Source organism: Glutamicibacter protophormiae, assembly GCF_016894325.1.
GTDB classification, from domain to species: domain Bacteria; phylum Actinomycetota; class Actinomycetes; order Actinomycetales; family Micrococcaceae; genus Glutamicibacter; species Glutamicibacter protophormiae.
Genome location: NZ_CP069806.1, coordinates 2,511,950 through 2,626,938 on the forward strand (window position 1 = coordinate 2,511,950; position 114,989 = coordinate 2,626,938).

General features: G+C 63.4%; 115 protein-coding genes, 1 tRNA gene and 1 pseudogene (2 of these 117 running past the window's edge). 26 read left to right on the forward strand and 91 right to left on the reverse strand.

Annotated features, from left to right (window positions below):
* Together JQN66_RS11700 and JQN66_RS11705 are read left to right on the forward strand one after the other, a co-directional pair.
* A protein-coding gene (locus JQN66_RS11700) for a 5-formyltetrahydrofolate cyclo-ligase (RefSeq protein WP_204675158.1) crosses the window boundary here: on the forward strand, positions 1-571 show its 3' portion. It extends 86 nt beyond the left edge of the window; only the last 571 of its 657 coding nucleotides appear in the window; the start codon falls outside the window, past its left edge; it ends in the stop codon at positions 569-571.
* A gap of 76 nt (positions 572-647) precedes the next feature.
* Positions 648-1,343: an RcpC/CpaB family pilus assembly protein gene (locus tag JQN66_RS11705; RefSeq protein WP_188948865.1), complete on the forward strand. Its 696-nt coding sequence runs from the start codon at positions 648-650 to the stop codon at positions 1,341-1,343.
* Between the two features lie 101 nt (positions 1,344-1,444).
* On the opposite strand, the gene JQN66_RS11710 is transcribed toward JQN66_RS11705, so the two are convergent.
* The 10 genes from JQN66_RS11710 to JQN66_RS11755 form a co-directional block, all read right to left on the reverse strand.
* Positions 1,445-1,768, reverse strand: a complete 324-nt coding sequence (locus JQN66_RS11710) for a hypothetical protein (RefSeq protein ID WP_204675160.1) — start codon at positions 1,766-1,768, stop codon at positions 1,445-1,447.
* On the reverse strand, positions 1,769-6,058 hold the full coding sequence (locus JQN66_RS11715; RefSeq protein ID WP_204675162.1) for a DNA helicase: 4,290 nt from the start codon (positions 6,056-6,058) through the stop codon (positions 1,769-1,771).
* 241 nt (positions 6,059-6,299) lie between these two features.
* On the reverse strand, positions 6,300-7,886 hold the full coding sequence (gene guaA, locus JQN66_RS11720) for a glutamine-hydrolyzing GMP synthase (protein ID WP_204675164.1): 1,587 nt from the start codon (positions 7,884-7,886) through the stop codon (positions 6,300-6,302).
* Positions 7,887-8,128: 242 nt separating this feature from the next.
* Positions 8,129-8,593, reverse strand: a complete 465-nt coding sequence (locus JQN66_RS11725; RefSeq protein WP_188948981.1) for a DUF3817 domain-containing protein — start codon at positions 8,591-8,593, stop codon at positions 8,129-8,131.
* A 52-nt stretch (positions 8,594-8,645) separates the two neighbouring features.
* A complete protein-coding gene (locus JQN66_RS11730) occupies positions 8,646-9,452 on the reverse strand; it encodes an SURF1 family cytochrome oxidase biogenesis protein (protein WP_204675166.1) in 807 nt (268 codons plus the stop codon).
* A 209-nt stretch (positions 9,453-9,661) separates the two neighbouring features.
* Positions 9,662-10,813: a GuaB3 family IMP dehydrogenase-related protein gene (locus tag JQN66_RS11735; protein ID WP_188948870.1), complete on the reverse strand. Its 1,152-nt coding sequence runs from the start codon at positions 10,811-10,813 to the stop codon at positions 9,662-9,664.
* 70 nt (positions 10,814-10,883) lie between these two features.
* Positions 10,884-12,230, reverse strand: a complete 1,347-nt coding sequence (locus JQN66_RS11740) for a DUF4872 domain-containing protein (protein WP_204675168.1) — start codon at positions 12,228-12,230, stop codon at positions 10,884-10,886.
* 160 nt (positions 12,231-12,390) lie between these two features.
* Entirely contained in the window at positions 12,391-12,735 is a 345-nt protein-coding gene (locus JQN66_RS11745; RefSeq protein WP_204675169.1) for an HNH endonuclease signature motif containing protein, read from the reverse strand.
* Between the two features lie 413 nt (positions 12,736-13,148).
* On the reverse strand, positions 13,149-13,955 hold the full coding sequence (locus tag JQN66_RS11750; RefSeq protein WP_204675171.1) for a hypothetical protein: 807 nt from the start codon (positions 13,953-13,955) through the stop codon (positions 13,149-13,151).
* A gap of 337 nt (positions 13,956-14,292) precedes the next feature.
* Positions 14,293-14,520: a hypothetical protein gene (locus JQN66_RS11755; protein WP_204675173.1), complete on the reverse strand. Its 228-nt coding sequence runs from the start codon at positions 14,518-14,520 to the stop codon at positions 14,293-14,295.
* Between the two features lie 240 nt (positions 14,521-14,760).
* Here JQN66_RS11755 and JQN66_RS11760 point away from each other — a divergent pair, with 240 nt between their 5' ends.
* A complete protein-coding gene (locus JQN66_RS11760; protein ID WP_204675175.1) occupies positions 14,761-15,198 on the forward strand; it encodes a VanZ family protein in 438 nt (145 codons plus the stop codon).
* A gap of 67 nt (positions 15,199-15,265) precedes the next feature.
* Here the strand turns inward: JQN66_RS11760 and JQN66_RS11765 are convergent, their stop codons facing one another.
* From JQN66_RS11765 to JQN66_RS11795, 7 genes are all read right to left on the reverse strand, one after another.
* Positions 15,266-16,075 carry a class I SAM-dependent methyltransferase gene (locus JQN66_RS11765; RefSeq protein ID WP_204675177.1) on the reverse strand — a complete coding sequence of 270 codons (810 nt, stop codon included), beginning with the start codon at positions 16,073-16,075 and terminating at the stop codon, positions 15,266-15,268.
* Positions 16,076-16,283: 208 nt separating this feature from the next.
* Positions 16,284-17,789: an IMP dehydrogenase gene (guaB, locus tag JQN66_RS11770; RefSeq protein ID WP_188948881.1), complete on the reverse strand. Its 1,506-nt coding sequence runs from the start codon at positions 17,787-17,789 to the stop codon at positions 16,284-16,286.
* A gap of 157 nt (positions 17,790-17,946) precedes the next feature.
* Positions 17,947-20,046: an acyltransferase family protein gene (locus JQN66_RS11775; protein WP_204675179.1), complete on the reverse strand. Its 2,100-nt coding sequence runs from the start codon at positions 20,044-20,046 to the stop codon at positions 17,947-17,949.
* 186 nt (positions 20,047-20,232) lie between these two features.
* Positions 20,233-21,201 (reverse strand): hypothetical protein, encoded by a 969-nt coding sequence (locus JQN66_RS11780; RefSeq protein WP_204675181.1) that lies wholly within the window; start codon positions 21,199-21,201, stop codon positions 20,233-20,235.
* Positions 21,202-21,459: 258 nt separating this feature from the next.
* Positions 21,460-23,064, reverse strand: a complete 1,605-nt coding sequence (gene groL, locus JQN66_RS11785; protein ID WP_204675183.1) for a chaperonin GroEL — start codon at positions 23,062-23,064, stop codon at positions 21,460-21,462.
* A 100-nt stretch (positions 23,065-23,164) separates the two neighbouring features.
* Complete coding sequence (gene groES, locus JQN66_RS11790) at positions 23,165-23,461, reverse strand: co-chaperone GroES (RefSeq protein WP_013349608.1); 297 nt, start codon at positions 23,459-23,461, stop codon at positions 23,165-23,167.
* 173 nt (positions 23,462-23,634) lie between these two features.
* Positions 23,635-25,083 carry an amino acid permease gene (locus JQN66_RS11795; protein WP_204675185.1) on the reverse strand — a complete coding sequence of 483 codons (1,449 nt, stop codon included), beginning with the start codon at positions 25,081-25,083 and terminating at the stop codon, positions 23,635-23,637.
* A gap of 759 nt (positions 25,084-25,842) precedes the next feature.
* Between JQN66_RS11795 and JQN66_RS11800 the strand changes: the two genes are divergently transcribed.
* The 3 genes from JQN66_RS11800 (at position 25,843) to JQN66_RS11810 (ending at position 29,036) form a co-directional block, all read left to right on the forward strand.
* On the forward strand, positions 25,843-26,373 hold the full coding sequence (locus JQN66_RS11800; protein ID WP_188948886.1) for a hypothetical protein: 531 nt from the start codon (positions 25,843-25,845) through the stop codon (positions 26,371-26,373).
* Between the two features lie 104 nt (positions 26,374-26,477).
* Entirely contained in the window at positions 26,478-27,719 is a 1,242-nt protein-coding gene (locus JQN66_RS11805; protein ID WP_204675187.1) for a THUMP-like domain-containing protein, read from the forward strand.
* Positions 27,720-27,887: 168 nt separating this feature from the next.
* The gene (locus JQN66_RS11810; protein ID WP_204675189.1) at positions 27,888-29,036 is read left to right on the forward strand and encodes a glutamate--cysteine ligase; all 1,149 of its coding nucleotides are present in this window, start codon (positions 27,888-27,890) and stop codon (positions 29,034-29,036) included.
* A 195-nt stretch (positions 29,037-29,231) separates the two neighbouring features.
* Here JQN66_RS11810 and tsaD read toward each other — a convergent pair whose 3' ends face one another.
* The 7 genes from tsaD to coaA form a co-directional block, all read right to left on the reverse strand.
* Positions 29,232-30,305 (reverse strand): tRNA (adenosine(37)-N6)-threonylcarbamoyltransferase complex transferase subunit TsaD, encoded by a 1,074-nt coding sequence (tsaD, locus tag JQN66_RS11815; RefSeq protein ID WP_204675191.1) that lies wholly within the window; start codon positions 30,303-30,305, stop codon positions 29,232-29,234.
* Complete coding sequence (gene rimI, locus JQN66_RS11820) at positions 30,302-30,793, reverse strand: ribosomal protein S18-alanine N-acetyltransferase (protein WP_204675193.1); 492 nt, start codon at positions 30,791-30,793, stop codon at positions 30,302-30,304. The genes tsaD and rimI overlap by 4 nt, the downstream gene beginning before the upstream one ends.
* Entirely contained in the window at positions 30,790-31,482 is a 693-nt protein-coding gene (gene tsaB / locus JQN66_RS11825) for a tRNA (adenosine(37)-N6)-threonylcarbamoyltransferase complex dimerization subunit type 1 TsaB (protein WP_204675195.1), read from the reverse strand. The genes rimI and tsaB overlap by 4 nt, the downstream gene beginning before the upstream one ends.
* Positions 31,475-32,053 carry a tRNA (adenosine(37)-N6)-threonylcarbamoyltransferase complex ATPase subunit type 1 TsaE gene (gene tsaE / locus JQN66_RS11830; protein WP_188948892.1) on the reverse strand — a complete coding sequence of 193 codons (579 nt, stop codon included), beginning with the start codon at positions 32,051-32,053 and terminating at the stop codon, positions 31,475-31,477. Before tsaE ends, tsaB begins: the two co-directional genes overlap by 8 nt.
* A complete protein-coding gene (gene alr / locus JQN66_RS11835) occupies positions 32,046-33,200 on the reverse strand; it encodes an alanine racemase (protein WP_204675197.1) in 1,155 nt (384 codons plus the stop codon). The genes tsaE and alr overlap by 8 nt, the downstream gene beginning before the upstream one ends.
* Before the next feature lie 201 nt (positions 33,201-33,401).
* Positions 33,402-33,794, reverse strand: a complete 393-nt coding sequence (gene mscL, locus JQN66_RS11840; protein WP_188948894.1) for a large conductance mechanosensitive channel protein MscL — start codon at positions 33,792-33,794, stop codon at positions 33,402-33,404.
* Between the two features lie 95 nt (positions 33,795-33,889).
* The gene (coaA, locus tag JQN66_RS11845; RefSeq protein ID WP_239464000.1) at positions 33,890-34,765 is read right to left on the reverse strand and encodes a type I pantothenate kinase; all 876 of its coding nucleotides are present in this window, start codon (positions 34,763-34,765) and stop codon (positions 33,890-33,892) included.
* A gap of 253 nt (positions 34,766-35,018) precedes the next feature.
* Here coaA and glmS point away from each other — a divergent pair, with 253 nt between their 5' ends.
* From glmS to JQN66_RS11860, 3 genes are all read left to right on the forward strand, one after another.
* On the forward strand, positions 35,019-36,890 hold the full coding sequence (gene glmS, locus JQN66_RS11850; protein WP_204675199.1) for a glutamine--fructose-6-phosphate transaminase (isomerizing): 1,872 nt from the start codon (positions 35,019-35,021) through the stop codon (positions 36,888-36,890).
* A gap of 100 nt (positions 36,891-36,990) precedes the next feature.
* Positions 36,991-37,344 carry a holo-ACP synthase gene (locus JQN66_RS11855; protein WP_204675202.1) on the forward strand — a complete coding sequence of 118 codons (354 nt, stop codon included), beginning with the start codon at positions 36,991-36,993 and terminating at the stop codon, positions 37,342-37,344.
* Positions 37,345-37,488: 144 nt separating this feature from the next.
* On the forward strand, positions 37,489-38,940 hold the full coding sequence (locus JQN66_RS11860) for an NAD(P)H-hydrate dehydratase (RefSeq protein WP_204675203.1): 1,452 nt from the start codon (positions 37,489-37,491) through the stop codon (positions 38,938-38,940).
* A gap of 140 nt (positions 38,941-39,080) precedes the next feature.
* On the opposite strand, the gene JQN66_RS11865 is transcribed toward JQN66_RS11860, so the two are convergent.
* The 6 genes from JQN66_RS11865 to truA form a co-directional block, all read right to left on the reverse strand.
* Positions 39,081-40,259 carry a M14 family zinc carboxypeptidase gene (locus JQN66_RS11865; RefSeq protein ID WP_204675206.1) on the reverse strand — a complete coding sequence of 393 codons (1,179 nt, stop codon included), beginning with the start codon at positions 40,257-40,259 and terminating at the stop codon, positions 39,081-39,083.
* 346 nt (positions 40,260-40,605) lie between these two features.
* Entirely contained in the window at positions 40,606-42,000 is a 1,395-nt protein-coding gene (locus JQN66_RS11870; protein ID WP_204675208.1) for a UDP-glucose dehydrogenase family protein, read from the reverse strand.
* A 163-nt stretch (positions 42,001-42,163) separates the two neighbouring features.
* Positions 42,164-43,513: a phosphoglucosamine mutase gene (glmM, locus tag JQN66_RS11875; protein ID WP_188948904.1), complete on the reverse strand. Its 1,350-nt coding sequence runs from the start codon at positions 43,511-43,513 to the stop codon at positions 42,164-42,166.
* Between the two features lie 173 nt (positions 43,514-43,686).
* Entirely contained in the window at positions 43,687-44,187 is a 501-nt protein-coding gene (rpsI, locus tag JQN66_RS11880) for a 30S ribosomal protein S9 (protein WP_047119652.1), read from the reverse strand.
* A gap of 38 nt (positions 44,188-44,225) precedes the next feature.
* A complete protein-coding gene (gene rplM, locus JQN66_RS11885; protein ID WP_188948905.1) occupies positions 44,226-44,669 on the reverse strand; it encodes a 50S ribosomal protein L13 in 444 nt (147 codons plus the stop codon).
* 298 nt (positions 44,670-44,967) lie between these two features.
* The gene (truA, locus tag JQN66_RS11890) at positions 44,968-45,846 is read right to left on the reverse strand and encodes a tRNA pseudouridine(38-40) synthase TruA (RefSeq protein WP_338029208.1); all 879 of its coding nucleotides are present in this window, start codon (positions 45,844-45,846) and stop codon (positions 44,968-44,970) included.
* Positions 45,847-46,166: 320 nt separating this feature from the next.
* Between truA and JQN66_RS11895 the strand changes: the two genes are divergently transcribed.
* Positions 46,167-46,601: a hypothetical protein gene (locus tag JQN66_RS11895; RefSeq protein WP_188948906.1), complete on the forward strand. Its 435-nt coding sequence runs from the start codon at positions 46,167-46,169 to the stop codon at positions 46,599-46,601.
* Positions 46,602-46,794: 193 nt separating this feature from the next.
* On the opposite strand, the pseudogene rplQ reads toward JQN66_RS11895, so the two are convergent.
* From rplQ to JQN66_RS11995, 20 genes and pseudogenes are all read right to left on the reverse strand, one after another.
* Positions 46,795-47,241: pseudogene (rplQ, locus tag JQN66_RS11900) on the reverse strand (50S ribosomal protein L17); the annotation flags it as partial.
* A gap of 83 nt (positions 47,242-47,324) precedes the next feature.
* A complete protein-coding gene (locus tag JQN66_RS11905) occupies positions 47,325-48,326 on the reverse strand; it encodes a DNA-directed RNA polymerase subunit alpha (protein ID WP_188948907.1) in 1,002 nt (333 codons plus the stop codon).
* Between the two features lie 168 nt (positions 48,327-48,494).
* Positions 48,495-48,896 carry a 30S ribosomal protein S11 gene (gene rpsK / locus JQN66_RS11910; protein WP_038992179.1) on the reverse strand — a complete coding sequence of 134 codons (402 nt, stop codon included), beginning with the start codon at positions 48,894-48,896 and terminating at the stop codon, positions 48,495-48,497.
* Between the two features lie 43 nt (positions 48,897-48,939).
* On the reverse strand, positions 48,940-49,314 hold the full coding sequence (gene rpsM / locus JQN66_RS11915) for a 30S ribosomal protein S13 (protein WP_047119657.1): 375 nt from the start codon (positions 49,312-49,314) through the stop codon (positions 48,940-48,942).
* Positions 49,315-49,462: 148 nt separating this feature from the next.
* A complete protein-coding gene (rpmJ, locus tag JQN66_RS11920) occupies positions 49,463-49,576 on the reverse strand; it encodes a 50S ribosomal protein L36 (RefSeq protein WP_071894985.1) in 114 nt (37 codons plus the stop codon).
* 125 nt (positions 49,577-49,701) lie between these two features.
* Positions 49,702-49,923: a translation initiation factor IF-1 gene (gene infA / locus JQN66_RS11925; protein WP_188948908.1), complete on the reverse strand. Its 222-nt coding sequence runs from the start codon at positions 49,921-49,923 to the stop codon at positions 49,702-49,704.
* Positions 49,924-50,147: 224 nt separating this feature from the next.
* Positions 50,148-50,981, reverse strand: coding sequence for a type I methionyl aminopeptidase (gene map / locus JQN66_RS11930; protein WP_188948909.1), 834 nt, complete (start codon positions 50,979-50,981; stop codon positions 50,148-50,150).
* 147 nt (positions 50,982-51,128) lie between these two features.
* Entirely contained in the window at positions 51,129-51,701 is a 573-nt protein-coding gene (locus JQN66_RS11935; RefSeq protein WP_188948910.1) for an adenylate kinase, read from the reverse strand.
* The gene (gene secY, locus JQN66_RS11940) at positions 51,698-53,002 is read right to left on the reverse strand and encodes a preprotein translocase subunit SecY (RefSeq protein WP_204675210.1); all 1,305 of its coding nucleotides are present in this window, start codon (positions 53,000-53,002) and stop codon (positions 51,698-51,700) included. The genes JQN66_RS11935 and secY overlap by 4 nt, the downstream gene beginning before the upstream one ends.
* 252 nt (positions 53,003-53,254) lie before the next feature.
* Positions 53,255-53,710 carry a 50S ribosomal protein L15 gene (rplO, locus tag JQN66_RS11945; protein WP_047119662.1) on the reverse strand — a complete coding sequence of 152 codons (456 nt, stop codon included), beginning with the start codon at positions 53,708-53,710 and terminating at the stop codon, positions 53,255-53,257.
* A 2-nt stretch (positions 53,711-53,712) separates the two neighbouring features.
* A complete protein-coding gene (rpmD, locus tag JQN66_RS11950) occupies positions 53,713-53,919 on the reverse strand; it encodes a 50S ribosomal protein L30 (protein ID WP_047119663.1) in 207 nt (68 codons plus the stop codon).
* Positions 53,920-53,923: 4 nt separating this feature from the next.
* Positions 53,924-54,601, reverse strand: coding sequence for a 30S ribosomal protein S5 (rpsE, locus tag JQN66_RS11955; RefSeq protein ID WP_188948912.1), 678 nt, complete (start codon positions 54,599-54,601; stop codon positions 53,924-53,926).
* Positions 54,602-54,630: 29 nt separating this feature from the next.
* Positions 54,631-55,002, reverse strand: coding sequence for a 50S ribosomal protein L18 (gene rplR, locus JQN66_RS11960; protein ID WP_188948913.1), 372 nt, complete (start codon positions 55,000-55,002; stop codon positions 54,631-54,633).
* A 2-nt stretch (positions 55,003-55,004) separates the two neighbouring features.
* Complete coding sequence (gene rplF, locus JQN66_RS11965) at positions 55,005-55,541, reverse strand: 50S ribosomal protein L6 (protein ID WP_188948914.1); 537 nt, start codon at positions 55,539-55,541, stop codon at positions 55,005-55,007.
* 21 nt (positions 55,542-55,562) lie between these two features.
* On the reverse strand, positions 55,563-55,961 hold the full coding sequence (rpsH, locus tag JQN66_RS11970; RefSeq protein WP_047119667.1) for a 30S ribosomal protein S8: 399 nt from the start codon (positions 55,959-55,961) through the stop codon (positions 55,563-55,565).
* Between the two features lie 57 nt (positions 55,962-56,018).
* Entirely contained in the window at positions 56,019-56,588 is a 570-nt protein-coding gene (gene rplE / locus JQN66_RS11975; protein WP_188948915.1) for a 50S ribosomal protein L5, read from the reverse strand.
* Positions 56,588-56,932, reverse strand: coding sequence for a 50S ribosomal protein L24 (gene rplX, locus JQN66_RS11980; RefSeq protein WP_047119669.1), 345 nt, complete (start codon positions 56,930-56,932; stop codon positions 56,588-56,590). The genes rplE and rplX overlap by 1 nt, the downstream gene beginning before the upstream one ends.
* Positions 56,933-56,934: 2 nt before the next feature.
* On the reverse strand, positions 56,935-57,306 hold the full coding sequence (rplN, locus tag JQN66_RS11985; protein ID WP_013349674.1) for a 50S ribosomal protein L14: 372 nt from the start codon (positions 57,304-57,306) through the stop codon (positions 56,935-56,937).
* A 328-nt stretch (positions 57,307-57,634) separates the two neighbouring features.
* On the reverse strand, positions 57,635-58,591 hold the full coding sequence (locus JQN66_RS11990) for an endonuclease/exonuclease/phosphatase family protein (protein WP_204675212.1): 957 nt from the start codon (positions 58,589-58,591) through the stop codon (positions 57,635-57,637).
* 52 nt (positions 58,592-58,643) lie between these two features.
* The gene (locus JQN66_RS11995) at positions 58,644-59,147 is read right to left on the reverse strand and encodes a VOC family protein (protein ID WP_204675214.1); all 504 of its coding nucleotides are present in this window, start codon (positions 59,145-59,147) and stop codon (positions 58,644-58,646) included.
* A 68-nt stretch (positions 59,148-59,215) separates the two neighbouring features.
* On the opposite strand from JQN66_RS11995, the gene JQN66_RS12000 reads away from it, so the two are divergent.
* On the forward strand, positions 59,216-60,034 hold the full coding sequence (locus JQN66_RS12000; protein ID WP_204675216.1) for a helix-turn-helix transcriptional regulator: 819 nt from the start codon (positions 59,216-59,218) through the stop codon (positions 60,032-60,034).
* A gap of 44 nt (positions 60,035-60,078) precedes the next feature.
* On the opposite strand, the gene JQN66_RS12005 is transcribed toward JQN66_RS12000, so the two are convergent.
* From JQN66_RS12005 to rpoB, 20 genes are all read right to left on the reverse strand, one after another.
* Positions 60,079-60,480, reverse strand: coding sequence for a RidA family protein (locus JQN66_RS12005; RefSeq protein ID WP_204675218.1), 402 nt, complete (start codon positions 60,478-60,480; stop codon positions 60,079-60,081).
* Between the two features lie 140 nt (positions 60,481-60,620).
* The gene (gene rpsQ / locus JQN66_RS12010) at positions 60,621-60,908 is read right to left on the reverse strand and encodes a 30S ribosomal protein S17 (protein ID WP_047119673.1); all 288 of its coding nucleotides are present in this window, start codon (positions 60,906-60,908) and stop codon (positions 60,621-60,623) included.
* Complete coding sequence (rpmC, locus tag JQN66_RS12015) at positions 60,908-61,171, reverse strand: 50S ribosomal protein L29 (protein WP_229777386.1); 264 nt, start codon at positions 61,169-61,171, stop codon at positions 60,908-60,910. The genes rpsQ and rpmC overlap by 1 nt, the downstream gene beginning before the upstream one ends.
* A gap of 2 nt (positions 61,172-61,173) precedes the next feature.
* Positions 61,174-61,590 carry a 50S ribosomal protein L16 gene (rplP, locus tag JQN66_RS12020; protein WP_188948920.1) on the reverse strand — a complete coding sequence of 139 codons (417 nt, stop codon included), beginning with the start codon at positions 61,588-61,590 and terminating at the stop codon, positions 61,174-61,176.
* The gene (gene rpsC, locus JQN66_RS12025) at positions 61,591-62,376 is read right to left on the reverse strand and encodes a 30S ribosomal protein S3 (RefSeq protein ID WP_047119676.1); all 786 of its coding nucleotides are present in this window, start codon (positions 62,374-62,376) and stop codon (positions 61,591-61,593) included. It lies immediately after the preceding gene.
* Entirely contained in the window at positions 62,377-62,742 is a 366-nt protein-coding gene (gene rplV, locus JQN66_RS12030; RefSeq protein WP_047119677.1) for a 50S ribosomal protein L22, read from the reverse strand. It lies immediately after the preceding gene.
* A gap of 60 nt (positions 62,743-62,802) precedes the next feature.
* On the reverse strand, positions 62,803-63,084 hold the full coding sequence (rpsS, locus tag JQN66_RS12035; protein WP_022874134.1) for a 30S ribosomal protein S19: 282 nt from the start codon (positions 63,082-63,084) through the stop codon (positions 62,803-62,805).
* Between the two features lie 12 nt (positions 63,085-63,096).
* Positions 63,097-63,936, reverse strand: coding sequence for a 50S ribosomal protein L2 (gene rplB / locus JQN66_RS12040; protein WP_188948921.1), 840 nt, complete (start codon positions 63,934-63,936; stop codon positions 63,097-63,099).
* A gap of 31 nt (positions 63,937-63,967) precedes the next feature.
* On the reverse strand, positions 63,968-64,270 hold the full coding sequence (rplW, locus tag JQN66_RS12045; protein WP_188948922.1) for a 50S ribosomal protein L23: 303 nt from the start codon (positions 64,268-64,270) through the stop codon (positions 63,968-63,970).
* Positions 64,267-64,869: a 50S ribosomal protein L4 gene (rplD, locus tag JQN66_RS12050; protein ID WP_047119680.1), complete on the reverse strand. Its 603-nt coding sequence runs from the start codon at positions 64,867-64,869 to the stop codon at positions 64,267-64,269. The genes rplW and rplD overlap by 4 nt, the downstream gene beginning before the upstream one ends.
* A gap of 4 nt (positions 64,870-64,873) precedes the next feature.
* Positions 64,874-65,524: a 50S ribosomal protein L3 gene (gene rplC / locus JQN66_RS12055; protein ID WP_188948923.1), complete on the reverse strand. Its 651-nt coding sequence runs from the start codon at positions 65,522-65,524 to the stop codon at positions 64,874-64,876.
* Between the two features lie 20 nt (positions 65,525-65,544).
* Entirely contained in the window at positions 65,545-65,853 is a 309-nt protein-coding gene (rpsJ, locus tag JQN66_RS12060; RefSeq protein WP_013349689.1) for a 30S ribosomal protein S10, read from the reverse strand.
* Between the two features lie 414 nt (positions 65,854-66,267).
* The gene (locus JQN66_RS12065) at positions 66,268-70,029 is read right to left on the reverse strand and encodes a hypothetical protein (protein ID WP_204675220.1); all 3,762 of its coding nucleotides are present in this window, start codon (positions 70,027-70,029) and stop codon (positions 66,268-66,270) included.
* Between the two features lie 196 nt (positions 70,030-70,225).
* Entirely contained in the window at positions 70,226-71,416 is a 1,191-nt protein-coding gene (gene tuf / locus JQN66_RS12070) for an elongation factor Tu (RefSeq protein WP_204675222.1), read from the reverse strand.
* A gap of 240 nt (positions 71,417-71,656) precedes the next feature.
* Positions 71,657-73,771, reverse strand: coding sequence for an elongation factor G (gene fusA / locus JQN66_RS12075; protein WP_204675224.1), 2,115 nt, complete (start codon positions 73,769-73,771; stop codon positions 71,657-71,659).
* A gap of 69 nt (positions 73,772-73,840) precedes the next feature.
* Complete coding sequence (gene rpsG / locus JQN66_RS12080; RefSeq protein WP_188948926.1) at positions 73,841-74,311, reverse strand: 30S ribosomal protein S7; 471 nt, start codon at positions 74,309-74,311, stop codon at positions 73,841-73,843.
* A complete protein-coding gene (rpsL, locus tag JQN66_RS12085) occupies positions 74,311-74,685 on the reverse strand; it encodes a 30S ribosomal protein S12 (protein WP_047119685.1) in 375 nt (124 codons plus the stop codon). Before rpsL ends, rpsG begins: the two co-directional genes overlap by 1 nt.
* Positions 74,686-75,134: 449 nt before the next feature.
* On the reverse strand, positions 75,135-76,352 hold the full coding sequence (locus JQN66_RS12090) for a phospholipase D-like domain-containing protein (RefSeq protein WP_204675226.1): 1,218 nt from the start codon (positions 76,350-76,352) through the stop codon (positions 75,135-75,137).
* Between the two features lie 213 nt (positions 76,353-76,565).
* The gene (locus tag JQN66_RS12095) at positions 76,566-80,456 is read right to left on the reverse strand and encodes a DNA-directed RNA polymerase subunit beta' (RefSeq protein ID WP_204675228.1); all 3,891 of its coding nucleotides are present in this window, start codon (positions 80,454-80,456) and stop codon (positions 76,566-76,568) included.
* A gap of 99 nt (positions 80,457-80,555) precedes the next feature.
* Entirely contained in the window at positions 80,556-84,062 is a 3,507-nt protein-coding gene (rpoB, locus tag JQN66_RS12100) for a DNA-directed RNA polymerase subunit beta (protein WP_188948930.1), read from the reverse strand.
* A 713-nt stretch (positions 84,063-84,775) separates the two neighbouring features.
* Between rpoB and JQN66_RS12105 the strand changes: the two genes are divergently transcribed.
* A complete protein-coding gene (locus tag JQN66_RS12105) occupies positions 84,776-85,273 on the forward strand; it encodes an aminoacyl-tRNA deacylase (RefSeq protein WP_204675230.1) in 498 nt (165 codons plus the stop codon).
* Here JQN66_RS12105 and JQN66_RS12110 read toward each other — a convergent pair.
* From JQN66_RS12110 to JQN66_RS12145, 8 genes are all read right to left on the reverse strand, one after another.
* Positions 85,227-86,396, reverse strand: coding sequence for an acyltransferase family protein (locus JQN66_RS12110; RefSeq protein WP_204675232.1), 1,170 nt, complete (start codon positions 86,394-86,396; stop codon positions 85,227-85,229). The two genes, JQN66_RS12105 and JQN66_RS12110, sit on opposite strands and share 47 nt — an antisense overlap.
* Positions 86,397-86,544: 148 nt before the next feature.
* Positions 86,545-86,919: a 50S ribosomal protein L7/L12 gene (rplL, locus tag JQN66_RS12115; RefSeq protein WP_188948933.1), complete on the reverse strand. Its 375-nt coding sequence runs from the start codon at positions 86,917-86,919 to the stop codon at positions 86,545-86,547.
* 71 nt (positions 86,920-86,990) lie between these two features.
* Entirely contained in the window at positions 86,991-87,512 is a 522-nt protein-coding gene (gene rplJ, locus JQN66_RS12120; protein ID WP_188948934.1) for a 50S ribosomal protein L10, read from the reverse strand.
* 879 nt (positions 87,513-88,391) lie between these two features.
* Positions 88,392-89,093 carry a 50S ribosomal protein L1 gene (gene rplA / locus JQN66_RS12125; RefSeq protein WP_188948935.1) on the reverse strand — a complete coding sequence of 234 codons (702 nt, stop codon included), beginning with the start codon at positions 89,091-89,093 and terminating at the stop codon, positions 88,392-88,394.
* 138 nt (positions 89,094-89,231) lie between these two features.
* Positions 89,232-89,663, reverse strand: a complete 432-nt coding sequence (rplK, locus tag JQN66_RS12130; protein WP_188948936.1) for a 50S ribosomal protein L11 — start codon at positions 89,661-89,663, stop codon at positions 89,232-89,234.
* A 127-nt stretch (positions 89,664-89,790) separates the two neighbouring features.
* Positions 89,791-90,627 carry a transcription termination/antitermination protein NusG gene (nusG, locus tag JQN66_RS12135; protein ID WP_188948937.1) on the reverse strand — a complete coding sequence of 279 codons (837 nt, stop codon included), beginning with the start codon at positions 90,625-90,627 and terminating at the stop codon, positions 89,791-89,793.
* A gap of 73 nt (positions 90,628-90,700) precedes the next feature.
* On the reverse strand, positions 90,701-90,949 hold the full coding sequence (gene secE / locus JQN66_RS12140; RefSeq protein WP_188948938.1) for a preprotein translocase subunit SecE: 249 nt from the start codon (positions 90,947-90,949) through the stop codon (positions 90,701-90,703).
* A 115-nt stretch (positions 90,950-91,064) separates the two neighbouring features.
* Positions 91,065-91,137: transfer RNA gene (locus JQN66_RS12145), tRNA-Trp, on the reverse strand.
* Positions 91,138-91,402: 265 nt separating this feature from the next.
* On the opposite strand from JQN66_RS12145, the gene JQN66_RS12150 reads away from it, so the two are divergent.
* The gene (locus JQN66_RS12150; protein WP_204675235.1) at positions 91,403-92,602 is read left to right on the forward strand and encodes a pyridoxal phosphate-dependent aminotransferase; all 1,200 of its coding nucleotides are present in this window, start codon (positions 91,403-91,405) and stop codon (positions 92,600-92,602) included.
* A 70-nt stretch (positions 92,603-92,672) separates the two neighbouring features.
* Here the strand turns inward: JQN66_RS12150 and JQN66_RS12155 are convergent, their stop codons facing one another.
* Together JQN66_RS12155 and JQN66_RS12160 are read right to left on the reverse strand one after the other, a co-directional pair.
* Positions 92,673-93,338 carry a LuxR C-terminal-related transcriptional regulator gene (locus JQN66_RS12155; protein ID WP_188948940.1) on the reverse strand — a complete coding sequence of 222 codons (666 nt, stop codon included), beginning with the start codon at positions 93,336-93,338 and terminating at the stop codon, positions 92,673-92,675.
* Positions 93,335-94,606 carry an ATP-binding protein gene (locus JQN66_RS12160; protein ID WP_204675237.1) on the reverse strand — a complete coding sequence of 424 codons (1,272 nt, stop codon included), beginning with the start codon at positions 94,604-94,606 and terminating at the stop codon, positions 93,335-93,337. Before JQN66_RS12160 ends, JQN66_RS12155 begins: the two co-directional genes overlap by 4 nt.
* Before the next feature lie 126 nt (positions 94,607-94,732).
* Between JQN66_RS12160 and JQN66_RS12165 the strand changes: the two genes are divergently transcribed.
* The 4 genes from JQN66_RS12165 (at position 94,733) to JQN66_RS12180 (ending at position 97,917) form a co-directional block, all read left to right on the forward strand.
* A complete protein-coding gene (locus JQN66_RS12165; RefSeq protein ID WP_204675239.1) occupies positions 94,733-96,115 on the forward strand; it encodes a PspC domain-containing protein in 1,383 nt (460 codons plus the stop codon).
* A gap of 11 nt (positions 96,116-96,126) precedes the next feature.
* Entirely contained in the window at positions 96,127-96,375 is a 249-nt protein-coding gene (locus JQN66_RS12170; protein ID WP_188948943.1) for a hypothetical protein, read from the forward strand.
* A gap of 31 nt (positions 96,376-96,406) precedes the next feature.
* Positions 96,407-96,649 (forward strand): PspC domain-containing protein, encoded by a 243-nt coding sequence (locus tag JQN66_RS12175; protein WP_204675241.1) that lies wholly within the window; start codon positions 96,407-96,409, stop codon positions 96,647-96,649.
* A gap of 239 nt (positions 96,650-96,888) precedes the next feature.
* Positions 96,889-97,917, forward strand: coding sequence for a 6-phosphofructokinase (locus JQN66_RS12180; protein ID WP_188948945.1), 1,029 nt, complete (start codon positions 96,889-96,891; stop codon positions 97,915-97,917).
* An 87-nt stretch (positions 97,918-98,004) separates the two neighbouring features.
* On the opposite strand, the gene ygfZ is transcribed toward JQN66_RS12180, so the two are convergent.
* From ygfZ to JQN66_RS12195, 3 genes are all read right to left on the reverse strand, one after another.
* A complete protein-coding gene (ygfZ, locus tag JQN66_RS12185) occupies positions 98,005-99,087 on the reverse strand; it encodes a CAF17-like 4Fe-4S cluster assembly/insertion protein YgfZ (protein ID WP_204675243.1) in 1,083 nt (360 codons plus the stop codon).
* A gap of 2 nt (positions 99,088-99,089) precedes the next feature.
* A complete protein-coding gene (locus JQN66_RS12190; protein ID WP_188948947.1) occupies positions 99,090-99,704 on the reverse strand; it encodes a heme-binding beta-barrel domain-containing protein in 615 nt (204 codons plus the stop codon).
* Between the two features lie 268 nt (positions 99,705-99,972).
* Positions 99,973-100,713 carry a hypothetical protein gene (locus JQN66_RS12195; protein WP_204675245.1) on the reverse strand — a complete coding sequence of 247 codons (741 nt, stop codon included), beginning with the start codon at positions 100,711-100,713 and terminating at the stop codon, positions 99,973-99,975.
* 127 nt (positions 100,714-100,840) lie between these two features.
* Between JQN66_RS12195 and JQN66_RS12200 the strand changes: the two genes are divergently transcribed.
* The 9 genes from JQN66_RS12200 (at position 100,841) to asd (ending at position 109,248) form a co-directional block, all read left to right on the forward strand.
* Positions 100,841-101,509, forward strand: a complete 669-nt coding sequence (locus tag JQN66_RS12200) for a response regulator transcription factor (RefSeq protein ID WP_188948949.1) — start codon at positions 100,841-100,843, stop codon at positions 101,507-101,509.
* A gap of 50 nt (positions 101,510-101,559) precedes the next feature.
* Positions 101,560-102,516 carry a mycothiol synthase gene (gene mshD / locus JQN66_RS12205; RefSeq protein WP_204675247.1) on the forward strand — a complete coding sequence of 319 codons (957 nt, stop codon included), beginning with the start codon at positions 101,560-101,562 and terminating at the stop codon, positions 102,514-102,516.
* Between the two features lie 85 nt (positions 102,517-102,601).
* Entirely contained in the window at positions 102,602-104,818 is a 2,217-nt protein-coding gene (locus tag JQN66_RS12210) for an RNA degradosome polyphosphate kinase (RefSeq protein ID WP_204675249.1), read from the forward strand.
* Complete coding sequence (locus JQN66_RS12215; RefSeq protein ID WP_239464001.1) at positions 104,818-105,825, forward strand: NUDIX hydrolase; 1,008 nt, start codon at positions 104,818-104,820, stop codon at positions 105,823-105,825. The genes JQN66_RS12210 and JQN66_RS12215 overlap by 1 nt, the downstream gene beginning before the upstream one ends.
* Positions 105,826-105,980: 155 nt before the next feature.
* Positions 105,981-106,310 carry a GNAT family N-acetyltransferase gene (locus tag JQN66_RS12220; protein WP_188948952.1) on the forward strand — a complete coding sequence of 110 codons (330 nt, stop codon included), beginning with the start codon at positions 105,981-105,983 and terminating at the stop codon, positions 106,308-106,310.
* 91 nt (positions 106,311-106,401) lie between these two features.
* On the forward strand, positions 106,402-107,205 hold the full coding sequence (locus tag JQN66_RS12225; RefSeq protein WP_275439084.1) for a thymidylate synthase: 804 nt from the start codon (positions 106,402-106,404) through the stop codon (positions 107,203-107,205).
* Positions 107,202-107,780, forward strand: a complete 579-nt coding sequence (locus JQN66_RS12230) for a dihydrofolate reductase (RefSeq protein WP_204675251.1) — start codon at positions 107,202-107,204, stop codon at positions 107,778-107,780. Before JQN66_RS12225 ends, JQN66_RS12230 begins: the two co-directional genes overlap by 4 nt.
* A gap of 9 nt (positions 107,781-107,789) precedes the next feature.
* Complete coding sequence (locus JQN66_RS12235) at positions 107,790-108,017, forward strand: NF038396 family protein (RefSeq protein WP_188948954.1); 228 nt, start codon at positions 107,790-107,792, stop codon at positions 108,015-108,017.
* Between the two features lie 148 nt (positions 108,018-108,165).
* Positions 108,166-109,248 carry an aspartate-semialdehyde dehydrogenase gene (gene asd, locus JQN66_RS12240; protein WP_407717568.1) on the forward strand — a complete coding sequence of 361 codons (1,083 nt, stop codon included), beginning with the start codon at positions 108,166-108,168 and terminating at the stop codon, positions 109,246-109,248.
* Positions 109,249-109,323: 75 nt separating this feature from the next.
* On the opposite strand, the gene JQN66_RS12245 is transcribed toward asd, so the two are convergent.
* The 8 genes from JQN66_RS12245 to JQN66_RS12280 form a co-directional block, all read right to left on the reverse strand.
* Entirely contained in the window at positions 109,324-109,863 is a 540-nt protein-coding gene (locus JQN66_RS12245; RefSeq protein WP_204675253.1) for a GNAT family N-acetyltransferase, read from the reverse strand.
* A complete protein-coding gene (locus JQN66_RS12250; RefSeq protein WP_204675255.1) occupies positions 109,860-110,921 on the reverse strand; it encodes a UDP-N-acetylmuramate dehydrogenase in 1,062 nt (353 codons plus the stop codon). The genes JQN66_RS12245 and JQN66_RS12250 overlap by 4 nt, the downstream gene beginning before the upstream one ends.
* 51 nt (positions 110,922-110,972) lie before the next feature.
* Positions 110,973-112,205, reverse strand: a complete 1,233-nt coding sequence (locus tag JQN66_RS12255) for an MFS transporter (RefSeq protein ID WP_239464002.1) — start codon at positions 112,203-112,205, stop codon at positions 110,973-110,975.
* Complete coding sequence (locus tag JQN66_RS12260) at positions 112,181-112,621, reverse strand: MaoC family dehydratase (protein ID WP_188948957.1); 441 nt, start codon at positions 112,619-112,621, stop codon at positions 112,181-112,183. Before JQN66_RS12260 ends, JQN66_RS12255 begins: the two co-directional genes overlap by 25 nt.
* Positions 112,622-112,623: 2 nt before the next feature.
* Positions 112,624-113,070 carry an FAS1-like dehydratase domain-containing protein gene (locus JQN66_RS12265; RefSeq protein ID WP_188948958.1) on the reverse strand — a complete coding sequence of 149 codons (447 nt, stop codon included), beginning with the start codon at positions 113,068-113,070 and terminating at the stop codon, positions 112,624-112,626.
* Between the two features lie 104 nt (positions 113,071-113,174).
* Positions 113,175-113,450 (reverse strand): hypothetical protein, encoded by a 276-nt coding sequence (locus JQN66_RS12270; RefSeq protein WP_204675257.1) that lies wholly within the window; start codon positions 113,448-113,450, stop codon positions 113,175-113,177.
* A gap of 143 nt (positions 113,451-113,593) precedes the next feature.
* Positions 113,594-113,878 carry a hypothetical protein gene (locus JQN66_RS12275; protein WP_188948960.1) on the reverse strand — a complete coding sequence of 95 codons (285 nt, stop codon included), beginning with the start codon at positions 113,876-113,878 and terminating at the stop codon, positions 113,594-113,596.
* A 584-nt stretch (positions 113,879-114,462) separates the two neighbouring features.
* A protein-coding gene (locus tag JQN66_RS12280) for a DUF2797 domain-containing protein (RefSeq protein ID WP_204675259.1) crosses the window boundary here: on the reverse strand, positions 114,463-114,989 show its 3' portion. The gene runs 415 nt beyond the window's last position; only the last 527 of its 942 coding nucleotides appear in the window; its start codon lies beyond the right edge, outside the window — the gene reads right to left on this strand; the stop codon is at positions 114,463-114,465.

The window sequence follows — 114,989 nt, forward strand, 5'->3', positions numbered from 1 at the left end:
GCGCACCGCGATCCGCACGGCGCGGCGTGCACTGCCGGACGAGGTCCGGGCGCAGCGCTCGGCGGCCATCTCCGAGGCGGTGCGCCGCTACCTTGCCGACCTCGCCCCGGTGGTGCGCACCGTGGCCGCCTACTGCTCCGCCCCGGACGAGCCGGACACCGAACCGCTGCTGGCCGCGCTGGCCGCCGACGGAATCCAGGTCTACGTGCCGGTGTGCGAACCGGAATACCAGCTGTCCTGGGTGCGCTGGGTCCCGGGCGTCGAGCTGGTGCGCAGCCCGCGCGCCCCGGTCATGGAGCCGGTAGGCCCGCGCAGGGGCCTGGAATTGTTCGATGAGGTCGCCACCTTGTTCATCCCGGCGCTGGCGATCGACGCCGACGGGCTGCGGCTGGGCCAGGGCGGCGGCTACTACGACCGCTTCCTGCCGCGGCTGGAGCAGTTCCCGGTGCAGGTGGCCGCGCTGGTGTACGACGAGGAGCTCGTGGCCTCCGGGACCTTCTCCGTCGCACCGCACGACATGCCCGTGGACCTGGTGATCACCCCCGGGGGCACCCGCCACTTCCTGGACTAGCGCTTCCCCCGAGCGCTTTTCCCCAATCCGCCCGGCCGCGCGGTACCACGCGCCGCCCCGGGTGTGCACTGGATGCATGAAGCACCCATCCGCGCGCCGCGCCCCGGCGATCCCCCGGCCCCGGGTCCGCCCGGTGCGCACCCGCAACGAGGCGCTGCGCCGCTACCGGCGCCCGCTGGCCGTCGCCTTCCTGCTGCTGGCCGCCGCGGCCGCCCTGAACGTGCTCTCCTCCGGGCAGCTGGCCCAGCGCGAAGTCGTGGTGGCGGCTACCGACCTGGCCGCCGGGGCCGTCATCTCCCCCGCCGACGTGCAGCTGCAGCGGATCCCGGCGGACCCGGAGGACCACCGGCTGCTGACGGACCCACAGGAACTGGTGGGCCAGCGGCTGGCCATCGCGGTCCCCGCGGGCACCGCCCTGCGCAGCTACCTGCTGGTCGGCCCGCAGCTGCTGGCAGGCAGCGCCCCGGGCACCGTCGCGGTCCCCCTCCGGCTGAGCGATCCGGCCGCCGTCGGCCTGCTGAATCCGGGACAGCTGGTGGACATCGTGCTCACCACCGGCGACGGGTTCGAGCAGCAGATCCGTTCGGAAACCATCGCCCGGGGCGTGGCGGTGCTGTGGGTTCCGGTGGCCGAGCGCGGCGAGTTCGGCATGCTCTCCGGAGGGCCGTCCCCCGGCGAGGGCATCATCGTGGTGGCCGCTGCGGCCAGCCTGTCCGACGACCTGGCCGGCGCGGTCTCCCGCGGCAAGGTCTCCGCGGTGCTGGTCAACTAGCCTGCCGCGCGCGGGCAGCACAAAGCCCGCCGGCTCCTGCGCGGTGCAGGCATTCGACGGGCTCTTCGGCGCTGGGCTGGGCTGTGCTGGGCGGCGCTGGGCTAGCCCCAGTGCGGGGGTTTTTCGCGTTTCATCGCTTCGGCCAGGTCCTCGGCGGCGTCGCCCCACAGCCGGGGGTCGTCGTCCTTGGCACGCAGGCCGGCCAGCGGATCCCGGGTCTGCTTCGCCGGGCGGGCCGCGTCCGCGATCGCGTCGGCCGGACGCGAGTTCGCGGCGGATTCATCCACCGAGGCGGAGTGCGGCACCGGGGCGTAGCGCCCGGTCAGCTGCACCCGGGCCTGCAGGTGCTGCGGCGGGGCGATGACCCGGGCGCGCTTTTTCCTGGGTGCCGGTTGCGGCGCAGCGCCGGGTTCTGGATCGGCCATCTACTTCGAGCGCTCCGTGTCCGTCGGCTGGGTGCTGGCCGGCACCGGCTTCGGGGTGGCGCCGTCGGCCTTGGCTGCGGGAGCCGCGTCCTTGGCCTGCGCGTTCTTCGAGCCTGCATCACCGGACCCGGCGTCCGCGGCCGCCGGGGCTTCGGTCTGCGGGGCTTCGGCCTGCGGCGTCCCGGCTGCGGCATCGGCAACAGCCCGGTCGGCCTTCGGCTGCTCGTCCGCCTCGGCCGCGGCCTCCGGCAGGGTCCCCTTGGCGGGCTCGGCGGTGACCTGGCTGGCGCGCACCGGCGGGGCCGCGGCCAGCGAGGCGCGCGACTGCCCGGCAGCGGCGGCCGGCGCGGACGCTGGCTTGAGCTGCAGGTAGCGGGCCAGCCGGTCGGTGACCGCGCCGGGATCGGTGAACACGTCGATGGTCCACAGCGGCACGTAGCGCCAGCCGTGGTTCTCGAAGAAGTCCGGGCGCAGGCGGCTGCGCTCGCGCACGGTCAGCCCGGCGTAGTGCTCGGTGCCGTCGTACACCACGGCCAGCGGGCGAATCTCCTGCCCGTCGACGTCGAAGGCGTGGGCGGCCAGGTCCAGCACGCCGCGGTAGTCCTCGGAGACGATCGCGCCGCGTTCGCGCAGGCGGCGGGCCAAATCGGAGACCAGCGCGTCGAAGCGCGGGTGCGCCCAGGTGGCGATGGACGAGTCCCCGGCCTGCACGCGGGTGAACAGGTCGAAGAACGCGCCGGCGCCGTGGTGCAGGCGGGAGGCTTCCAGTTCCTCGGGCTGCAGGCTGGAGACCAGGGTCAGCCGGGTGCGCGAGCGGGTGACCGCCGCGACGAACAGCTGCTCGCCGCCGGGGCGGGAGAGCTCGCCGAATTCGTGCAGGGTCTTGCCGTGCGGGGTGCGCCCGTAGCCCCAGGCGAAGATCACCGCGTCGCGGCGCAGGCCGATCAGCCGGTGCACGGTGGTGACCACGAACGGCTCGTGCTTGGCGCGCAGGTATTCCATCGCGTACTTGTGGTTCGGCAGCTGCACGCGGATGGCCTCCGCGATGGCCGCGGCGTGGCTGCGGTTGGTCGCGATGACCGCCAGCGACTCGCCGGGACGGGTGGAGAAGTGCTCGAAGACCAGGTCCACGATGCGCGCGACCTCCGCCGCGGTGGTCTGCACGCCGTCGTCGCTGCTGGCCAGGGCGCCGGTGGCGTCGGGCACGTACTGGGCGCTGAGCTGGCCCGAATGCGCGGCGGTGGCCATGGCCTGCGGCAGCCGGGAGATCGCCGAGTCGTAGTAGGTGGTGGACAGCTGCTGCACCAGGCCCTCGTCGATGCCGCGGTACACGGTGGACAGGGTGCCGGTGACCAGCACCTTGTTCAGCGCCGACAGCGCGGACACGCCGGCGTCGCGCGAGCCGATGCGGGCGGTGGGGTCCACGGAGACCTCGAAGGGCTTAGGACCGCCGAGCATCTCGTCGCCGATCGCGATGACCTGGCGGGAGCGGCGCACCGCGTCGAGCACCTCGCGCAGGGTCAGGTAGTTGGCCTCCAGCAGGATGACGGCGTCGAACTCGGCGTCGTCGGGCAGCGCGGTGCCCAGCAGCAGCGGCGCGGAGACGAACACCGGGGTCAGCGAGTTGACCAGCGATTCACCCAGGTTCAGCACCTTGGCGATGGAGGCGGTGTTGTCCTTGAGCATCTCGCGCAGGGCGCGGGAGGCGGCGCGGTGGTCGGCCAGGGCGGCCTTCCAGTTGCGGGCCAGCCGCCAGCGGATGCGTTCGGGCCCGGCGGCGATGTGCGCGCCGTCGGCCAGCCGGTACTCGGCTTCCAGCTTCTCCAGCTTCGCGCCGTCGTTCATGGCCAGGAAGTCGTCGCCGGAGATCATCGCGTCCAGCACTGACTGCCACCAGGACAGCTCCAGCTCGGCGTCCACCGCGTCGGTGTCGATCTGGCGCTGCGCGAAATCCTCCAGCAGGTCACCCAGCCCGGCTTCGGAGAGCTGTTCGGCGATCAGCGTGCGCTCGGGCAGCTCGGCGAGGTCTTCCTTGCGGTCCACCAGCGCGGCGATCAGATCCAGCAGCTGCGTGATCGGCATTTCGCGCAGGCTGCCGCCGGCGCGGGCCGGCAGCATCGAGGAGAGCTTGTCGATGCGCGCCCCGGCATCGTGGTAGCCGGCTTCAACGTCCAGCAGCCCGCCGGGGACCTGCGGGTTGCGCTGGGAGGTGGCGTAGGCGCGCCAGGCGTCGCGCTGCACGGCGACGGCCTGCAGCGCGGACTGCAGATCCGGCACGTGCATGCCCGGGCGGACGTACTCCTTGGCGATCTTGCGCAGGCGGGAGCGGACCAGCGAGCCCATCTCCACGCCGTGCTCGCGACGCCACGCGCTGGTGGCGGTGGCGGCGATCAAATCATCGATGTCGCCCTCGAAGATGTCGGATTCGAACTTGTCCAGCGAGCCGCGCACGGCGACCAGCAGGGCCAGCTGGTCTCCCCACTTGTCGTAGCTGTCATCCAGCCGGATCTGGCTGCGTTCGGCGATCTTGAGCATGTGCTCGTGCAGGATCGGCAGGTCGCGGCCCAGACCGCTGGCCAGGCTCAGCGCCTGCGCGGTGGCTTCCTGGTTGCGCAGCGGCGCGCCGTGCCAAGGGCTGGTGGTGTGTTCGCGGGAGAACGCGCCGAGCTGGGCGGCGCGCTTGAGCTGCGCGGCGACGTGGCCGCGCTGGCCCATGGAGTCCAGCACCGAGCGCTTGAGCCGCACCGTGGTGGACGGCGCCGGGTTCAGCGCGGAGAGCCGGGCCAGCTCCTGCATCGACTGGTACGGCGAGCAGCCCCAGCGGCTGCGCACCGAGTGCAGCGACTTCACGTGCTCGTGCAGCGCGTGGCGCGATTCGCGCAGGCGCTTGAACAGGTTGCCCAGCTGCGGTTCGGTGGCGCGTTCGTTGCGCAGGATGGCCCGGGTCAGCTGCTTGCGGACCGCGTCCGGGTCCTCGTTCGGCTCCAGCAGCAGGCTGGCGGCGTCAAGCTTCGCGTTGAAGCGCTCGACGAATTCCTCCGCGGCGGTGCGCTGCTCGGCGATGACCAGCACGCGCTTGCCCTGGGCGGCCAGCACCGCGGCGGCATTCAGCGCGGTCTGTGTGGCGCCGGTGCCGGCGGCGGCGTTGATCGCCACGGATTCGCCGGCGGCGATGTATTCGAGCATGCGGGACTGCGACTCGTCGGCGTCCAGCAGGTAGAGCTCGTCCTCGGGGTCGCGCTCGTCCGAGGACTTGGCCAGGGTGGAGTCCCCGGTGTGCACCTTGCGGTTGGCGCCGGGCGCAGGCTGGCCGGCGGCGCGCACCACGGGCTCGTGCGGGCGGCGCGGGCGGGCCGAATCCTTGATCAAGTTCTTGACCCGGCGCAGGCGCGATCCGGTGTCCTCCGGTTCGCCGGCCTTCGCGTCGGCCTTCGCGTCCTCCTTGGCCGCATCCGTTGCCGCGTCGTCGGCAGCGGAGGCATCGGCAGCGGAGGCGTCGGCGTTCTTTGCGGCGACCAGGTTGGCCAGCGCGGTGGAACCCTTGGTGGCTTCGGCGACCCTGGCGGCGCGCTCGGCCAGCTTCTCGTTGTCGGCCTGCCGGATCAGGGCCTCGATGACCGGGTGCGGGCCGTTGAGCTTGGCCGGGTCGGCCGGGTCGATGAGGTCGGAGAAGGTGGACAGCAGCAGGCGGTGGCCCACAACGACGCCGGGCACCTCGGAGACCAGGTGGCGCAGGGCGTCCATGCCGCGCACTGGGTCGAAGCGGGCAATGGAATAGGCGGCGGCGTCCACCGCGGCGACGTCGATCTTCGCGTGGTGATCGGCCTCGAACTGGCGTACGAACGCCGGGGAGATGGTGGCGCGGCCGACCAGCTGGACGTCGTAGTCGTCGGTGTCCACGTGCTTGGACAGGGTGATGCGCCCGAGCATGATCGGGGCGGAGACCGGTTCGCTCTTGCCCTCGTGCACGGCGCGCCAGTTGGCGACGCCGGCGGCCAGGTAGCCCACGTCGATGCCGCGCTCGTCCCACAGCTCGCTGATCTTGGAGGACAGGGCGCGGGCGGTGCGCTTGGCGGCGGCGTACTGCTCCGCGTCGTGCAGCAGGGTGGACAGGCGGGTGCGTCGACCGGCCAGGAACTGGGCCAGTCCCGAGGGGTTGGCGTGCGTGATGTCGATGCTGTTGGACGTCGACGGGGCGAACCTCAAAGTGGTGTCGGCCCCGGCGCTTTGCCCCAGGGATTTCACCCAGTCGGCTACTCGATCCGCAGCAGCATTCTGAGCACTGGTCACGACAGTTATTCCCTTCACTGAACCGGCCTTGCAGCGGCGCGCGCTCACGCGCTACACCTCTATCTAACGTAGTGCACGCGCGGGGCAGAACACCGGCGCGAAACACGTTTTAAGCGTGTGAAGCGGAACCCGGGCGGTGAGCCGCGGCGCATGACGCGCCGCGGCCCTTCGCATGGATTCCGCTTCGGGTGCCCGGGCCGCGCCTGGCGGCGCGTCCGGGACCGGCACAGCTAGTTGCCGGTTACTCCCATTCGATGGTTCCCGGCGGCTTGCTGGTGACGTCCAGCACCACGCGGTTGACCCCGTCCACCTCGTTGGTGATGCGGTTGGAGATCTTGGAGAGCAGGTCGTACGGCAGGCGCGACCAGTCGGCGGTCATGGCGTCCTCGGAGGACACCGGACGCAGCACGATCGGGTGGCCGTAGGTGCGGTGGTCGCCCTGGACGCCCACGGAGCGCACGTCGGCGAGCAGTACCACCGGCATCTGCCAGACTTCGTCGTCCAGGCCGGCTGCGGTCAGCTCGGCGCGGGCGATGGCGTCGGCCTTGCGCAGGATCGAGAGGCGTTCCTCGTTGACGGCGCCGATGATGCGGATGCCCAGGCCCGGGCCGGGGAACGGCTGGCGTCCCACGATTTCCTCGGGCAGGCCCAGCTCGCGGCCCACTGCGCGCACTTCGTCCTTGAACAGGGTGCGCAGCGGCTCGACGAGTTCGAACTGCAGGTCCTCCGGCAGGCCGCCTACGTTGTGGTGGCTCTTGATGTTGGAGGTGCCCTCGCCGCCGCCGGATTCGACGATGTCCGGGTACAGGGTGCCCTGGACCAGGAACTTCACCGGCTCGCCCTCGGAAGCTTCCTTGGCGATGATCGCTGCCTCGGCGGCCTCGAACGCGCGGATGAACTCGCGGCCGATGATCTTGCGCTTGGTCTCCGGGTCGGTGACGCCGTCCAGCGCGGTCAGGAAGCGTTCGCGCTCGTCGGCGATGTACAGCTTGGCGCCGGTGGAAGCGACGAAGTCCTTCTCCACCTGCTCGGCTTCGCCTTCGCGCAGCAGGCCGTGGTTCACGAACACACAAGTCAGCTGGTCGCCGATGGCGCGCTGCACGAGTGCGGCGGCCACGGCGGAGTCAACGCCGCCGGACAGGCCGCAGATGGCCTTGCCGTTGCCGACCTGGGCGCGGATGCGCTCGATCTGCTCGTCGGCGATGTTGTCGGCGGTCCAGTCGCCCTTCAGGCCGGCGCCGTTGTACAGGAAGTTCTCCAGCACATCCTGGCCGAACTCGCAGTGCTTGACCTCCGGGTGCCACTGCACGCCGTAGAGGCGCTTGGCCTCGTTGGCGAAGGCTGCCACGGGGGCGCCTGCGGTGGTGGCCAGGACCTCGAAGCCCTCAGGGGCTACCGAGACGGCGTCGCCGTGGCTCATCCACACGGTCGGGGCGTTTGCCGCTCCGGCCAGGATGGAGCGGGGCTCGCCGGCGAATTCGGTCGCGGTGCGGCCGTATTCGCGCAGCCCGGTCTCGGAGACGGTGCCGCCCAGGGCGTTGGCCATGGCCTGGAACCCGTAGCAGATGCCGAGCACCGGCACGCCGGCGTCGAACAGGTCGGCCCCGACGGACGGGGCGCCATCGGCGTAGACGCTGGAGGGACCACCGGAAAGGATGATCGCTGCAGGGTTCTTGGCCAGGATGGCTTCGGTGGACAGGGTGTGCGGAACGATCTCCGAGTACACACGAGCCTCACGTACGCGGCGAGCAATCAGCTGCGCGTATTGGGCCCCGTAGTCGACGACCAGAACCGGCTTATGTTCTGGATTGAGGGGAGCAGTAGTCACTCCCCTAGTCTACTGGGTTCGCCGGGCGCGAAACAGCGCGGCCACTGTCATCAACGTCACCACCGGGTCACATTCGGGGCGGTTTCGGCGTCCGCAGGCCGTCCCCGGACTGCTTCCGGGCGGATTCGCCGTGCGGTCAGGCACCGCGCCGCCCGGCGGCCGGGCTGCGCAGACAAGTGCGGCGGGCCGCCTCCCCGTGAGGGGAAGCGGCCCGCCGGGCGTGCTTGGTGTGCTGGCGAAGGCTAGTAGCGCTTGGCCGCCTTCGGATGGTTTTCCATTTCCGCCATGACTTCCTTGTGCACCTTGTGCTCGGTGATGAAGGACAGGAACGGCACCACGCCGCCCAGGGCGATGGTGATGAAGCGGGAGAACGGCCAGCGCATCAGGGACCAGAGGCGGAAGTCCGCGAACAGGTAGACCACGTAGAGCCAGCCGTGGGCGATCAGGATGCCCAGGGAGGCGTTGAAGCCGCCGGCGACCTCAGCCCGGTTGTGCATGCCGATGGTGTTGGCGGTGCCGTCCAGCAGCTGGCCGCCGATGAACAGCTCCAGCTGCCAGAAGTACTTGAAGACCATTTCCAGCACGAGCAGCAGCAGCATCACGCCGGTCACGTAGGCGAACACCCGGAAGAAGGCCGCTGCGGAGCGGATCTGCGCCGGGGTGCCGCCGAACTTGCGGGGGCGGGGTGCGGGGGTGGTGCTGGACATGGTCGGGCGGTCCTTCCGTGGGAGGTCAGTCATTCAAGTATGCGAGGGCGCGTCAGCTGCGCGCTTCCCCGTCGTCGTCGCGGGGGTCGTTCTGGTGGGCTTGGGCCGCGCGCTCGGCGATTTCTTCCATGCCGCGCTGGTAGTCGTCGCGCACCATCCGGTACCAGAGGAACAGCGCGAATCCGGCGAACACCACCCATTCGATGCCGTAGAAGACGTTGAGCCAGTTGACCTGGGCTTCCTGCGGCTGCGGGCCGACGAAGACGCGGGTCAAGCCCGGCTGCTCTACCGCTGCGCCGTCGGCGGTCTTCATCTCGTGGGCGGTCACGAATCCTTCGTACAAGGTGGCGTCCCACAGATTGGACAGCTGCGAGGAGGCCAGGGTCTCAAGGACCGGGTTGCGCACGTCGTGGCCCAGTTCCGGGCCTTCGGACGGCAGCAGGCGGCCGGTGATTTCCAGCTCGCCCTCGGGTGCGGGGGCAGGTGCCGAGGCGTCGGGCTGCCAACCGCGGACCACCGCGATGGCGGCGTCCTGCGGAGCGCCGTCGACGGTGAACTCGGTGACGACCCAGACGCCCTTGGCGCCGTCGTGCAGGCGCGGGGCGATCAGCTCATCGCTGCCCGCGACGAATTCGCCGCTGAAGGTGACAATCTGGTCTGCCACGGTACCCAGCAGTTCGGTGCCGACCTGGTGGTGTTCGGTCAGCGGGACGGCCACCTCGGTCTTGTCCGCCTTGACCAGCGGCTCGGATTCGGAGGAACCGAATTGCCAGCCGGACAGGGCGACGAAGCCGGTGGCCAGCGCCAGGGCGGCCAGCAGCGCGAGGAGCCATTGGGGTTTGAGGGCGGTTTTCAGCACCCTACCACCGTACTTCGATTGGCTGTAGAAGTAGAAATGCGCGGGGCGTGAGATTGACCTTGGACACCATGGGAGCCCTGGCCGGAACCTTCTACGCGGCTGGTTCGTTGAGGCGCCAGCGGCGGGCGGAAAAGCGGCGGCCCGCCGCCTGACCGGCAAGGGCGCAGGGGCGGGCCGTGGAAGCCTGCGGGCGCGAGGCGCCCGGACGGCTAGAAGCGGTCGGACTCGTACGGGGAGAGCACGACGTCCACGCGCTGGAATTCCTTGAGCTTCGAGTAGCCGGTGGTGGCCATCGAGCGGCGCAGTGCGCCCACCAGGTTGGAGGTGCCATTGGTTTCGCGCGACGGACCGTAGAGCACGTTCTCCAGCGAGCCGACGGTGCCCACGCGGGCGCGGTCGCCGCGGGGGCTGACCTCGTGGACAGCTTCCATGCCCCAGTGGTAGCCGGCACCCGGCGCCTCCTCGGCGCGAGCCAAGGCGGTGCCGAGCATGACGGCGTCGGCGCCCATGGCGATGGCCTTGACGATGTCGCCGGAGTTGCCCAGCCCGCCGTCGGCGATCACGTGCACATAGCGTCCGCCGGATTCCTCGATGTAGTCGCGGCGGGCCGCGGCGACGTCGGCGATGGCGGTGGCCATCGGGGCGTGGATGCCCAGGGTGCGGCGAGTGGTGGAGGACGCGCCGCCGCCGAAGCCGACGAGCACGCCGGCCGCGCCGGTGCGCATCAGGTGCATGGCCGGGGTGTAGCCCGCGGCGCCGCCAACGATGACCGGCACGTCGAGCTCGTAGATGAACTGCTTCAGGTTCAGCGGCTCGGTGGTCTTGGAAACGTGCTCAGCGGACACGGTGGTGCCGCGGATGACGAAGATGTCAACGCCGGCGGCCACCACGGTGCGGTAGAACTCCTGGGTGCGCTGCGGGGTCAGCGAGCCGGCAACCACCACGCCGGATTCGCGGATTTCCGCCAGCCGGGAGGTGATCAGTTCGGCCTGGATCGGGGCCGAGTAGATCTCCTGCAGCTTGGCGGTGATCTTCGGGTCGTTGCGGGTGGCCGCTTCGGAGTTCAGGCCGGCGATTTCTTCCAGCACCTTCTCCGAATCCTCGTACCGGGTCCACAGGCCTTCGAGGTTCAGCACGCCCAGGCCGCCCAGCTTGCCCAGCGCGATGGCGGTGGCCGGGGAGGTCACCGAGTCCATGGGTGCGCCGATGAACGGGGTCTCGAACTGGAAGGCATCGATCTGCCAGGACACCGACACGTCCTTCGGGTCACGGGTGCGGCGATTCGGTACGATCGCTACGTCGTCCAGGGAATATGCCTTGGTGGCCCGCTTGCCGCGGCCGATCTCAATCTCATTACTCACGTCCCTAGGTTATCAAGAGTGCGGCCGAAACCCGCTCTCGGCCACCGCCAGATTGCGCCGTGGGTCGCGTCTAGTGCGCCACACCCGCCGCCGTGCGCAGCGTGGCGGCAGCGTCGGCGAGCGACTGTGCGGCGTCCTGCTCGGCATCGGCAATCTGCTCCATGACCTGTGCCATCTTGTCGAACAGCGGCTGGCGTTGGTCAATGTCCACCGGCTCTTCGAACAGCTGGGCGAAGTCGATCCAGGAGGCCGCCAGCTGGGCGTAGGCAGCGGAGTGCTCCCCCAGCTCGGCCAGGCCCGGAAGGTCCGCGGCCTCGTCCAGGAAGTCCGCGTACAGCCCGCGCAGGCCGCCGATGCCGCCGAAGCGGGTGTCGGACAGGAATCCTGCCAGCTGCGACAGCCCGGTTTCCAGCTGCTCGGCATCGGCGAACATCTGGTTCCAGCCGGTTTTGCCTTCGGTGTCGCGTAGACGGGCGGCGAAGGTGCGCATGCCGGTGATGCCGAAGTTCTTGGCGAAGTGCACCGGGATGCCGCGTAGCTCGCTGGTGCCCAGCAGCCGGGCGGTGGTCTCCTGGACCGCGTCCAGCACGTTGGCGGCGAGAACCTGGGGCTTGGGCGAGCGACGGGAAGTGATCCAGGCTTGCCAGAACTTTTCGCGCTTGCGGCGGGCGCGGGCTGCGGCAAGGTCTTCGGGGCTGATGGGGTTCAGCGCGCCGGAGCCGTCGTCCACCAGCAGGTCGTCCTCGAGCTCGCCGACCACGGCCAAGTCGATGGTGTCCGACTCGTCGACCTCGCCCTCCTCGATCCAGGGCAGGGCGTTGACTGCCACGCGGACCACGACGGCGCGTCCGGCGTCCAGCCCCGTGTCGAGGTATTCGGCGGCGCGCACGGACGAGCCGGTGGTACGCTCGTTGATCTTGGCACCGCAGCGGGTGAGTAGGTTCTGAGTGTAGGGCTCCGGGTGGGCGCGGGTCACCAGGGCGATGCTGACGGCATCCTCGTCCTGGAAGCTGTGCTGCATGAAGCCGATACCGCCGGCCAGGCCCGCGAGCATGGCTTCGGAGTACGGCTGCCCGGTCACGGGGTTGGTCACGCCGGCCTGGGTGAGCACGCGATGCCACAGTGCGGCGTCGTACTGCACCACGTTCTCCGGCGCCGGGTACTCAGGCAGTTCGTCCAGGTCGGCCGGCGCGTTGGCCGACTGCCCGGTGTTCTTCGGCTTGGCGGACTTGGCCTTGCCGGAATTCTGCTTGCCGGTTTTGCCCTGCGAGGAGTAGTTGCGCGCCTCGGCAGCCCTGGCGGCCCGCGGGCTCTCGGGCTTGTTGGTGAGAATGTTCTTGCGGGCGGTCGTATAGCTTTCGCCGGTGCGCTCCATGCGCTCGCGGGCAAGTTTCTTCAGGTTCGCTGGCTGAGCCACGTGAATCGGGTTCCTTCCGTCCTGCGGCGCCGTGGCGGGAGGGACCCCGCACGCGCACCTCGCGCCGCCATCGACCAATTCTACGTGTCAGATTGGGTTTGGCGGCCGGTCGGGGCACGTGGGATTGGCAACTGCGCGCGGAAAGGAACCCGAATGCTCGTCATTCTGGTATCGGGATGCTGGTCGGGACGCCCGGCGGACTGTAATTCCTGCGCAACCGCTGCGCCGGATCCCGATCCCTGGGCAGCAGCACCCACGGCAGGCCCTTCACCCACACGATCTTGACCACCTCATGGTCGAATTCGATGTGGTGGTTCTTGCACCCCGGAGCGATCTTGTCCAACTTGGTTTCCCCGCCCAACGCGAACGGATCGGTGTGGTGGAATTCCAGCTGCTCCACCGCCGCGGTGCACCCGGGCACCAGGCAGTACCGGTCCCGGGCCAGCACCGCACGCTGCAGCACCTCGGGAACGAACCGCCGGGTGCGTCCGAAGTCCAGCAGCACCCCGTCGCTGTTGAATACCGCCGGGATCAGGTCCCGCCTGGCACAGCAGCTGCCGCAGCGCGGCCGGCGGCAAATCCACCCCGTGCGCGGTCTGCGCCGTCGAGGAGGCCAGGTGTTGCAGGTCGGCCAGTTGCAGGTGGGCGATGACCACCGGACGCAGCCGCTTGCGCTTGCCCCGGGGCGGGGACCCGGATGCGGACGCTTCGGACTGCGGGGAGCTTTCGGGCTGGCCGGTGGAGCGCTCGTCCCCGTCTTCGGGCCAGCCGCCGATGTCGGTGCTGTCGTCGTCGGTGCTGTCGTCGTCGGTGTTCTCGGGGTCGGGATCGAACAGGGATCCTGGCCCGGATCCCCGTTCCCAGCGGGTCCGGTCGGGTCGTCGCCGCTGGCGTCCAGCAGGATCTCCAGCAGCGCATTCAGGGCGCGTTCGGGCGGGGTCGCTTCGGGGATGAACAGCTCGTCCTCGTCCCAGCGCAGTTGCTCGGAGCCTTCGGGCAGCAGGTCCTGGATGGACCAGCCGCCTTCCCGTCGGGACCGGCCCCGGTAGCTCCAGACCCGGTGGCCTCGGCCCCGGGGTGCGCGCCGCTGGTGTCCGCGGCGTTGGCGCTGCCGGAGGTTTCGGTGCTGGTGCTGCCGCTGGTGGAGCCGGTGTCAGAGCCCGAGGTTCCAGTACTGCCGGTTGCCCCGGCGGCGGAATCTGCCTGTGGTTCTCGCGCCTGCCCCGAAGGCTGGTTGGGGTTCTCGGCGGGGTCCTTGAAAAACGAGGCCCCGGCCACCGGCCCGCCCGAGTCCGGCCCCGGGGACGGGGTCGCGTTCGGGTTCGCCGAGGCAGGGTTCGTGCGCGCGGCCTGCCCGGCCCGCGTGCTGGCCTTGTTCGCCGCCGCAATCAACGCATCCACCCACGCGCCTTCCGCGGTGGAGGTGCGCACCAGGAACTCGCGGAAATGCGGGCTGCGGATCGGCAGCTTGAACACCCCGCGCCGCAACGCGGCCGGCGGCACCGGGCCGGACTGGTTGATCGCCTCCAGGATCAAGGTGGCGATCTTCTTCACCGCCGCGAACGGGATCAGCTCCTGGCCCAGCAGCAAGGCGGCGTGTTCCTCCACGCTGCGCCCGTCGGCGTGCGTCAGGGTCACGGCGGTGGGTGTGCCTTCGAAGGTGCGGTCCTCGGGTTCGACCTTGGCCAGCTTCCGGCTGGCCTGCCGCACCACGGACGGGTCCACCCCGGACTCGAAGAGCAGCGCGGACAGGTGCTCGAAGCGCGGGGAACCCGGGCGCCGGTGAGGTCCTTGCGCCCGACCAGGTCTTGGGAGTCCAGCACGAGCCGGTGGGTGTGCCAGTAGGGGGTGCGCGTCCAGGAGGTAGGAGTTCTTCGGGGTTGCGGTAGCAGCACCGGCCGGTGGCGCGCACCGGGGCGGAGGTGGTGTCTGCGGGGTGTTCGCGCAAGGCGTCCAGCTCGGTTTGGGCCAGGGTGTGGGCGGCGGTGGCGGCAGCGCGTTCGGCCGCGACCAAATCCATGCGGGTCGCTTCGAAGCCCAGCTGCTGGGCGGTGGCCGCCAGTTAGAGGCCAGGCGGGGGTCGGTGGTGGTGGCCAGTTCCAGGCAGGCGGGGGTCGGTGGTGGTGGTAAGGGTTTCGCGCAGGGCGGCGAGGGCGTCCAGCAGGCTGGCGCCCAGGGCGCGGACCGCGGTGCCGGACAGCTCGGGCAGGGCGTCACCGGGTGCGGGGCGTACTTGGGCCAGTACGTGGTGCAGGGTGGTGAGGCCTTGGGCCAGGGCGGTGGTGTTCATGGATCCAGTGAACCGCCGCGGGGCGGCGGTGGGGCGCGGCCGGTCGCGAGCTGTGGAGAAGTGCCCGAAAAGAATTCTTTGCGCCCGGGGAAGGTCGGACGTCGCCGGCGCTCCTTAGTCGCCGTGGAACACAGGTAGTCACTGGCGATACACGCGTGCCGTTCCTGCGGGTCTTGCGATCTTGAACCAGACTAAAATTGTGGATGTATGTGTTTGCGCAACTTCTTGGGGGTAGTTGGAGTGAAGAACGGATCAGCCCGGTGGGCGTTGGTTGCGGCGGCGGTGTATGCCATCGCGCTGGTGCTGGTGGCGTTCTGGCCGATACCCGTGGACGCCGAGGCGGGGCCGTGGCTGTTCGCGTTCATCGACCAGCTGCACCGGATCGGCGTGCCGCAGTGGTTCGGCTACGGCGAGATCGAATTCGGCGCGAACATCGTGTACTTCATGCCGCTGGGCCTGCTGGCTTCGTGGTGGCTGCGCAGGCCGTGGCTGGCCGTGCTGTGCGGGCTGGCGGTTTCCGTGATGATCGAAACCGGGCAGCTGCTCCTGCTACCGGACCGGGTGCCCTCGGCCAGGGACCTGGTGGCCAATACCCTCGGCACGGTGCTGGGTGTGCTGGTTTTCGTGCTGTGCCGCGGCTGGCTGCGCCATCGCGCGAGGCAGGGCGCCGCACGCTAAGCCGCGGGCGCGTCCGCACCGGGGACGCAGCGCCGCTCCCCCGAGACGGGCGGCTTCACTGAGCGCGCTATTCGGGCTTGCGTGAGATGAGCAGCGTCGGGGTGACCTGCCGGTCGCGGACGGCCTCGATGGAGTGCTGCCGGCGCAGCACCACGTCCTCGCCCAGGATCAAGGCTCCGGACAGCGGGGCGCCGCCCTGCTGCAGCATCAGCGCTGCCCGGGCGAGCACCTCGTCGCGGTGCTCCAGGCTGCGCTGCACGTCGAACCCTGCGCCTTCCAGGTAGCCGCGGTAGGCGGCTTCGGATTCCACATGGGAGGATTCCCTGGTGATGGACCACGGCATCGGGAAGGTCAGCTCGTTGGTGCCCATCAGGTCGTAGACGCCGAAGACGCCGCCGGGGCGCAGCAGCCGGAAGACCTCGGCGAACACCGCAGCCTTGTCGGCGATGTTCATGCCCACGTGCAGCATCAGCGCCGCGTCGAAGGAGCCCTCAGGCAGCCCGATGTCCTGGCCAGGCCGGTTGAGCATGGTGACGGCGCCGTCGAGCCCGCAGGCGCGGTTCAATTCGGTGGCCAGGTCCACGAACTCCGCGGTGACGTCCACCCCGGTGACTTTCGCGCCGCGGCCGGCGAAGTAGCGGGCCGGCCCGCCCGTGCCGCTGCCGACATCCAGCAGGCGGGCGCCGTCGTCGAGTGCCAGGGTATCGGCGATCCAGACGGTGGTGTGCTTCCCGCCCAGGTGCAGGTGGTCGGCCTCGTTGGTGTCCTCGGCCCGCAGCCGGTCCGGGTCGTGTCCGGCGGCGCGCAGCGCGGCGAACAGGGACTCGCGCACGTTGCCGGAGGCGTAGTGGACGATGGTTTCCTCGGTGTCGCTCATGGCGCACCCTCCACGTTCTGCGGGCCGGGGTCGGGGTTTCGGGGCGAAACCGGCTGTAGGCCAGGGCGTCGTGCATCCCATGATAAGTCCGTGCGCGGCGCGCGGACCCGTGCATTTGCAGCGAATCCTGCGGGTGCGCCCGGGCACGGGAAAACCCCGCCCCTGCGCGCCGGATGGGCGGGCTGGGACGGGGTTTGGCCTGGAGTCTTTAGCGCGAACGGTAGTTCGGGGCCTCGACCGTCATCATGATGTCGTGCGGGTGCGATTCCTTCAGGCCGGCGGCGGTGATGCGGACGAACTTGCCGCGCGCCTTCAGCTCTTCGATGGTCGGGCCACCCACGTAGAACATGGTCTGGCGCAGGCCGCCGACCAGCTGGTGCACCACGGCGGACAGCGGGCCGCGGTACGGAACCTGGCCTTCGATGCCTTCCGGGATCAGCTTCTCGTTGGACGGCACGTCCGACTGGAAGTAGCGGTCCTTGGAGTAGGAGGTGTTCTTGCCGCGGGTTTCCATGGCGCCCAGCGAGCCCATGCCGCGGTAGGCCTTGAACTGCTTGCCGCCCATGAAGACCAAGTCGCCCGGGGACTCGGCGGTGCCTGCCAGCAGGGAGCCGAGCATCACCGAGTCGGCGCCGGCCACCAGGGCCTTGCCGATGTCGCCCGAGTGCTGCAGGCCGCCGTCGGCGATCAGCGGCACGCCGGCCGGGATGGCCGCCTTGGCTGCCTCGTAGATGGCGGTGACCTGCGGGACGCCCACGCCGGCGACGATGCGGGTGGTGCAGATGGAGCCCGGGCCCACGCCGACCTTGATGGCGTCGGCGCCGGCGTCGATCAGGGCCTTGGCGCCCTCGAAGGTGGCCGCCTGGCCGCCGATGACGTCAACGTGGGCCGCGGCGGGGTCCTTCTTCAGGCGGGCGATCATTTCCAGCACGCCCTTGGAGTGGCCGTTGGCGGTGTCCACGACCAGCGCGTCGACGCCGGCGTCGATCAGGGTCATGGCTCGCTCGTAGCCTTCGCCGAAGAAGCCCACGGCGGCGGCCACGCGCAGGCGGCCGTCCTCGTCCTTGGTGGCCAGCGGGTACTGCTCGGCCTTGTCGAAGTCCTTGACGGTGATCAGGCCGGTCAGCTTGCCCTCGTCGTCGACCAGCGGGAGCTTCTCGATGCGGTTCTTGGAGAGCAGCTCGATGACGGTCTCGCGGGAGACGCCGTCCTTGGCGGTGATCAGCGGCATGCCGGTCATCACCTCGTAGACCTTGGTGGTCAGGTACTGCTCGCGCGGCACGAAGCGGGTGTCGCGGTTGGTGATGATGCCCAGCAGCTTGTTGTTCTCGTCAACCACCGGCAGGCCGGAGACGCGGTACTGCGCGCACAGGTCATCCCAGTCGGCCAGGGTGGCGCCCGGGTGCACGGTGACCGGGTCGGTGATCATGCCCGACTCGGAGCGCTTGACCTGGTCGACCTGCTTGGCCTGGTCCGAGATGGACAGGTTGCGGTGGATCACGCCGATGCCGCCCTGGCGGGCCAACGCGATTGCCATCGGAGCCTCGGTGACGGTGTCCATGGCGGCCGAGCTGATCGGCACCTGGATGTTGATGCGCTTGGTGAAGCGGGTGGTGGTGTCGGCGTTGGACGGGATCACATCCGTTGGGCCGGGCAGCAGCAGCACGTCGTCGTAGGTGAGTCCTTCAAAGGCAAAGGGGTTGAACTCAGTCACGTAGGAACCTTTCGGGGCGAAAGCGGAGGTTGCTTATATGTTAGAGCCCTTTTGGCTGATCCGTGATTCCCAGTCGGGCCACTGTGTCCAACTTCATGTCCCGGTGCCGTCATACGCGCAGATCAACGCCGAATACGGCAAGGACGCCGCAACCGGGCTAGTTCGTGAAGCCGGTGGCCGCGCGGAAGGCGGCGGCGAACTCGTCCGCGGCGCTGTCCACGAACATCTTGGACAGGTGCGAGTTGTCCAGATAGGTCAGCACGTTGCCGATGACCGCCTTGCACACCCCCTGAGGGCAGAGCACCGGGGTCAGGTCCAGGGAGATCACCGTGGCGCCGTAATCGGCGGATTCCAGCCAGGTGTCCACCGGGTTGGTTTCGTTGAGCAGCTCGGAGGCCAGCCCGTCGCAGCGCGAGGGGTCGGACTTGGCGGAGTCCACGCATTCGGGAATGAGGTATTCGTAGCGCGGGGTGTCGCGCACCGCAACGACCTTGCTGCCGGCGGCCAGGAACGGGAAGATCGCCTGGTCGAACCCGTCGACCAGGGCTTCCTGCTCCCCCGGGGTGCGCAGGTCCTCGTCGTAGCCCTGCACTGTCATGCTGGCGTTGGCCATCACCCAGGTGGGGGCCAGCGCGGTCACGTACTCCTGCGCGGCGTCCTGGAAGTCGGCACAGGCCGGTTCGGAGCGCGCCGCGTCGGAGCCGTAGCGGCAGCCCGGGTGGTGCAGCAGGATCCAGCTGCCGCCGGAATCCTCCATCATCCGCGCCCCGGCCTCGGACCAGTGCTGCATGTGCGAGTCGCCCAGCATCACCAGCACCGGTTCCCCGGCGGCGAAGTTGCCGCCCTGCCGGCAGAAGGTGATGCGCGGGTCGTCGGGATCCTGCGCCCCGGAACACTCCTGCCCCGGGTTCTGCCATTCGCCGTCCAGGTCCGTGGCCAGCGGCAGGGTCAGCGCGGCCGGCGAGGGATCCCAGTCCTCGCTGGCGTTGGCCCCGGGAGTCTCCTCCGGGGCCTGCGCCGCCGCCACGGTGCGGCGGTATTCGACGTTGCCTTCCCAGGCGAGCACCGGGACGCTCACGATTCCCGCCCCGATCACCGCGACCAGCACCCCGGAGGCCAGCTGAGCCTGGCGTCCTTGGAGCATTCCCCCGAAGTCCACGGTGGCCTGCCAGGAGGTCAGCGGCTTCTCCACCCAGCGTGTGGTGCACCAGGACAGGGCAATGGATACGAGGATCAGCAGCGCCCCGGGAAGGATCCCGGCGCGGCTGGAGCCGCTCAGGGTCAGGTAGAACACCAGCAGCGGCCAGTGCCACAGGTACATGCCGTAGGACAGGTCCCCCAGCTTGCGCAGGGGCGCCAGCGACAGCAGGCCGGAAGGGTTGGCCCAGCTGCGGGCGGACGGCGCCATGATGACCAGCGCGGCACCCAGGGTAGGGACCAGCGCGATGTAGCCGGGGAATTGGCCCTGCACGTCCAGCAGCGCGCCGCAGGAGATGATCGTTGCCAGGCCCGCCCAGCCGCCGATCCGGCGCAGCCGCTCGGGCAGCGTGGACAACCAAGGCAGCGCGAGCGCCAGCAGGGAGCCCAGCGCGAATTCCCAGAGCCGGGCGCCGGTGTGGAAGTAGGCGACCTGCTGGTTGGCGGCGGTCAGCTGCATGGAGAAGGCCAGTGATCCGGCGAAGATGAGCCCGAAGGCGGTGCCGGCCACCCAGGCGAAGCTGTATCGGGATAAAAACAGCTTCCAGAGAAGCGCGCAGGCCGCGAGAATCAGCGGCCAGAGGATGAAAATCTGCCCCTGGATGGATAGCGACCAGAAGTGCTGCAGCGGCGAGGAGGCAGCGGTGTTGAAGGCGTAGTAGTCGACCTGGTTCTCGGCCAGGTACCAGTTCTGCTTGTAGAACAGTGAGGCGATGGACTGGTCGATCAGCTGCGGCCAGCGATTGCTGGGCAGCAGCACCCATGAACCGATGACCACCGCGAGGACCACCACTGCGGCCTGCGGCACCAGCCGGGAGAAACGGTGCGCCCATTGGCCCAGAACCCGTGGGCGTTCGCCGCGGCTGACGCGCTTGGCCACGGAGGCGGTGAGGAAGAAGGCGGAGAGCATCAGGAAGATGTCCACTCCCCCGGAGACCCGGGAGAACCAGATGTGGTAGACCATCACCAGCAGCACCGCCAGGGCGCGCAGTCCCTGCAGGTCGGTCCTGAATCCGGGTTTGGATTCGGCTTTCCTGGCGGGGGTGATCGTCAACGACACGAACTGGTGCTTTCCTCGGGGACAGAGCGGGTCCGGGGCCTTAGCCCATTCCAGACATCATTCGATCCTAGCAAGCAGGAATTTGTATTCCATTTGAACTGATTGCCGGCCTTCGGACCTTGGCGGAAGCAGCGGCTGCCCAAGGGCCCGCGCCTGGACCATCGGCAGTTTGCCGGATCGGGATTCCTACTCTTCGCGGCTCTTGGGTTCGAACATGGACAGCGGGAGCCGGGAGGCGAATACGCGGAACACCAGTCCCATCAACACCGTGCCCGGCACCGCAGCCAACAGATAAGTCCCGATATGGGATCCCGAAGAGTTATTGGGGCCGTTGGCAAAATCCACGGGCAAAGCAATCTCCGGGGCCATGGGATCGACGACCACGCTGATCGTGTCACCCAGATTCATGGACTTCAGCCCTGGGATGTCGCGCCACAGGCTGAGACGTCGGCCATCGACGTCAACCTTGGCAGACTCGCCCGAGCGGCCAGTGATTTCGTGCGCCGCCAAGGTCGCTTCCTGATGCGGATAGGTTTGAACCAGCATGCTGTCGTGGGCAAACGACGCCTTGTCGTCTGCGATGATCATCCAGCCGAATCCGACGGATATCACCAGACTGAAGCAGATCACCGTGTAGCGCACGGCAGGCGAGGCGTGCTGGGCCGAAAGCACCAACTGTTCAAAGCGACCGGCCTCGGGTTTGACACCGCGTTCGCGAAGAACGTGGGATGGACGGTCGTGCTTGAGCAGCAGCTGATAACCAAGGAGCCACGCCAGCAGGGTGAACGCCAGGGACAGCAGCACGCTCTCAAGTCCCCCGGCCTTTATCTGGGCCTCGGCGTCGGCCTGCCAGTCCTGGTCCCCTCCGACAACATAGTAGAAACCTGCGGACCATTCGTCGGGATCTTCCACGATGCTGACGGAACTACCAGATGGCAGCACAAAGCTAGGGGTGCACACCGTTTGCGCTTCAATAGGCCCTTCCGCACTGCGAGAGCCAGTGGGTTGGACCGTCACCGAACAGACCTCGAAGTCCTGCGACAGGACCGTGGCCGTAAATGGCCGCTCCACGGCGGTGAAGACAGCGATGCGTTCCGATTCGTCTTCGACCGCCCAGATGATTCCCATTGAGATGGCAAAGGTGGAAAGCACCATGACAAAGACCATGATGATTCGTGTGCCCCGGCGTGGGTAGCGCCGCAGATTCCACCACGGAACCTTGCGCCGCGGTGCCGGGTGCGCACCGTTCCAAGATCTGTTCATTGTCCATTCTTTCCCGGTCCCACCGTCGATGAACCCCCTCGTCAACGCGCCAAGTCAAGGGTTGTTGAAATGTACGCAAGGTTAAAGCACAACGCCGCCGGGTCGAGCGCAAGCTCGATCCGGCGGCGTCGTTTGCTGCCAGGCTAAGGCCTAGTGGCTGTGTGCTGCTTCCGGATCCTCGGCTGGCTTGTCAGCCACGAGGGTTTCGGTGGTCAGCACCAGGGCCGCGATCGAGGCCGCGTTGCGCAGCGCCGAGCGGGTGACCTTGACCGGGTCGATGACGCCTGCGGACAGCAGGTTCTCGTAGACGCCGGTCTTGGCGTTGAAGCCCTCGTTGGCGCCGGACTCGGCGACCTTGGAGGCCACCACTGCGCCGTCGAAGCCGGCGTTGGTGGCGATCCAGAACAGCGGCTGCACCAGTGCGCGGCGGACGATGGCCACGCCTGCGGCGATGTCGCCCTCTGCGGAGGTGGCGCGGGCATCCTCATCCAGTGCGGACAGGGCGTCGACCAGGGCGGTACCGCCGCCGGCCACGATGCCCTCTTCCAGCGCTGCACGGGTGGAGGACACAGCGTCCTCGATGCGGTGCTTGCGTTCCTTCAGCTCCACCTCGGTCGACGCGCCGACCTTGATGACGCCGATGCCGCCGGCCAGCTTGGCCAGGCGCTCGGAAAGCTTCTCGCGGTCCCACTCCGAATCGGTGCGGGACAGCTCGGCCTTCAACTGGGCCACGCGGTCCTGCACGTCTTCCTCGGTTCCGGCGCCATCAACGATGGTGGTCGAATCCTTGGTGATGGTCACGCGGCGGGCCGAGCCGAGCACCTCGGTGCCGACCTGGTCCAGCGACAGACCCAGCTCAGGGGAAACCACCTGGGCGCCGGTGAGGATCGCCAGATCCTGCATCATGGCCTTGCGGCGGTCGCCGAAGCCCGGAGCCTTGACGGCTACCACGTTCAGCAGGCCGCGCAGCTTGTTGACCACCAGGGTGGACAGGGCTTCGCCCTCGACGTCCTCGGCGATGATCAGCAGCGGCTTCTTGGCCTCCAGGACCTTTTCCAGCAGCGGCAGGAACTCCGCCACGGTGGAAATCTTGCCCGGGTTGATCAGGATCAGGGCGTCTTCCAGGACAACTTCCTGGCGCTCTGCATCGGTGATGAACTGCGGGGACAGGTAGCCCTTGTCGAACTGCATGCCCTCGGTGAGGACCAGCTCGGTGGCGGTGGTGGAGGATTCCTCGATCGTGATGACACCGTCGGTGCCCACGGTCTTGAAGGCCTCGGCCAGCAGGTCGCCGATCTCGTCCGACTGCGCGGAGATGGCGGCCACGTTGGCAACCTTGTCCTCCACGGCCACGGCGTTGGCGGCCAGGCGCTCGGAGACGATCTCGGTGGCCAGCTCGATGCCCTTGCGGATATCGCCAGGGGCGGCGCCGGCGGCCACGTTCTTCAGGCCTTCCTTGACCAGTGCCTGGGCCAGGACGGTGGCGGTGGTGGTGCCATCGCCGGCCACGTCGTTGGTCTTGGTGGCGACTTCCTTGGCCAGCTGTGCGCCGAGGTTCTCGTACGGATCTTCCAGATCGATGTCACGGGCAATGGTGACACCGTCGTTGGTGATGGTCGGGGCGCCCCAGGTCTTGGCGAGCACCACGTTGCGGCCGAGGGGGCCGAGGGTGACCTTCACGGTGTTTGCGAGCTTATCGATGCCCGCTTCGAGGGCACGGCGTGCTTCCTCGTTGAATGCTAGCTGCTTAGCCATGCATTGACTCCTGAAAGTTCGGCTGCATCCACAGACCTCTCCCCCGCGTCCGGCGAGCGCCGTGGGCGGTGGAAAGCTAGCGAATGCCGCGAGGTTGGCGTTACTTTACGACGACTGCCAGAACGTCGCGAGCCGAGAGCACCAGGTACTCCTCGTTGCCGACCTTGACCTCGGTTCCGCCGTACTTCGAGTACAGGACTACGTCGCCTTCGGCTACGTCCAGCGGGATGCGGTTGCCGTTGTCGTCGATGCGGCCTGGGCCTACTGCGACAACGGTGCCTTCCTGCGGCTTTTCCTTGGCGGAGTCCGGAATTACCAGGCCCGAAGCGGTGGTGGTGACGGCTTCGACCTGCTTGATGACAATGCGGTCTTCGAGCGGCTTGATGGAGACAGACATGGTCTCTCCTTTTCGTGTATGAACCAATGGTGTAGGGGTGCGCCCTACTGGCATTGGACCAACCGTCGTCGCGGTGCCAGTTGGTGGTATCCAGTCAGGCGGTGTGGCGTGCCGCTGGCATGCCACCCACACATGACTTTAGGACGATTATTAGCACTCGGTCAAGGCGAGTGCTAACGAATCGCCGAGTTCCCTGCCCCGGTTCGCGCAGAGCGCACCTTGGCTGATTCCTCGATGTCTTCCGGAGCGGACAGATCCATCTCCATCAATGGGACGACCCGTGATTTGGTCACGAGCCTGTGGATGAGCCAAAGCCCCAGGAAGAGCGGCAAGCCGATGTAGGCGGAGAGCACTTCAAGCCCGCGGCCGGCGAGCACTGCTTCATAGTTCTGCCCCGCAATGACCGCAATCAGCATGACGAAGGCAAGCAACGGACCCAGCGGGAAGAACGGGGCACGGTACGGCAGGTCCGACACGGCGTACCCCTGCGCCAGATAGCCGCGGCGGAAACGGTAATGGGATACCGCGATGCCCACCCAGACAATGAATCCGCACAGGCCCGAGACGTTGAGCAGCCAGGCATAGGCTGCGCCCTGACCGACCAGCGCGGTAAGGAATCCGAAGAGCCCCACGCCTGCGGTGGCGAACAATGCAGCCATGGGCACGCCGCGGGAGTTGGTGCGGCCGAAGATCTTCGGAGCCTTGCCGTCATGGGCCATGGCATAAAGCATGCGGGTCGAGGCGTAGAGGCCGGAATTGCCAGCGGAGAGGATTGCGGTGAGGATGACGGCGTTCATCGCGGCCGCGGCGAAGGCGATGCCGGCGCGCTCGAAGACCATGGTGAACGGCGAGGACGCCACGTCGGCTTCGCCGCTGGAAAGCAGGCTGGGGTCCGCGAACGGGATCAGGCAGCCGATGATGAAGATGGCGCCAATGTAGAAAAGCATGATGCGCCAGAAGACGTTGCGGATGGCTTTGGGGATTTCACGGCGCGGATCCTTGGCTTCTCCAGCGGCGACTCCGACCAGTTCGGTGCCTTGGAAGGAGAACCCGGCGATCATGAAGACGGCCATGATCGAGATCCATCCCCCCTGGAAGACATCCTGGCCTTCCCGCCAGTTGGCCAGCGGATCGGTGTGGTCGCCCAGGATGCCGAAGATCATCAAGACGCCAGCCACGAGAAAAGCGATGACAGTGACGACCTTGATCAGCGCGAGCCAGAACTCGCCTTCACCGAAAGCCTTGGCGGACAGGGCGTTCAGTCCAGTCAGCACGAAGAGGAAACCGCCGGCCCAGACCCAGCCAGGAACATCAGGGAGCCAAAAGCTCATGACGATACCGGCGGCCACCAACTCGGCCGCCACGGTGATGGCCCAGTTGAACCAGTAGTTCCAGCCGATGGCGAACCCGAAGGAGGGCGAGACAAAACGAGTGGCATAGGTCTGGAAGGAACCGGCCACCGGGATCTTTGCGGTCATCTCCCCCAGCGACTGCATGAGCAGGTACACCATGAGTCCCACTGCAGCATAGGCAACGAGCGCTCCACCCGGTCCCGCTTGGGCGATAGTGCCGCCGGAGGCCACGAACAACCCAGTGCCGATGGAACCGCCAATGGCGATCATCTGCAGATGCCGGCTGCTGAGCTGTCGCTTGAGCTTGTGTACCGTTGCATCGCTTGGCGTTGATTCCGCAGCAGGGACGGGGCCTCGTTGCGCCGTCGGCTGGCGTGTAGTTGTCTGCCTGAGTTTCATCACAGGTGACATACAACACTACGAAACCCCTCGGATGCGATGTGGAACACTCACCAATTTACTGACAGTAAAACTCGTGGCCGGGGTTCCCAACGAACGCCTGCCCACCCAAATGGGAGCGTGGCTCCAGCACACTAAACCTCAAAGGCGGATATTCCGTGGAATGATTTCTAAGCGCAGAGAAGGATTAGTCTTTATCACTCCTCAGGTCGCGTTGAATCAGGAAACCTAAGCCTCACGGGATTTCCAAAATTGCCTGATCGATTGAGTTAGCCCAATGAATCGTTGCCCGCGCTCGACTGACGGCCTCACCAAGAACGCTCAAAGAAATCTCGGAAAGTTCGAATATGACGCAAATATGACATTAAGCAACCCACCGAGCAGGCACAACCTATTACTAGTCCTTCGAATCTGGAAGTCCTGCCACAGCCACGTGGTGCCCCTCACGGTGCACAACGTCGAGCGCAGGTTCAGATTGGATATCGACGATGCGATGCAATAGCTGCCACCACAGGACTCATTCGGCTGTTCACGGTTAGAGCGCTTGGCAAGCGGTCACGTAAGATTCTCCGCAACGATGCTGACCAGTAGATTTCTTGTCGAGCATCCGCGTTAGACGAGGAAAGTGAAATGTTCAGTCACCGACAAATGGCTGCAGGCCTCATGGCAGGGGCATGCCTGGTTCTGACGGCGTGCGCGCCCACGGGTGTGCAACTGAAAACCCAAACCGAGGCGTCATCGATGGTCTGTGCACCATCGGACGAGCAAGGGCGACTGGCCATTGCGCAGGTACATGTCCAAGCGGACGGCTCAGACCCTGCACTCATACGTGCCGTGACACTCCAGCATTCCGACAACGTTCGAATTGAGGGCTTCGGAGTTATTGAGGATGGCAAGGACGGCTTTCGCGGTGTCTTGCTGCCTTCGGATGCCCAGATTTCGGATAACCATGAAGTGCCCGCGGGCGAAAACGCCACTATCCAACTCACAGTGGCATTGATAGATCCTCTCAAATCAGGAGTGATCGAGTCCGTAAATCTGGAATATGACAGTCCAAGGTGGACAGGTAGCGAGACGGTATCCGCGGGACTGAGTGCACAGGTATTTCCTGTAGGTGACAAGACACCGAAAGGCAGCATGTGCGACAAGTCTGAAGGGTAGTCGCTACCTCATGGGATCACCTTGTACCAGCGAGCCTCTCGCCCCACTCCGCCTGGCAGCAGTCCGGAACGATACTGACCACCAAACCCAGATAGTCTTGGAGCATGGCTCAGGCTTCCAATGACTCAACACTCAATGAACAATTTGCCGCACTCTTGTCGGCCGACGGCTGGAGTCTTCTCTCGACCATCGACCCGTCCATGGTGTCCACCAAGGACGCGGCGTGGACGCTGAATGAGAAGCTGCGCAAGGACGGGCACGACGCACAGGTCATCCGCGCGGTCATCGCCCAAGCAGAACTGAGGTACCGGGCCAGGGTGAAATTCGGCCCTTTCGCCGATTCGCTGATCTTCACTCCGGCTGGTTTGGAACAGGCTACGCGGCTGACCATCGCCGGGCTTCACGCGCGCCGGTTCACCTCGGCAGGCTGCACCCACGTAGCCGATCTTGGTTGCGGAATTGGCACCGATTCAATCGCCTTGGCCAGCGCGGGCCTGCAAGTCACCGCCGTGGAAAAAGATGAAACCACGGCAGCTGCCACCACGCTGAATCTGATGCCGTTCGAGAACGCCAAGGTAGTCCACGGCAGTGCCGAGGAAACCGACCTGACCGGAATCGACGGCGTCTGGCTGGACCCTGCCCGCCGCACCGATCAGGCGGGAAGCACCCGCCGCCTCTTTGACCCCGAAGCTTTCTCCCCTCCCCTGTCCTTCGTCGAGAAGCTTGTCGACGATGGCAAGGATGTCGGGGTCAAGCTCGGCCCGGGCCTGCCGCACGATGCCATTCCCGGTACCGCCGAGGCCGTATGGATCTCAGACCACGGCTCGGTCATCGAAGCATGCCTTTGGTTCGGTCGGCTCAAGCGTGAAGGCATCGCCCGCGCCGCGCTGGTGATCGACAAGGACGGCGCGCACGAATTGACAAGTCCTGTGGCGGCGCAGGCTGATGTGCCGGCGCCAGTGGGTGAGCTTGAAGCGCATATCTACGAACCCGATGGCGCAGTCATCCGCTCGCATCTGATTTCCACGTTGCTGGAGTCCACCGGCGGGCACCTGCTTGACGAGCACATTGCCTACTTCACCCATGCGAAGCAGATCTCCACTCCCTTCGCGCGTGGATACAAGGTCGTGGCAGTCCACGATTACAACGTGAAGAAGCTGCGCAGCTGGGTCAAGGCCAACGGCATCGGCACCCTGGATATCAAGAAGCGCGGTGTGGACGTGACTCCTGAAGAGCTGCGACGGATCCTGCTTGCGGGCTCGCCCAAGAGCGCCAAGAACAAGGCAACGCTCATCCTGGCTCGCATTGGCGACAAGCGCGTAGCATTCGAGGTGCAGCCCCACTAACCACGTGTTTGTTACATGCAATCTGCGGACATTGATGCAGTGAGCTGACAAACCCAACGCACCAAATACAATGGTTATGGTTATCCTCCAATCGGGTGTGGGGTACACCGGTTTCTATACATGCCGGTTCAGGCCCTGTCTGGATCGACCTTGCAATGAAGGAGTTCCGTGCAGAAGATCGAATTTGCCGACTCAGCCCAGTCCACCATCGGTGTCGAATGGGAAATTGCGCTCGTTGACCACGACACTGCTGATCTGTGTTCCGTCGCCGAGAAGGTGCTGTGCAAGCTCAAGGATGATGCCGGGATCCCGCATGAGGAAGAGCACCCGACTATCAAGCCGGAACTTCTGTTGAACACGGTGGAGATCGTCACCGGTGTTCACCACACCGTCGCCGAGGCCGCTGCAGAACTGCGCGAAAACGTCCGTACCCTCAGCGAAGTCACGACTCCGATGGGCGTGGACCTGTACTGCGCCGGCTCGCACCCATTCGCTGCGCCCACATCCCAGCCTGTGACCGACAAAGAACGCTACGCAAACCTGATCGACCGGACACAGTGGTGGGGACGACAAATGGTGATCTACGGTGTGCACGTACATGTAGGTCTCGATGACCGCGAGAAGGCACTTCCAATCACGGATGGCCTGGTCAACTACCAGCCGCATTTCCAGGCTCTCAGCGCCTCCAGCCCATACTGGGGCGGAGAAGACACCGGCTATGCATCGCAACGCGCGTTGATGTTCCAGCAGCTCCCCACTGCTGGAATCCCGTTTCATTTCAATACCTGGTCCGAATATGAGTCCTATGTTGCAGACATGCTCTACACGGGCGTTATCGACGATATCTCGGAGATCCGCTGGGATGTTCGTCCGGTGGCGCGCCTCGGCACCGTAGAAATGCGGATCTGCGACGGCATGAGCGCCCTGGAAGATATCAGCGCCATCACTGCCCTAACCCAATGCTTGGTACACGACATGTCGTTGAGCCTTGAAGCCGGAAACAAAATCCCGGTCATGCCTGACTGGTACCGAGTCGAAAATAAATGGCGCGCTGCACGTTACGGTCTGGACGCCATCATTATTCTCAACGCCCAGGGCGATGAAATGCTTGTCAGCGATCATTTGCGTATCGAAGTGAAGAGATTGATGCCAATAGCTGAACAGCTGGGTTGTGCGGACGAGTTGCAGGGCATCATCCGTTTAATCGAACGCGGTGCTGAATATCAGCTACAGCGAGAGGTGTTTGCCGCGTCAGGTGGCGATTTCCGCGAAATCGTCAGGACTAATGTCAGCCGAATGATCACACAAACTAACTGACAGATTCTTAGATGCGAAGCTACGATTCCAGCACCTGCTGGGCCCGCTCACCGATGCATGAAAATCTTGCTGCCAAATAATAAGGCAATTCTCCAAAATTGAAGGTGCCGTGCATTATTCAATGCACGGCACCTTCAGCGTATCGGATCCAGCCCCCGAAATATCTGCCCGTCAGCAGTCCTGAACTGCGAATTCCTAATGCGTCAGCACAATCTGTGTCACCGGCTGTGAGGAGTCGATCGCGAATTCCAGGCCTGATGGCTTTGCACCATCAGCAACCAATTGCGCACCAAGAGCGGCAACCATGCCGCCGTTGTCCGTACACAGGCTGAACGGCGGCACAACCAAAGCAATGCCAGCCGAAGCGCACCGAGCAGCCAGCAGTTCGCGCAGCCGTGTATTTGCGGCTACTCCCCCGCCCAGCAGGACGGTGGTCAGGTTGTTCTCGACCATTGCACGAACAGCTTTGGAGGTAATGACGTCGACGACAGCTTCCTGGAAGGACGCGGCGATGTCGGCCACTGGGATCGGCTCCCCCGCGGCTTCGAAGTGCTCGACGCAGCGCGCCACCGCGGTCTTGAGGCCAGAGAACGAGAAGTTGTTGCGGTGCTTGCCGGGGTTCGCTGCGCTGCCGACGAATTTCGGCAGCGACAGGCCGCGCGGGAAACGGAACGCCTTGCGGTCCCCGTCCTTGGCGGCCTTGTCGATGGCGGGGCCACCCGGGTAGCCAAGACCCAGCAGGCGGGCGACCTTGTCGTAGGCTTCGCCGGCGGCGTCGTCAATGGTCGAGCCTAGCAGTTGGACGTCGTTGGTCAGCGAGGTGACTTTCAGGATCTCGGTGTGGCCGCCGGATACCAGCAGCGCACCGAAGGTCGGGGGCAGCACGGTGCCTTCCAGCACGCCGACGCCCACGTGGGCGACCAGGTGATTGATGCCGTACAGCGGCTTGCCAGTGGCCAGCGCCAGTGCCTTGGCGGCAGAGACACCTACCATCAGCGCACCGGCCAGCCCCGGTCCGCTGGTCACTGCAATGGCGTCGATGTCATCGAGCGTCAGTTTCGCGGTATCCAGGGCTTGCTGCAGGGTGGGCACGAAGGCTTCCAGGTGGGCACGGGCGGCGATCTCCGGGATCACGCCGCCGAAGCGAACATGCTCGTCCATGGAGCTGGAGACGGCGTTGGCCAGCAGCTGGGTGCCGCGCACGATGCCGACACCGGTTTCATCGCAGGAGGATTCGATTCCCAGTACTACCGGTTCTTTCGTGCTCATGCGGTGGGTTCCTCTTTTTCATGCGTACGTTCTTCCTGCAGTGCATCCAGCTGCAGTCTCATGATCAGTGCGTCCACGCCGCCCTTGTAGTAGCGTGCGCGTCGGTGGATGGTGGTGAATCCCAGGGATTCATACAGTGCAATGGCAGTCGGATTGTCGAAGCGGACTTCCAGCATGACATCCAGAGCCTTGGACTCCCGTGCGGTGTCGATCAACAGGTTCATGAGTTTCCGGCCCAATCCCTGTCCTTGGTACGCCGGATCAATGGCGATGGTCTGCACATCGCTGATGGGCAGCACGGTGCACAAGCCCGCGTAGCCGACGACCTTGCCCTGGTCTTCGTAAACCCAGTAGTTGCGGGTTTCGTGCTGGGCCAGCTCGGATTCGAAGGCGGCCACCGGCCAGGCATCCTCGGGGAACAGCCGTGTTTCCAGCTGGTGCACTTCGGAGATGTCGGCGCTGGTCATGGGGCGCAGTTCGACGCTCATGCCGTGGCTTCCTTGGCCTGCGCCTGCTTCATAAAGGCCGGCACCTGAGCATCAGACTCGCGCAGATACTGCGGGGCGGTATTGGACAGGTCCTTGCCGGCGGCCAGGTCCTTGAGGCCATGCTTGGCCAGGTACGCGGACTCGGCGATCCATGCAAAGGACTCGGGCTGCGGGGCGGCGCCGGCTTCGCGCAATGCGTCCTCGTAGATCCCGGCGCCCACGCCGTACACCGGCAGTGCCGGCAGGGTCGCGGCGGCGGCCACGTGCGGGCCATCCGTCAAGGCTCCCTGGCGGTTGTACGTGGCCCAGTACACTTCCTTGCGGCGTGCGTCCGAAGCCACGATGAATTCTTCCGGAATCTCGTCCAGCTCCAGCACCCGTTCGGCGAGCGCATGCAGCGACATCACGCCGTGCACCGGAACCTGCCAGACAAAGCCGAAGGTGCGTGCCGCGACCAGTCCCACGCGCAGGCCGGTGAACGGGCCGGGGCCGACGCCCACGATGACGCCTGCCAGCTCCGGGCCCTGCTGGCCGTGGTCGGCCATGAGGTCGCGGACGTAACCGGCCAGGGTTTCGGTCTGGTCATTGCCCTTGGGCGACGTACGGGCGGCGATGACCGCTCCGGTGTCCGCATCGATCAGCGCGACCGATGCGTGGGCGGAGGTGTCGATGGACAGGTAGTTAGGCATGTAGCTCTCCGGTGTGCACGGCATCAAGCAACGTGCTCTTCAGATGTTCAAAGGCTGGTTCGTCCCAGCGCGGGCCGATGGCCTTGAGGGTGAACAGGCGTGGTTCGTCCAGGTCCGCTTCTTCTTCCCAGGGGTTAACGGCCGGCTTCTCCGCGGCGGCGGTGAGCGCTTCGCGGTCCAGTTGCAGTTCCAGGCGGGAGTCGGTCAGGTGCTCGACCTTGCCCAGTCCCCACTCGACCACGGTGACCGATTCGGCCAGCGTGGATTCCAGGTCCAGGGTGTCCACGTCGTTCTGGTCCTTGAGCCGGTAGGCGTCCACGTGGATCAGCCCGGGGCCCTCGACCAGCGAGGGATGCTGGCGGGCGAGCACGAAGGTCGGGGAAATGATTCCCTCGCGGACCTTCAGTCCCACACCCAGCGACTGGGTCAGGGTGGTCTTCCCCGCACCCAGGGCGCCGGTGAGGATCAGCAGGTCCCCGGCCCGCAGCTGGGTACCCAGTGCGGTGCCCAGCGCTTCGGTGGCGGCGAGATCGGTCAGTTGTACGGTGAATTCCTTGGCGGTCTCACTCACCGGCTTCTCCCCAGCTGCCCTGGACGTAGTAGCGCGGCACGCGCGGGGAGATGCGGGTGACGACCTCGTAGTTGATGGTGTTCGCGGCGTAGGCCCAGGTGTTGACGCTCTGGCCGCCCTCGCCGAAAATGATGGCCTCGGCACCCAGGAAGTCCGCCGGGTCAACGTCCGGGCCCAGGTCGATGACGCACTGGTCCATGGCGATGCGGCCGCGCACCGGGTAGGTCTTGCCGTTGATGGTCACCGGGGCTCCGGTGGCGATGCGCGGCAGGCCGTCGGCGTAGCCCAGCGGGATCAGGCCCAGGTAGGTCTCCGCAGCGGTGTGGTAGCTCAACCCGTAGGAGACACCCTGGTTCAGCGGGACCTTCTTGACGTTGGCCACACGGGTCACCAGTTTCATGGCCGGGCGCAGGCCGAAGGAGTCCGGGGATTCGTTCTCGAAGGGGCTCAGGCCGTAGAGGCCCAGGCCCAGGCGTACCAGTTCGTGGTGAGAGTCCGGGCGGGAGAGGATGCCCGGGGTGTTGGCGATGTGGCGCACTTCCAGGTCGAAGCCCGCGGCTTCCACCAGGGCGATGGCTTCGTCGAAGACGGCCAGCTGCATGTCGGTTTCCGGGCGCTCGGGCTCATCGGCCACGGCCAGGTGGGAGAAGACCCCGACCACGCGCAGCAGTCCGGCTTCCTGGTACTCGCTGGCACGCTGCAACAGGCTTGGCAGGTCTGCCATGGTGGAGCCGTTGCGGCCCAGTCCGGTGTCCACCTTCAGGTGGATGCGGGCGGGGGCCTGCAGCCGCCGGGCGGCCGCCGCGATGGCGTCGAGGTCCCAGCCGGAGACACCGAGGTCTATACCGGCCTCGATGGCGTCGTCAAACGGGGTGTCCTGGGTATGCAGCCAGGCGAGCATCGGGGCATCGAGCCCGGCTTCGCGCAGTGCGAGTGCTTCGGTGACGTGAGCGCAGCCGACCCAGCCGGCGCCGGCTTCCAGCGCCGCGGTGGCGACCTGCAGGGCGCCGTGCCCGTACCCGTCCGCCTTGACGACGGCCATGACCGCGGCCGGGGCGACAAGGTCGACAACCTGCTTGACGTTGTTGCGGATCGCTGAGAGATCGATGACTGCCCGGCGTTCCCACGGGGCGGAGGTCGGGGGCATTATCGCGGCAGTGTCATTGCTTTGCTCAAGTGCTTCAGAGTTCACCGTTCCATCTTCCCACTTTTCGTCTTTTCATGCCGTCACTTCCCCCGTGCCCCGAGTTGCATCACCCTGTGGTGTTAAATTCGTGGGGCGGGCCGCCTGGACCCGGAGGTCTGGCGGTCCGCCCCTGAAAGCGAGTGATGATGACGCTGAAGGTTGCTAACGCAGAGACTTGATCTCGTCGCGGATCTGTTCCAGCAGAGCCAGCTGCGGATCTGGTTCCGGCTCTTCTTCTTCGATGCCTCGGTGGCGCTTCAAGGCCTCAGTTGCCTTGTTCATTGGCATGACCAGCACGAAGTAAACGGCGGCGGCGATGAGCAGGAAGTTGACCAGAGCGGTAATGAATACGCCAACCTTGATGTCGACCCCGTCAATGGTGAAGAGCAGGAAGCCATCGAAGTTCGGGGACCCGACCAGCGCTGCAATCAACGGCATCAGCACGTTGTCCACCAGCGCGGTCACTACGGCGCCGAAAGCTGCACCGATCACCACGGCAACGGCCAGATCGACGACGTTGCCCTTCATAATAAAATCGCGGAAACCCTTAAGCATGGGTCGATCATACACAGGCATTTCTCAGATCGACAGGATATCGGCTACTCGAATTCGACTTGTTCGATAAAATCACACGTACTGTTAACGGCTGATTAGATCTTTCGCAACAACATCCGGCGCACCGAATGATCGGCCGCCTTGCGCAGTACCAGCTGGGCGCGTCCACGGGTAGGCAGCACGTTTTCCTTGAGATTCGGGGCGTTGATGCGCGACCAGATGTCATGGGCGGTAGTGCGCGCTTCCTCGTCGGTGAGCTTCGCATAGCGATGGAAATAGGAAGCCGGATCCGAGAAGGCACCGGAGCGCAGGTTCATGAAGCGGCGGATGTACCATTCCTCGATGTACTGGGTCTTCGCATCCACGTAGACACTGAAGTCGAAGAAGTCGCTCAGCGCCAGCCCCACAGTTCCGTCCGAGCGGGTACGTGCCGGCTGGAGTACGTTCAGGCCTTCGACAATCAGCACCTGCGGCGAGCGCACGTACTGCCGCTGGCCGGGAATGATGTCATAGGTCAGGTGCGAGTACACCGGGGCGCTGACTTCCGGCACGCCCGACTTCACCGCGGAGACGAAACGCAGCAGCGCACGGCGGTCATAGGATTCAGGGAAGCCCTTGCGCTGCATGATGCCGCGGCGCTCCAGTTCGGCATTGGAATACAGGAAGCCGTCGGTGGTGATCAGCTGGACGTCAGGGGTTTCGGGCCAGCGGCGCAGCATTTCCCGCAGCACACGTGCGGTGGTGGACTTGCCCACTGCCACCGAACCGGCCACGCCGATCACGAACGGGGTCCGCCGGGTCTGCTCCCCCAGGAAGGTCGTGGTCGCCCGATGGGTCGCCCCCGCCCCCTCGACATACAGGGACAGCAGGCGGCTGAGTGGAAGGTACACGTCACGCACTTCCTGCAGGTCCAGGGAGTCGCCCAAGCCGCGCAGGCGCTCGATATCGTCCTGATTCAGCGGCTGTTCCATTTGGTTGGAAAGCCGTGCCCAGGTTTCGCGTTCGAGGTCTACGAAAGGCGTAACTGTTGATTCGAGTGTGTCGTGTGGTTCCACGAGGACAAATTCTGCCAACAACTAGGGCCACAACCCAAATAACTCTGATTTAACACTCGGACGGTCGTCGCCGCTGCCGCGCGCCAAGGTGACCTATCGCACAGCTTTTTTTGAGTGCTCTGCCACGATTAGTTCCATCGTTTGACCATGAGCCGGTAGTCTTTTTTTCATGTGCGGAATTGTAGGATATGCAGGAACCTCAAGCGCGAACGCCGACCACGGCGCCCTTGACGTTCTGATTGAAGGCTTACGCCGATTGGAATACCGAGGCTACGACTCTGCCGGTGTAGCAGTCGTCGCTGACGGTGCTATTCATTCCAGGAAAAAGGCCGGCAAGCTGGTCAACCTGGAGAACGAGATTGCCGAGGATCCACTGCCGGCATCCATGACCGGCATCGGCCATACCCGCTGGGCAACCCACGGAGGTCCGAGCGACGGAAACGCCCACCCACACCTGGCCGACGGTGGCAAGCTGGCCATGATCCACAACGGCATCATCGAGAACTTCGCCAGCATCAAGGCCGAGCTGTTGGCCGACGGCGTCCAGTTCCTTTCCGAGACCGACACCGAAGTTGCTGCCGCCTTGCTGGGCAAGGTGTATGCCAACGGCGCCGAGGGCGATTTGACCCGCGCCATGCAGCTGGCAGTACAGCGCCTCGAAGGCGCTTTCACCCTGCTGGCAGTCCACCAGGACCACCCGGGCGTAGTCGTGGCAGCACGCCGCAACTCCCCGCTGGTGCTCGGCTTGGGCGACGGCGAGAACTTCCTGGGTTCGGACGTTTCCGGCTTCATCGACTTCACCCGTCGCGCCGTGGAACTGGGCCAGGACCAGATCGTGACCATTACCCCGGATGCCCATTCCATCACCGACTTCGACGGCAACCCTGCCGAAGGCAAGGAATTCACCGTCGACTGGGATGCGGCCAGCGCCGAGAAGGGCGGCTTCCCGTCCTTCATGGAGAAGGAAATCTTCGACCAGCCAGCCGCCGTGGCCGACACCCTGCTGGGCCGCTCGGACGCCGAGGGCCGCCTGACCCTGGATGAGCTGCGCATCGATGCCGAAGACCTGACCAAGATCAACAAGATCGTTGTGCTGGCCTGCGGTACCAGCGCCTATGCCGGCCAGGTCGCCAAGTACGCCATCGAGTCCTGGTGCCGCATCCCCGTGGAGGTGGAGCTCTCCCACGAGTTCCGCTACCGCGAACCGATCGTGGACAAGAAGACCCTGATCGTGTCGATTTCCCAGTCGGGCGAAACCATGGACACCCTGATGGCGGTGCGCTATGCCAAGGAGCAGGGTGCCAAGACCATGTCCATCTGCAACACCAACGGATCCACCATCCCGCGTGAATCCGATGCCGTGCTGTACACCCATGCAGGTCCGGAGATCGCGGTGGCTTCCACCAAGGCGTTCCTGGCGCAGATCACCGCCACCTACCTGCTCGGCCTGTACCTGGCACAGCTGCGCGGCAACCTGTTCTCCGGCCAGATCAAGGACATTCTGGCAGACCTGGGCAAGATCCCGGCCAAGATCCAGGACATTCTGGACCGCAGCGGGGAGATCAAGGAACTTGCCCGTTCCATGGCCGATGCTTCCTCCGTGCTCTTCCTGGGCCGCCACGTCGGCTACCCGGTCGCCATGGAAGGCGCGCTGAAGCTCAAGGAGATCGCTTACATCCACGCCGAGGGCTTCGCCGCCGGCGAGTTGAAGCACGGCCCGATCGCCCTGATCGACGACGGCCAGCCGGTCTTCGTGGTGGTTCCATCCCCGCGCGGCCGCGACTCGCTGCATGCCAAGGTCGTTTCCAACATCCAGGAAGTCCGCGCCCGCGGCGCCAAGACCCTGGTCATCGCGGAAGACGGCGACGACGCAGTGAAGGACTTCTCCGAGTTCGTGTTCTACGTGCCGGAGACCCCGACCCTGCTGATGCCGCTGCTGGCCACCGTGCCGCTGCAGATCTTCGCCTGCGAGCTGGCAACTGCCAAGGGCTTCGACGTCGATCAGCCACGCAACCTGGCCAAGTCGGTGACCGTGGAGTAATCCACCGGTTTCCTAGCCACGAGCTGCGGGTGTCCTCATGATGGGAGGGCACCCGCAGTTTTTTTATTGCCCCGCGGCGGCTCTGGATAAACTGGGAGGCATGATTGCAGGAATTGGTGTAGACATTGTCGACGTGCCGCGCTTCGGGCGGCAATTGGAAAAGACACCGCGACTGCACGAACGGCTGTTCACCGTGGATGAGCGCGGGCTCCCCCTGCGTTCGCTGGCGGCACGCTTCGCGGCCAAGGAAGCTATCGCCAAGGCCCTCGGTGCGCCGGCGGGAATGAACTGGCAGGACTGCAGCATCATCAAGGACGAGGCCGGGGATCCCCAGATCCATGTCACCGGGACCGTCGCGGAGGCGAGTGCCCAGCGGGGCATCACGTCTTGGCATCTGACCATGTCGCATGACGGCGACATGGCCATTGCGATGGTTGTCGCCGAACGCTCGTAACCCTCTTTGCGACACGAACTCGAATAAAACCAGCGTTGCAGGTAAAGGATGAGTATTGTTTGATTTATGATCCCCGTCTACAGTCTTGCCCAGGTTCGTGCGGTAGAAGCCCAGGAGATTTCACGGCGTTCTAACGCCGCCCTGATGAAACAGGCAGCCAACGCGTTGGCTGCGGAAGCCGTGGACATGCTTGGCGAACAGCCCGTCGCTCCCGGCACCCTGGTGGTAGGCCTGATCGGTCCGGGCAACAACGGCGGGGACGGGCTCTATGCCCTGGCCCAGCTGGAAGATCAGGGCTACGCAACTGCGGCGCTGCAGTGCGCTTCCTCGGTCCACTCCGATGCACTGTCCGTGTACGAATCGGCTGGCGGACGGATTGTGCCATATTCACAGGACAATCAGTCTCTCGCCGACGCGACTCTGATCATCGATGCCCTCTACGGTCTCGGCTACCGCTCCGGAGCAGAATTGCCCCGAATCCCCCGGGGTTCCCGGGTGCTGGCCTGCGATCTGCCATCCGGCCTGAACCCGGAAACCGGAGTCGCAGACGACATGGTGCTGCTGGCCGAACGGACTGTCACCTTCGGGGCGATGAAGTCCGGCTTGCTGACCGGTGACGGACCGCTGGTCACCGGGGAGATCATTGTGGTTCCGCTGGACTTCGACTTCAGCGGCCAAACACCCCAAACGCACATGGTGGACAAGCAGGTGGCACTGGAGCTGCTTGATGCCCATCGCTCATGGCGGGACGCGGGTCGCCACAAATACCAGCGTGGAGTACTCGGCCTCATCGCAGGTTCGTCGCTGTACCCTGGAGCCGCGCAGCTGACTGCCCGTGCTGCCGTGAATTGCGGCGTCGGCCTGCTGCGTACCCACGTGCCGGAAGATATTGCACCGCTGCTGGCCGTGGCGGCGCCTGAAACCGTACCGCTGAACGATGAGCAGATCAGGGAAGCACTGTCTTCGGCCCGCCGCTACCTGCACGGGCGGGGCGCCAAGATCTCGGCCTGGGCCATCGGCCCCGGCCTGGACAGCCGCACTCCCCCAACCGGTGTCATCGCGGAAGTCTTCGCCAGCCGCCAACCAGCTGTCATTGACGCATCGGGCCTGGAGCTCGTGCCCGCCGGCCCCAGTGAGCAACCACGCGTGCTCACTCCCCATGCCAAGGAACTGCGGATGCTGCTGCGCCGCGCAGGCGTCAACGTCACCATTGAAGAGATCACGGCGGATCCGATCCGCTGGACCCGGTGGGCCGCACTGTCGTACAACGCGGTCGTTCTGCTCAAGGGCCCTACGAACTACATCGTGGCGCCGGATGGCAGCAGCCTAGTCGTCAGCCATACCGCCCCGCAGCTCGCCACGGCTGGCAGCGGTGACGTATTGACGGGTATTCTGGGCTACCTGCTCTCAGACAGCTCGCTCACCGGCGTGAACGGCCTGCAGACGGTCTCCAATCACCGCATGATGGAGCTGGCTGCTTGCGCTGCTGTCATTCATGGACATTTGGGCCGCACTGCGGCTTTGGTTGGCACTGTCAGCGCATCGAGGCTCATCGAGCGTCTGCCGGAAGCCATGAAGGAATTCGGCTTCAAATAAGGCTGTTTCCCTCATGGGCACATATACCTGCGCCACCGTGGGTTCAGTAGTCGTTGCCGCCAACCCACCACGGATCGGCGACAACGACTACTGTTCATAGGGAAAATATTGCACTCAAACGGTCAGGAAGTGGTCCTGGCCTACTTGGGAATGACCCCAGCGTAGTCAGTCTGGTATCCGGTGACCGGCTGATGGGGAATCTCTTCCCAGCGCTCTGGATCTTCCTGCTGGACCTCGCCGCTGGCCATTCCGAGCAACAGTTCCTTGACCGCAAGGACATTTTGTTTGATCAGCGCGCCGCGGGCTTTCTGTCCGAGGCTTCCATTGCTGGTATTTCCACTGGTTTCGAGGAAAATTACGGGATTGCTGTGCCCTTCGGAATTCATGCCTCCATAGTCCAGACCCAGCATCATCGCGGAGACGACTCCGCCCTTGATATCGATTTCCTGACCATTGCCGACCTGATAACGGTCAATGTTAATCGACCCGTACTTGGAGAGCTCGTCGTATATATGGACTTGCATCTGCCGGGTTAGGACGTCGTATGCACCGTTCTTGATTCCTGGTAGCGTTGGTCCGCCTGGAGCCAAGGAGATGCCGAGAGACATGGTGACATCATCATTGGTTCCCCACTCCTTCTTGAGCCCCTGATGATGAATATCAATCCCAAAGGCGGGGTCGACCATGGTCCAGTATTCATAGAATGCCAACGATTCATTGGCGACGAAGCCGGTTGGCGTCCAGTCCCTGTTGAGATCGATTCGCTGTTCTCGACCATTAGTTCCCAGTTCCGGATCACCGGTCACAGAGTCGCGCAGAATGGTGTGGCGAATGTTCGCTTCCGATCCATCTGGGTTGTACATCGGAATGATGTGGAAGGTGAACTTCTCGCGGAGTAGTTTGTAGTCCGGAGAACCGTTGGTGCCAAGGTCTTTCAGCAGAGTCAGCAGGGAATCAGATCCGTAGGGTTCGTTGCCGTGGATTCGTCCTTGAAGCCAGACATCTTGTGGGCCGTTGCCAACAGTTGCAACATAGAGATCGCGCCCCTGCTCCGATTTGTTGACTTTCGTTCCGGCTTCCTCAAGCGTGAAAACATCGACACCGTGGCGGGAAGTCGACTCCAATTTCTTGAGCTCTTTAACGACATCTGCATAGGTCAGGATACTGGAGATGTTCGTTTGGCCGTTGGGCGATGGCAGATTTGCCTTGGCGATGGCCGGCGCGGCTACCGCAAGTGGTGCAGTGAGCGCGATCGCGGCTGTAGCGGCTAAGGCAAGACCACGTCGTTTGCGAGTTGATTCTCCATTGAATCGAGGCACAGGAGGCTCCTAAGAGTGAGGGATGCATAAGAAATTACCAGTCAAGCGTGTTTTTCAGGGGCCGCTCAACTTCAAACAACTTATGTGCAGTGACTCACTCCCGGCAAGGATGAACTGCTCAGGAAAGATTTAACTGAGCCCAATCGCCAACTTTGAATCAATCCGTCTACAAATGACGGCATTTTCTTACATTCGTCTAAACTATATTGGATTATTACGAATCGATGGGCACCGAAATTCAAATTCACTATTCAAAATGAAGCCAAAAGAAAACAGCCAGCCGGCGAATATCTGCTTCGCCAAAAGTGCCGGTTCCAGCGGGGTGGCGTGGCGAATCGTTGAACTCTTAAGCCTTGCCCGAGACCTGCACGGGAATCTGTGCCGTGCCCGGGGCAGTGTTCACGACTTCGAAGTACTCCCCCGGTCCGGTAATGGTCCATCCTGCTTCGCGCCAAGTAGGACGGTCCAGCACATTGCGCCCGTCAATCAGCACACGGCTGGAAACCACGCTGCCGAGCTCCACGGGGTCTAGGTCCCGGAATTCCTGCCATTCGGTCAGCAGCAGGACGATATCGGTGTCCTGGGCCGCCTCCTGCCAGGAGTCCACGTAGTGCAGGCGAGGGAAGCGTCCCGCGGCGTTCTTGTTGCCCTGGGGGTCGTAGACCGAGACGTCGGCACCGGCGTTGTACAGGCGCACGGCGATGTCCAGGGCCGGCGAATCTCGCACGTCGTCGCTGTCCGGCTTGAAGGTCACACCCAGTACGCAGATGTGCTTTCCTGCCAGCTCATTGCCCAGCATGCTGGAGGCCAGCGAAACGACGCGGTCGCGGCGGCGCAGGTTGATCTGGTCCACTTCGGCAAGGAAGCCCATGGTGTGGCTCAGTCCGAGCTCCGAGACGCGCGCCTGCAACGCGCGGATGTCCTTGGGCAGGCAGCCGCCACCGAAGCCCACCCCGGCATTCAGGAAGCGGCGTCCAATGCGGCTGTCGTGGCCGATGGCATCGGCCAGGGTCTTGATGTCGCCGCCAACTGTTTCGGTGACCTCCGCAAAGGCGTTGATGAATGAGATCTTGGTAGCGAGGAAGGCGTTGGCCGCGACCTTGACCAGTTCCGCCGTCTCAAGGTCGGTCACGATTTCCGGCGTGCCATGTTCCAGGATCGGGGCGTAGACCTCGCGGATCTTGCGCAGGCCGAAGCCTTCCGGATCCGTGTCGCTCAGTCCGTAGACCAGGCGGTCGGGGGTCAGTGTGTCTTTGACGGCGAAGCCCTCACGTAGGAACTCCGGGTTCCAGGCCAGAGTGACCTCGCTGCCGGGGAGCGCCTTGGCGGCGATGCGCTCGGTCAGGCGGCGGGCGGTGCCCACCGGTACGGTCGATTTGCCGACAATCAGCGCCTGCCCGGTGATGTGCTCCAGCAAGCTGTCGACGGAGCCATCCACGTAGCTCATGTCCGCCGATTGGGAATCGGCGCGCTGCGGCGTGCCCACGGTGATGAAGTGGATGTCCGCGTTGGCCGCGGCATCGGCGTAGGAATCGGTGAAGCGCAGCCGTCCGCTGGCCACGTGCTTGCGCAGCAGCTCCGGCAGGCCCGGTTCATGGAAGGGCAGGATCCCTGATGCCAGGGCCTTGAGCTTGGAGGCATCGACATCGAGGCCGATGACTTCATATCCCAGTTCCGCCATGCAGGCTGCGTGGGTAGCTCCCAGATAACCGGTACCGATAACGCTGATGCGTAGAGTCACGACTCTCCCTTTTCGTCCGTGCCCTCGCCGCACGGCGGGACCTGACTTCGAATTCTCTCTTCAGCATGCCACATCCCCGCAGTGCGAACCCTTGGGGAACACGCTACGGGGATGTGAGAATTTACTGAAGATCTACTTGCTAGTCCACCAGATCAACGTGGCATTAACCCAGCGCCAGATGCTCCAATACGGATGCGGCCAAGGCCTCAGCTTCGGCCTGCGCCTGCTGCTGGGTGGCGGCCTCGACCATCACGCGGACTACCGGCTCGGTACCGGAAGGGCGCAGCAGCACGCGTCCGGTGGAGCCCAGACGCGCTTCGGCGGCTTCGATATCCAGCTGCAGCGGTTCGCAGTCAGGCACGGCGGCCTTGTCCACTCCGCGCACGTTGATCAGGACCTGCGGAAGCACGGTCAGCACCGAGGCAAGTTCCTTCAGGGACTTGCCGGTGGCCTTGACCCGCGCTGCGATGTTCAGGCCGGTGAGCACGCCGTCGCCGGTGGTGGCGTACTTGCTAAAGATGACATGGCCGGACTGTTCGCCGCCCAGCGAGTAGTCGCCTTCCTGCATGCCTTCCAGCACGTAGCGGTCGCCCACGCCGGTCTGCTTCACGGTGATGCCGGCAGCCTCCATGGCCAGCTTCAGACCGAGGTTGCTCATCACGGTGGCGACCAGGGTGTTGTCCTTCAGCTCGCCGCGTTCCTTCATGTCGATGGCCATGATGGCCATGATCTGGTCGCCGTCGACGATGGTGCCTTCGTGGTCCACTGCCAGGCAGCGGTCGGCGTCGCCGTCGTGGGCGATGCCCAGGTCTGCCTTGTTTTCCAGCACGGCGGCCTGCAGCTTCTCCAGGTGGGTGGAGCCATAGCCGTCGTTGATGTTGATACCGTCCGGCTCCGCACCGATCACGATGACCTGTGCGCCGGCGGCCTTGAAGACCTCCGGCGAGCAGCCCGAAGCCGCGCCGTGGGCGCAGTCCAGCACGACCTTCAGGCCGTCCAGGCGGTTGGGCAGGGACTGCAGCAGGTGCACGATGTAGCGGTCCTCGGCATCTGCGAAGCGCGAGACGCGTCCGACTTCTCCGCCGACGGGACGCGGCTTGGGCATCTTAAGGCATGCCTCGATGGCGTCTTCCAGCGAGTCGTCAAGCTTCTTGCCGCCGCGGGCCAGGAACTTGATGCCGTTGTCCGGTGCGGCGTTGTGGGATGCGGAGATCATCACGCCGAAGTCTGCGTCGAGGTCGCCGACCAGGAAGGCCGCGGCCGGGGTGGGAAGCGTGCCTGCGTCCTTGACGTCGACGCCGGAGGCGGCCAGACCCGCTTCGATTGCGGCAGAGAGGAAGTCGCCGCTGATACGCGGATCCTTCGCTACCACAGCGACTGGTTTGTGCCCGTCCTCAGGCTGGCTCAAACCCAAAACCACCGAAGCTGCCTGCGCGAGTTCCATCGCCAGCTCGGGGGTTAACAATTCGTTTGCTTTTCCTCGGACCCCATCGGTCCCAAATAACCTTGCCATCGTAATCAATCATAAGCCCTGCGCTTCGATTTACCGGGCTTGCACGGTGCCCGGGGCGCTACCAATTACGAAGATTGCCAAGAATCCCGCGCCGTTCAACCGGCGGTTAACGGCCAACGGCCCCACAAACCCCGAAGGGTTGTGGAGCCGTTGGATAAACCTCGAAGTAAGGTTTAGCGCTTCGAGAACTGCGAAGCCTTGCGGGCCTTCTTGAGACCAGCCTTCTTGCGCTCGATGACGCGTGCGTCGCGGGTCAGGTAACCGGCCTTCTTCAGGGTTGGGCGGTTAGCGTCGCGGTCGATCTCGTTCAGTGCACGGGCGATGCCCAGGCGCAGTGCGCCAGCCTGACCGGAGATGCCGCCGCCGTGGATGCGGGCGATAACGTCGTATGCGCCTTCCAGACCCAGAACCTTGAAAGGCTCGTTAACATCCTGCTGGTGCAGCTTGTTCGGGAAGAAGTCGTCCAGTTCGCGACCGTTGACGGTCCACTTGCCGGAGCCTGGGATCAGGCGAACGCGGGCGATAGCCTGCTTGCGACGGCCAACTGCTCCACCTGGAACGGTCAGCGGAGCACGCTCGGTCTCGGCCACAACGGTCGAGGCAGCGGTCTCGGTGGTGTAAGACGAAGGGGTCTCGCCTTCAAATTCAGTGGTTTCTTCAGCGTTCTGAGCCACGATAATCTCCTATTAAGTGTTTGTTGTCGGGGCCAGGACTACTGAGCGACCTGGGTGATTTCCAGTGCCTTTGGAGCCTGAGCAGCGTGTGGGTGCTCGGCGCCGCGGTAAACCTTCAGCTTGGACATCTGAACAGCAGACAGCTTGTTCTTAGGGATCATGCCACGCACGGCCTTCTCAACAGCCAGCACTGGGTTCTTTTCCAGCAGGTCGGCGTAGTTCATGCTCTTCAGGCCGCCCGGGAAGCCCGAGTGACGGTAAGCGCGCTTGTTCTGCAGCTTCTTGCCGGTCAGAGCAACCTTTTCGGCGTTGATGATGATGACGTGGTCGCCCATGTCCATATGTGGAGCATAGGTTGGCTTATGCTTGCCGCGCAGCAGGGTTGCGGTCTGAACGGCGAGGCGGCCGAGCACTACGTCGGTGGCGTCGATGACGAACCACTGACGAGTCTGATCAGCCGGCTTTGGGGTGTACGTACGCACAGTAATTGCCTTACGTTGATTCGTTTCTGGTCAAACAGTCGCTTGGCCGGAAGCGGTGAGATCCCCCGGTGACGAGCACTGTCGTGTTGTTCTTGTGTTTGGACCAGTACGTCAGGTGAGGACTGATATAGACCGGCCGTCCAGGATTGTTCGCGCGCCCAGCAGACCAGCGACTATGCAACTAAGCCGTCACGCTTGGGCGTGTAGTGTCGAACGTGGACATACACAACTCATAAAAGTTTAGCTGATTAAAGCCTTTCCGGCCAAAAATGCTCGGTGCTGGTGAGTAAGAACACCCTTAATCGGCGCAGTTTTCGCTGCTTTGGACCGCAGCGGCTCCGCGCGGGTCCACGTCATGCTCTTCGCGCTTGGCGCGGGTCTGCAACGCACGTGCAGCCAGCTGGTCGGCGTCCGGGTAGTAGACCTCTTCGAGCACCAGCGCCCGGGGATGGGCCAGCTTGGTTTTGGAATCTCGGACCATCTCCTCGAGGCGGCTCGCCAGGAACCCAGGCTGCTCGCGTCCGTCACCCACCATCATGGCCGCGCCGATCAGCGCCCGGACCATATTGTGGCAGAACGCGTCCGCTTTCAGATGGGCGAGGATCAGTCCGTCCTCCGTGCGGGTGAAGCTGAACTCCTGCAGAGTGCGGATAGTTGTCGCATCGGGACGAGGTTTGCAGTAGGTCAAGAAGTCATGGCGGCCGAGCACTGTCCGCGCTTCGCGGTTCATCGCGTCGACGTCCAGCGGCTCGCGGTGCCAGGTTGTCAGGTGGCGGGTCAACGGATCCCAGCGATGGATGCCATCGGCGATCCGGTACGAGTAGCGGCGGGCCAACGCGGAGAACCGGGCGTCGAAGCCGTCCGGGGCCACTTCTGCCTCATGCACCCATACGGCTCCATCCTGCCGCCCTAGGATGCCGTTGATACGGCGAACCAAGGCAGGGCCGGGCTCCAGGGAAGAGCGACGCGGGAGTCCGTCGAACTCCTCCTGGGTCAAGTCCAGGTGGACCACCTGACGGCGGGCATGCACTCCTGCGTCGGTGCGGCCGGCGACCACCACGCGAACACGCCGGCGGATCAGCATTTCCAGTGCTTCTTCGACAAGCTGCTGGACGCCGGTGACATTGGGTTGACGGGCCCACCCGTTGTAGGCTGCACCGTCATATCCGAGAACCATGCGCATCCGGATCCATGCCGGGGTCCGGGCCTCCCCCAAGGCTGTGGTTCCCATCGGATCAAATAATTCAGACTGCGCACTCATGAATACCATTATGCGCAATGCCTTTTCATCTCACCGAATCCGGTGGCGCGGTTCACCCGCCTGCTGCCACCCTCCTCCGGCAGCCCTGTCATTTCCGCTTCAAGCCCTGGACACGTTGGATCGGCCGTGCGTAGAAATAATACAAAAGCCGGATTTATCCAAGGTAAACTAATCGGACGCCGAGAGGTCCCCTGGTGGCCGCACTCGCTCTCCCCATCACCAAGCTAAGGAAACCCATGCTGAAAAAGATTTCTGCCAGCGCCGCAGTACTGGCTATTGCCGGCACTGTGCTGACCGGTTGCAGCGGCAAGCTCTCCACCGAAGAAACCTGCAACTACATCAACGACCAGGCGCAAGAACAGAACCTCAAGCAGAAGATGACCGATGCTGGTTCCGCCATCGCTACGGGCGATGCGTCCAAGTTCAGGGATGCCACCGCTGAGCTCGCTTCCGTGATGAAGGATGCTGCGGGAAAGACGTCTGATGAGAAACTCGCCGACGCCCTGACTCGCTCCGCGGATCTGTCGAACAAGATGGCGGAGGCCATGGGCGATGACAGCCTTGACCTGGTGGCAATGGCCGCCAAGATGCAGGAATTCCAGACGCCGGAGTTCACCGAAGCCTCGACGTACCTGACAACGGCCTGCCCGAGCATGCCGGCACTGGATTAGGCTGGCCGCCCTGCGGGCGAACAATCCCGCGGGCCCATTGCGGACGGGCGGGTGAATCGCTAGTGGTTCATCCTCCCGTTTCGCATCAGCCAGTGCACGGCAGGGCTTAAACAAAGATCCCCGGAATATCTGAACGATATTCCGGGGATCTTTTGACGCTTCACGCGCCGAAGATGCTAAGCGCTAGGGCTTAGGCCTCTTCGGTAGCTTCAGCAGCCTTCTCGGCAGCCTTGGTGGCTTCCTTGACGACGGCCTGCTTAGGCGAAACTGGCTCCATCACGAGCTCGATGACAGCCATAGGAGCGTTGTCGCCCTTGCGGTTGCCGATCTTGGTGATGCGGGTGTAGCCACCGTTGCGGTCAGCCATGGCTGGTGCGATGTTCTCGAACAGTTCGTGAACGATCGACTTGTTGGTGCGCGAACGCGAAGCGATCACGGACTGGACGCGACGACGCGAAGCCAGGTCACCGCGCTTTGCGAAGGTGATCAGGCGCTCTGCATGTGGACGCAGACGCTTGGCGCGGGTCAGGGTGGTGGTGATCTTCTTGTTCTCGAAGAGCTGTGCCGACATGTTAGCGAAGATCAGTCGCTCATGTGCTGCACTGCCGCCGAGACGCGGACCCTTGGTAGGGGTAGGCATAGTGGTTCTCCTAGATGAATAACCCGTTCCGAACGGTCATACCGTGCGGACGGATGAAGTAGTGTGTCGCGAGACTCAGGTCTTTACAGACCCTCGTCGTAGTCGTCGCCATCGTCGATGGCGCTACGAGCGGCCAGATCGAAGCCTGGAGGGGAATCCTTCAGGGCCAGACCCAGTTCAACAAGCTTGGCCTTGACTTCGTCAATGGACTTCGCGCCGAAGTTGCGGATGTCCATGAGGTCGGCCTCGGAGCGAGTGACAAGTTCACCCACAGAGTGGATGCCCTCACGCTTCAAGCAGTTGTACGAACGAACGGTGAGTTCCAGATCCTCAATCGGCAACGCCATGTCGGCAGCCAGAGCTGCGTCGGTTGGCGATGGGCCGATTTCGATACCCTCTGCTGCAGTGTTCAGTTCGCGGAACAAACCGAACAGTTCAACCAGGGTGGTACCTGCGGATGCAACTGCATCGCGCGGGGTGATCGATTCCTTGGTCTCCACGTCAACGATCAAACGATCGAAGTCGGTGCGCTGCTCAACACGGGTGGCCTCCACGCGGAAGGTCACCTTCAGCACTGGGGAGTAGATCGAATCCACAGGGATGCGACCGATCTCGCCATCAGCGCTCTTGTTCTGAGCGGCAGACACATAACCGCGGCCGCGCTCAATGGTCAGTTCCATATCGAACTTGCCATTGGCGTTCAGGGTCGCGATGTGCAGATCAGGGTTGTGGAACTCCACACCGGCTGGCGGGGTGATGTCCGCTGCGGTGACGACGCCTGGGCCCTGCTTGCGCAGGTAGGCGACGACTGGCTCGTCGTGCTCGGAAGACACGGACAGGTTCTTGATGTTCAGAACCAGTTCGGTGACGTCTTCCTTGACACCGGCTACGGTGGTGAACTCGTGCAGCACGCCGTCGATACGAATGCTGGTGACGGATGCACCAGGAATCGAGGACAGCAGGGTGCGGCGGAGCGAGTTACCAAGGGTGTAACCAAAGCCTGGCTCCAACGGTTCGATAACGAAACGGGAGCGGTTTTCGGCAACTACTTCTTCGGTCAGGGTTGGGCGCTGCGTAATGAGCACTTACATTTCCTTTCAGCGAGCGTCCGCTATATGACGCCTCACGGGGGTGGAAACGACGGTAGCCTTCAGGTGGCCGTTCGTCTTTTGCAGGCTGATAAGTCCAAGATAGTCACCGGAGCACTCAGAAGAATGCTTCGGTGACTTCTCAAGCTTGGCCTAGCGAGTCAATTAGACGCGGCGACGCTTCGATGGGCGGCAACCGTTGTGTGCGCTTGGGGAAACATCCTGGATGGATCCAACCTCAAGGCCAGCAGCCTGCAGCGAACGGATCGCGGTTTCGCGTCCCGAGCCCGGGCCCTTGACGAAAACGTCAACCTTGCGCATGCCGTGCTCCTGTGCACGCTTTGCAGCGGACTCAGCAGCCATCTGGGCAGCGTATGGGGTCGACTTACGCGAGCCCTTCATGCCAACCTCGCCGGCCGAAGCCCACGAGATCACAGCGCCAGTCGGATCGGTGATCGAAACGATGGTGTTGTTGAAGGTGCTCTTGATATGCGCCTGACCCTGCGCGATATTCTTTTTGTCCTTGCGACGCGGCTTACGTACCGCTCCACGAGTCTTTGGGGGCATTTTTTCTCCTACGAAAAAGGTTTATGAACTAGACCGCTAAGATTTAGCGAGTCTTCTTCTTACCGGCTACGGTGCGCTTCGGGCCCTTACGGGTACGAGCGTTGGTCTTGGTGCGCTGACCGCGGACCGGCAGGCCCTTACGGTGACGAAGACCTTCGTAGGATCCGATTTCAACCTTGCGGCGGATGTCGGCCTGAACCTCGCGGCGCAGGTCACCTTCCACCTTGTAGGTGCCTTCGATGAAGTCACGAAGCTGAACGAGCTCAGCGTCGGTGAGATCCTTCACGCGGGTATCCGGGGAGATCCCGGTTGCTGCGATGGTCTCTTCTGCACGGGTCTTGCCCACGCCGTAGATGTAAGTCAGCGCGATGATTACGCGCTTTTCGCGTGGGATGTCCACGCCTGCTAAACGAGCCAAGTGGCTACCTTTCAACCAACGGAGGTCTGGAGCAGCACCTTCCGCGATTTACTCGCGGCCCCGGCCTCCGAACCCGGGGGTGAACGGCAACCTGGGTTGCCGCGGTACTGCCTAAATGACTACGCGTGGGATATCCCGAAAAACGGAATTAGCCCTGACGCTGCTTGTGGCGTGGATTCTCGCAGATCACCATGACGCGACCATTGCGGCGAATCACCTTGCACTTGTCGCAGATCGGCTTCACGCTAGGGTTAACCTTCAAGGGTTTACTCCTCTTGCGGTTGCAGTTAAATGTGGAGCAGTAAAAAGCTTATCCAAGAACAATCCTCTAGCGGGCGCTTTGCGATGAATCGCACAACGTCCGCCGGGAAAGTCAAAGAGTGCTGTTTACTTGTAGCGGTAAACGATACGGCCTCGGTTGAGGTCGTATGGGCTCATTTCAACCTGCACTCGGTCCTCTGGGAGGATTCGAATGTAGTGCTGACGCATCTTACCCGAGATAGTGGCGAGCACCACGTGTCCATTCGGCAGCTCCACGCGGAACATCGCGTTCGGCAGCGCTTCGGCCACAGTGCCCTCTACCTGGATGACACCTTCCTTCTTGCCCATTTTCCCCGCTAACTTTGGTTGCTTTGGTTTCCCTCAGCAAGTAATTGGTTCAAGTCCGACACCGGCGCATCCCAAACCTAGGGTTTTGGGCGCACTTAAATGACGAACCAACAGACAACACTACGCCATCACCACGGCCTTCGCCAATTCGGGCCGTGTTTTAAACTGTTAGATCCAGCACTTCGCGTGAACGCGGGGTGCTGGATCCACAGTCGAAAGATCCCCTACGGGAGAATCGGCGAGGGGGCCACGCCGAACGGAGCCAGGCCGGCCTCTCCCCCGTCATGCGCCGAGAGCACCCAGATGCCGCCCATGGTGAAGGCGACGGTGTGCTCCCACTGGGAGGCGTTGGACTTGTCGTTGGTGACCACGGTCCAGTCGTCCTCCAGCACCGAGGTCTCGATGCCGCCGCGGACCAGCATCGGCTCGATGGCCAGGGCCATGCCCGGCTTGATCCGCGGGCCGCGGTGGCCGGAATTGTAGTTCAGCACGTCCGGGGCCATGTGCATCTCGGAACCGATGCCGTGGCCGCAGTAGTCCTCCAGGATGCCCAGCTCGTCGCCCGGCTGGCTGGTGACGTAGTCGTCGATGGCGGTGCCGATCTGGCCGATGAAGCGGGCCTTGGCCGCGGCGGCGATGCCGGCCCACATGGCCTGCTCGGTGATGTCGCTCAGTCGCTGGTCGGCTGGGTCAATGTTCTTGCCCACGAGCACGGTGCGCGCAGAATCCGAGTGCCAGCCGTCCACGATGGCGCCGCCGTCGATCTTCAGCACGTCGCCGTCCTTCAGCTCGTAGTCCGACGGGAAGCCGTGCACAACCTCGTGGTTGACCGAGGCGCAGATGTTCGCCGGGAACCCGTGGTAGCCGAGGAAGTTGCTGGTCGCTCCGTGGCGCTCAAGCACCTTTGCGAAGACCTTGTCGACGGCTGCGGTGGTGACGCCCGGGCGTGCCATGGCGACGGCCTCATCCAGCGCCTCTGCCAGTACCAGGCCGGCTTCGCGCATCTTCAGGATTTCCGAGTTGGATTTGTACTCAATTCGCGGCTGTCCAAGTGCCAAGGTAACTCCCTTAGGTGTTCACGGGTTGCTCGCCGCCGGCGGGTGCCGGCTCGGGTGCGAGTCTTCAGTCTAAAAATCGCACAGGGACCGTGCCGCCAGCCCGAAGGCTTGCCGTGCACGGTCCCTGCGCGTGAAAACGCTTGTGGCTTAGGCGTTGACGTTCAATGCGGCCATGACGCGGTCGGTGACCTCGTCGATGGCGCCGATGCCGTCGACCTTGCGCACAATGCCGCGCTCTTCGTAGCGGTCGACCACGATCTTGGTCTCTGCGTTGTACAGGCCCAGGCGGTGGCGGATGACGTCTTCGGTGTCGTCTGCGCGGCCTTCGATCTCTGCACGCTTCAGCAGGCGTGCAACCAGCTCGTCGTCGTCGGCGGTCAGCTGCAGCACTGCGTCCAGGGCGATGCCCTTGGCCTCCAGCATTGCGTCCAGCGCGTCGACCTGTGCGCTGGTGCGCGGGTAGCCGTCCAGCAGGAAGCCGGTAGCCACGTCGTCCTGGTTCAGGCGGTCTTCGACCATGTTGTTGGTGACCGAATCAGGTACAAAGTCGCCATTGTCGATGTACTTGCTGGCTTCGATACCCAGCGGGGTGCCGCCCTTGACGTTCGCGCGGAAGATGTCGCCGGTGGAGATCGCGGGGATCTCCAGGCGCTCGGAGATCTTCACGGCCTGGGTTCCTTTGCCGGCACCCGGCGGTCCAATGATAAGCAGTCGACTCATCGCAGTAGCCCTTCGTAGTTTCGTTGCTGCATTTGAGCATTGATTTGTTTGACGGTCTCAAGACCAACACCAACCATGATGATGATGGAGGTACCGCCGAATGGGAAACTCTGGTCTGCGTTGATCAGCACAAAAGCAATCAGTGGAATCAACGCGACGAATGCCAAGTACAGCGAGCCTGGGAACGTGATGCGTGAGATCACGTACTGCAGGTACTCGGCAGTCGGACGGCCTGCCCGGATGCCCGGGATGAAGCCGCCGTACTTCTTCATGTTGTCAGCCACCTCAACAGGGTTGAAGGTGATGGCCACGTAGAAGTAGGTGAAGCCGATGGTCAGCAAGGTGTACACCAGCATGTACCACGGCGAGGAAGTCGAGGAATGCGTCTGCAGCCAAATCGCCCATTCCGGCAGCGTGCCGTCCGGGTTCTGGTTGAACTGCACGATCATCTGCGGCAGCGCCAGGATCGAGCTGGCGAAGATCACCGGGATCACGTTGGCCATGTTCAGCTTCAACGGGATGTAGGTGGAGGTGCCGCCCACGGTGCGTCGGCCGATGGTCCGCTTGGCGTACTGCACCGGCACGCGGCGCTGGGACTGCTCCACGAACACGACCAGGCCGATGATGACCAAGCCGATGGCGATGACGCCGATGAAGGTCACCCAGCCCTGGGTCTGCAGGATCGAGGTCATCGAGGCCGGGAAGCCCGAGGCGATCGAGATGAAGATCAGGATCGACATGCCGTTGCCGATGCCGCGCTCGGTGATCAGCTCGCCCATCCACATGATCAGGCCGGTGCCTGCGGTGAGGGTGATGACCATCAGCAGGATGACGATCAGGCTGTCGTCCGGAACCAGCGGAAGGCTGCAGCTCGGGAACAGATTGCCCGTACGGGCCAGGGTCACCAGGGTGGTGCCTTGCAACAGTGCCAAGGCGATGGTGAGGTAACGCGTGTACTGGGTCAGCTTGCCTTGGCCGGCTTGGCCTTCCTTGTGCAGGGTCTCGAAGTGCGGGATGACCACACGAAGCAGCTGCACGATGATGGCGGCCGTGATGTACGGCATGATGCCCATCGCGAAGATGGAGACCTGCAACAGGGCGCCGCCACTGAACAGATTCACAAATGAATAAAGTCCACCGGTGGTGTCACCCATTGCCAGACACTGCTGAACGTTGCTGTAATCAATGCCCGGGGTCGGGATGAATACGCCGATACGGTAGATCGCGATGATCCCCAGCGTGAACAGCAACTTGTTGCGCAGATCAGGCGTCCGAAAAACTCGGGCTATGGCGCTGAACAAGCGTCCTCCTGAAGTATGTTCCTGAGTCGTTAAGCCAGATACGACTACGACCTAATGATTCTAGCGTTCCGAGGTAGCTCCGCGCCAAATACAAGACACGGAAAATGCCGGGAATTTCTCATTTGTAATAAGAACTGCCATATCAGCGAAGTAATTTCCGACGGTCAGCCGAAAAACTTTGAGAAATGGAAAGCCCCCGTCCACTTTGAAAACTCAACGTGAACGGGGGCTTCGCCTTGGCTTGACCCTGGATTAGAGGGTGTTTGCCGAGCCGCCGGCAGCAGCGATCTTCTCAGCTGCGGAAGTCGAGAAGGCATCAACCTTCACGTCGACCTTGACCGAGATCTCGCCGGTGCCCAGCACCTTGACGGGCTGGTTCTTGCGAACAGCGCCCTTGGCAACGAGTGCCTCGACGGTGACTTCGCCACCCTCTGGGAACAGCTCCGAGATCTTGTCCAGGTTCACGACCTGGAACTCGACGCGGAACGGGTTCTTGAAGCCGCGCAGCTTTGGCAGACGCATGTGCAGCGGAAGCTGTCCACCTGCGAAGCCTGCCTTCACCTGGTAACGAGCCTTGGTACCCTTGGTACCGCGACCGGCGGTCTTACCCTTCGATGCCTCACCACGACCAACACGGGTCTTGGCGGTCTTGGCACCTTCAGCTGGACGCAGGTGGTGTACCTTAAGTGCGTTTTCCTTCTGAGCCATCTTTACTTCGCCTCCTCAACCTTCAGCAGGTGTGGGACCTTGTTGACCATGCCGACAGTCACAGGGTCAGCGGAGCGGACAACGGTGTGTCCGATGCGCTTCAGGCCCAGCGAGCGAACAACGTCGCGCTGTACCTGGTTACCACCGATGATGGACTTGATCTGGGTGATTTCCAGCTGGGCATCGCTTGGAACAATGTTCTTAGCCATTGAATTAAGCACCTGCCTTCTGGGTCTGGATGTGACGCAGCATTGCTGCCGGTGCAACCTCGTCCAGCGGAAGACCGCGGCGAGCTGCAACAGCCTGAGGCTCTTCCAGAGCCTTCAGTGCGGCAATGGTGCCCTGAACGATGTTGATCTGGTTCTGCGAACCCATCGACTTCGACAGGATGTCATGGATGCCTGCGCACTCCAGCACGGCGCGCACTGGACCACCGGCGATAACGCCGGTACCCGGAGCGGCTGGACGGAGCAAGACAACGCCAGCGGCGGCCTCGCCCTTGACCAGGTGCGGGATGGTGGTGCCAACGCGTGGAACGCGGAAGAAGGACTTCTTGGCCTCTTCAACGCCCTTGGCGATAGCAGCAGGAACTTCCTTGGCCTTGCCGTAGCCGACGCCGACCATGCCGTTGCCGTCACCGACGACTACCAGAGCGGTGAAGCTGAAGCGACGACCACCCTTGACGACCTTGGAGACGCGGTTGATAGCTACAACGCGCTCAAGGAACTTGTCCTTGTCTTCGTTGCGGTTATCCTTCTGATCGCGACCGCGGCCACGACCTTCACCACGACCGCGGCCTTCGCCACGACCGCGACCCTCGCCACGGCGGGATCCGGTGTTCTCGGTAGCGGGAGCAGCTGCAGTCTCGACTGCCTCAGTAGCTTCAGACACCTGAGTTTCCTTCTTGTTGGTTGCTTCGCTCACAGTGCCAGCCCACCTTCACGTGCGCCGTCAGCAACAGCAGCCACGCGACCGTGGTACTTGTTGCCGCCGCGGTCGAATACAACAGCCTCAATGCCGGCTGCCTTGGCACGCTCTGCAACGAGCTCGCCAACGCGCTTGGACTTTGCGGTCTTGTCTGCATCGCTTGCGCGAAGATCTGCTTCCATGGTCGAAGCGCTGGCCAGGGTCAGACCCTTCGAGTCGTCCACGATCTGAACGAACATGTGACGAGCCGAGCGGTTGATGACCAGGCGTGGACGGGCCTCGGTACCGGTGATGCGCTTGCGCACACGCAGGTGACGACGACCGCGCTGAGCGGACTTGCTCTTGCCCTTGATTCCGATAGCCATGATTACTTACCAGCCTTTCCAGCCTTGCGCAGGATACGCTCGCCGGCGTATCGGATGCCCTTGCCCTTGTAAGGCTCGGTCTTGCGCAGCTTGCGGATGTTAGCAGCAACCTCACCGACGTGCTGCTTGTCGATGCCAGCAACGGTGATCTTGTTGTTGCCCTCAACGGTCAGGGTGATGCCCTCAGGGGCGTCAACGCTAACCGGGTGGGAGTAACCCAGAGCAAGCTCAAGGGAGTTGCCCTTGGCCTGAACGCGGTAACCGGTACCGTGGATTTCGAGCTTCTTCTCGTAGCCCTCGGTGACACCGATGATCAGGTTGTTGATCAGGGTACGGGTCAGACCGTGCAGCGAACGGGCCTCGCGGCCGTCGTTCGGACGGGAGACGGTAACGGTGTTCTCGTCCTTGGCAACGGTGATCGGAGCCGAAACGGTCAGCGAAAGCTCACCCTTCGGGCCCTTGACGGTGACCAGCTGGCCATCGACATTCAGTTCAACGTTGGCAGGAACGGTGATCGGAAGACGTCCAATACGTGACATAGTGTTTTCCTTCCCTTCCCGTTACCAGACGTAGGCGAGGACTTCCCCACCCACGCCCTTCTTTGCAGCCTGACGGTCGGTAAGCAGACCGGAGGAGGTGGACAGGATTGCGATGCCAAGACCACCGAGCACGTGAGGCAGGTTGGTGGACTTTGCGTATACACGCAGGCCTGGCTTGGAGATACGACGTACGCCGGCGATCGAACGCTCGCGCGATGGGCCGTACTTCAAAGTGATGGTCAGCTTCTTGCCGACTTCGGCAGCCTCTTCCTCGAAGGAGGCAATGTAGCCCTGTTCCTTCAAGATGTTGGCAATGCGCAGCTTGAGCTTGCTCGACGGCATCGACACAGTGTCGTGGTAAGCCGAGTTGGCGTTGCGCAGTCGAGTCAGCATATCTGCGACTGGATCTGTCATAGACATGTGGGCTTCAGCCCTTCCTCGTTACGGTTTCCTTTGCGGACCTGTAACGTAGTGAGATTAGTTGTTGGTCTTGAACGGGAAGCCCAGAGCCTTGAGCAAGGCGCGGCCTTCATCGTCAGTCTTGGCGGTGGTCACCACAGTGATGTCCATGCCGCGCACGCGATCGATCTTGTCCTGATCGATTTCATGGAACATCGACTGTTCGGTCAGACCGAAAGTGTAGTTGCCATTGCCATCGAACTGGCGGTCGCTCAGGCCGCGGAAGTCGCGGATACGAGGCAGTGCCAGGGTGATCAGGCGATCAACGAATTCCCACATGCGATCGTTACGCAGGGTGGTGTGGGTACCGATCGGCATGCCTTCGCGCAGCTTGAACTGGGCGATCGACTTGCGGGCACGGGTAACCACTGGCTTCTGACCGGTGATTGCGGTCAGATCGCGTACGGCGCCTTCAATGAGCTTCGAATCCTTGGCTGCTTCGCCAACACCCATGTTCACGACAACCTTGGTCAGGTTAGGAACCTGCATCGGGTTGGCGTAGTTGAACTGCTCCTGCAGGGCAGGGCGGATGTCAGCTGCGTACTTAGCGCGCAGACGTGGCTGGATCTTGGTGGCTGCTTCAGTCATTACAGATCCTTTCCGGAAGCCTTGGCGTAACGTACGCGTACAGTCTTGGACACGCCGTTCTTTTCTACGGTTTCCTCGCGGAAACCAACGCGGGTTGGCTTCTTGGTTTCTGGATCAACCACAGCAACGTTCGAAACGTGTACTGGAGCTTCAACAACCTCGATGCCGCCAGTCTGGGTGCCGCGCTCGGTCTGGCCAGCCTTGGTGTGCTTGGTGACGCGGTTAACGCCCTCAACCAGCACGCGGTTGGTCTCAGTGATGACCTTCAGGACCTTGCCCTGCTTGCCACGTTCCTTACCGGCGATGACCTGAACCAGGTCACCCTTCTTGATCTTTGCGCCCATGCTTACAGCACCTCCGGAGCCAGGGAAACGATCTTCATGAACTTCTTGTCGCGAAGCTCACGACCCACTGGGCCGAAGATACGAGTTCCACGAGGATCGGCAGCGTCACCCTTGAGGATGACTGCAGCGTTCTCGTCGAACTTGATGTAGGAACCGTCGGCGCGACGGATTTCCTTCTTGGTGCGAACGACGACAGCCTTGACGACGTCGCCCTTCTTTACGTTACCGCCAGGGATTGCATCCTTGACGGTTGCGACGATGGTGTCGCCGATGCTTGCGTAGCGACGCTTCGAGCCGCCCAGAACACGAATGGTAAGGATTTCCTTAGCACCGGTGTTATCGGCAACCTTGAGTCGCGACTCCTGCTGAATCACTTCTTACTCCTGTCGTCTCGCTGGTTCTCATAAATGAGCCTTGCGGAACGGATATGGTCTCCACGATACGATCGCTTACCCCCACCGACGCGGGCGCACCGAATGCTGATCCCAATTGGCGGCAGGGCCGAGGCGTAAAATATCGAGGCTGTGTGTGCCGCGGAAATGATTTCCGGCCGCACTGCATCAGGCCGAAGGTGGATAGTCCCCGAACATGATGCGCACAGATTCTTAAGTTTAGCCTAGAGTGGCGCGAAACCGAAATGGTGTGGTAGGGCCGAAAGACGCGTTGTTGGTCACATCGGACAGGAAGAAGATCCGCGGAAAATCAAGGATTGATCATCAGCTCGGACACCACACCCAGATGATCCGAACCCTTGATGGCACTGGTTTCGAACCTCTGGGCGGCGGCATCCTTGACCAGAATATGATCAATCTCAATGACTGCCGGCACTTTCCCCAGTGCTGGCCATGACGTGTTGGGCCACAGGCCCGACGACTCGGTGAAACCGGTGGTCGCTCGGCGGTACTGCGGGTGGGCGCGGACCGCGTTGAAGTCCCCGGCAAGGATCACCGGTGTTCCATGCTCTTGTTGCGACCACTGTGCGAGGGCTTCCAGGCCCTGGTTCCACCGCGTGGCGTCATGCAGCGGCGGGAAGATGTGGATGCCTGCCACGGTGATCAGTCCCTGCGGCAGCTGGAGCTCAGCGACGGGAAGCGAATGCCATCCTGTTGCGGCGCTGGCCAGCTCCTCGCTGCGTTCCGTGAGCGGATAACGGGAGAAGATCACGGTATCCCGTTCTCCGCCGGCCGGTGCCTGCGCGCTCCGGAATTTCAATGCACCTATGGCACCTCGCCGAGCCAGGGCGGCATGCAGCGGCTCGCTGGTTTCCACCAGCACCAGCACGTCGGGGTCGGCCTGCCGGATCGCCTCGGCCAGGGCATCAGGGTCCGCGCCGGCCTTGAGCGCGTTGAAGGACATGACTGTCAGCGTTGCACCGCCCGCGTCGGTGGACGCCGGAGGCACCTGTGGGTTGATGCTGGCCGCGGAGCCGGCAAGCAGGCAGGTGAACAGCACGGCGGCTACCGCCCAGCGGCGTTGAAAAAGGGCGATGAGGCCGAGGGCCAGCGGCAACACCAGCAACCACAGCCCGAAGGCCTGCAGTTTGGGGATCCAACCGCCACCAAGCCAAGGGAGCCAGACGAGAACCGCGACGAGTATGCTTGCCGTCAGCACCAGCGACCACGCCCAGCGATGTTTGGTTGTCGTCCGAGTGCGCTCCATGCCTCGAGACTACGCGGTGAGCGTGCATGCACCCGCTAGCGTTGGCGTGTCCCTATTGTTCTGCGGCCCATTGGGCTACTCGTTGTGCGCTTTCTTCTTCGGACAGGTCCTCCACGCGGCTGAGGATCGACCAGCGGATGCCGAAGGGATCGATGATGGACGCGAAACGGTCCCCCGAGACGAAATTCGTTGCCGGTTCGCGGATAGTTGCCCCGGCCTGGACCGCCTTGGCGAGGACCTCATCGGCGTCCTGGCAGTACAGCCCCATCGAATAGCAGGCGTTCGGCGCGGCAGGCGGCGGTACGAGGCCGTACTCCGGGCTCGGTTCACCGATCTGCAGGTGCCCTTGCCCGAAATCGATCTCGGCATGCGCGAGAACCCCGCCCATGACGGTGGTATCGATAATCCGCGCCCCGAACACGTCGCGGTAGAACTCCAGCGCGCCGGCGGCATTGGCGATCGCCAGGAACGGGGTCAGGCTGCTCACGCCATGAGGCACGCCGTCGGTGGTGTGCTTGCCAGTGACGCCCCGGGTTGATTCATTCTCTGTTTTCATACCACCACGGTATTCCCCTGTGGCACCCTTGGACTTGTAAATACGCGACAACTTCAAGGCGGTGGCCGGTGGCGGATGAACGTGATCGCCGGGGTGTCTTGTACCCGGCGCGGCTCCCCCAGTTCGAACGCATTCTCCCGCCGCCCGAGTTGAAGGACCTGGTCGGCTGGTTCTGGCTGGTGCACTGGGATATCGCCGCAGGCCGGACCTCGCGGCAGCAGCTGCTCCCCTTCCCGCTGATGAATCTGGTGGTGCAGCGGGAAGGCGTGACGCTCTCCGGACCAGCCTCGGCGGCATCCCACCGGGATCTGGCCGGCAAGGGCTGGGCCGTGGCCGCCTTGCTTCGGCCCGCTGCGGCAACCGCCCTGGCGCTGTCCCCCGCGACGCTGATCGATCGCGAAGTCGGCTTCGAGACCCCGGAACTGTTGCAGGACATCAGCCGCATCCTGGAAAAGGGCAACGGCCCTGCGGCTAATCCGGAGAGCGCTCGGGCGCTCGGTGCGTGGTTCACGCGCTCGTGCCCCGCCCCTGATGCAAACGGGCTGCGCGCGAATGAATTTATCGACTACGTCGCAGCCACCCGCAGCGCCGTCAGCGTCGAGCAGGTTGCCGAAGCCTTGGGATTCAGCGTCCGGAGCCTGCAGCGGCTCTCGCTTCGCTATGTGGGCTTGCCGCCTTTAGCGGTGATCCGCAGATACCGCCTGCAGGAAGCAGCCCAGCGGGTACGGGAGAACCCGTCGGCTTCCATCGCCCAGATCGCCGCCGAGCTGCGGTATACGGATCAAGCGCACCTGGCCGCGGATTTCCGGAGAATCCTTGGATTCAGTCCCAGCACCTACCGTGCGCACAGCCAGTCCGCAGGCCCGCAGTCCGAGAACGAATCATGAGCGGCATGGTGCGCGGGACTCGGCGCACAATTGTTGAGCGGGGGTCAGGGCTGGATGGCGGCGATGGCGCTGATCTCAATCATCGCGCCGGGCATTCCCAGTCCAGCAACCATGCTGGCCACCACCAGAGGCGGATCATCCCGGACAAGCCGTGGAGCGATGGCGCCGTAGGCGGCGTTGACGTCGCAGCCCTGGAGCATCACCACCGTCCACTGGACCACGTCGACCAACTGCGCCCCTGCGGCAGTCAGCGCGGTGCCGGCATTCTCCATCGCCTGCGCGGCCTGCGCTGCGATGTCCCCTGCGCCTACCAGCTGTCCCTGCGCGTCTACCGCGTTTTGTCCGCCCAGGTAGATCGTGGCCATCCCGGGTGGAACGACCGCGGCGTGGCTGAAGGCCGGAGAGCGGACGAGCCCCTCGGGACGGAGGTACTGTATCTGTGCCATGAGGCATGGTTGCACAGAATCGCGGTCTCGGCCATGATGTCCAGGTTCTTCCGGGTACGCAAAAACGCCCCGAACTCTTCTTTCGAAGTGTTCGGGGCGTTTTGTGCAATTCACGTTATCCGTGAAATCACCAAGAAAGCTTACTTAGCCTTCTCGACGATCTCGACCAGACGCCAGTGCTTGTCAGCAGACAGCGGGCGGGTCTCAGCGATAACAACCAAGTCGCCGATGCCGGCTTCGTTGTTCTCGTCGTGAGCCTTCACGTTCTTGTTGCGACGCATGACCTTGCCGTAGAGGGCGTGCTTCACACGGTCCTCAACGTCAACGACGATGGTCTTCTGCATCTTGTCGGAAACCACGTAACCACGGAGGGTCTTGCGGTCGTTGCGCTCGGTTGCGTCAGCCACACCGTTCTCCTTCTCGCTCATTACTTGGAGTCCTTCTTGGTTTCTTCAACCGGGACGACGACATCCTGACGAATACCCAGCTCGCGTTCGCGCAGCACCGTGTAGATGCGGGCGATGTCGCGCTTGATGGACTTCAGGTTACCGTGGGATTCCAGCTGGCCGGTGGCCGACTGGAAACGCAGGTTGAACAGTTCTGCCTTGGCCTTCTTCAATTCCTCGTTCAGACGAGGAGTATCGAAGCCGTCCAGGGACTCAATGCTAAGGTCCTTAGAACCGATAGACATCCCTATTCACCACCTTCACGACGCACGATGCGTGCCTTCATCGGCAGCTTATGGATCGCGAGACGCAGGGCCTCACGAGCTACCTCTTCACTGACGCCACCGAGTTCAAACATGACTCGTCCTGGCTTGACGTTGGCGACCCACCACTCCGGCGAACCCTTACCGGAACCCATGCGGGTTTCGGCTGGCTTCTTGGTCAGCGGACGGTCTGGGTAGATGTTGATCCACACCTTACCGCCACGCTTGATGTAACGGGTCATGGCGATACGAGCGGCCTCGATCTGACGGTTAGTCACGTAAGCCGGGGTCAACGCCTGAATACCGTAATCACCGAATGCTACGGTGGTGCCGCCCTTTGCAGCACCCGAACGCTTCGGGTGGTGCTGCTTGCGGAACTTTACTCGACGTGGGATAAGCATTTAAGCCTCTCCTCCTTCCGCAGCCGGAGCTGCAGCGCCCTTGTTGCGGTCGTTACGACGACGACGCTCTCCACCACGTGGACGATCGTTGCCGCCGCGGCCGCCGCGAGCTGGAGCAGCAGCAGCCTGCTGTGCAGCCAGTTCCTTGGCGGTGACATCACCCTTGTAGATCCAGACCTTCACGCCGATACGGCCGAAGGTGGTCTTGGCTTCGAACTTGCCGAAGTCGATGTTCGCGCGCAGGGTGTGCAGCGGCACACGGCCTTCGCGGTAGAACTCCTTGCGGGACATTTCTGCACCGCCCAGACGACCGGAGCACTGCACGCGGATGCCCTTGGCACCTGCACGCATTGCCGACTGCATTGCCTTCTTCATCGCACGGCGGAAAGCCACGCGGGAAGCAAGCTGCTCGGCGATGCCCTGGGCGACCAGCTGGGCCTCCATGTCAGGGTTCTTGACCTCGAGGATGTTCAGCTGAACCTGCTTCTTGGTGAGCTTTTCGAGCTCGCCGCGAATGCGGTCGGCTTCGGCGCCGCGACGACCGATAACGATGCCCGGACGAGCGGTGTGGATATCCACACGCACGCGGTCACGGGTACGTTCGATCTCAACGCGGGCGATGCCGGCGCGGTCCATGCCGTCGGAGAGGAGCGCACGGATCTGTACGTCTTCCTTCACGTAATCCTTGTAACGCTGACCTGGCTTGCTGGAATCAGCGAACCAGTGCGACACGTGGTCAGTGGTGATGCCGAGACGGAAACCGTTCGGGTTTACCTTCTGTCCCATTTAGTTCTCCCCACCCTTCTTAGGGGTTGAAACAACCACAGTCACGTGGCTGGTGCGCTTCTTGATCTGGAATGCGCGACCCTGAGCTCGCGGCTGGAACCGCTTCATGGTCGGGCCTTCGTCAACAAACGCCTCGCTGATAATCAGCTCGTCCTCATTGAATGCTTCACCTGCGCGGTCCGCGGCGGCACGGGCGTTAGCCACTGCCGATGCGACAACCTTGTATACCGGCTCCGAAGCTGCCTGTGGGGCGAACTTCAGAATGGCCAGTGCTTCGTTGGTCTGCAGACCACGAACAAGGTTGACGACGCGCCGGGCCTTCATAGGCGTTACGCGGATGTGACGCGCAATTGCCTTGGCTTCCATTGCTATCCTTCTCTCGTCTATCGAAGAAGTGCTAAGCGATCACTAGTTCCCTTGCGGGGCCTAGCGGCGCTTGCCCTTCTTGTCGTCCTTTACGTGGCCACGGAACGTGCGGGTTGGAGCAAACTCACCGAGCTTGTGACCAACCATGGATTCGGTAACGAACACAGGAATGTGCTTGCGACCGTCGTGCACGGCGATGGTGTGTCCCAGCATGTCCGGGATGATCATCGAACGGCGGGACCACGTCTTGATGACGTTCTTGGTGCCCTTTTCGTTTTCAGCAACGACCTTCAGGAACAGGTGCTGATCGACGAAGGGGCCTTTCTTCAGGCTGCGTGGCATGTTTCCAGGCTCCTATCGCTTGTTCTTGCCGGTCTTGCGACGACGCACAATGAGCTTGTCGCTTTCCTTGTTCGGACGACGGGTGCGTCCTTCACGCTTACCGTTAGGGTTGACCGGGTGGCGACCACCGGAGGTCTTACCCTCACCGCCACCGTGTGGGTGGTCGATCGGGTTCATGGCTACACCACGCACGGTTGGGCGAACGCCCTTCCAGCGCATGCGGCCGGCCTTGCCCCAGTTGATGTTGATCTGCTCGGCATTGCCAACTTCGCCGATGGTTGCGCGGCAGCGCACATCAACGTTGCGGATTTCGCCGGAAGGCAGACGCAGCTGGGCGAAGCGACCCTCACGGGCTACCAGCTGGATCGAAGCACCAGCGGAACGAGCCATCTTGGCGCCGCCGCCTGGGCGGAGCTCCACAGCGTGAATCACGGTACCAACCGGGATGTTACGCAGCGGCAGGTTGTTGCCTGGCTTGATGTCAGCGTTCGGACCGGCCTCAACGGTGTCACCCTGGTTGAGGTTGTTCGGTGCGACGATGTAGCGCTTGGTGCCGTCCACGTAGTGGAGCAGGGCGATACGAGCGGTACGGTTCGGGTCGTACTCGATGTGAGCAACCTTTGCCGGAACGCCGTCCTTGTCGTGACGACGGAAGTCGATCACGCGGTATGCGCGCTTGTGTCCGCCACCCTTGTGTCGGGTGGTGATCTTACCGGAGTTGTTACGGCCACCGCTCTTGGTGAGCGGGCGAACCAGCGACTTTTCCGGAGTCGATCGGGTGATTTCTGCGAAGTCGGCTACCGACGAGCCGCGCAGGCCCGGGGTAGTCGGCTTAAACTTACGAATTCCCATTTATTCTATTCCTCGTTAAAGTGGTCTCCGCTTAGGAAAGCGGACCGCCGAAGATGTCAATCGAACCGTCCTTGAGGGTGATGATTGCACGCTTGGTAGCCTTGCGTGCACCCCACCCGAACTTGGTGCGCTTGCGCTTACCAGTACGGTTGATGGTGTTCACGGAATCAACCTTGACGTTGAAGATCGCTTCAACGGCATTCTTGATTTCCGACTTGTTCGAACGCGGGTCGACCAGGAAGGTGTACTTGCCTTCGTCGATCAGACCGTAGCTCTTTTCCGATACGACCGGTGCGATGACCACGTCGTGTGGAGCCTTGGAGAAGGTGCTCACTTGGCTTCCTCCTTCTGGACCAGGGCATCGAATGCAGCCTTGGTGAAGACTACGTCATCCGAAACCAGAACATCGTAGGTGTTCAGCTGGTCGACGTACAGAACGTGCACAGCGGCGAGGTTGCGCACGGAGAGTGCAGCAACATCGTTGGCGCGATCGATGACGACTAGCAGGTTCTTGCGCTCGGTCAGCGAACGCAGGGTTGCCAGTGCTTCCTTGGTCGACGGGGTTTCACCGGCAACCAGGTTTTCAATGACGTGGACGCGATCGAAGCGTGCGCGATCCGACAGGGCGCCGCGCAGTGCAGCAGCCTTCATCTTCTTCGGGGTACGCTGCGAGTAGTCGCGCGGGGTTGGGCCGTGGACGATGCCGCCACCGGTCATGTGAGGAGCGCGGATCGAACCCTGACGGGCGCGGCCGGTACCCTTCTGCTTGAACGGCTTGCGACCTGCACCCGAAACCTCGGAGCGGTCCTTGACCTTGTGGGTACCCTGACGGGCAGCAGCCAGCTGTGCAACGACAACCTGGTGCAGCAGCGGGACGTTGGTCTGTACGTCGAAGATCTCTGCAGGCAGTTCGACGTTAAGTGCCTTGGTCATTTACTTATGCTCCCTTCACGGCGGTGCGTACGAGGACGACGCGGCCGCGGGCGCCTGGAACGGCACCCTTGATCAGCAGGAGGTTCTTCTCAGCGTCGATGGCGTGGATGGTCAGGTTCTGAGTCGTTACACGCTCAGCACCCATGCGACCGGCCATCTTCTGTCCACGGAAAACGCGACCTGGGGTCGATGCGCCGCCGATGGAACCTGGCTTACGGTGGTTCTTGTGAGCACCGTGCGAAGCGGAGACGCCAGCGAAGTTGTGACGCTTCATAACGCCGGCGAAGCCCTTGCCCTTGGAGGTGCCAACGACGTCGACCTTCTGGCCGGCTTCGAAGAGCTCTACGGACAATTCCTGGCCAGCTGCGTACTCGGCAGCGTCTGCGGTGCGCAGCTCTACCAGGTGACGACGTGGGGTCACGCCTGCAGCTTCGAAGTGACCTGCCAGTGGCTTGGTTACCTTGCGCGGATCGATCTGGCCGTAGCCGATCTGAACTGCGGTGTAGCCATCGCGGTCAGCGTTGCGAAGCTGGGTGACAACGTTGCTATCAGCCTGCACGACGGTGACAGGGATCAGGTTGTTGTTCTCGTCCCAAACCTGGGTCATGCCGAGCTTCGTGCCCAGCAGGCCCTTAACATTGCGGGTTGCGGTCATAGTTTTCTCGCCACCTCCCCTTAAAGCTTGATTTCGATGTTGACGTCCGCCGGCAGGTCGAGACGCATCAGCGAATCAACAGCCTTCGGGGTCGGATCGACGATGTCGATCAGACGCTTGTGCGTGCGCATTTCGAAGTGCTCACGGCTGTCTTTGTACTTGTGTGGCGAACGGATAACGCAGTACACGTTCTTCTCCGTTGGCAGCGGCACTGGGCCGACTACGGTGGCGCCTGCGCGCGTTACCGTCTCAACGATCTTCCGGGCTGAAACGTCAATGACCTCGTGGTCATACGACTTCAGCCGGATGCGGATTTTCTGTCCCGCCATGGCGTCATGCCTCTTTCTGATAGCACTATTAACAAGTTCTGTGCCTAATACGGGCTCTTACGAGCCGGCACGCCTTACGCTGCGGCTGAATCCGAATGAAATCCGGGTTCCTCAACCTCAGGAGGCTCCGACCCCCGAAGTCGGGCGTGTCGCGAAAATTTTAGTCACGACAGCTCGCAAAAGTTTTCACTTTCAACGAGGGACTTATAGCTTGAAGCAATTGTATCGATCCCGAACCCCAGGCATTATCCTGCGTGAGAGTCGATCCCGGTCGTTCAAACCAGCCGATTACCCCAAAAATCGGGGATCGGGTTGCACCGAAGCAACTTATCTAGTCTGACAGGTCGGCGGGGATCGCGCAAATCTTTTATGCGCATCCGGGCGCGTGATCTTGACCTCACGCGCCCTCAAGGGCTAGCCGGGCTGCCCCGGCTCCTGCTGGTCGCCGTCTGCCCCAGGCCTGCCGCGCGGCGGCTGTGGAGCATCGGCGGCAGGGAACTGGCCCGGCCGGGAATCCCGCGACGCCGCAACGTCGGCCGCTCCCCCGCCCTGCTTGGAGCCGTCCACCCGGGAGAGCTTGATGACCGCGGCGACGATCAGCCCCGCCCCGAGGATCACCAGCCAGAGGAAAGCCAGCGACCGCAGCGACCAGAGCACCGCCAGGGTTATGGTGGCTGCGCCCCACCAGATGTACAGCCTCCGGCCCTGCTTCAGTCCGTAGGCAATCAATGCCGCGAAGAAGACGAGCGCGTAGATCCTGGCGACGTGGCTGGCATCGGCCAGGTTCGCCAGCATCGCCAGGTTCGCCATGATGCCGGCGGCGACGAGATACCGGTGCGCCAGCACCGGTGTTTTCTGCAGGTGGCGCCAGACGGCGAGCAGCACGAGCACCAGGCTGGCATAGGACGCCAGGATGCTGGCCGCCGGGAGGTGAGCCAGGGTCGCATAGCTGCTGATGCCCAGGCAGACGGCCAGCGGAAGCAGCAGGTCGACGGTGAAGGGCTTCAGCCGCGGCGGGCATTCGAAGACCCGCAGGGCCACTGCCACCGCGAAGACCAGTGCGGCGCCGCCCAGCACCGGGCCGGGGCTGTGATTCTCCAGATGCGCCAAGGTTCCGGCGGCGAAGGCCGAAGCCAGCCCCATCAGCAGATACAGCCGCGAGGCGGATCCCTTGGCATCTTCCGCCCGGTACTGCGCTGCGGGATAGCTCGGCCGCGTCCCGGCAAAGCGGCCGTGGGTTGCCGCCATGATGTAGAAGATGAAGGCGGCGGCCAGCAGCGCCCAGGCCACGTCCATGCTCTGCAACCGGTTCAGCAGCTGCTTGTCGCGCCATAGCTGCACCGAGTACAGCAGGGCGCCGCTGGCGAAGATGCCGGCGCCCAGCGCGAACCAGGCGACTGCTCGGGTGTGCACCATCAGGGCGAAGATCGCTGCGGCCAGCACGGCGCTGGCAATCACCCAGCCCTCGGCGGGGTTCCAGGCGTTGAGTACCAGCAGCGGGAGGAACATCCCCGCGCCGAGCGCCACCCCCAGGTTCGGGCGGTCTCGCAGGAGCCACTCCGCGGCCGCCGCCGAAGCGGAAAGAACCAGCAGCAGCGCGAAGGCGACGGTGGTATCCCACCACGAGCTGCGGATCCATCCGGTCTGCACGGGCAGGTTCCAAGCGGGGACCTGGATCAGCGCGAGCAGGCCAAGCAGCGGCGCGATCAGATAGTACTGCCGCCGCCATCCCTCCGAACGGTCCGCCAGATACAGCACTGCCCCGTACAACCCGAACAGCAAGCTTTCCAGCAGCAGCACTCCCCTGTCCGCGGCCAGCCCCCAGCCGGCGTAGGCCAGCGTGGATACGGGGATGAAGGCCAGCATGCCCCACGCGATAAAGCGAAGTTCATTGCGCAGTTCCCGGCGCCGACGCCATGCGGTTCCGAGCCGGGCAAGCTGCGGCAGGATCAGGGATACGGTGAACATGGCGAACTGCCCGTGGCGGTCGAAGTCCATATGCTCGGTGAACCACCAGACGGCGCTGGAGAAGGTGAGCTGGGCGGCGCCCACGTAGGCCATCTTCCAGCCGGCAAGCTGAGACCGTCGGGATTCGACCAGGTAATAGGCCAAGATCACCAGGGCGAACACCGGTGCAGGCTGCCACAGGCTCACGCCCAGGCTCAGCAGGTAGACCAGGGCCAGGACACCGGCCGCGATGCAGCGCACCGCCTGTTCCACGTTCCGGCTCACGGGCGCGGCACGCAGTGCGGCCACGATGGTCAGCCCGATGGTGAGCGCCGCGCCCGCAACAAACCATTCGACCGTCTCCAGGCCGTAGAAGGATGCGGTGTCCGCGGCGTCAAGGCCGACGAGCAGGGTCAGGCTCGCCAGCGCCAGGCCCGCGCTGGCGGCCATACGTAGCAGGCGCAGGTCGAAACTTCGGAAGCCCAGCGTCTGGTTTCCGGCGGCCGCGATGTCAACGGCCCACCAGATGAAGAGGACAGCCCACAGGCCCAGGACGCCGGCCATGCCGGATGCCGCGGGCTGCGCCGGGTGCAGCAGCTCGCCCACCGCGGCGCCAGAGGTGACGCCAAGCGACAGGCACAATGCCCACGCGATCATCCGGTAGGCGAGGCTCCACGGTCCCGCGATCCGCGGCCGCAGGGCGAGCACAACCAGCAGGGCCGCTCCCAGCGTGGGCAGCAGCCGCCATGGCTCTCCGGCCGCATCCATTCCGGGAAGGAAGGCGAGCACCAGCAGGGCCGCGAGTTCGATCTTGGCCTGCCACCACAGCGCGGGGACCGCAGCGAGCATGAGCACCGGCACCACCGCGAAGCTGATCAGCCAGATAGCAGCGCCAAAACCCGCCAACTCATAGGCGGTGAGCACAGACAGAACCGTCAGCATCCACAGCGTTGCCCGCTCGATGCGCCACAGCGTTACGTCGAGCTTGAAGATGGCTCGGTAGCTTTCGCCGGCCAGTACGACCAGCAGCGCCTGGGCGGCGAACAGTACCGCCACAACCAGCGCGGTGGATGAGGCCGGCAGCTCCAGCAGTGCGCAGCCGGCGATGACCGTGAGCAGGGCGCTGGCCCGGGCGGCCAGGAAGCGCAGGTGCCGTGCCGTGGCAAACAGCCGGACGGACAGCAGCAGCTGAATCGTCAGCAGGAAGAAGACCCAGAGGAAGTCCCGGGCCGCCAAGTCCGGGGACAGCACGACAGCCAGGGCCAGCACCAGCGCGGGAAGCAGCTGGGCCGTGGCCTGCAGCGCCTGGAAGAAGATGGAGGCGCGCACCGCCGGGCTGCGCGTGGCCGCGAGCAGCAGGATGATCGAGAGCACCAGCAGGAAAAGCAGGTAATAGAACACGCCGCGCTGCATGCTCGCCGCGCCGGCCATGGCGGTGCTGACCAAGATCAGCACGGCAAGCCATGCGAGCACGCGGGAACGGAAGCGCACCGTGGCGTAGCCGACCGCCACTGTGGCAATGGCGGAGAAAACCAGCCACACTGTCGGCCCGCTGAGGTGCACGGTGTTGTAGGTCGCTATGGCGCACAGCGGGAGCAGGGCCAGTCCGGTGCCGGCGAATGCTGCAGCCGCGGGCCGGAGGGATTCCCGGGTGGCATGGACAACCAATCCCCCGCCGTAGAAGGCAACGGCCAGCGCGAAGAGCGCCACGAGTTTGGCCAATGGCGGAAGGGCGAAGCTGAGGAAGAGCGCGCCCGCTGCCACGATCATCAGGGCGGCAACATAGAGGGTCACGTTGATATTGCGCAGCTCGCGTTCCCGCTTGCTCAGAACCTTGGCCGCCGAGGCCGGAGCCGGAGGCTGGGCCGCCGCCCGGTTTCCGGTGGTCTGCAGGATGCGCGGCCGCTCGCGCCACGAGCCCGGATCCCCATTAGCAGTGGAGGAGGTGGCAAGCGGCGGCTGTATCGCATCAAGCGGGAGGACAGCGGCAGGCTGTTGCTCCGCCGGTTCGGGAGTCGCCGGTTCGGGAGCGGCTGGTGCGGGAGCGTGGTCGGCGTACTGCGGTGCTGTTGCGCCGCGTGGCTCGCCGAGGTATTGGACCGCGGCGTCATAGCCTTCCCGCCAGGCGGTCGCGCGGGCCTCGCGCAGGGCCGGCGCGTCGCTGGAGGGAGCCTGACGACCCCTGTTGCGGCCGACAAAGTATGCCGCCGCGATGAATACCAGTGCCACGACTATTTCCATCGCCTCGGCGCTCCCCTCGCAAATGATTCTTCAATCCGGCGGCAAAACCCCGCCCGCATCAATTAGACCACCTTTTAGAATTACTCGCTACTCTAGGCGCCGTTTAAGACAGAAATCCCCGCCACTCGTGATGAGTGGCGGGGATTGCCGATAGACCACCAGGGTCTAGATCGTCAAGCAGAAACTACTTGGTGATCTTGGTGACCTTGCCCGAACCAACGGTGCGGCCGCCTTCGCGGATAGCGAAGCCGAGGCCCTCTTCCATGGCGATTGGCTGGATCAGCTCAACCGACATTTCGGTGTTGTCGCCTGGCATAACCATTTCGGTGCCCTCTGGGAGGGTGATAACGCCGGTGACGTCGGTGGTGCGGAAGTAGAACTGCGGACGGTAGTTCGAGTAGAACGGGTTGTGACGTCCGCCTTCGTCCTTCGACAGGATGTAGACGTTGGCTTCGAAGTTGGTGTGCGGGGTGATCGAGCCTGGGGCTACGACAACCTGGCCGCGCTCAACATCGTCGCGCTTCAGACCGCGAAGCAGCAGACCACAGTTCTCGCCTGCCCATGCTTCGTCGAGCTGCTTGTGGAACATCTCGATACCGGTAACGGTGGTCTTCTGGATCGGGCGGATGCCAACGATCTCGACCTCGGAGTTGATGGCCAGGGTGCCACGCTCGGCGCGACCGGTCACCACGGTACCGCGACCGGTGATGGTGAAGACGTCCTCGATCGGCATCAGGAATGGCTTGTCGCGGTCGCGAACTGGATCCGGGATGAAGTTGTCAGCAGCTTCCATCAGTTCTTCAACAGCTGCAACCCACTTTGGATCGCCTTCCAGCGCCTTCAGAGCGGAAACCTTGATGACTGGTGCGTCGTCGCCATCGAAGCCCTGCGAGGACAGAAGTTCGCGAACTTCCATCTCCACGAGCTCGAGCAGCTCTTCGTCGTCAACCATGTCGGACTTGTTCAGTGCGACCATCAGGGTAGGAACACCAACCTGGCGGGCCAGCAGAACGTGCTCGCGGGTCTGAGCCATTGGGCCGTCAGTTGCGGCAACAACCAGGATCGCGCCGTCCATCTGGGCAGCACCGGTGATCATGTTCTTGACGTAGTCAGCGTGGCCTGGAGCATCAACGTGTGCGTAGTGACGCTTCTCGGTCTGGTACTCGATGTGCGAGATGTTGATGGTAATACCGCGCTGGCGCTCTTCCGGAGCCGAGTCAATGTTAGCGAAGTCGCGCTGCTCGTTCAGATCCGGGTACTTGTCAGCCAGGACCTTGGAGATCGCTGCGGTCAGAGTGGTCTTACCGTGGTCAACGTGACCGATGGTACCAATGTTGACGTGCGGCTTGCTGCGCTCGAACTTTGCCTTTGCCACAAGTTCCTCCTAGAAACATTTACAGAAGACTTTCTTCGTCTGCGCGGTTCGCAAACGAACTTCAAATAGTCTACTGGGGGCATGGATAAATATGGAAATTTCGGTCCTCTGCGGGCCCTGCATGTGATGCAAATCCCTCGTTGGCCGTTTGCAAGGCCGGCGTCGACGGATCTCCGCCGGCCTTGCGATCGGCCACTTCCCCACACGGGGGTCACGGCCAAGTTTTAGTGCCTTCGGCGATTACTCGCCGCGGGCCTTCTGGATGATCTCGTCGGCAACTGCCTTCGGGACCTCAGAGTAGCTGTCGAAGGTCATCGAGTAGACTGCACGACCCTGAGTCTTCGAACGCAGGTCACCAATGTAACCGAACATCTCAGACAGCGGAACAGCAGCGCGGATGACCTTGACGCCTGCGGCGTCGGACATCTCCTGGATCGAGCCACGGCGGGAGTTCAGGTCGCCGATAACGTCGCCCATGTACTCTTCCGGGGTACGAACCTCAACGGCCATCAGCGGTTCAAGCAGAACAGGGTTGGCGCGGCGTGCACCTTCCTTGAAGACCTGCGAACCGGCGATCTTGAACGCCATTTCCGAGGAGTCAACGTCGTGGTAGGCACCGTCGATGAGGGTGGCCTTCACGCCGACCAGCGGGTAGCCGGCGAGGATGCCGTACTGCATGGCGTCCTGGATACCAGCGTCAACCGACGGGATGTACTCACGAGGCACGCGACCGCCGGTGACGGCGTTCTTGAACTCGTAGGTAACGCCGTCCACAACTTCCAGAGGCTCGAAGGAGACCTGGACCTTTGCGAACTGGCCCGAACCACCGGTCTGCTTCTTGTGGGTGAAGTCGACCTTCTCCACAGCCTTCTTGATGGTTTCGCGGTATGCAACCTGCGGCTTGCCGACGTTGGCTTCCACGCGGAATTCGCGCTTCATGCGGTCCACCAGGATATCCAGGTGGAGTTCGCCCATGCCGCCGATTTCGGTCTGGCCGGTGTCTTCGTTCAGCGAGACGGTGAAGGTTGGATCCTCCGCCGACAGCTTCTGAATAGCGGTCGACAGCTTTTCCTGGTCGCCCTTGGTCTTTGGCTCGATGGCCACGAAGATCACTGGATCCGGGAAGGTCATCGATTCGAGGACGATCGGGTTCTGCGGATCGCACAGGGTGTCACCGGTGGTGGTGTCCTTCAGGCCGATCACAGCGTAGATGTGACCTGCGTGGATCTCGTCTACCGGCTGTTCCTTGTTGGCGTGCATCTGGAAGAGCTTGCCAACGCGTTCCTTCTTCTGCTTGGTCGAGTTCAGCAGCTGTGCGCCGGACTCTGCCTTGCCGGAGTAAACGCGGATGAAGTTCAGCTGGCCGAAGAACGGGTGAGCAGCGATCTTGAAAGCCAGTGCCGAGAATGGTGCATCCTCGGAAGGCTCGCGAGTGAGCTCGATTTCCTCGTTCTTTGGATCGTGACCCACCATGGCGCCCACGTCGAGCGGGGTTGGCAGGAAGTCGATCACGGCGTCCAGCATCGGCTGGACACCACGGTTCTTGAACGCCGAACCACAGAAGACCGGGTAGGCTTCCGAGTTCACGGTCAGCTTGCGGATGCCGGCCTTGAGCTCGTCGATGGAGATCTCTTCGCCTTCGAGGTACTTCTCCATGAGCTCTTCGGATGCCTCTGCGACATCTTCAATCAGCTTGGCGCGGTACTCTTCGGCCTTTTCCTGCAGGTCTGCAGGAATTTCGCGAGTCTCGTAGGCGGCACCCATGGTGACGTCACCCTTGGAGTCGCCTTCCCAGACGAATGCCTTCATGGTCAGCAGGTCCACCACGCCGGTGAACTCCGACTCGGAGCCGATTGGCAGCTGCATGACCAGCGGCTTGGCACCCAGGCGGTTGATGATGGTGTCTACGGTGAAGTAGAAGTCAGCACCGAGCTTGTCCATCTTGTTCACGAAGCAGATACGTGGAACGTTGTACTTGTCAGCCTGACGCCAAACGGTCTCGGACTGAGGCTCAACGCCTTCCTTGCCGTCGAACACGGCAACGGCGCCATCGAGCACGCGCAGCGAGCGCTCCACCTCAACGGTGAAGTCAACGTGGCCCGGGGTATCGATGATGTTGATCTGGTTCTTGTTCCAGAAGCAAGTCACGGCCGCGGAGGTAATGGTGATACCGCGTTCCTTTTCCTGCTCCATCCAGTCGGTGGTTGCGCCACCGTCGTGGGTCTCACCGAGCTTGTGGTTTACACCCGTGTAGAAAAGGATGCGCTCGGTAGTAGTGGTCTTACCGGCATCAATGTGAGCCATGATGCCGATGTTGCGGACCTTGTTCAGGTCAGTCAGCACGTCCTGTGCCACGTTGTCTCCCTAAGAGGTGATGCTGGAACTGCTGGGCGCCGGTAGACGCCCAGCAATTCCAAGCGGTTCTTACCAGCGGTAGTGGGCGAATGCCTTGTTGGACTCGGCCATCTTGTGAGTGTCTTCGCGACGCTTCACAGCTGCACCCAGACCGTTCGAAGCATCCAGGATCTCGTTCATCAGACGCTCGATCATGGTCTTCTCGCGGCGAGCCTTCGAGTAGCCAACCAGCCAGCGCAGAGCCAGTGCGGTTGCACGGCCTGGCTTGACCTCAACAGGAACCTGGTAGGTCGCGCCACCAACACGGCGGGAACGAACCTCAAGGGCCGGACGGATGTTATCCATGGCCTTCTTGAGGGTCGACACTGCGTCGGCGCCGGACTTTGCAGCTGCACCTTCGAGTGCACCGTAAACAATGCGCTCTGCGGTGGACTTCTTGCCGTCCACGAGAACCTTGTTGATCAGCTGAGTGACCAATGGGGAATCGTAAACTGGATCAGAAACTAGTGGGCGCTTTGGCGCCGGACCCTTACGAGGCATTACTTACCATCCTTCTTTGCACCGTAGCGGGAACGAGCCTGCTTACGATCCTTCACACCCTGGGTATCCAGAGCACCACGAACAATCTTGTAGCGGACACCTGGCAAGTCCTTCACACGACCACCGCGAACGAGCACGATGGAGTGTTCCTGCAGGTTGTGACCGACACCTGGAATGTAAGCGGTGACCTCAATACCACCGGCAAGGCGCACACGTGCTACCTTACGCAGTGCCGAGTTCGGCTTCTTCGGGGTGGTGGTGTACACGCGAGTGCACACGCCACGGCGCATTGGGTTGCCCTTAAGGGCAGGAGCCTTGGTCTTTACGACCTTAGGCGAGCGGCCCTTGCGGACCAGCTGCTGAATAGTAGGCACTTTCGTGTCCTTCCATTGTCTAAGTTCTTCGGCACGGCATCGGAGCGGCGGCCTTATGGGGGCTGACACTTTCCTCTGCAGCACTAACTGCTTGCTTTACCGCCCATCCAGGATCAGAATGTCCCTAGGCGTGCGAAAGTGTGGCATTCGTTGCGCAACCTACCCGCAACCCGGACCGTGTCCATTTTGCCACACATAAAACAATTGCCTTAACTCTAGCATTAATCGGCCCCTGCACCATGAACAGTAAGCTATCTCACCGTCCGGGCACCGTGCGATTGCTGCTTGATGCCACCGGCCGGCGAGGAACTTGGCTCCAACCTATCCCCCGCGCGTGAACGCGCCGCCGCCACGAGATGGCGCTCCGTTGAACAGGACAGGGAAGGATTCGCCATTGGAACTAGTCGCTAACTCATCCAGAAGATAAATCTACTTTGAGGATCCTGATGCTACTCGCTGACCGGCATGCCGACCTGCATCAGCCTCCGGGCATTGTCCTGGTAGGCCTTGACCGCCTTGCGGTTGTGCAGTTCCAGGATGGCCTCGTCATTGCGCCGCAGGCTGGTGGAATTGTAATTGTGGCTGCCGGTGAAGACGAATGAGGAGTCCCCGCGGCGTCCTTCCGGCGAGGCGTTGTCCCGCATTCCGGAAACCACGAGGTACTTCGAGTGCACACGTCCTGTAGTAGACGTATCCTCTACTGAGCGGTGTTCGATACCCGCTGCAGCCAGGACACCGGCGACCTGCTCGCCGACCGGTCCGGCGGCCACGCTGACGGCGCAGCCCTGGCTCTTGAGCCGTCCGAGTTCTTCGGCGATGGCGGTGCGCGTATCGTCCCACTCGCTCATGGCGACCGCCACCGTGCTGTTCTTGTTTTTGCACTGCAGCTCTGAGAGCCGCTGCGCCACCGGGTCGGCAGCGGCCGCCGGGAAGAAGCGCGCCACCGTTGCTCCGGACGGGCCGTGCGAGGCCTCGGTGCGGTGGTAATCCGGGGTCTGCTCCATGCGGGCCATGTCCGCATGGTAGGAATGGTAGGCGCGGTACAGCCCGTCATCGCCGGTCACGGTCAACGCATTGTTCCAGTAGCTCACATGGTTCACATCCGTGACATTGGCAGAGGACTGCACCACGACGTTCTGCTGGCCGGAGACCGAGGAGAACAGCGCGAACTTGTTGTGCATGCCCTTGGTCCCCTGGCAGGAGCTGGTGTTGCCTTCGGGCGACTTGTTCGAGCACACCGCCACCCAGGAGCCTTGGCTCGTGTCGGTGCCCAGCGTCTTGATCAGCCGCGCCGCCGGGGCCTTGGAAATCTGCCAGCCGTCCATCACCACCTGGATATTGACTCCGCGCGCGTGGGCCGCCAGCAGCTGGTCGACGTAGTCTTCCCCGCTCTGCCCCGAGATCACGAAGGCCGCCAGCGAAATGGTGGAACCTGCATCGGCCTGCTTGAAGTAGGAGCACAGCCGTTCGGCAACCGCTCCGGCCGTATCCTGCAACGGATCGGAGAACACCGCGCCGGTTTCCACCTTCACCAGCGGCGCCGCGGCGCAGGGCAATTCGGGCTGCTTGCCCGGGTCGATCCGCTGCGCGGCCTGTGCCGGCAGGGTGCTGAAGAGCAGACCGAGTCCCATGGTCCCTGCTGCGATGGCCTTCAATGTCGTGTTCAACTTCTCCGAGTCTCCTTTGCGGTTCGTGGCGGGTGTCGGGGATCTCCCCCGCCCGCGGTCAACCACTGCACCGTTTCATCCCTGGATGAGCAAAGGGTAACTGCACGGTGAACAGATGCTTTCCGGCTTAAATGCGGAAGCGCCCGCCGCACACTTGCGTGTGCGGCGGGCGCCCTACGAGCTAGCTAGCTGCCAGCCTCGGTGCCGTCCGGTTTAGCGGAAGTCCGAGCCGTGGTCGTAGTCGTCCATCGAGATGGCGCGGAATTCGGGCGACAGCCCGCCTTCCAGCGCATCGTCGTACAGACCCGAGGAGAATGCCGAGGTGCCGGTGAACAAAGTTGCCTTTGCCTCGTCGGTTGGCTCGACGTCGACCTGGGTGTAGCGATCCAGACCGGTACCGGCCGGGATCAGCTTACCGATGATCACGTTCTCCTTCAGACCGCGCAGCGGATCTTCCTTGCCCTCCATCGCGGCCTGGGTCAGCACGCGGGTGGTTTCCTGGAAGGAAGCAGCCGACAGCCACGAGTCGGTGGCCAGCGATGCCTTAGTGATACCCATCATCTCGTCGCGGCCTGCGGCCGGACGCTTGCCCTCGGCGACGGCCTTGCGGTTCGCAGCGGTGAAGCGCGAACGGTCGGCCAGCTCGCCCGGGAGCAGCTCGGTCTCGCCGGACTCGATGACGGTGACGCGACGCAGCATCTGTCGGACGATGACTTCCACGTGCTTATCGTGGATGCCCACACCCTGGGACTGGTACACGTCCTGGACCTCGCGGACCAGGAACTTCTGCGCCTCGCGTGGGCCCAGAACTCGCAGCACCTGCTTCGGGTCCAGGGTACCGCTGGTCAGCTGGGTACCGGCGATGATGGACTGGCCATCTTCCACCAGCAGACGGGCACGACGCAGCACCGGGTAGGCCTGCTTCTCGTCGCCGTTGTCCGGGGTCACCACAACACGCAGCTGCTTCTCGTCGTCCTCGATCGACACGCGACCGGAGACCTCCGACATCGGAGCCACACCCTTCGGGGTACGGGCTTCGAAGAGCTCCTGGATACGGGGCAGACCCTGGGTGATATCGTCGGCCGATGCCACACCACCGGTGTGGAAGGTACGCATGGTCAGCTGGGTACCGGGCTCGCCGATGGACTGCGCGGCGATGATGCCCACGGCCTCGCCGATGTCCACGGTCTTGCCGGTGGCCAGCGAACGGCCGTAGCACAGGGCACAGGTTCCAACAGCCGAGTCGCAGGTCAGCACGGAGCGGACGCGGATTTCATCCACGCCTGCAGCGTACAGCTCGTCGATCAGCACATCGCCCGCATCCGAACCGGCGGCGGCCAGTACGTTGCCTTCGGCGTCCTTGACGTCGGCGGCCAGCGTACGGGTGTAGGCCGAGTTCTCCACGGTCTCGTGCTTGATGCGGATGCCCGAGGAGGAGTCCGCGATCGCGACGGTCAGGCCGCGCTTGGTGCCGCAGTCCTCTTCGCGAACGATGACGTCCTGCGAGACGTCCACCAGACGACGGGTCAGGTAACCCGAGTTGGCGGTCTTCAGCGCGGTATCCGCCAGGCCCTTGCGGGCGCCGTGGGTTGCGATGAAGTACTCCAGCACCGACAGGCCCTCACGGTAGGAGGACTTGATCGGACGCGGGATGATCTCGCCCTTAGGGTTGGACACCAGGCCACGGATACCGGCGATCTGGCGCAGTTGCAGCCAGTTACCACGAGCCTTGGAGGTCACCATGCGGTTAATGGTGTTCAGCTCTTCCATGCCGTTCTTCATGGCCTCGGCAACCTCGTCGGTGGCCTTGGTCCAGATGTCGATCAGGTCCTGGCGGCGTTCGATGTCGGAGATCAGGCCCTTGTCGTACGAACCCTGCACCTTGCGGGCGCGTTCCTCGTACGGCTCAAGGATTTCGGCCTTGTTCATGTTCGAGGTGATGTCCGAGATCGCCACGGTGATGCCCGAGCGGGTAGCCCAGTGGAAACCGGCATCCTTCAGGTTGTCCAGCGTTGCCGCTGCGACAATCTTCGGGTAGCGCTCGGCCAGGTCGTTGACGATGTCCGAGAGCGCATCCTTGCCGGCCACGCGGGAAACCCACGGGTAGTCCGCAGGCAGGGTGTCGTTGAACAGCACCTGTCCCAGCGAGGTCTCCAGCAGTGCCGGGGTGCCCGGCTCCCAGCCCTCGGGGGCCGGCTGCTCGTCCGAAGGAACGAAGTTGTCGACACGCACCTTGATCGGGGCGTTCAGGTGCAGCTCGCCGCGGTCCTTGGCCATGATGGCCTCGGAAACCGAGGAGAACACGCGACCGGCGCCCGTCTCGTCCTCACGCTTGGTGGTGAGGTGGTGCAGGCCGATGATCATATCCTGCGAAGGCAGAGCCACCGGACGGCCGTCCGAAGGCTTCAGGATGTTGTGCGAGGACAGCATCAGGATGCGTGCTTCAGCCTGGGCTTCGGGGCTCAGCGGCAGGTGGACTGCCATCTGGTCGCCGTCGAAGTCGGCGTTGAACGCGCCGCAAACCAGCGGGTGCAGCTGCAGGGCCTTGCCTTCGACCAGCTGTGGCTCGAAGGCCTGGATGCCCAGGCGGTGCAGGGTAGGTGCACGGTTCAGCAGTACCGGGTGCTCGGTGATGATCTCTTCGAGGACATCCCACACCTGCGGACGGTAGCGCTCAACCATGCGCTTGGCGCTCTTGATGTTCTGCGCGTGGTTGAGGTCAACCAGGCGCTTCATCACGAACGGCTTGAAGAGCTCCAGAGCCATCTGCTTTGGCAGACCGCACTGGTGCAGCTTCAGCTGCGGGCCGACCACGATGACCGAACGGCCCGAGTAGTCAACACGCTTACCCAGAAGGTTCTGGCGGAAGCGGCCCTGCTTGCCCTTGAGCATGTCGGACAGCGACTTCAGAGGACGGTTGCCCGGTCCGGTGACCGGACGGCCGCGGCGGCCGTTGTCGAACAGCGAGTCCACAGCTTCCTGCAGCATGCGCTTTTCGTTGTTCACGATGATCTCCGGCGCACCGAGGTCAAGCAGGCGCTTGAGTCGGTTGTTGCGGTTGATCACGCGGCGGTACAGGTCGTTCAGGTCCGAGGTGGCGAAACGGCCACCGTCGAGCTGGACCATCGGGCGCAGCTCCGGCGGGATCACTGGAACGGCGTCGAGCACCATGCCCTTTGGCGAGTTGCCATTGGCCAGGAATGCGTTGACGACCTTCAGGCGCTTGAGGGCGCGGGCCTTCTTCTGGCCCTTGCCGTTCTCGATGATGCCCTTGAGCTCTTCGGCTTCGCCTTCAAGGTCGAAGTTCTCCAGACGCTTCTGGATCGCCTCGGCGCCCATGGAGCCTTCGAAGAACAGTCCGTACTTCTCGCGCATGGTGCGGTACAGGCCTTCGTCGCCTTCGAGGTCGGCGACCTTCAGGCCCTTGAAGCGCTCCCAGACCGCACGCAGGCGCTCGGACTCGGCCTTGGCGCGCTTGTCGATCTGCAGCACGGTCTTCTCGGCCAGGGTGCGGGCCTTGTTCAGCTCGGCGTTCTTGGCGCCGTCTGCTTCCAGACGCTCCAGCTCGGCTTCCAGGTCGGCTGCAACAGCCTTCTTGTCGGCCTCGGCGTTGTTGGCCAGCTGGCGCAGCTCAAGGTCGTGCTGTGCCTGCAGGTTCGGCATCTCCGCGTGGCGGCGATCCTCGTTCACCGAAGTGATCATGTAGGCGGCGAAGTAGATGACCTTTTCCAGGTCCTTCGGAGCCAGGTCGAGCAGGTAGCCCAAGCGCGATGGAACGCCCTTGAAGTACCAGATGTGGGTCACCGGAGCGGCAAGCTCGATGTGTCCCATGCGCTCGCGGCGCACGTTGGCACGGGTGACCTCGACGCCGCAGCGCTCGCAGATGATGCCCTTGAAGCGCACGCGCTTGTACTTGCCGCAGTAGCATTCCCAGTCGCGGGAAGGACCGAAGATCTTTTCGCAGAAAAGACCGTCCTTCTCCGGCTTCAGGGTGCGGTAGTTGATGGTTTCAGGCTTCTTGACCTCGCCGTAGCTCCAAGCGCGGATTTCGTCCGCGGTGGCGAGGTTGATGCGCATGAGGCCGAATGAGGAATCGTTGGACATATGGTCCTTTTCTCTCTTCTTTGGTGTCTGAAGTCGATACGAATAAGTCGGTGTGCGGCGCGGCCGCCCGGGCTGTGCAGTCCGGGCGGCTGCGCCGGACTACACTTCCTCTACGGAGTTCGGTTCCGACCGGGACAGGTCGATGCCGAGCTCTTCTGCGGCACGGAATGATTCCTCGTCCGATTCGCGCATTTCGATTGTCTGGCCGTCGGTGCCGAGCACCTCGACGTTCAGGCACAGCGACTGCATTTCCTTGATCAGAACCTTGAACGATTCCGGAACACCTGGCTCCGGGACGTTCTCGCCCTTCACGATGGCTTCGTAGACCTTCACGCGGCCGTGGATATCATCCGACTTGATGGTCAGGATTTCCTGCAGCGTGTAGGCGGCGCCGTAGGCCTCCAGGGCCCACACTTCCATCTCACCGAAGCGCTGGCCACCGAACTGCGCCTTACCGCCCAGCGGCTGCTGGGTGATCATGGAGTACGGGCCGGTGGAACGGGCGTGGATCTTGTCGTCCACCAGGTGGTGCAGCTTCAGGATGTACATGTAGCCGACAGCAACCGGATCCGGGAACGGCTCGCCGGAGCGGCCGTCGAACAGACGGGCCTTGCCGGTGTTGCCGATCAGGCGCACGCCGTCGCGGGTTTTGTTGGTCGAATCCAGGATTCCGCGGATTTCCTCTTCCGAGGCGCCGTCGAAGACCGGGGTTGCCACGGTGGTCGGGCCCGACTGGCGAGGCAGGTTCGGCAGGTCCTTGACCCAAGCCGGCTCTCCCTCGATGTTCCAGCCCTGCTTGGCAGCCCAGCCCAGGTGGATTTCCATGACCTGGCCGACGTTCATACGGCCTGGCACACCCAGCGGGTTCAGCACGACGTCCAGCGGAGTGCCGTCCTCCAGGAACGGCATGTCCTCCAGCGGCAGGATCTTCGAGATGACGCCCTTGTTGCCGTGGCGGCCTGCGAGCTTGTCACCGTTGGTGATCTTGCGCTTCTGGGCCACGTACACGCGGACCAGCTGGTTCACGCCCGGGCTCAGCTCGTCGTCGTTGTCGCGGTCGAAGATGCGCACGCCGATGACGGTGCCCGACTCGCCGTGCGGCACCTTCAGGGAGGTGTCGCGCACTTCGCGGGACTTCTCGCCGAAGATGGCGCGCAGCAGGCGCTCTTCCGGGGTCAGCTCGGTTTCGCCCTTCGGGGTCACGCGACCCACCAGCACGTCGCCGGCCTCGACCTCTGCACCGATGTACACGATGCCGCGGTCATCGAGCTGGGAGAGGATGTCTTCCGAGACATTCGGGATGTCGCGGGTGATTTCCTCGGCGCCCAGCTTGGTGTCGCGGGCGTCGACCTCGTGCTCCTCGATGTGGATCGAGGTCAGCACGTCCTCGAAGATCATGCGCTGGGAGAGGATGATCGCATCCTCGTAGTTGTAGCCTTCCCAGGACATGAATGCCACGAGCAGGTTCTTGCCCAGGGACAGCTCGCCCTTGTCGGTGGACGGGCCGTCGGCGATGATCGACTGGTACTCCAGGCGGTCGCCTTCGGACACGCGCACGCGCTGGTTGTAGGCGTTGCCCTGGTTGGAGCGCGCGAACTTCATGATCGGGTACATCGACTCGGTGCCGTCGTCGTTCATGACAACCACCAGGTCGGCCGATACCTCGGTCACGACGCCCGGCTTGTTGGCCACCACGGAGTCGCCGGCGTCAATCGCGGCGTACTTCTCCATGCCGGTGCCCACCAGCGGACGGTCCGACTTCAGCAGCGGCACAGCCTGGCGCTGCATGTTGGCGCCCATCAGTGCGCGGTTGGCGTCGTCGTGCTCCAGGAACGGAATCAGGGCGGTAGCCACGGACACCATCTGGCGCGGGGAAACGTCCATGAAGGTCACTTCGTCGGCGTCGACGATGACAGGCTCGCCGCCGCCGCCCTTTTCACGGACCAGCACGGCGTCTTCGGTGAACGCGCCGTTATCGTCCAGCGGGGCGTTGGCCTGCGCGATGTAGTGCTGCAGCTCGTCGTCCGCGGTCAGGTACTCGACCTCGTTGGACACGACGCCGTTGGACACCTTGCGGTACGGGGTCTCGATGAAGCCGAAGGCGTTGATGCGGCCGTAGGTCGCCAACGAACCGATCAGGCCGATGTTCGGGCCTTCGGGGGTTTCAATCGGGCACATGCGGCCGTAGTGCGACGGGTGGACGTCTCGAACTTCCATGCCGGCGCGGTCGCGCGACAGGCCGCCCGGGCCCAGGGCCGACAGGCGGCGCTTGTGGGTCAGGCCGGCCAGGGGGTTGTTCTGGTCCATGAACTGCGAAAGCTGGGAGGTTCCGAAGAACTCCTTGATCGCAGCCACCACGGGGCGGATGTTGATCAGGGTCTGCGGGGTGATCGCCTCGACGTCCTGGGTGGTCATGCGCTCGCGCACAACACGCTCCATGCGGGACAGGCCGGTGCGGATCTGGTTCTCGATCAGCTCGCCCACCGCGCGGATGCGGCGGTTGCCGAAGTGGTCGATGTCGTCCACGTTCACCGGAACGTCGACGATCTCGCCCTTGCGGGTGCCCTGGACGGTCTTCTCGCCGGCGTGCAGCGCAACGAGGTAGCGGATCATGGCGACCAGGTCGTCGATCGAGAGCACCGAGGCGTTCTCCGCGTTGACCGGGGTCTCGACGCCGAGCTTGCGGTTGATCTTGTAACGACCGACCTTGGCCAGATCGTAGCGCTTCGGCTCGAAGTACATGTTCTTCAGCAGGGCCTGGGCCGCCTCGACCGTAGGAGGCTCGCCTGGACGCAGCTTGCGGTAGATGTCCAGAAGCGCTTCGTTCTGGTCCTTGATGTTGTCCTTCTCAAGGGTGGCGCGCACCGAGTCGTACTGGCCGAATTCGGACAGGATCTGCTCTTCGCTCCAGCCCAGGGCCTTCAGCAGGACGGTGACCGACTGCTTGCGCTTGCGGTCAAGGCGTACGCCGATCTGGTCGCGCTTGTCGATTTCCAGTTCGAACCATGCACCGCGGGACGGGATGATGCGTGCCGAGTAGATGGTCTTGTCACTGGTCTTGTCCGGTGCGGACTCGAAGTAGGCGCCCGGGGAGCGGACCAGCTGGGACACGACGACACGCTCGGTGCCGTTGATGATGAAGGTGCCCTTTTCGGTCATCAGCGGGAAATCGCCCATGAACACGGTCTGCTGCTTGATTTCGCCGGTTTCATTGTTCATGAATTCGGCCTTGACGTACAGCGGTGCCGAGTAGGTGGCGTCGCGGTCCTTGCACTCCGCAATGGTGTACTTCGGATCAGCGAACTCCGGATCCGAGAAGCTCAGGGACATGGTGTCCTGGAAGTCCTCGATCGGGGAGATTTCCTCGAAGATTTCGGCCAGACCCGAGGTGTTCGGCACGCTGGAGTCGCCAGCGGCTTCAGCCTTGGTCAGGCGCTCTACCCAGCGCTCGTTGCCGACGAGGCGGTCAAAGCTCTCGGTCTGCAATGCCAGCAGGTTAGGCACTTCAAGTGGTTCGTGAATCTTTGCAAAAGAAAGTCGGCCAGCGTATGCAGCATCGCGAGCCGAACTAGCGGTTTGGTTGTTAGGGTTGCTCGAGGCGACCAAGATGGATCCTTCCAAAGACCGTCAGGTTTCCGAACGCTTACCGTGCTAAGGTGCCTGTCATAGGACAGGCCCTCATTTTTCGTCCACGAGACCCACCGCTATATGAAGGCCGCGCGCGCAAACAGTAAGGCGCAAATTTCAACCTTACCGGAGGAATTTGCACTTGTCGACACCTCCGCCCGGAATCCGTGCTATAGTTTTGGGTTCTGCTCACGCAGGTCGGCCCCCACGCATCCCGGGATCCCGGGTTTCCCGCGGTATTCCGCGTGCCCCACTCCCCCGGATCGACACTTTTCCCAGATGATTCCGGCATTTTTTATGCGCCCAAAGCATCACCCGCATATGAACTGGTTCACATTTCGATCGCGCGGATTCGCGGGAAAACCTCAACGTGCGATTAGTCACAGCAGTGCAGTGCGGCCGTTGATGCTGCATCCAGGGGCCAGAATGACGCTGTTTTTGCGACCTTCGAAAATTTTCTCGCTTCATGACTTCCGAACCTCGGCGATCGGCCCCATCATCGCGGCAACGGGTGTTGGTGCTTTTCTTACTGCATGCCCCGCCTGGAACTGGGCATCGCTACGGCGAGTATCGCATCGGCATACGCCCCTTGCCGATTCTTCTGCACTAGGCTCAGCTATAAGCACGCCGCGGTCGCTGCGCTGCGCATCTGGATTGCGACCAGCCTGGTCACGTGATGAGGAGTAGTTTCAATGTCGGATCTGAAGTCGTCGGAAGCAATGACCCGCGTTCTGTTGGATGCCGCACGGCGCGAGGTGCCGATCGACATCGTGCCCCGCGCTGCGGCGAAGTCCCTGGAGGAAGCCGCCGAACTGCTGGGTGTGGTTCCCGAACACCTGCTCAAGACCCTGGTGCTCAAGCGTTCGGACGATTCTTTCGTCTTCGCCCTGATTCCGGGCGGCCGGAAGCTGGATTGGCCCAAGATCCGCGCGGTGCTCCAGGTCAACAAGCTCTCCCTGCCCGATGCGCAGACCGCATTGGCCGTGACGCATTACGCGCGCGGCACCATCACGCCTTTTGGCTCCCATACCGCATTGCCGGTCATCATCGACGCCAGCGTTTTCGCCGAGCCGGTACCGGAACGCGTGGCCATGGGCAGCGGTGATCCGCTGCATGGGCTGCTGGTGGATCCCCAAGACCTGGTCAGCGGCTTTGAGGCCACGATTGCCGATATTTCGACTCAGGAATAGCCACGTCGGGCTTCGCAAAGACGATCCGGACTGCGGCCTTGGCCTTGGTCAGTCCCGCGATGGTGCCATTGCGCAGGAGCAGGCCCAGCGGATTCTCGATGAACCGCACGACCACGTAGGACCACAGCATCAGCACCGCGATGGTGCCGGCCAAGAGGAGATACTTGTTCACCTGGCCATGCAGCTGCTCGATAATCCACCATCCCCAAAGCTGATGGAACAAGTACAGCGGGAAGGTCAGGGACCCCGCCACGGCCAGCCATTTGGCTTGGACATGTTGCAGCGGGGTTAGTGTGCACAGGGCCAGCAGGCCCACGCAGAGCACGATCAGCAGCTGGAAATGCCATGCGGGCACGTGCATGTTCGACAACTGCAACGCGTCTTCACTGCCCTTGAAGCCCGTGAAGTAGGCGGCAATCACCGTATTGAATGCCACGGCCAACCAGCGCAGCACGCTGTGTCCGCTGCGGTAGATCAGGTAGAGCACCATGCCTGCGGCGAACAGTGCAGCATAAGGGCCCGCGATCCATTCCTGGAGCTTGGCGTAGCTGGTGAAGTGCAGGTAGAGGCCCAAAGCCGGCCAGAGCACCGAGAGCAGCATGATCGATTTGTTGGTGATCAAGCCGCAAAGCAGCATCACGCCCAGCAGGATGTAGAAGCGCAGCTCGACCCAGAGCGTCCAATACACGCCGTCGAGATGCCGCACCTCGAAAGCCGTTTGCATCATGGTCAAATTCGGCAGGATGTCAGAGGGGGCGCGTCCATCGGCGATCGATGGCCAGATCACGAAGGACAACAGGGCCGCGGCGAGCACGGCGACCCAATAGGCGGGATAGAGCCTGCCCACGCGCGATCCGATGAACTGGATGACTGATTTCCCCTGCAACGACATCAGGATGACGAATCCGGAGATCAGGAAGAACAGTTGGACGCCGATTTGGCCGTAGCGGGTTGCCACGGAGAGCACCGGCCAGGCGTCGGGGGCATACTGGCCCCAAAAATTGTGGCCCCACGCGGTGTAGTGATAGAGGACTACGACCACGGCGGCGGTGATGCGTAGCCCGTCCAGCAAACCCAAGCGCGGGGCTGGTTTACGCTTCTGAAGGGTATCGCTTTTTGGCACGCTAATAAGCTTAAACACTGAACCTATAAAAACGCTGTTAATAGAAACGTTATAAAGGTATTTCTAAGTATTCATTCAGTTAACGGCCAAGGGCCCACAGATCGAAACCTGTGGACCCTTGGTAATAAGTTGCGAGTGACCGCGTAACTTACTTAACGGTAACGGTTGCACCGGCAGCTTCGAGGGCTTCCTTGGCCTTCTCAGCAGCGTCCTTTGCAACACCCTCAAGCAGAGCCTTAGGAGCTGCGTCAACGAGCTCCTTAGCTTCCTTCAGGCCCAGGGAAGTCAGTGCGCGAACTTCCTTGATGACTGCGATCTTCTTGTCGCCAGCCGCCTCCAGAACTACGTCGAATTCGGTCTGCTCTTCAGCAGCGGCTTCTGCGCCGGCAGCCGGACCTGCAACTGCAACAGCAGCAGCGGTAACGTCGAAGGTCTCTTCGAATTCCTTAACGAACTCGGAGAGCTCGATGATGGTCATTTCCTTGAATGCGGAAAGCAGCTCTTCGTTGGTGAGCTTCGCCATGGTCGGCGTCCTTTCGGTTTTGGCCTTGCGGCCTATGAATTTGGGTTACGTTGCGAGAGAATCTCGAAAGCTTAGGCTTCTGCCGGGGCTTCCTCGGCGGCAGCGCCACCGTTCTCTTCGAGCTTTGCACGCAGGGCGTCGACGACGCGGGCAGCGGCGGAAGCTGGAGCCTGCAGCACGGCAGCAACACGTGCCAGCTGAGTCTCGCGCGATTCCAGTGCAGCCAGGGCTTCGATGCCAGCCGTGTCAAGTGCCTTGCCTTCGAACCAACCGGTCTTGATAACCAGCTTTTCGTTGACCTTGGCGAACTCCGTGAGGCTCTTTGCGGCAGCAACTGCATCGCCCTTAATGAAGGCGATAGCGGTCGGACCGGAAAGCTGGTCATCGAAAGCTTCGATGCCGGCTTCCTTCGCTGCGATAGCGGTCAAGGTGTTCTTCACAACGGCGTACTTGGTCTCCTGACCAAGCGAGCGGCGCAGATCCTTGAGCTGTGCAACGGTAAGCCCACGGTATTCGGTCAAGACAGCCGCAGACGAATCTTTGAAGTCAGCAGTGATCTCTTCAATCGCTGCAGTCTTGCTCGGGGTTGCCATAACACTCCTTCCGGGGATTTGTTCGGTACCGTTTCATAACCGGCGAGGCCATAAAAAAGGCCCCGCGCAGGAGCACAGGGCAGTTTAACTCATTCAAGTCAAAGCAAATCTATGAAACCTGCGTTGGTTGTCCTTGCGGACCTTTAGGAGCATAAATGCTCAACCGACGGTCTTCGGTATTTCTATTGTAGGCGTGCGTCATGCCCTCATCCAAATTCAGCGACATCGACAGGGAGGTGATCCTGCCCACGCGATTCGCAATTTAAAAAGACAAGGCCTGCATCTAGCACTTGGGGGACGCTAGATGCAGGCTACTTGTCGATGAATAAGCTTTGGGGAAACTTACCCATCCAGCGCCTGCATAGTCTTGGGGGTCCCATGCAGACACCGCTGAATAACTCAGTGCTTCAATGGTAACATTTCTTGCTCGCGACACAGAACCGAAAGCTGGCAAATTCCAATGAATTTCCCATGTTTTCAGGGGTTGGGAGCCCGTAAACCGCGAGATCATGGGGTTAAACGCATGATGAAATAATTTGAACTCATTTGCATGTTTATGCGCTAGCGGCCAATCTCGGCGCTTTCTCGGGATTCCCGCGGCCGCGCTTCCTGGCGGGTTCTCCACCTTCCGACTCCGGTCCGGGGCAAAACGGAACCTGGGCCCAGAAGGCGCCCTCGACGCATCTCCGCTCGCATGCTCTCCCCCACCATGTGTAGCCGGGGCAGCCGGCGCAGCGGATCGCCAACCTGCGCTGCAGGCCCGAGCACTGCTTGGCACGGACCGGCTGGGCCCGGGACAGACCGAAGCTGTAACGCAAAAGCCCGCGGGCTCCACCACGATCAGTGATGGAGCCCGCGGGCTCAGCCAAGCTCTAAAGCCTAGGCCTCAACGCGGGTTACGTTCGAGTCAACAGGGATGCCTGGACCGAAGGTGGTGGCGATGGTGGCCTTCGAGATGTAGCGACCCTTCGAAGCCGAAGGCTTCAGGCGCATAACCTCATCCAGTGCAGCTGCGTAGTTCTCGGTCAGCTGCTTGGCATCGAACGAAGCCTTGCCAATGATGAAGTGCAGGTTCGAGTGCTTGTCGACGCGGAAGTCGATCTTGCCGCCCTTGATGTCGTTGACAGCCTTGGCCACATCCATAGTCACGGTGCCGGTCTTAGGGTTTGGCATCAGGTTACGTGGGCCGAGGATCTTACCCAGGCGGCCAACCTTGCCCATCAGGTCCGGGGTAGCAACCGCTGCGTCGAAGTCGGTCCAGCCGCCCTGGATCTTCTCGATCAGGTCGTCCGAGCCAACGAAGTCGGCGCCGGCTTCGCGGGCTGCCTCAGCCTTGTCACCGTTGGCGAAAACAACCACGCGGGCGGTCTTGCCGGTGCCGTGTGGCAGGTTCACGGTGCCGCGAACCATCTGGTCGGCCTTACGTGGGTCAACACCCAGGCGGAATGCAACCTCAACGGTCGACTGGGTCTTGTCGCCAGCGATCTCCTTGGCCAGGGCGATTGCCTCGGCTGGAGCGTAGAACTTGTCAGCCTCGATCTTAGCCGCGGCGGCTACATATGCTTTGCTGCGCTTTGCCATCTGCGTTATCTCCTTATGCAGTCGTGGTCGTATGGACCGCGCGGGGTCCTGCCACGGGCGAAAGTCCAGGTGAACTGTTCGCCTTTTCTTGAATTCTTGAGTGTCCTTCACCCATGGGGTGAATGACCGAAGGCGTTATTAGCCTTCTACGGTCACGCCCATGGAGCGAGCGGTGCCGGCGATGATCTTGGCTGCTGCAGCCAGATCGTTGGCGTTGAGGTCAGCCATCTTGGAGGTGGCGATTTCCTCAACCTGTGCCTGGGTCAGGTTTGCAACCTTGTCGGTGTGCGGAACACCCGAACCCTTGGCGATGCCGGCAGCCTTCTTGATCAGCTCAGCTGCAGGTGGGGTCTTGGTGATGAAAGTGAACGAACGGTCTTCGTACACGGTGATTTCAACTGGAATCACGTTACCGCGCTGCGACTCGGTGGCAGCGTTGTAAGCCTTGCAGAATTCCATGATGTTGACGCCGTGCTGGCCAAGTGCAGGACCAATTGGAGGAGCTGGGTTAGCAGCACCTGCCTGGATCTGCAGCTTGATGAGTCCGGTGACCTTTTTCTTTGGGGCCATGTCGGGTCCTTCTACTCTTGCAGTTCCCACAGCACAGGAGCGTGGTGCGGGTTGTGGCCGTCGTGGCGCGACAGCCGAACGCGCCCTCACTTCGAAAGCACTCGAAGCGGGGCACGAAGACTTAATACTACTGGATCTTAGTGACCTGGTTGAAGTTCAGGGTCACCGGGGTCTCGCGTTCGAAGATCGAAACGAGCACAACCAGCTGCGCGGCTTCCAGCTTAATCTCGGAGATCGTGGCCGGCATGGTCTCGAACGGACCATCGTTGACGATGACCGATTCGCCGACCTCGAAGTCCACCGTGACCTCGGTAATCGGGGCGCGACCTGGCTTCGCGGCGTTTGGCTGCTCGGTCGGGTCGACCACGGTGTGCTCCAGCATGGAGAACACTTCGTCGAGGTTCAGCGGGTTCGGATCGTGGGCGTTGCCCACGAAGCCGGTGACGCCTGGGGTATGGCGAACAACACCCCATGATGCGTCGGTCAGTTCCATGCGGACCAGGACGTAGCCCGGGATACGTACGCGGCGCACGATCTTGCGCTGGGTGTTCTTAACCTCGACAACCTCTTCCATCGGGACCTGGATTTCGTAGATGAAATCTTCCATGTCCTGGGTCTGGATACGGGTTTCGAGATTGACCTTAACGCGGTTTTCGTAACCTGCGTAGGTGTGGATTACGAACCAGTCGCCCGGAAGGCGGCGCAGCTTGGCGCGGAATTCTTCCTTGAGCTTGGCCACCTTGTCGGCAGCGTCCTCTTCAACTGGAGCTTCTTCCTCGGCGTCTGCATCATCGGCATCCACGTCCGCAACGAAAGCCTCGAAGGATTCGTCAACCGCTACGGTTGCCTCTTCGGTTTCGTCGATGGCAGCTTCTTCAGCTGCCTCCACCTGATCGCCGGCGGCTTCAACGAACTCGTTTTCGACCTCGTCATTAATCTGCGGTTCGAGTTCCTTGTCGGACACTGCGGATCCTGCTTTCTTTGACTGGATGACACTAAAATTGCCTCGGAGCGATTATACCGCCGAGGCAATCAAATTACTGTTCTACTTGCCGGGTGAACAGGAGGATCGATCCCTGCCCGAAGACGAAGTCCAAGGCCGTGACGATCGCGATGACCACCACGACGAAGCCAAGAACGACGAAGAAGTAGTTCACGAGTTCGCTGCGCGTTGGCGTGACGACCTTTTTCAGTTCGCCGATAACCTGGCGGAAGAACAGCATGATGCGGGCGAAGATGCCCTTCTTCTGCTTGCCCTTGCCCGGGTTCACTACAGCCTCTGTCACGCTGTTCCTCGTTTCAATTTTTTGGCCAGTTGAAACAATCACGGTGTGCCGCAGCCGTTCTGACCACAACACACCGTGACGTGAGATTCTCGCTGAGCGATAGATCGCTGCTGCGCAGGGCAGACAGGACTCGAACCTGCAACCTGCGGTTTTGGAGACCGCTGCGCTACCAATTGCGCCACTACCCTTTAGAGCTGAATGCCCTGTTGCACATCCATCAGCGGATTCAGCGTTGTGCCTTGTCCGTTCCGATGTCTTTGCAACGAGAAATAACTTTACGCAACGAAATCCAAAATGTCGAACTGGACAGATGTGGTGTGGCGCATAACGCATTTTCGCCACCGCTGGACCGGTCGTGAGAGGTCATTTTTACGGTTCGGCGTGGGAACCGCGCCCGCGGGATCTAGACTAGAGGCATCACCAACCCTCGTTGACTTCAGGACGAAATCTTCCATGTCTAGAATCTCTCGCCGCATCGGCGCCATTTCCGAATCCGCAACCCTCGCTGTTGATGCCAAGGCCAAGGCCCTGAAGGCCGCGGGACGCCCGGTCATCGGTTTCGGCGCTGGTGAGCCTGACTTCCCAACCCCGGATTACATCGTCGAGGCAGCCGTCCAGGCCGCCCGCGATCCGAAGAACCACCGCTACTCCCCGGCCGGCGGACTTCCCGAGCTGCGTGAAGCCGTTGCAGCGAAGACCCTGCGCGATTCGGGCTACGAGATTGCCCCGTCCCAGGTCCTGATCACCAACGGCGGCAAGCAGGCCGTCTATAACACCTTTGCCGCGCTGCTGGATCCCGAAGACGAGGTCATCGTCCCGGCTCCGTACTGGACCACCTACCCGGAAGCCATACGGCTGGCCGGCGGCAAGCCGGTGGACATCTTCGCCGGACCGGAGCAGGGCTACAAGGTCACCGTTGAGCAGCTGGAATCCGTGCGCACCAAGCGCACCAAGATCCTGCTCTTCGTCTCCCCTTCCAACCCCACCGGCGCCGTGTACACCCCGGAGCAGGTCAGGGAGATCGGCCTGTGGGCCGCGGAACACGGCCTGTGGGTTGTCACCGACGAGATCTACGAGCACCTGACCTACGGTGATGCCCAGTTCAGCTCCATCGCCACCCTGGTGCCGGAGCTCGAAGACCGCGTGGTCGTGCTCAATGGCGTGGCCAAGACCTATGCCATGACCGGCTGGCGCGTGGGATGGATGATCGGCCCGAACGACGTCATCAAGGCCGCCACCAACCTGCAGTCCCACGCCACCTCGAACGTCGCCAACGTCTCGCAGCGCGCCGCGCTGGCCGCGGTAGCCGGTCCGCTGGATGCCGTGGAGGAGATGAAGACCGCCTTCAACCGCCGCCGCCTTGCGATCGTCGAAGGCCTGAACACCATCGACGGCCTGCACTGCCCGACCCCGGACGGCGCCTTCTACGCCTATTCGGATGTCCGGGGCCTGCTGGGCCGCGAGATCCGCGGCGTCGTGAACAACACCAGCGCCGAGCTGGCGGCCTTCATCCTGGAACAGGCAGAGGTCGCCGTGGTTCCGGGCGAAGCCTTCGGCCCTTCCGGCTACATCCGCATGTCCTACGCACTGGGCGACGCGGATCTGGCCGAGGGCGTCGAGCGCATGGTCAAGCTGCTGGGCGAAGCCAAGTAAGCCCCTGAACACCACAAGCCGTGGCGCCAACCTTTCCAGGTTGGCGCCACGGCTTGTTTTCTCCCGGGGCCTAGAGGATCTTGCGCTCCACGGCCCAGCGGGTCAGCTCGTGGCGGTTGGACAGCTGCAGCTTGCGCAGCACGTTGGAGACATGCGATTCCACGGTCTTGACCGAGATGAACAGTTCCTTGGCCACTTCCTTGTAGCTGTAGCCGCGGGCGATCAACCGCATCACCTGAAGTTCGCGGTCCGTGAGCAGGTCCAATTCCTCGTCGATCGGCCCCGGGGCCGCCGAGGAACCGAAGGCGTCGAGCACGAACCCCGCAAGGCGCGGGGAGAACACCGCGTCGCCCCCGGCCACCCGACGCACCGCGTCGGAGATCTCCTGGCCCGAAATGCTCTTGGTGACGTACCCCCGCGCCCCGGAGCGGATCACCAGCACCACGTCCTGCGCCGAGTCCGAGACGCTCAGCGCAAGGAACTTGGTCTGGGCGAACAGGTGGGCGCAGGAAGCGAGCACCTCCGCTCCCCCGCCGCCGCGCCCGCCGGGCAGGTGGACATCCAGCAGGACCACGTCCGGGCGCTCGCGTTCGATGACCTCGATGGCCTGCTCCACGCTGCCGGCCTCTCCCACGATCTGCAGGTCCTCGGCCAGGTCAGCCCGCAGCCCGGAGCGGAAGATCGCGTGGTCGTCGACCAGCACTACCCGGTAGGCCGGTTCGATGTTTTCACTCATGATGTTTTCTGTTCTTCCTGGTCGTTGCCGCGCGACATGCTCAACTGTACTTCGGTGCCGTCCTGGTCGCTGCGGATGCGCGCGGAGCCGCCGGCGCGTTCCATGCGTCCGAGGATGGATTCGCGCACCCCGTGCCGGTCCTCGGGGATCGCGCCGAGGTCGAACCCGGTGCCGCGGTCGCGGACGAACACCTCGACCTGCGACGGCGAGCATTCAAGATACACCGAGATCTTGCCCTCGGCGTGCTTCGCGGCGTTCATCATGGCTTCCCGGCTGGCGGCCACCAGCGCCTGCTGTCCGGCGAAGCCCTGGGCGTTGCCCACTGCCACCACGTCGATGTCGCGCAGCATCAGCTGTTCGATGCCCTCCGCCTCGTTCTGGATTTCGACCACCACGTCCTCGGCGTCAAGGTGCTGCTCGCCGTACAGCCACTGTCGCAGCTCGCGTTCCTGCACCCTGGCCAGGGTGCGCACCGCGGCCGGCTCCTCGCTGCGCTTCTGGATCACCGCGAGGGTCTGCAGCACCGAGTCGTGCAGGTGCGCCGCGAATTCCGCGCGCTGCGCGGTGGCCTGCCGGTTGCTGCGCTCGGCCAGGTAGTCGCGCCAGAGCTTCGCGCCCCAGGGCAGCAGCACCACCACGGCGCCGGCGATGATCGCCAGGGCCGCCCAGAACCCGCCCAGCAGATCCCCCACCGAGACGGTGCCGCTGAGGATCGCCAGCAGCCCGCCGATCACCAACACCAGGCCCAGGGCCAGGCGGATGACCAGCGTGGCGCCCAGCTTGCGCTCCGGCCGCACGGCGCTGCGGTCGATCTGCATCCAGGCGAGCAGGATGCCGCCGAGGATGCCGATGACCGGCCAGATCAGGTCCCAGCGGAAGTTCCAGCCGGCCCATTGGCCCAGGGCCAGGACCGCCAGCGCCAGCAGGCCCGCACCGATCAGCGCATCGCGCCAGCGGCTCAGCGACACCGCATTGTCGCGGCCGCTGAACAACCCCTGTTGCACGCGGGCCATTTCCTCGGCCAGGCTGCGGTTCCGGGTGCCCCAGGAACGCAGCTCGTCGGCTTGGGTTTCGTCCGCGCTGGGGGTGAAGACCCACAGCCACCCATACAGCAGCAGCCCGACCCCGCCCAGGGCGCTCAAGGCCAGGAAGCCCAGGCGCACATAGCCGACCGGGATGTTCAGGTGCTCGGCCAGTCCCCCGCAGACGCCGGCGATGAACCGGTTCTCGCTGCGCACGATGAATTTTCGTTGTTCCGGACTTGCCATGCTTCTAAGTCAAGCATGGAATGCCCGGGTTCCGGCGGGTTCTGGGCACAACCGGGGGCACCCCTAGGGATAAATCAGGGTAGACCCTCATAGCGGGCACGGCGCCCTCGGCACGAGAATTGAAACATGAGGAACCAGAGCCCGGGTCACGAAGACAAGTTCTTCGCCCAGATGCGCAAGCCGAAGATCGTCCGCCAGGAATCCAAATGGATCGGCGGCGTTGCCGCGGGCATCGCCGAGCGCTTCGACATCGATGTGGTGCTGGTGCGCGGCGTGCTGGTGGCGCTGAGCATCCTCGGCGGTCTGGGGCTGGTGCTCTACGGCATCGCCTGGGCGTTGCTGCCGGACACCGAGAACCGGATCCATCTGGAACGCGCCATCAACAAGGAGTGGACCAGCGGCATGACCGGCGCGGTCATCACCGTGGCGCTCGGCATCTTCCCGGCCCCCTGGTTCCTGGACTCGCTGGCACCGATCCTGTGGCCCATCGCCATCGTCGCGGCCATCGTCTTCTTGATCTTCAAGCGCCGCAACACCAAGTACGACGGTTCGCGGCCCGGCGCTTCCTACCAGCCGGCCCCGGACTCCGGGGAAACCCCGACCGGAACCGTGGTTGAAAAACCCTGGCGTTCCGAGCGCACGTCGTTCAGCGCGCAGGCCCGGGTTCCGGGCAGCGAACCCGCCGGCGCCGCCGACCACTTCGACTTCACGCAGACACCCACTTCGGCTTCTGAGGAGCACACCATGGAATCTGAGCAACCGGGTCCCGCCGGACCGCAGGAGGGCCCCGCCTCGACCTCGCGGCCGGACGCGGACTACACCACCCCGTTCGAGCACCAGGCCTACCCGCCGCGGCCCAATCCCTCGAAGCAGGCCAAGGACGCCCGCCGGGCACGCCTGGCCCCTCCGGTGCCGGGCTGGATCGCCACTACCATCGTGGGCCTGACCATCCTGGTGATCGCCGCGGTGCTCAGCATCGACTACCTGAACCTCGTGGAACTGCCCGGCAACGGCTGGTCCGTCGCCCTGGCCTGCGGGCTGCTGCTGGTGGGCCTGAGCCTGATCCTGATCTCCGCCACCAAGCGCACCAGCGGGGGTCTGCTGGGGCTGGCTATTTCGATGCTGGTGCTGACCGTCGTCTTCGGCGGCAGCTCCCTCGCATCGGGCAACCAGGGACTGGTGCACACCGGCAGTTCCGAGAATTCCTACAGCGCCGTCTTCAGCAATTCCACCCTGGACCTGACCGACAAGCAGAACATCGCCTCGGATACGACCGTCGAGGTCTCTTCCGTCTTCTCCAAGCTGGAACTGAAACTCCCGGACAACGTTCCGGTGAAGATCAAGAGCGACGGCGTCTTCATCTCGGATCTCGAAGGCCAGCTGCCCCAGGAACTGCGCCAGCTGCCGTCCAACGCCCCGACCCTCACCGTGGACATCGACGGGGTCTTCTCCAGCTTCGAATCAACGGTTTCCACCGGTTCCAGCCCCGCCACTTCACCACAGTTCTAAGGAACGGACACATGAACGCCAAACCAACCCGGGAGACCAAGTTCCCCACCGGAACCCTGGTCTTCGGACTCATCCTCGTCGTGGTCGCCGTGGTCTCGCTGAGCAACACGCTCTTCGACTGGACGCTGGACACCCCGCTGTTCTTCATCTCCCTCATCGCCCTGGCAGGTATCGTGATGATCGTTTCCGGCATCGCCTCGGCCATGAAGCGCGGCAACCGGGATGACGAGCTTCCGCCCCCGGCCAACCCCAACTACTAGACTTCCACCCCGAAAAACCAGGAGCCCGAACATGGACAAGTTCTTCAACTCGATCCGATCAATCCCGCTGCGCCGCGGCCCGGCCCGCATGGCCGGCGGCGTGGCCGGCGGACTGGCCGACAAGTTCGGCTGGGACGTCACCATCGTGCGCATCATCATGCTGGTCGCGTTCCTGCTGCCGGTGCTCGGCATCGGCGCCTACATCGTGGCCTGGCTGCTCATCCCGGCCCAGGACGACACCATCATCCTGCAGAAATGGCTCAGGAAGCTCTAGTCGGCGCCGCCTGAGGCGGCACAGCGCCCCGGGGCGGGTTTGCGGATCACCACTGGTCCGCAAACTCGCCCTTGTGGCCTTAAACACGTAGACTATTTTTCGAACTCGATGCTCAAAGGCGCGCGGATATCGAATGACATCCAGATGGATTCCCTGCAGCGCTGCCCCTCGGGGATGAGCGAACTTCCCGGCCCAGGCTCCGCCGCAGGTGCAGTCCCATCATGACCAAGTGAGGGTAAATGCGCATTGGAATCATGACCTCGGGCGGAGACTGCCCGGGCCTGAACGCAGTGATCCGCGGTGCCGTGCTCAACGGCATCAAGAGCTACGAGCATGAATTCGTCGGCTTCCGCGACGGCTGGCGCGGCGTGAAGGACGCCGACTTCTTCGAGTTGCCCCGCACCGCGGTCCGCGGCATCGCCAAGCAGGGCGGCACCATCCTGGGCACCTCCCGCACCAACGCCTTCGAAGGCGAGAACGGCGGGCCGGAGAACATCTCCGCCGTGCTCAAGGACAACAACATCGATGCACTGATCGCCATCGGCGGCGAGGGCACCCTGGCCGGCGCGCAGCGGCTGTGCGAGGCCGGGCTGCCGATCGTCGGTGTTCCCAAGACCATCGACAACGACCTGGACGCCACCGACTACACCTTCGGCTTCGACACCGCGAACCAGATCGCCGTGGAGGCGATCGACCGGCTGCGCACCACCGGCGATTCGCACCACCGCTGCATGGTCGCCGAGGTGATGGGCCGGCACGTGGGCTGGATCGCGCTGCATGCGGGCATGGCCTCCGGCGCCCACGCCATCCTGATCCCCGAGGTCTCCACGAGCATGGAGCAGATCTGCCAATGGGTCAACGAGGCCCACGACCGCGGCCGCGCGCCGCTGATCGTCGTCGCGGAGGGCTTCGTGCCCGAGGGCATGGAGGAAGCCTTCTCCGTGCGCGGCGTGGACACCTTCGGCCGGGCCAGGTTGGGCGGCATCGGCGAGATGCTGGCCCCGCTGATCGAGGAGCGCACCGGCATCGAGACCCGGGCCACCGTGCTGGGCCATATCCAGCGCGGCGGGGTGCCCACCGCCTTCGACCGCGTGCTGGCCACCAGGCTGGGCATGGCCTCGGTGGACTCGGTGGACGACGGGGCGTGGGGAACCATGGTGGCGCTGCACGGCACCAAGATCAACCGCGTGCCGATGCGCGCGGCCCTGAACAACCTCAAGCGGGTTCCCATGGATCGCTACAACGAGGCGAAGATCCTGTTCGGATAGCCTGCAAAGCCCGGATACCGCGTTAAACAGCAGCACGAGCCGTGAAGTCCTTGCAGACTTCACGGCTCGTGCCGTTGTGCAGGCCGCCTACTTGGCAGGCGGGGTGCGCAGGAATCCGGTGAACCGCCCGGCCACCTGGCCGGCGTCCGGGGTCACGATGACCTCCTGGCTGGCGGGGTAGACGCTGTCGCCGTCCACCACGCTGAGCACCTCGCCGGGATCCACGTTGCGCTTGACGACACCCAGCGCGATCGGTCCTGCTTCGTAGTGCAGCGCCGCCGAAGTCACCCGGCCGACGGTCCGCTCGCCGAGCTTGATCTCTGCACCCGGCGACGGCAGCGTGTGCATGGAGCCGTCCAGGTCCAGGAACACGATGCGCCGCGGAGGGTGCCCGATGTTGTGCACGCGGGCGACCGTTTCCTGGCCCTTGTAGCAGCCCTTGTCCAGGTGCACCGAGGTGCGCAGCCAGTCCAGCTCGTGCGGGATGGTCTTTTCGTCGATTTCCGCGCCGAAGCGCGGCTCCCAGGCGGCGATGCGCAGCGCTTCCACCGACATCATGCCGGCCAGCTGCTCCTCGCCCGCCGCCTCGACGAGCTGGTCCAGCTCGACCACGTGCAGCAGCCACGGACGCTCGGCGCCCGGGTGGTCGGCGCGCGAGTAGGCCCAGCCGCCTTCGGCAACCCCCGGCCACGGATCGGTCCAGACCAGGTCCCCCGCGGTGGGGATGCGGCGGGTCGCCGCGAGCACGCCGTGGGTGGCGGAGAGGTCGTTGACCTCGACGCGGAGCATGAAGCGCATGGAGTTCAAGAACTCCTCCAGCGCCGGTCCACGGCCTGGTTCGACGATCAGCAGCAGGCGCTCCCGGTCGACCAGCAGCTTCATCTCGTGCTCAATGCGCCCCTGGACTGAGAGCAGCAGCGCCTGGCTGCTGTCCCCGGGCTTGAGCGCCGTGGTCTGCTGGGTGCTCAGGGTGTTCAGCCAGCTCTGCCTGTCCGCCCCGGTGATCTCCAGGACGTCGAAATGCGACAGGTCGGCAATTGCCTCGCCCTGGAACAGCCGGCGGGCTTCGCGGGTGGGCGCACCGTAGTGCGCGGCAACCCCTGCGTCGACTCCTCCGGCTTCCACTGCGCCCTCGCGCTGCAGCAGCCGGGAACGATAGGTTTCAGTCATGGCTACTTCGTTGCTTCGTTGGCGGCAACACGCTGCAATGCGGCTGACGCGTGGGCTTTAAGTTCGAGATTCCCCTGCGACACGTCCCAACGCCAGAACAGCTCGCCGTTGACCAGCCCGTAGATACGGGTCGAGGAAGCGTATTGCTTGGCGTTTTTGCTGCGCAGCAGCCCTTCGGTGGCCAGCTGGACGCGCGGACCGTCGATGAGGCCGTAGTACAGCTCCGAGATGCCGCCGGGCTGGACGATGTGCGCCTGGATCTTGAATCCGTCCTTGGTGTGCAGCTTCTGCACGTCGTCCGCCGAACGCAGGACAGGGAACACGTCGCCCGGAATCATGCCGGGTCCGGCGTCGGCTTCGAGCTGCTCGCGGTCCAGGGACCAGAATCCGGTCTCTGCGGTCAGCACGCGCAGCTTGTTGCCCTCGGCGTCGGTGAGCCAGGATTCGCTGCGGTATTCGAGGTAGGGGCCGCCGATGTCACGGAAGGTGACCCGCTGCCAGAAGTATTCGTCCTCGGCTTCGCCTTCTCCAAGGCGCCCCATGCCTTCCCAGGTTCCAATGAGCCAGGCCAAAGGCACGAGTTCCGGGGTGAGATCAGTCGGTAGCTCAAAGGCCATGGACTACTCGCTCCTTAGTCGTTGGTGAAATAAAACAGCGCACACTCTATTGTGTGCGCTGTTTGCTACTTCTGGCCCTGGAAGAGACGCTTGACGACCAGTCCGGCAAACGCTGCCATTCCCAGTCCGGCGATGACTACGAGAGCCTGGAAGAAAATTTCGAGTGCAAGAAAATTATCATTCATGGCTTCATCTTAGCGCGAGCTTTCGGTGAACCGCGACATGCATGACGCAGCCCCGGTTTCGGCGCCGCCAGCGGTGCAATCCGCTAGCTGAAGACCATCAAGTCCACGGCATACCAGCTCGCGGCGCCGCTGATCAGGACGATGCCGCTGGCCAATCCCAGTACACCGGTGAGGTTCCGGACGCTGCGGGTGGACAGCGCCAAGGCGCGCAGGGCGCTGACCAGGATTCCTGCCAGCAACCCCAGGACCACCCCTTCGACGACATGCAGCCCCAGCGGCAGCGCCGTGGCGATCGCGCCGAGGACCAGGGAAACCAGCGGAGCCAAGAACATGGTGATGCGGTTGGGAAGCCGCGTCATCGCCACGAGGCCGGAGCCGGCCAGCCCGATGACGGTGACCAAGGTCAGCGCGAACCCGTAGTTGACGCTTCCGGCGGCGGCCCAAGCCGAACCCAGCACCGCCATGACCACGCCGGTGATGCCGCTGACCGTGCCGGCCATGCGGCCCTCGGCGTCGGCCCCGCGCAGCACTTGGCTGATGAAGACCAGCAGGACGCCGACCGCGATGACTTCAACGCCATGGGACATCGGCGACACGCCGGGCATGAACAGCACCGCCGCAGTCGAAGCCAAGGAGCAAACGGACAGGATGACCGTCAACGGCCACGGTGCTTCGGCACGGATCAGCCGAGGCCAGGCATAAGCGAAAACGAGCTGCAAAATGACCGCAACAGCACCCATCGCCCAATCGACGGATTGGATGCTGGCCGCCCCCATGAGCAGGGCCGAAGCCAGCAGGCCGCTTATTAATACCTTGATCCTCAAACCAGAATTCCTGACGGTAATTTATGCGCACTTGTGACTTCACATGCGAGCTTGGACTATTCCATTCTCTATACTTTGACACGTAAAAACGATTTTCTCGCATCTATCTGGCAGGAGGAAGACCGCTGTGGCGAACCTGCTGCTCCTGACGAACAACGGACAGTCCCAAGCTGAAGTGCTTCCGGCGCTCGAATTACTACTGCATCAGATCCAGTGCCTACCGGCGCAAACGCAGTCCCTAAGCCAGATTTCCGAATGCGACGCGGTCATCCTCGATGCCCGCACCGAGCTGGTGGCGGCCCGTGCACTGGCACAGGTCATCCATTCAACGTTGAAGCTCCCGCTGCTGCTGGTAGCCAGTGAAGGCGCACTGAGCATCCTGAACTCCGAGTGGCATGCGGCAGACTTCATCCTGCCCACTGCGGTTCCCGCCGAGCTGGAGGCCCGCATCCGGCTGATCCTCTCCTCCGCTCCGGAGCCTGCCGCGCCGGCGGAAGCACCGCAGAACCGTTCCGGGCTGCGCATCGACGAGCTGAGCTACACCGCCAAAATCGACCAGCGGATCCTGGATCTCACCTACAAGGAATTCGAACTGCTCAAGTACCTCTCACAGTTCCCCGGCCGGGTGTTTACCCGCGAACAGCTGCTGCACGAGGTCTGGGGCTACGACTACTACGGCGGCACCCGCACCGTGGACGTCCACGTTCGGCGCCTGCGTGCGAAACTGGGCACCGACCACGAACAATTAATCGGCACCGTGCGAAACGTGGGCTACCGGTTCCACAACGAGGCCTAACATGACGGGGGCTCTGGCGGGCCCGGTCATCGAACGGATAACCTGAGAGCATGAACGAGCTGCCCCAGAAAACTGTGTCCATCCAGAAGGTCCTCGGCGAGCTGGAACAGAGTTCGCTGGCCGAGGTCCGTGATCTCGCCGCCGCCGCCCTGCAACACGACGGCAATCCGCCCTTGAGCGACCAGACGCTGGTTGCGCTGGGCGCGGAAGAATCCGGCGAAAACGTCATCACGCTGCTGGCCTACTCGGGTGAAGGAACCGAGGCCCAGCTCAGCGGCGTCATCGTCGCAATCGACGACCCTGCATCCCGGCGCTGGGTCGTCGAGCTGGTGGTGCACCCCCAGTTCCGCAACCACGGCATCGGCCGCCAGCTCCTGCAGGCCCTTGGCGAACAGCTGGATCTGAGCCAGATCCTGACCTGGGCGCACGGCGACCACGAAGCGGCCCGCAAGCTGGCCGAGTCGATCGGCCTGTCGCGCAACCGCGAGCTGTACCGGATGCGGCGAGAAGGCACCGATTCCCTGGAAGAGACCCCGCTGCAGCGCGGCCTGACACTGCGCAGCTTCCGGGTCGGCGAGGACGAGTCTGACTGGCTTGAGGCCAACACCAAGTCCTTCGCGCACCATCCGGAGCAGGGTTCGCTGACCCTCGCCGATCTTGATGCCCGCATGAACGAGAACTGGTTCGACCCGCATGGCTTCTTCCTGGCCTTCGATCCGGACGACCGGCTCGTCGCCTACCACTGGACCAAGATCCACCCTGCCGGCGTCGACGAAATCCGCCCGATGGGCGAGGTCTACGTGGTCGGGGTGGTCCCCGAGGCGCAGGGCCTGGGACTGGGCCGCGCGCTGACCACGGTCGGCATCAACTATCTCCTGGAACAGGGCGTCGGGTCGGTGCTGCTGTACGTGGACGCCGAGAACGAGGCCGCGGTGAAGCTCTACCGGTCGCTCGGCTTCACGCTGTGGTCCGCAGACATCATGTACGGCCCCGAACAGATAGACTAATAACGCATGGCAACCCGGGATTTCCCCGGGTTGCCGGCTAACGGTGAAGATGGCCTCCACCTGCAGGAAGAAGTGAGTTCAGCAGATGACAACCACCCCTAAACAGCCCTCGGCACAGCTGAGGGATGTCCCTTCCTCCAAGGTCAATGAAGACCGCATCGAACCGGCAGAACTCCTGCCCGACCTCCATCCGGAAGGGGGTTTCGAAAACGAGAGATTCCTCGACCGGGAACTGAGCTGGCTGCACTTCAATGCGCGCGTGCTGGAACTGGCCGAGGACGCGGACCTTCCGCTGCTGGAACGGGTCAATTTCCTTTCGATCTTCGCTTCCAACCTGGACGAGTTCTTCATGGTGCGTGTCGCTGGCCTGAAGCGCCGCATCGTCACCGGCCTCGCCGTGCCGGCCGCCAACGGCATGAACCCGGTGGACCAGCTCGAGCTGCTGCTGAATTCGGCCCACGAGCTGCAGACCCGCCATGCCAGGGTCTACTCGGATTCCGTCTCCCCCGACCTGGCCGCCCACGGCATCCGCATCACCGGCTGGAAGGAGCTGTCCGCCTCCGAGCAGAACATGCTCTCCGAGTGGTTCGTGGCCCAGGTCTTCCCGATTCTCACCCCGCTGGCGGTGGATCCCGCCCACCCGTTCCCCTACATCTCGGGCTTGTCGCTGAACCTGGCTGTGGTGGTGCGCAACCCGCTGACCGGCAAGGAGCTGTTCGCCCGCCTCAAGGTGCCGGACACCATCGACCGCCTGATCAGCATCGACGGGCCGCGCGCCGCACACTCCTCGCACCGCGCCGCACGCTTCATCGCGCTGGAGGATTTGATCGCGGTGCACCTGGAACAGCTGTTCCCGGGCATGGAAATCGTGGAGCACCACTTCTTCCGCGTCACCCGCAACGAGGACCTGGAAGTCGAGGAAGACGACGCCGAAAACCTGCTGCAGGCCCTGGAAAAGGAGCTGCTGCGCCGCCGCTTCGGCCCACCGGTCCGCCTGGAAGTGGTTCACGACATCAACCCGCAGATCATGGACCTGCTCTCCCGCGAGTTGGGCGTGGATGAGGACGAGGTCTTCAAGCTGCCGGCCCCGCTGGACCTGCGCGGCCTGGGTGTCATCGCTTCGCTGGACCGCACCGAGCTGCACTACCCCAAGCACATGGGGCATACCTCGCGGTTCCTGAACGAGTCGGAAACTGCCAAGGCCGCCAACGTGTTCGCCGCGGTGCGCCGCCGCGACATCCTGCTGCACCACCCGTACGATTCCTTCTCGACCTCGGTCCAGGCCTTCCTGGAACAGGCCGCGGCGGATCCGAAGGTCATGGCCATCAAGCAGACCCTGTACCGAACCTCCGGCGACTCACCGATCGTCGACGCCCTGATCGACGCGGCTGAAGCAGGCAAGCAGGTGCTGGCGCTAGTGGAGATCAAGGCCCGCTTCGACGAGCAGGCGAACATCTCCTGGGCGCGCAAGCTGGAGCAGGCCGGCGTGCACGTGGTGTACGGCATCGTGGGCCTGAAGACCCACTCCAAGCTCTCGCTGGTGGTACGCCGCGAGGGCGACAAGCTGCGCCGCTACTGCCACATCGGCACCGGCAACTACCACCCGCGCACCGCCCGCTACTACGAGGACTTCGGGTTGCTGACCTGCAACGAGGAGGTGGGAGAGGACGTCACGAAGCTGTTCAACCAGCTCTCGGGCTACGCCCCGCGCTCCACCTACAAGCGTCTGCTGGTCGCCCCGCGCTCGGTGCGCACCGGGCTGCTGGCGCACATCGAGCAGGAAGTGCGCAACGCCCAGGCCGGGATCGACGCCAAGGTGGTCATCAAGGTCAATTCGATCGTCGACGAAGCGATCATCGACGCGCTCTACCGCGCCAGCCAGGCCGGGGTGAAGGTCGACGTGATCGTGCGCGGCATCTGCGCCCTGCGCCCGGGCGTCCCGGGGCTGAGCGAAAACATCCGGGTCCGCTCGATCCTCGGCCGCTTCCTGGAGCACAGCCGCGTCTTCACCTTCGCCAATGCCGGGGACCCCATCGTGTACATCGGCTCGGCGGACATGATGCACCGCAACCTGGACCGCCGCGTGGAGGCGCTGGTCGCCCTGGGGCAGCAGGAGGACATCGAGGAGATGATCTCCCTGCTGGAACGCTACATGGACGACGGGACCTCCTCCTGGCACCTGCACTCGGACGGCAAGTGGGACCGGCATTTCAAGGACGAGGACGGCAACCCGCTCTCCGATGTCCAGTTCTGGCTGATCCAGGACCACGCCCAGCGACGAAATAGCGGGCGAAACAGCTAGTGACCGAATCGAATGTCCACCGCGCCCTCGACCGGGTGCTGGAACTGCATCGTTCATCCGATGCCGAGGAAATCCGGCTGGGCCATTTCGACATCATCGCCGCGGGGGCCATCCCGTGGCGGCTGGAGCACGGGAAGCTGCGCGTGCTGGTGATCCACCGGCCGAAGTACGACGACTGGTCCTGGCCCAAGGGCAAGCTGGACGACGGCGAAGCCATTGCCGAATGCGCGGTGCGCGAAGTCCGCGAGGAGATCGGGCTGCAAATCACGCTCGGCCTGCCGCTGGCTGCCACCGCGTACTCGGTCAAGCAACGGACCAAGGTCGTCTACTACTGGGCCGCCGCCGCGGACAGCGAGGCGGAGGTCATCCCGGACGGTTCGGAATGCGACGAGGTCCGCTGGGTCTCCGCCAAGCAGGCCATGGGCATGCTGAGTAATCCTTCGGATGCAGCACCGTTGTTGGACCTGATCGCCGCCCACAAGGAAGGCCACCTGGAAGCCAAGCCGTTCATCCTGGTCCGCCATGCCAAGGCCAAGCCGCGCAGCAAGTGGACCCGGGCCGAAGGCGACCGCCCGCTGGCGGCCACCGGACGGCGCCAGGCCCAGGCGGTCTCGCGCTTGCTGGAGGCCTGGGGGCCGGGGCATGTTGCCTCCTCCCCGTGGATGCGCTGCGTGCAGACAGTAGCGCCGTACGTCACGGTGAACCAGCTGAAACTCAGCACCGTGCGGGCGGTGACCGAACATGCAGCCCACCGGCACCCGAAGCGGGCGGCGAAGGCGGTCCAGAAGCTCCTGGACAAGAACCGCTCCCAGGTGCTGTGCACGCACCGCCCGGTGCTTCCCACGGTCCTGAAAGTTCTCAAGGACAGCACCTCGGCGAAGATCGCAGAAGTGCTCCCCGCCAAGGACCCGTACCTCGATCCCGGAGGAGTGATCGTGGCGCACCAGATTCCCGGTGCGACTCCGCGGATCATCTCGCTGGAAATCCACACCCCGTATCACGACTGACCGCTCCGGCCGCGTCGCTGCGGCGCGGTCGGCGGACGGGCATCCCCGGTGCATGACGCCGCGAGGGTGCCCTCCGTTGCATCTGCGTACAAATACGACTATGACTGTTAATAAGAATCCTCAGTGACTCTCGTCACCCAGAGAAAGGCCAAGCCATGAGTGCAAATCAGCCCCAACAACCGGTTGAGAAGATCGTGCATCAGGGTCTGCGCCTGGACCATGACGAAGACCGCGGTCGCTTCTCGCTGTGGCACGGGTCGACCTACATCGGCTTCATCGGCTACCACCGCGAGGACGATGTAGTCACCATCCAGCACACCATCGTCAACGAGGAGTTCGGACGCCGCGGCTATGCCCGGGCGCTGGTGACCTTGGTGCTCGACCGGCTGGCCAACGAGGGTGCCAAGATCGTTCCCGAGTGCAGCTACGTGCAGGACTACCTGCGCCGCTACCCGGAATACCAGGACATGGTCGTCAAGGGCTGATTCAGGTCCAGCTGAGACTGTGAGGCACACATCTTTGCCTAATTGGACGGATGCGGAGCACTCGACCATCGAATTGCACTACACTGCTATGGTGACTATCCCTACGCCCTTCGAAGATCTGCTCCGTGATGTCCGGGAGAATGGAACGCCTAAGGAAGACCGTACTGGCACCGGAACTTTGTCTGTATTTGGTCGCCAGATGCGCTTTGACTTGGCTAATTCATTTCCACTGATCACCACTAAACGGATTCACTTCAAATCAGTTGCATTGGAACTACTCTGGTTCTTACGTGGTGAATCGAACGTAAAGTGGCTCCAGGACCAAGGGGTTCGCATCTGGAACGAATGGGCGGACGAAAACGGTGAACTTGGTCCTGTATACGGCGTCCAGTGGCGTTCTTGGCCCGCTCCCGATGGTGGCCACATCGACCAGATTTCACAAGTAGTTGAGTCACTGCACAATAACCCTGACTCACGACGTCACATAGTCTCGGCATGGAACGTTGCCGAAATCGAAAATATGGCTCTACCCCCGTGCCATGTGTTCTTCCAGTTCTATGTGGCCGACGGCAAGCTTTCATGCCAGCTATATCAGCGCAGCGCCGACATGTTCCTCGGAGTGCCGTTCAATATCGCTTCTTACGCGTTGTTGACCAGAATGTTGTCGCACCAGCTTGATCTAGAGCCGGGTGAATTCATCTGGACCGGCGGGGACGTGCACATCTACACCAACCACTTGGAGCAGGTTCGAGAGCAACTTTCCCGCGAGCCATATCCTTACCCGACGCTGGACTTTGCGTCGAAGCCAAGTTCTATCTTTGACTACTCGCTGGAAGATTTTGTCATCAACAACTACCAGCATCACCCGACCATTAAGGGAACCGTCGCCGTATGACCAACACAACGCGCCTCCGGGATGAACGCAGGCCGTTCATCGGCGCCATTTGGGCTGAAGACAAAAATAGAATCATTGGTGCTCTCGGCACAATGCCATGGCATGTCCCCGAAGATCTCGCCTACTTCAAAAATGTCACTGCCGGTCACCCTGTCATCATGGGCCGCACCACGTGGGATTCTTTTCCAACCAAATTCCGTCCGCTTCCTGGACGAACGAATATCGTGCTCAGCACCAATGCAGAGATTAGAGAGCAACTACGTGAGTCGGGAGCATTTCCGGCATCATCGCTAGATGAAGCACTCGAGTTAGCTGGTCAAAGCAACGGTAGCGATCAAATCTGGATCATCGGGGGAGGAAAAGTTTACGCTGAGGCGCTCGGCTATCTTGATGAAGCTCGCATCAGCAAGTTCGATCTAGAGCGCGAAGGCGATACATTTGCTCCTCAGTTGGGATCCGACTTTCGCTTAGCCGAAAGCGATCCTGCGCCTGTAGACAATCAGGATAGATGGCATGTCTCTAAGCACGAGGGTATTCAGTACCGTTTTGAAACCTGGATCCGCGAAAAGGACTAGTAACATCCCATGAAAAAATACCTCGCTGATCTCAAACAGCATTCGGACGCCCTGTTCATCCTCGGTTACATGCTTTTCCCGCTGCTCGCACTGGTTGTCGCGGTGCTCGGGTTCTTCATGGTGCTCGGCGGACACAAGATCTTCGGTGTGGTCCTGCTCTTCGTGCCGACCCAGATTTTCATCTTCGCAGCGTTCTGGGCCATCAAGAACCGCAAGCTGCTGCTTGAGGAAAAGTAGAACTTTCGCTGCCGCAGAATCACACCCGGCCCTTCTGGGGCTTGGGTGTGATTCTGCTTTAAGAGCTGTAACGAACCGGGATAATAACGTAATTCACCCCTACCATTGATGTATGACTTCATCTGTTGGTTTTGTAGGTTACCGTGGCATGGTAGGTTCCGTGCTCATGCAGCGCATGCTCGACGAGGGCGACTTTGCGCAGATCGACCCGGTCTTCTTCTCGACGTCGAACGCCGGCGGCCAGGCCCCCGCATTCGCCGAGGGTGCAGGCCCGTTGCAGGATGCCTTTGACATCCAGACCCTGGCCAAGCTGCCGATTATCGTGACTGCCCAGGGCGGCGACTACACTACCAAGGTCCATACCGAGCTGCGCAAGGCCGGCTGGGACGGCCTGTGGATCGATGCCGCATCAAGCCTGCGCATGAACGACGACTCGGTGATTGTGCTGGACCCGATCAACCGCAATGTCATCGACCAGTCGCTGGTCGCCGGCGTCAAGGACTTCGTGGGCGGCAACTGCACCGTCTCCTGCATGCTCATGGGCTTGGGCGGACTGTTCAAGAACAACCTGGTCGAGTGGGGCACCTCCATGACCTACCAGGCGGCCTCGGGCGGCGGCGCCCGCCACATGCGCGAGCTGCTCACCCAGTTCGGGGACATCAACGCCTCGGTCGAAGGCGAGCTCGCCGATCCGGCCAGCGCGATCCTGGACATCGACCGCAAGGTGCTGGAAACCCAGCGCGGCGGCCTGGACGCCTCGCAGTTCGGCGTGCCGCTGGGCGGTTCGCTGATCCCGTGGATCGATTCGGACCTGGGCAACGGCCAGTCCCGCGAGGAGTGGAAGGCGGGCGCGGAGACGAACAAGATCCTGCAGACCTCCGGCAGCCGCCACATCGCCATGGACGGACTGTGCGTGCGCATCGGCGCCATGCGCTCGCACTCGCAGGCGCTGACCCTGAAGTTGAAGGAAGACCTGCCGGTCTCCGAGATCGAGTCGCTGCTGGCCGAGGACAACGAGTGGGCCAAGGTCGTGCCGAATGAGAAGGAAGCGACCATGGAGCAGCTGACTCCGGTCGCGGCCTCCGGCACCCTGGATATCCCGGTGGGCCGCATCCGCAAGCTGGAGATGGGTCCGGAGTACATTTCCGCCTTCACCGTGGGCGACCAGCTGCTCTGGGGCGCTGCGGAGCCGCTGCGCCGCATGCTGGCCATCGCGCAGGGCCGCCTGTAGCAAAACCCTGAAAACTGAAAATCGCCGGGTCCAAACAGCTAATGCTGTCTGGACCCGGCGATTTTTCTCTCGCGGCTAGCTAGTGGCGCGCTTTTCCCATTCTTCGCGCAGCACCGAGTAGAGCAGCTGGTCGTGCCAGGCGCCATTCCGCCACTGTGACTGACGGATTCTTCCCTCCAGCACAAAACCCAGCGTTTCCAGGCACCGCTGCTCGGCCGTGTTTTCCACGGCAGTCGTGGCTTGGATCCGGTGGCGAGGGTAGTGCGTGAACAGGTAATTCACGAGCAGCGCCTGCGCCTTGGTCCCGATGCCGGCGCCGCGGTCGCTATCGAACACGCCGATGGCGATCTCCCAGCAGGCCGAAGTATTGGCGCGGCCCCAGCTGGTCGAGGTAAACCAGTCCACCTTGCCCACCGTCTGTTCCCCCAGCACTATGGCCAAGGCGCCATCCTGCTGACCGATGAACTGGTCTAGGGCCAGCCGCTGGCGTAGCCCGGCGGTGTTCCAAAAGCCGAACCATTGCTCCGCCCCTGCCCCGGCCGCAGACTGGAATTGCTGTTCAAGCAGGTCGATATCCGCCTCGACGAGTTTGCGCAGGCCTAGCCGGTCCGTCACAGGCTGATACCGATCAGCAGCGGCTCATTGACCAGCGTGATGCCGAAGCGCTCGGCAACCCCGGCGCGCACTGCGCGGGCGATGGCCAGGATGTCCGCCGCGGTGGCGGTGCCCCGGTTCGTGATGGCCAAGGTGTGCTTGGTGGACAGCGAAGCCCGTCCCCCGGCAAGGTGGAACCCGTCGGTCCCCTCCAGGCCGTAGCCCTTGCCGAAACCCGCCTGGTCGATCAGCCAGGCGGCCGACAGCTTGACCATGCCGGCCTGCTCTACCGGGTAGTTCGGGGCGTTCTGCGGCAGCCGTGCCAGCGTTTCCGCCTCGACAATCGGGTTGGTGAAGAAGGAGCCGGTTGAATGCGAGTCCGGGTCCTGCGGGTCGTAGACCATGCCCTTGGACCGGCGCAGCTCCAGAACCGTCTGCCGGACCAGCGCCGCATCGGCGTTCTGGCCGGCCTCGACGCCCAGCCGGCGGGCCAGCTCCGCATAGCGGATCGGCGCCGACTCGTTGCTTTGCTGAAGCAGGAACGCGGCTTCCAGCACCACATAGCGGGGAGAGCCGTGGGTGCTGGTGCGCTTTATCAGCGAATCCCGGTAGGCGAACGCCAGATCCTCCTTCGACAGCTGCAGGATCTCCTGCGTGCTGCGGTCCCAGACACGGGCCCAGACCAGGGTCTGGGAGACGTCCGCTCCATAGGCTCCGACGTTCTGCACCGGGGTGGCCCCTGCACAGCCGGGGATCCCGGAGAGGGCTTCGAGGCCGCTCAGGCCTTCGGCCAGCGAGTACTCGACCGTCGCGTCCCAGTTCTCGCCGGCCGCGGCACGCAACAGCGCCAGCCCGCCGCCTTGTTCCTCGGCAACCAGGCCGCGCGTGGCGATACGGATGACGGTGCCCGGGTATCCCTCGTCCGAGATGACCAGGTTCGAGCCGCCGCCGATGAACAGGATGTCCTCGCCGGCGTTGTCCGCGGCGGTGATCGCCGCAATCAGCTCGGCTTCGGTGGAAGCGGTCACGGTGCGGGCGGCCTCGCCGCCGACGGCCGTGGTGGTCATGTTCTTCAGCATTGGACTACTAACTTTCGATTTGTCTCTGGAGTTTCAGTGATCCTGGCGGATCTAGCCGGCCGTCTCGGGCTCGCGCGGATAGCCTGCGGCATTCTTGGCCAGCAGGAATGCCACGACAACCAGGATCGAGATGCAACCGAGGGCCGGCAGCAGACCGATAAACCCTGCCAGCAGGCCCAGCAGCGGCGGGCCACCCAGGAACGCCGCGTAGCCGATGGTGGATACCACTGCCACGCGGGCTGCAGCGTGTTCCGGATCATCCGATGCGGCGCTCATGGCCAGCGGGAAGGTCAGGGCCACGCCCATGCCCCACACTGCCAGTGCGACGAAGGCCAGCGGCAGGTTCCCGCCGAACGCGAAGATCAGCAGGCCCACCAACGCGGCAATGGCGCTGGCGCGGATCATCCAGACCCGGCCCATGCGCAGGATGAGGTCCCCTGCCAGCAGCCGGGTCAGCGTCATGGCGGTCACGAAGGTCGCATAGCCCAGCGCCCCGGTGGCCTCGGTCGTCCCGTAGCCGTCGGCGAGGGCCAAGGCCACCCAGTCCCCGGCCGCGCCTTCGGCGAGCGCCATGCCCAGCACCAGCACACCCAGCAGGACCGTTTGCGGTTCCTTCCAGGTGGACTGCAGCGAATGCCCCTTGGACTTCGAATCCTTGGAGGTCCGGCTCCTATCCTCTCCGTAGAAACGGGTCGAGTACAGCACCATGGCGATGATCAGGATCCCCATGAATCCGTAGTGCAACGGCAGCGGCAGCGCGACCGCTGCGGCACCAGCCCCGATTCCCGCGCCGAGGACGGTGCCCACGGAGAAGAACCCGTGCAGGGCCGGCATGATGCTGCGTCCCAGCGCGCGTTCCATGGCCGCGCCCTGGATGTTGGAGGCGACGTTCCACGAGGCGGCGCCAAGCCCCTGGCAGAAGAGCACCGTCGCGGTCAGGATGCTCGAATGCAGCAACCCCGAAGTGGAGCCGACGCCCATGAGCGCGATGCCTGAAATCAGTGCGCCGTAGCGCATGACGTTGGTGGCCCCGAAACGCATGACCAGGTGCCCGGCCAGGGACACCGACAGGAAGGATCCTGCGCTCATCCCGAGCAGCAGCAGCCCGACCTGCGAGTGGTCCAGTCCCAGCTCGTCGCGCAGGGCCGGAAGCCTGGAGACCAAGGTGGCCAGCAGCAGGCCGCTGGCCATGTAGGCGGCCATCAGCGCGTTGCGCCAATGCCTGACCTCGACCGGCACGTCGGCGGCGGTTTGCTGGTTCAGAGCTGCACCACGGCCTGGCACTTGAGCAGTACCTTGGTTCCGTTGGCGGAGACTGTCAGGTCCACGCGTGCGGTGCGGGCTTCGGCATCCAGCGCACCGATCTTGCCCTCGACCTCGATGGTGGTTCCTTCGAAGTCCGAGGGGTTGGTCCCCTCGGGATCCTCGACGACAACAGGCTTGGTGAAGCGGGTCTGGTAGTCGATGACCGCGCCCGGGTTGCCGACCCAGGTGGAGACGAGGTCGATGACCGCACCCATGGTGAACATGCCATGGGCGATCACCGAGGGCAGTTCAACTTCCTTGGCGAAACGCTCGTTCCAGTGGATCGGGTTGAAATCCCCGGAAGCACCGGCGTAGCGCACCAGGTCGGCGCGGTTGACCTTGACGGTATGGGTGCCGAGAACCTGTCCCTTTTCAAGGGTGTCGAAAACGATCATGATTAGTCCTCAGCTCGAACCAGTAGCGATGAAACAGTGGTGGCGATCTTTTCCCCGCCGACGGTAGTGATCTCGGCGCGGGTGGTGATCATCGCGCCGGCTCCCATTTCGCGGATCTGGTCGACGTACAGCTCGGCCAGCAGCTCGTCGCCGGCGACGATGGGACGGTGGTGGGTGAAGCGCTGGTCGGCGTGCACCACGCGGGAGAAGTCGATCCCCGAGGCAGGGTCTGCGATCAGCTGGGCGTCGGCGCGCTGGGCGACGATGATGGCGAAGGTCGGCGGGGCCACCACGTCGCTGAAGCCTAGCTTGCGCGCGGATTCGACATCGTAGTGGGCCGGCGAGGTGGCCTTGGTGGCTGCGGCGAATTCTCGGATCTTCTCTCGTCCTACCTGGTAGGACTCGCCGGCAGGGTAGATGCGCCCCACCAGATCAGGGTTGATGCCCATTAGTTCTCCTGAACTTTGTGACTGTGTATTGATTGCTGTCCGCGCAAGGCCCAGCCGCTCGGGGCTACAGACCCTGCGGAACGCAAAACCGTTGGGGTACGGAGCTATTTGCCGCCGTTGTCCTTGTTCTTCTTGGCTCGCGGAACGGCCAGCCCGTTGGCGATTCGCCAGTTGCGGACATCCTTGGCTCGAACCACGAGACCGGCCACATGGCAGAGCATGCCGATGACCAGCAGCCCGATGGCCATGTAGGCCAATGGCCGGTTGTGGCTGACCGAGGCGATGATTGTCAGGACGATGCCCAGACCGATGGTTCCGATCGCGATCAAGACGATCTTCTTGTAGTGCTGGGAGGCCGCCTCCCAAGGCGTATTGGTCATACCCACCAGTCTAGTTCAGGGCCGGGAGGGACCGCGGACGGTACGAGGGTATTTCTGCTGACACCCCGGAACCGCCGGTTCATTCAGGGATATCCGGCAAGCTCGTCGGCAGGACGCATCGGCGGGCCGGACGCCCGCGACGATTAGGCGAAGATGTATGGCAGCGCTCGCAGGGTGCTGAAGACCCCGAAGATCGCCACCGCGTAACCGAGGGCCAGGGCCAGGATGGCTGCTTTTGCTCCCTGTTCCTTCCTCGCCTTAATCTGGTTCAGCGCCACATGGCCGGCACCTACCGCGAAGACGGCAAGGCCGGTGCCGCCGAGGAAGATCAGGGCCGCGATTTCGGCAATGGCAAGGCAGAGGGCGATGATTGACAAGCGGTTCACCCGCGGGCTGACGGCGTTCTCCGTGCTGTCGAGTTGCTCCATGGTTCCTCCTTCAACTCAAAAATCTATCCGGATACCAGCTAGGTGCTCCGCGGTGATGGCGCCGGCCAGCGAGAGTGGACTGCCCAGTATCCGGCGGCAGCGCTCCGTCGACAGCTGCAATTCAGGATCCTGTTGCCGGTAGAACCAGTAGTTCACGAACTTCTGAGGATCAGCATTCCGCAGACGACTTGGAATTTCTTCCCGTCACCTATTCACCGAGTCTAGGTGACGTCGGCACAAGAGGCGCCCATGCCATCGGATCGTTTCTTCGCGCTGCGTTCGTTGCCCTGACGCGCCGGCCGGCGCTAGGCTCCACGGATGGCAGTGCCCACGCAGGGCGAAGCGAACTCGCCGTCCCCGGTATTAGTGGTCGAAAACCCTGCCCGCTTCCTCGAACACGAATGGCCTCGCGGCGAGGCCGAGCACGTTCGCATGTTCGAGGCGTTGGGCAGGCAACGCACGCAGCGGCCCAGAGAAGATTCCGGGGAGAGGTTCGGGGACTTCCCTGCTGTGAAAGTTCCTTCGGGGGCCGCAGTGGATACTAGTTGCAGCCGTGGCGCTTTCTTCCCCGTAGGCTCGATCGCTTAGAACAAGGCTGATTGTTCTTCGTGGAAGTCCCCGCGTTCATCGGCTACGTCCAATTCATGGGTTTTGAGTTCCGCTGCGTCGATAAGCCTCAGGGTTGTCGCTGGGCCGCTGTCGACCATGATGGTTTGCCCGAGAACTCCGCGCACCCTGATGTTGAACTGGTTGTCGGCGATCTCCTGATCCCACGGATGCAGCGAATGCGCATCCCATGCCTCAACCACCCGTTGCGCATACTCGGGCTGTTCCCATTGCTCGTCCCGAAGCTCGATGCCGTAGGTCTCCAGGCCGCGTTGCGCGGACAGGAAGCTGCGGGCTTTCGCCGCCGCTGCATCGTTGATTTCATCGAGGCTGGCCAAATTCAGTTCCCAGCTGGTCAGCCCCTTGACCTTTGACTTCTGCCGCACCTGCTGGCCCAGTCCCACGTGTTCGGTGATGAGATCTTCAAGCACGCGGATGGCCGCACCGTCCGCCGCACCGGCAATGTAGCGGGCGACTACGGCCCCCTGCTGGGCAAGACGGCTCC

Bases quoted from the DNA above. Each gene is read 5' to 3' on its own strand.
- rplP (WP_188948920.1), bottom strand. From the start codon at position 61,590: ATGCTTATCCCACGTCGAGTAAAGTTCCGCAAGCAGCACCACCCGAAG.
- rpmD (WP_047119663.1), bottom strand. From the start codon at position 53,919: ATGGCTAAGAACATTGTTCCAAGCGATGCCCAGCTGGAAATCACCCAG.
- JQN66_RS12260 (WP_188948957.1), bottom strand. From the start codon at position 112,621: ATGATCGTTTTCGACACCCTTGAAAAGGGACAGGTTCTCGGCACCCAT.
- JQN66_RS12210 (WP_204675249.1), top strand. From the start codon at position 102,602: ATGACAACCACCCCTAAACAGCCCTCGGCACAGCTGAGGGATGTCCCT.
- rplX (WP_047119669.1), bottom strand. From the start codon at position 56,932: ATGGGCGCAAAGATCAAGAAGGGTGACCTGGTTCAGGTCATCGCCGGT.
- alr (WP_204675197.1), bottom strand. From the start codon at position 33,200: ATGCCCCCGACCTCCGCCCCGTGGGAACGCCGGGCAGTCATCGATCTC.
- groES (WP_013349608.1), bottom strand. From the start codon at position 23,461: ATGTCTGTCTCCATCAAGCCGCTCGAAGACCGCATTGTCATCAAGCAG.
- JQN66_RS11995 (WP_204675214.1), bottom strand. From the start codon at position 59,147: ATGAAAACAGAGAATGAATCAACCCGGGGCGTCACTGGCAAGCACACC.
- rpsC (WP_047119676.1), bottom strand. From the start codon at position 62,376: ATGGGACAGAAGGTAAACCCGAACGGTTTCCGTCTCGGCATCACCACT.
- truA (WP_338029208.1), bottom strand. From the start codon at position 45,846: ATGGTTCTCGGATATGACGGTGCAGCCTACAACGGGTGGGCCCGTCAA.
- JQN66_RS11705 (WP_188948865.1), top strand. From the start codon at position 648: ATGAAGCACCCATCCGCGCGCCGCGCCCCGGCGATCCCCCGGCCCCGG.
- rpmC (WP_229777386.1), bottom strand. From the start codon at position 61,171: ATGTCTATCGGTTCTAAGGACCTTAGCATTGAGTCCCTGGACGGCTTC.
- JQN66_RS11800 (WP_188948886.1), top strand. From the start codon at position 25,843: ATGTTCAGTCACCGACAAATGGCTGCAGGCCTCATGGCAGGGGCATGC.
- rpsK (WP_038992179.1), bottom strand. From the start codon at position 48,896: ATGCCCCCAAAGACTCGTGGAGCGGTACGTAAGCCGCGTCGCAAGGAC.
- JQN66_RS12275 (WP_188948960.1), bottom strand. From the start codon at position 113,878: ATGGAGCAACTCGACAGCACGGAGAACGCCGTCAGCCCGCGGGTGAAC.
- JQN66_RS12265 (WP_188948958.1), bottom strand. From the start codon at position 113,070: ATGGGCATCAACCCTGATCTGGTGGGGCGCATCTACCCTGCCGGCGAG.
- glmM (WP_188948904.1), bottom strand. From the start codon at position 43,513: ATGGCAAGGTTATTTGGGACCGATGGGGTCCGAGGAAAAGCAAACGAA.
- rpsH (WP_047119667.1), bottom strand. From the start codon at position 55,961: ATGTCTATGACAGATCCAGTCGCAGATATGCTGACTCGACTGCGCAAC.
- JQN66_RS12230 (WP_204675251.1), top strand. From the start codon at position 107,202: ATGACCAACACAACGCGCCTCCGGGATGAACGCAGGCCGTTCATCGGC.
- JQN66_RS11755 (WP_204675173.1), bottom strand. From the start codon at position 14,520: ATGAACACCACCGCCCTGGCCCAAGGCCTCACCACCCTGCACCACGTA.
- rplO (WP_047119662.1), bottom strand. From the start codon at position 53,710: ATGGCTCAGAAGGAAAACGCACTTAAGGTACACCACCTGCGTCCAGCT.
- rplJ (WP_188948934.1), bottom strand. From the start codon at position 87,512: ATGGCAACCCCGAGCAAGACTGCAGCGATTGAAGAGATCACTGCTGAC.
- JQN66_RS11855 (WP_204675202.1), top strand. From the start codon at position 36,991: ATGATTGCAGGAATTGGTGTAGACATTGTCGACGTGCCGCGCTTCGGG.
- rplK (WP_188948936.1), bottom strand. From the start codon at position 89,663: ATGGCCCCAAAGAAAAAGGTCACCGGACTCATCAAGCTGCAGATCCAG.
- mshD (WP_204675247.1), top strand. From the start codon at position 101,560: ATGAACGAGCTGCCCCAGAAAACTGTGTCCATCCAGAAGGTCCTCGGC.
- rplR (WP_188948913.1), bottom strand. From the start codon at position 55,002: ATGGCTATCGGAATCAAGGGCAAGAGCAAGTCCGCTCAGCGCGGTCGT.
- JQN66_RS12270 (WP_204675257.1), bottom strand. From the start codon at position 113,450: ATGACCAATACGCCTTGGGAGGCGGCCTCCCAGCACTACAAGAAGATC.
- JQN66_RS12105 (WP_204675230.1), top strand. From the start codon at position 84,776: ATGTCGGATCTGAAGTCGTCGGAAGCAATGACCCGCGTTCTGTTGGAT.
- JQN66_RS12220 (WP_188948952.1), top strand. From the start codon at position 105,981: ATGAGTGCAAATCAGCCCCAACAACCGGTTGAGAAGATCGTGCATCAG.
- rplA (WP_188948935.1), bottom strand. From the start codon at position 89,093: ATGGCAAAGCGCAGCAAAGCATATGTAGCCGCCGCGGCTAAGATCGAG.
- JQN66_RS12180 (WP_188948945.1), top strand. From the start codon at position 96,889: ATGCGCATTGGAATCATGACCTCGGGCGGAGACTGCCCGGGCCTGAAC.
- rplB (WP_188948921.1), bottom strand. From the start codon at position 63,936: ATGGGAATTCGTAAGTTTAAGCCGACTACCCCGGGCCTGCGCGGCTCG.
- coaA (WP_239464000.1), bottom strand. From the start codon at position 34,765: ATGGAACAGCCGCTGAATCAGGACGATATCGAGCGCCTGCGCGGCTTG.
- JQN66_RS11725 (WP_188948981.1), bottom strand. From the start codon at position 8,593: ATGTCCAGCACCACCCCCGCACCCCGCCCCCGCAAGTTCGGCGGCACC.
- mscL (WP_188948894.1), bottom strand. From the start codon at position 33,794: ATGCTTAAGGGTTTCCGCGATTTTATTATGAAGGGCAACGTCGTCGAT.
- JQN66_RS12235 (WP_188948954.1), top strand. From the start codon at position 107,790: ATGAAAAAATACCTCGCTGATCTCAAACAGCATTCGGACGCCCTGTTC.
- groL (WP_204675183.1), bottom strand. From the start codon at position 23,064: ATGGCTAAGCAGCTAGCATTCAACGAGGAAGCACGCCGTGCCCTCGAA.
- JQN66_RS12170 (WP_188948943.1), top strand. From the start codon at position 96,127: ATGAACGCCAAACCAACCCGGGAGACCAAGTTCCCCACCGGAACCCTG.
- JQN66_RS11765 (WP_204675177.1), bottom strand. From the start codon at position 16,075: ATGAGCGACACCGAGGAAACCATCGTCCACTACGCCTCCGGCAACGTG.
- rpsG (WP_188948926.1), bottom strand. From the start codon at position 74,311: ATGCCTCGTAAGGGTCCGGCGCCAAAGCGCCCACTAGTTTCTGATCCA.
- JQN66_RS12250 (WP_204675255.1), bottom strand. From the start codon at position 110,921: ATGCTGAAGAACATGACCACCACGGCCGTCGGCGGCGAGGCCGCCCGC.
- JQN66_RS12095 (WP_204675228.1), bottom strand. From the start codon at position 80,456: ATGTCCAACGATTCCTCATTCGGCCTCATGCGCATCAACCTCGCCACC.
- JQN66_RS11795 (WP_204675185.1), bottom strand. From the start codon at position 25,083: ATGATCGCCATTGGCGGTTCCATCGGCACTGGGTTGTTCGTGGCCTCC.
- rpsS (WP_022874134.1), bottom strand. From the start codon at position 63,084: ATGCCACGCAGCCTGAAGAAAGGCCCCTTCGTCGATCAGCACCTGTTC.
- JQN66_RS12175 (WP_204675241.1), top strand. From the start codon at position 96,407: ATGGACAAGTTCTTCAACTCGATCCGATCAATCCCGCTGCGCCGCGGC.
- ygfZ (WP_204675243.1), bottom strand. From the start codon at position 99,087: ATGACTGAAACCTATCGTTCCCGGCTGCTGCAGCGCGAGGGCGCAGTG.
- rplL (WP_188948933.1), bottom strand. From the start codon at position 86,919: ATGGCGAAGCTCACCAACGAAGAGCTGCTTTCCGCATTCAAGGAAATG.
- JQN66_RS11805 (WP_204675187.1), top strand. From the start codon at position 26,478: ATGGCTCAGGCTTCCAATGACTCAACACTCAATGAACAATTTGCCGCA.
- JQN66_RS11895 (WP_188948906.1), top strand. From the start codon at position 46,167: ATGCTGAAAAAGATTTCTGCCAGCGCCGCAGTACTGGCTATTGCCGGC.
- rplV (WP_047119677.1), bottom strand. From the start codon at position 62,742: ATGGAAGCCAAGGCAATTGCGCGTCACATCCGCGTAACGCCTATGAAG.
- JQN66_RS12150 (WP_204675235.1), top strand. From the start codon at position 91,403: ATGTCTAGAATCTCTCGCCGCATCGGCGCCATTTCCGAATCCGCAACC.
- rpsJ (WP_013349689.1), bottom strand. From the start codon at position 65,853: ATGGCGGGACAGAAAATCCGCATCCGGCTGAAGTCGTATGACCACGAG.
- rplC (WP_188948923.1), bottom strand. From the start codon at position 65,524: ATGACCGCAACCCGCAATGTTAAGGGCCTGCTGGGCACGAAGCTCGGC.
- JQN66_RS12005 (WP_204675218.1), bottom strand. From the start codon at position 60,480: ATGGCACAGATACAGTACCTCCGTCCCGAGGGGCTCGTCCGCTCTCCG.
- tsaB (WP_204675195.1), bottom strand. From the start codon at position 31,482: ATGCCTAACTACCTGTCCATCGACACCTCCGCCCACGCATCGGTCGCG.
- JQN66_RS12155 (WP_188948940.1), bottom strand. From the start codon at position 93,338: ATGAGTGAAAACATCGAACCGGCCTACCGGGTAGTGCTGGTCGACGAC.
- rplF (WP_188948914.1), bottom strand. From the start codon at position 55,541: ATGTCACGTATTGGACGTCTTCCGATCACCGTTCCTGCCAACGTTGAA.
- rpsQ (WP_047119673.1), bottom strand. From the start codon at position 60,908: ATGAGCGAGAAGGAGAACGGTGTGGCTGACGCAACCGAGCGCAACGAC.
- rimI (WP_204675193.1), bottom strand. From the start codon at position 30,793: ATGAGCGTCGAACTGCGCCCCATGACCAGCGCCGACATCTCCGAAGTG.
- infA (WP_188948908.1), bottom strand. From the start codon at position 49,923: ATGGGCAAGAAGGAAGGTGTCATCCAGGTAGAGGGCACTGTGGCCGAA.
- asd (WP_407717568.1), top strand. From the start codon at position 108,166: ATGGTAGGTTCCGTGCTCATGCAGCGCATGCTCGACGAGGGCGACTTT.
- JQN66_RS12190 (WP_188948947.1), bottom strand. From the start codon at position 99,704: ATGGCCTTTGAGCTACCGACTGATCTCACCCCGGAACTCGTGCCTTTG.
- JQN66_RS11710 (WP_204675160.1), bottom strand. From the start codon at position 1,768: ATGGCCGATCCAGAACCCGGCGCTGCGCCGCAACCGGCACCCAGGAAA.
- JQN66_RS11935 (WP_188948910.1), bottom strand. From the start codon at position 51,701: ATGAGTCGACTGCTTATCATTGGACCGCCGGGTGCCGGCAAAGGAACC.
- JQN66_RS11990 (WP_204675212.1), bottom strand. From the start codon at position 58,591: ATGGAGCGCACTCGGACGACAACCAAACATCGCTGGGCGTGGTCGCTG.
- JQN66_RS12160 (WP_204675237.1), bottom strand. From the start codon at position 94,606: ATGGCAAGTCCGGAACAACGAAAATTCATCGTGCGCAGCGAGAACCGG.
- rplE (WP_188948915.1), bottom strand. From the start codon at position 56,588: ATGACTGAAGCAGCCACCAAGATCCAGCCACGTCTGCGCGCTAAGTAC.
- JQN66_RS11780 (WP_204675181.1), bottom strand. From the start codon at position 21,201: ATGGTGCTTTCCACCTTTGCCATCTCAATGGGAATCATCTGGGCGGTC.
- JQN66_RS11860 (WP_204675203.1), top strand. From the start codon at position 37,489: ATGAAACAGGCAGCCAACGCGTTGGCTGCGGAAGCCGTGGACATGCTT.
- glmS (WP_204675199.1), top strand. From the start codon at position 35,019: ATGTGCGGAATTGTAGGATATGCAGGAACCTCAAGCGCGAACGCCGAC.
- JQN66_RS12165 (WP_204675239.1), top strand. From the start codon at position 94,733: ATGAGGAACCAGAGCCCGGGTCACGAAGACAAGTTCTTCGCCCAGATG.
- rplD (WP_047119680.1), bottom strand. From the start codon at position 64,869: ATGACCAAGGCACTTAACGTCGAACTGCCTGCAGAGATCTTCGACGTA.
- tsaD (WP_204675191.1), bottom strand. From the start codon at position 30,305: ATGAGCACGAAAGAACCGGTAGTACTGGGAATCGAATCCTCCTGCGAT.